Below are 115,343 nucleotides of genomic sequence, written 5' to 3'. Positions count from 1 at the left end.
CCTTCATCTTCGACGTGAAGAATGAACTCGTCGGCGTCGTCTTCAACGAACAGGTGCGCACGGTCGCCGTATTTGATGGCGTTATCGATCAGGTTGCCCATGCACCGGCGCAGCGCCAGGGGCTTGCCGTAGTACATCGACATCGCGTTGCCGTGCAACGTGACACGGCCTGCACCGTCAGCGGAGAGATAGGGCTCGATCAGGCAATCCAGCGCGTGATTGAGGTCGACCGGCTCGATGTTCTCGTGAATGTCGGTGTCCTTCACGCACTGCAACGCGCCTTTGACCAGCAACTCCAGCTCATCCAGATCACGGGTGAATTTGGCCTGCATCTGTTCGTCTTCGAGCAGCTCGACGCGCAGCCGCAAGCGAGTGATCGGGGTGCGCAGGTCGTGGGAAATCGCGCTGAAGAGCTGGCCGCGTTCGGTCAGGTAACGGCTGATGCGATCGCGCATGGTGTTGAACGCGCGGGTCACTTCCACCACTTCACTGCCGCCCCCCTCCACCACCGGCTCGACGTCAGCGCCCAACGACAGATCCCGCGCGGCATGGGCCAGACGCTTGAGCGGGCCGCTCTGCCAGTGCACCAGCAGACCGATGAAGACCAAAAGAAAAATACTGGTCAGCGCGATGAACCAGACTTGCTGCGAGGGCAGGCCTTCCGCTTCGAGCATGGTGTAAGGCTCAGGCAGCAGCGAGGCGATGTACAGCCATTCGCCGGGCGACAGCTCGATTTGCGTGACCAGCACGGGCGGATTGACCGGCTCAAGGGTCAGCGCGTAATGGGCCCACGAGCGCGGAAGTTCGTCGAGTCTGAGACCGCTGTTGAAAATGCGCAGGTCTTCGGGACGCACGAAGCGGACGAGGAGGTCGGGATCAGCGCCGAGGTTTTGCCGCAGCACCTGACCGACCACATCGATGACCGCCGTCTTGCGCACGGTGGGCTCAAGCACCTGCATTTCCAGCGGCCGATCGTTGAGCGACACAAAGAAACGCGTGCCGCCCATGCTGCGCAATTGATCGAGCACCAGCGGCCGAAACGCAACGGGGAGCGAGCGGAAGTAACTCACACTCGCCGCCATGGAAAAACCCAGACTGCGGGCGCTGGTGACCAGGCCTTCCATCTGCGTGGCGCGCAGTTGCGAAAGCCAGATCAGGCTGGACAGGGTTTGCGCCAGCAACACGGCGAGCAAGGTCAGCAGCAGCATGCGTCCGAGCAGCGAACGCGGCACCGGCAAGCGGCGTTTCCTGTCGGTCACCATTGAGTATCAGTAACCGTTGCCGGCTTGGGGGAGCACATTGGCTGCCAGCAGATAACCACTGCCTCGCACGGTGCGGATCAAACGCGGAGCCTTGCCAGTGTCACGCAAACGCTGACGCAGGCGGCTGACCGCCATGTCGACGATGCGCTCCAGCGGCATCAGCTCACGGCCACGGGTGGCGTTGCCGATGGTGTCGCGATCGAGAATCTGTTGGGGGTTGTCGAGAAACAGTTTAAGCAGCGCGAAATCAGCGCCGGACAAAATCACTTCTTCACCGTCGTTGTGAAATAGCCGATGACTGACCATGTCCAGCCGCCATTCATCGAACACCAGCACTTCACCGCCGCTGCGTTCCTGGCCGAACTGGGCACGGCGCAACAGGGCTTTGATCCGGGCCTGAAGCTCACGGGGGCTGAAGGGTTTGGCCATGTAGTCATCGGCGCCGAGTTCCAGCCCGATGACACGGTCGGCCTCGTCGGAGCTGGCGGTGAGCATGATGATGGGAATATGCGGTTGACGCGGATGCTGCCTGACCCAACGACACAGGCTGAAGCCATCTTCGTCGGGGAGCATGACGTCGAGAATCAGCAGGTCGCTGGCCTCTTCGTTGAACGCCTGGCGAAACTCGGCCCCATCGCCGACCGTGCGCACCTGAAAACCGGATCGGCTCAGGTAGGCTTGCAGCAACTCGCAAATCTCCTGGTCATCGTCGACCACCAGAATCGATTTACTGACAGCGTTCACATGGTCGTCCTTGTGAGCAATGGATTGTTGTTATAGGTGGAGCAGTTGCGAGCTTCAAGCTTTAAGCCGCAAGCCAGCCATGCGCGGCATTGACTTGCAGCTTATAGCTTGCCGCTAGCGCTCGCCGCGAACTGATCCAGCGCCACGCCTGCGCCCATCAGGCCGGGGTACTCGGCCGTGACCAGCCAGACCGGCACGTCATTGAAGTAATCCTTCATCAGTCCCTTCTCGGCGAACGCCTTGTTGAAGCCGCTCTGCATGAAGAAATCAACGAACCGCGGGATCACGCCACCGGCAATATACACGCCGCCGCGTCCGCCGACAGTCAGTACGTTGTTGCCCGCCACCCGGCCGAGGAATACACAGAACTGCTCGAGCACCGCGCTGGCGACCGGATCGCCCTTGAGTGCCGCCGAGGTAATGGCCGCAGGGGATTTGAGTTCAGGCTCGATCTCGTCCAACCCGCAGCTGACTTGATACAGCAGCAACAGCCCGGCGCCACTCAGAATCGTCTCGGCGCTGACATGCTCGTGGGTCGCCATCAACCGCATCCACAGCAGGGCTTCGCGAGGCGTGCCGATGGGCAGATCAACGTGACCGCCCTCCCCCGGCACCGCAGTCCATCGCGCTTCGCCGCTGCGGATCAGCGTGCCGACGCCAAGGCCGGTGCCTGGCCCGATCACCACCCGCGCACCACGAGGATCGCCCTTGCCATGACGCACGGTCAGGTACTCGTCGTCCTTCAGGCGGGTCATGCCCAGCGCCATGGCGGTGAAGTCGTTGACCAGGATCAGGTGGTCGATCTTCAGCTCGGCGCAGAATGCCTGCCGATTGATCTTCCAGTGGCTGTTGGTGAAGTGGAAATCATCGCCGGTCACCGGCCCGGCCACGGCCAGACAAATGGAGGTGACATCACCGCGCTGCAATTCCAGGTCCTGCAAATAGACCATCAGGGCCTTTTCAGGACTGGCGTAATCGACCGTCGCGAATACGCGAATCGAATGCAACTGGTCGTCTTCCCAAATGGCAAACCGCGCATTTGTGCCGCCGATATCACCCACCATCGCCAATGTCACTTGAGCGTCTCCAGATTCGAAGTAAAGGCGCTGGCGCCCTTCTCTGCCGAGCTGAAGGCCATGCGCATGAAGCCGAACAATTCGCGCCCGCTGCCCACGTTATGGGACAAGCGACCGATGGCCGGCTCTCTGGCGGCCAATTCTGCCGGTTCGACCAGAACTTGCAACGTTCCTTTCACGCCATCGACACGAATGAGATCCCCATCACGTACCAACGCCAGCGGTCCGCCGTCGGAGGCTTCCGGGCAAACGTGAATCGCCGCCGGGATTTTCCCGGACGCGCCGGACATGCGCCCGTCAGTAATCAGCGCTACTTTGAACCCACGGTCCTGCAGCACGCCCAGGAACGGCGTCATCTTGTGCAGCTCCGGCATGCCGTTGGAGCGCGGCCCCTGGAAGCGCATCACCGCCACGAAATCGCACTCCAGTTCGCCCGCCTTGAAGGCGTCGGCGAGGTCCTGCTGGTCTTCGAATACTTTGGCGGGCGCTTCGACGATCTGATGCTCCAGCGCAACGGCAGAGACCTTCATCACGCCACGGCCCAAGTTGCCTTCCATCACCCGCAGGCCGCCCTCGGCCGAGAACGGACGGGCAATCGGGCGCAGGACGTTTTCGTCGAGGCTTTCGATCGGGCCATCGCGCCACACCAGTGTGCCTTCTTCCAGGAACGGCTCCTGGGTGTAGCGACGTAGACCACGGCCCATAACCGTGTTGACGTCTTCGTGCATCAGGCCCGCGTCGAGCAGCTCGCGGATCAGGAACGACATGCCGCCGGCAGCCTGGAAGTGGTTGATGTCGGCTTTGCCATTCGGGTAGACGTGGGAAAGGGTCGGCACGACTTCCGACAGATCGGCCATGTCCTGCCAGGTCAGCTGAATGCCCGCGCACTGGGCAATCGCCGGCATGTGCAGCGTGTGGTTGGTGGAACCGCCCGTCGCGTGCAGGGCAACAATCGAGTTGACCAGCGAACGTTCGTCCACAATCTCTCCGAGAGGGATGAAGTCGCCGCTTTGTTTGGTCAGACGCGTGACCTGGAACGCCGCCTCGCGTGTCAGGGCATCGCGTAGCGGTGTGTAGGGATTGACGAAAGAGGCACCCGGAAGATGCAGACCCATGACTTCCATGAGCAACTGGTTGGTGTTCGCCGTGCCGTAGAACGTGCAGGTGCCCGGGCCGTGGTAGGACTTCATTTCCGAGTCCAGCAGCTCTTCGCGGGTTGCCTTGCCTTCGGCGTAGCGCTGACGCACGTCGGCTTTCTCTTTGTTGGAGATGCCCGAGACCATCGGCCCGCCCGGTACAAAAATCGTCGGCAGATGACCGAAACGCAGCGAGCCCATCAGCAAGCCCGGAACGATCTTGTCGCAGATGCCCAGCATCAGCGCGCCGTCGAACATGTTGTGGGACAACGCCACCGCCGTTGCCATCGCAATGACTTCTCGGCTGGCGATACTCAATTCCATGCCCGGCTCGCCCTGGGTGACACCGTCACACATGGCCGGAACGCCACCGGCAAACTGTCCCACCGAGCCGATTTCGCGCAGCGCTTTTTTGATCTGTTCGGGGAAGTGTTCGTACGGCTGATGCGCCGAGAGCATGTCGTTGTAGGAAGAGACGATGGCAATGTTGGCCGCATTCATCATGCGCAGGCTGTTCTTGTCTTCGGGACCACATGCCGCGACGCCGTGGGCGAAGTTGGCACATTGCAACTTGCCGCGCATCGGCCCGTCGCTCGCCGCACCCCGGATCAATTGCAGGTAGCGTTGACGGGTTTCACGGCTGCGAGCAATCAGCCGTTCGGTTACCTCAAGGACGCGGGGATGCATGTCATGGACTCCAGGCTAGCGATGTGGTCACTCGTTCAGGCGCTTTCACCAGGCTGCGATCAAATCCGGGGCTCAGACGAGAGCGACGGCAAGCACTTGATTTTCAGCCAGTTGTGACGGCCAGACGGGTTTCTATTTGTAGATAAAACAAAATACTGCCACTAAAAGGGGTTGTTTTCTATTTTTATGAGAATAATCTTGTAATTCCAACAACAAATTCTTGAGGACGGGTGTATGACTCTCCGCATCGCAATTAATGGCTTTGGCCGAATCGGCCGCAACGTCCTACGCGCACTCTATACCCAAGGCTACCGTCAGGACCTGCAAGTCGTCGCCATCAACGACTTGGGCGACAGCGAGATCAACGCCCACCTGCTGAAATTCGATACGGTTCACGGGCAATTCGACGGCTCCGTTGAACACGATCAGGAAAGCCTGACCGTCAATGGTGACCGAATTGCGGTCAGTGCGATCCGCAACCCGGCCGAGCTGCCGTGGAAATCCCTGGACATCGACGTGGTGTTCGAATGCACCGGCCTGTTCACCGACCGCACCAAGGCCGCTGCCCACATCACCGCCGGCGCCAAGAAAGTGATTATTTCTGCACCGGCCAAAGGCGCCGATGCGACGATCGTCTACGGCGTTAACCATGATGTACTTCGCCAATCCCATCAGGTCATCTCCAACGCATCCTGCACCACCAACTGCCTGGCGCCGGTCGCTCAGGTGCTGAACCGTGAACTGGGCATCGAGAGCGGTCTGATGACCACCATCCACGCCTACACCAACGACCAGAACCTGATCGACGTCTACCACACCGACCCGTACCGCGCGCGTTCGGCTACCCAGTCGATGATCCCGAGCAAGACCGGCGCTGCCGAAGCGGTCGGCCTGGTACTGCCGGAACTGGCGGGCAAGCTGACCGGCATGGCCGTGCGTGTGCCAGTGATCAACGTGTCGCTGGTCGACCTGACCATTCAGCTCAAGCGCGATGCGACGGCCGAAGAAGTCAACGCGATCATGAAAGAAGCGGCCCAGCATTCGAAGATCCTCGGATACAACACCCTGCCGCTGGTTTCCCACGACTTCAATCACAACCCGCTGTCGTCGATCTTCGATGCGAACCACACCAAAGTCAGCGGTCGCCTGCTGAAGGTGCTGGCGTGGTACGACAACGAATGGGGCTTCTCCAACCGCATGCTGGATAACTGTCTGGCGTTGATGAACGCCGAGTAAGCAAGTAACGGGATCCCCTCAATGTAGGAGCGAGCTTGCTCGCGAAGACGAAATTCAAGCCGCTGGACCGTCAGCGGATTTACCAGGCTCTTCGCGATCAACTCCCTCCCCGGTAATGACTGCCGTCCCGGTGAACGGCCCTTACAATCTGTGCAAATCCCTGCCTTGACCTGACGTCTAGATGATAAGCATTATCATCTACTGAATTCTCGTCGGGTGTCCCTGTGACTCAGTCGCACTTCAATACTGTCTTCCTCGCCCGGCGAACCATGCTGTTGCGCACGCTTCAGCGCATGGTCCGCAGTCACACCGCCGCCGAAGACCTGCTCCAGGAAACCTACCTGCGTGTCACCCGCGCACTCACTGAGCGAGCCATCGAGCACCTCGAACCCTTCGTCTTCCAGACCGCGCGCAATCTGGCCCTGGATCATCTGCGCGCCCGCCGCGTTCACGCGCGCACCATCAATGACGATGCGCCGATCAGCGATATTCATAATGTCGTCGCCCCCCACTCCGCGCTGGAGGACGCCGCCCACGCCAACCGTCTGCTGGAAAGCCTGAGCGCGAGCCTGGAAACCCTGTCGCCCCGGCAGCAGAAAATCTTCACCCTCAGTCGGCTTCACGGCGCAAGTTATCTGGAAATCGCCGAGCAACTGGGCGTGTCCACCAGCACCGTGCAAAAAGAATTGAAGCTGATCATGACGCTCTGCCTGAGTGTCGCGGCGCGCATGGATCACTGAGTTTCATCCGCAAGAATTCGTCAGTGGGTGCTTCTGAGTGACGCTACAATGCCGGCCAAACCGTGGACCTGAGGACGCTCCTTGACGGACTCCCAATCACCCCGCCGCGCTCAAGCCGATGCATCGGGCACTGCCGAGACGATGGACCAGGCCCTGACCTGGCTGATCGAGCTGGAAATCGCAGATGCCGCAACCCACGCGCGCTTTCTGGAATGGCTCGAAGCCGATCCCGCCCACCGAGAAGCGTTTGCCAGCGCCGAGACCGTGTGGCACTCGCAAACGGTATTCGATGCAGCAGCGGTGCTGGCTGTGCGGAAAAAAACCTGACGCCGGACTGCGCTCGCCAAGCTGCGGCGCCATGGCTTCAAACCTGATGATCTGACACTCACCGAAATTATTTTTACGCGATAGCCGCGACCCGCACGTCTAGTCATAGCCAATGCAACTGATTCCTATTTGAATCATCTCGCAACAACTATGACGACCCGCACGACAGGGAGCGCTATCCATGCTGTCCAGCTTCAACCCCGCCTCATACGCCTCGGCAAACGCCACTCACCACCTCGGGCTTTCCCTGCTGACCATCGCCGTTTTAGCGGCCGCGGTGCACAGTCCCGCCGTCGCTGCCGCCGAGCAAACCAGCGCGCTGGAACTGGAGCAGATCACAGTTAGCGCCACGCGTCAGGCGCAGTCGGTGGATTCGGTACCCGGCACGGTGACCGTGCAGGACCGAGCGTCGCTGGATCGTCGCAACGTCAACAGCATTCGCGACCTGGTACGCGACGAGCCTGGCGTGTCCGTGGGCGGGGCCGGCCAGCGTGCGGGCACCAGCGGCTACAACATCCGCGGCATCGATGGCGACCGGATCCTGACGCAGGTGGATGGCGTCGAAGTGCCGGACAACTTCTTCCAGGGCCCTTTCGCCAACACCCATCGCAATTACGTGGATCCGGAGATCATCAAGCGCGTCGAGATCCTGCGCGGGCCTGCGTCGGCGCTGTATGGGAGCAGCGCCATCGGCGGGGCGGTGAGCTATTACACCCTCGACCCCGAGGACATCATCAAGCCGGGCAAAGATGTCGGTGCCCGTCTGAAAACCGGTTACAGCTCGGCGGACAACAGCTGGTTGAACTCATCTACGGTTGCCGGCCGCGCGGGGGATGTCGACGGTTTGCTGCACGTCAGCCAGCGCAACGGCCACGAGACCGAGTCCTACGGTGAGCATGGCGGCACCGGGCTGTCCCGCACGGCAGCCAACCCGGAAGACGCCCGCGCAACCAATGTGCTGGCCAAGCTGGGCTGGAACTACGGCGACAATGATCGTCTGGCGTTCACTTACGAGAAGTACAAGGACGATACCCATACGAATCAGAAGAGTGTGGTGGGTGGGCCTTTCATACCTGGCAGAGGTGCGTCAGGGATGTACCGAAGCCGCGAGGGAAACGATGTCATCACCCGAGAGCGGTTTGGCCTCGAAAACACGTTCGCGCTGGACAGCGTGCTGGCCGACAACGCCAAGTGGAGCTTGAATTATCAGATCGCCAAAACTGATCAAAACACTTTCGAGCGTTACGTCCCTGGTAGTCGTGATGTCTGGCGCACCCGCGACACCCATTACAAGGAACGCCAGTGGATCCTCGACGCACAGCTGGATAAAGCGTTCGACATTGGCGACACCCAGCACTTGCTGACGTACGGTACGACCCTCAAGCAACAGAAGGTGACAGGGCTTCGGACAGGATCAGCCACCTGTGCGTCGGTCGTCGGAACCTGCCGCACCCTTGGCGCAGTCAGTACCAGTGCCTCCGACATCGTGGCACCCACTAACGACTTCCCGAACCCGACGATCACCACCTACGGGCTTTTCGCTCAGGATCAGATCAAGTGGGGCGACTGGACCTTCATGCCCGGCGCCCGCTACGACTACACCACGCTCGAACCAGACGCCACAGATTCATTCCTCAAAAGCGTCAACCTGAAAAGCAAGAGCGAGTTCGACGACAGCACCAAAAAATGGCATCGCCTGTCACCCAAGCTGGGCCTGACGTATGCGTTCAACGACGCCTACACCTGGTACGGCCAGTACGCCGAGGGCTTCCGCACGCCGAGCGCCAAAGCCTTGTATGGCCGCTTCGAAAACACCCGGGGCAATTACGTCGTCGAGCCCAATCCCGACCTGAAACCGGAGACCAGCAAGAGCTACGAAACCGGGCTGCGCGGTCACTTCGACGAGGGCACGTTTGATCTGGCGGTGTTCTACAACACGTATCGCGACTTCATTAATGAGGACGCAGTGATTCCAGCCAACTCCACCACCACGACCTTCCAGTCCAACAACATCAGGCACGCCACGATCAAGGGCGTTGAGCTCAAGGGCCGGCTGAACCTGGACAGCTTCGGCGCACCCGAAGGCCTCTACACCCGAGGCTCGCTGGCCTATCTGTACGGTCGCAACAACGACACCGGCCAGCCCCTCAATAGCATCAATCCGCTCACCGGCGTATTAGGGCTGGGTTATGACCAGAACAACTACGGCGGTTTGCTGAACTGGACGCTGGTCAAGCGCAAGACGCGGGTCGACACCAGCAACTACTACGCCCCCGACGGTGCCACCCGGTTCAAGACGCCGGGCTTTGGCCTCGTCGATCTGACGGGCTATTACAAAGTCACTAACGACGTCACGGTCAGCGGTGGCCTGTACAACCTCGCGGACAAAAAATACTGGCTGTGGGATGACGTGCGCGGTTACTACAGCGTTGGCGAAGCCGGTGCCACCGCCCCCGCCAACCTCGACCGACTGACCCAGCCAGGCCGCAATTTTGCCGTGAACGTGGTGTGGGATATCTGACCGACCCCCGTTACAGGTGCGTGATTTTTTATGCGCCTGCAACGCTCGTTCGTCTTGTTAACAAACGCCTCATTTACAAGGAAGACCCTATGACCGGCAACGCCATTCGTCGCTCGCAACGACTGAACCAGATTACCCATGCCCCCCATGAACAACTGGACAAGGCGGTGAAAGCCAACGCGCCGTTCGAGACACTGGCCAGCTACCGCCGATTCCTCAGCGCCCAATACCTGTTCCAGGAAGAGCTGAAAACACTGTACACGCACCCGCAGTTGATCGAGCTGATTGCCGACCTGGCCGATCGATGCCGCGCCGAACAGGCCAAAGCCGATCTGCTTGATCTTCAGGCTGACATCCCTGCCCCGGTCGCCGGCGCGGTCGATGGGCCCAGCCTTGCCGAGGCGCTGGGCTGGCTGTTCGTGTCGGAGGGTTCGAAGCTGGGCGCCGCCTTTCTGATCAAACGCGCCGTGGCCTTGAACCTCAGCGAGACGTTCGGCGCGCGCCATCTGGGTGAACCGTCAGGCGGTCGCGCCGAAGGCTGGAAACGCTTTGTCCGGATCATTGACGATCTGCCGTTCAACGCCGAACAGGAGCGCGAGATAGACCGTGGCGCAGTGGCGGCCTTCGAACGTTTCAACGTGCTGCTGCAGCACGCCTACGCTCCAGCGTCTGAAGCGGAACCCGCCTGACGCCGGGCCTTTTGCGCCCGGCACTGATAAGCTGAGCGCCTTTGCGGGACCTGAAAATCCCGCAACACCTGTTCACTCTGCATTACCGAGACCATGACCCGTACTCCACCCGGCAGTAAACTGTCCCGCATCCTGTTTGGCATTCTCGCCTACGTGAGCCTGACCATCGGCATCATCGCGATTTTCATTCCGGGCCTGCCCACCACCGAATTCATTCTGCTGGCGGCGTGGGCGGCGACGCGTAGCTCGCCACGCTTGAGCGCCTGGCTCGAGAATCATCGGGTGTTCGGACCGATGCTGAGCAACTGGCGAAACGGCAAGATGATTGCGCGCAAGGCCAAGATCAGCGCCACGGTCACCATGCTGATCTGCGCGGTCATGATGCTGGTGCTGCTGAAACACAATTGGTGGATCTACTTCGCGGTAGCCGGCATGGTGCTGGTCAATCTGTGGATCTGGTCACGGCCTGAGCCTTCGCGGCGTCAGGTGTAGGACCGGCTTCAGCCGGGAAGTGGGCCGGTTTCACACCTGGTTCTGAAGTGTGACCTCTGACCCCTTCCCGGCTGAAGCCGGTCCTACAATCAATGCGCGGCATATGAACCTGAACCCGAGGCAGCCCCCGGCGGTCTGTCCTCTTAGGTCCATCACCTTTCCCCGGAGCCATTGCCATGTTCGAGCCAGGTCATCTGCACATCGTCCACCCCGCTCTGCAACCACACGATGTCGGCTACGACCTTCACATTCGTTACGAAGTCAGCCAGACCGATTCGGGACCGGGCATGCAGTTCACCCTGGAAGGCGACATCAATGGCCAGGCGGTCAGCGAAACATTCGAGCTGCCGAAGGACAAGGCCTACAACTTCGCCAGTGATGCCTCGCGCAGACTCGAAAAGCATGGCCTGCCGAGAACCACTGACCTGCATGCGATGCACGGCGAGTACGACAAGATGTTCGAAGACATCCGCCACACGCTCGACATGAAATCCGGTGATCCGGTGAAGCCGGAGCATCTGGAATAGACCAGCACGCTGACACCGTCTCGGGACCGCGATGGGTGATGAGATTACTGGCATAATCGCCCCCCTCACTCCCGCGGGTCCTTTCACTCCCCATGCGCATTCACGTCACGTTCATCGACCGCGTCGGCATCACTCAGGAAGTGCTTGCCATCCTCGGCGCACGCAACCTGAACCTCGATGCCGTGGAAATGGTGCCGCCCAACGTCTATATCGACGCGCCGACGCTGAGCCATGACGTGCTTGAAGAACTCAAGGACCGGCTGTTTCGCGTGCGCGGCGTGGAAGCGATCACAGTGGTCGACATCCTTCCCGGCCAGCGCCGCCACTTGCAGTTGGATGCCCTGCTGGCAGCAATGACCGACCCGGTGCTTGCCCTCGACAGCGCCGGCCATGTGCTGCTGGCGAACCCTGCCCTGGTCGCGTTGTATGGCCGGGAACCGACGGGGGAATCGATTGGCGAACTGTTCTCCGATGATGGCCTGCAATCGGCGCTGCTGGAAAACGGCTTTCGTCTGCCACTGCGCGAAGTCACGCTCAACGGCGAGGCCTTGCTGCTCGATGCCACACCAATCACCGACGCGGGCGCATTGCTGACCCTTTACCAACCGAGCCGAATCGGCGAACGCCTGTCGGCACTGCACCACGATCACGCCGAAGGGTTCGATGCGCTGCTGGGCGACTCCGCGCCAATCCGCACACTTAAAGCCCGCGCCCAGCGGGTCGCGGCACTGGATGCGCCGCTGCTGATTCAGGGCGAAACCGGGACGGGCAAGGAACTGGTGGCGCGGGCGTGTCATGCCGTGAGCGCGCGCAATGGAGCGCCTTTTCTCGCGCTGAACTGCGCGGCGCTGCCGGAGAACCTCGCCGAGAGCGAACTGTTCGGCTACGCCCCTGGCGCCTTTACCGGTGCGCAACGGGGCGGCAAACCCGGGCTGATGGAACTCGCCAACAAAGGCACCGTGTTTCTCGATGAGATCGGCGAGATGTCGCCGTATCTGCAAGCAAAACTTCTTCGATTCCTTAATGACGGCAGTTTTCGGCGGGTCGGCGGCGACAAGGAAGTGCAGGTCAACGTGCGCATCTTGAGCGCTACCCACCGCGACCTGGAGAAAATGGTTGCCGAGGGCACCTTTCGCGAAGACCTCTTTTATCGCCTCAACGTGCTCAATCTGGACGTGCCGCCTTTGCGTGAACGCGGTCAGGACATCCTGATGCTGGCGCGCTATTTCATGGAGCAGGCCTGCACGCAGATTCAGCGACCGGTCTGCCGCCTCGCCCCGACCACCTACCCTGCTCTCCTTGGCAATCGCTGGCCCGGCAACGTTCGCCAGTTGCAGAACGTGATCTTCCGCGCGGCGGCCATTTGCGACAGCTCGCTGGTCGACATCGGCGACCTCGACATCGCCGGCACGTCGGTGGCGAGGGGCAGTGATGGCGAAATCGAAAGCCTTGAAGCGGCGGTCGAGGATTTTGAAAAGTCGCTGCTGGAAAAGCTCTACAGCCAATACCCATCGACGCGGCAACTGGCCGCGCGGCTGCAAACATCCCACACTGCGATCGCGCACCGGCTGCGCAAATACGGCATTCCCGGAAAAAGCTAAAAAGATCGACGGAGATTCACGGTCGCTCAAGCGCCGCCATCTCGGATCAATCCCCGGTCGGGTGGGAGCGAGCTTGCTCGCAAAGACATTATCCCTGCCGCTGCATATTCGGCGACTGTACCTGTCCCTTCGCGAGCAAGGTGGAGCGCCATCCCGTCGCTCCCACAAGTCCGAGACACCCCACTCACCCACGGCGCCCGGAACGAAATCGAAACACCGTATCGAAAACATTCCAGCCATCCAGACATAACGTCTTTTGGCGTTCGGACGTTAAAACTCGACCGAAGCTCCTGTACTCCGTATCGATTTCGTTCCAGAAGCCCGCGCGACCCACACTACGCCAACTCGCGCAGCCCAACGTTTACGCCCCCTTCCCCACCTTGGCCGCAAACTTGCTATGCACTCACCCCATCACGCCCGGGATAACGGGCGATTTATCATCTGGGGAGATTTCATGAGCGAGTTGCGCTTTACCGAAGACCACGAGTGGCTGCGCGCCGAAGCTGACGGCAGCGTCACAGTCGGCATCACCGCCTTTGCGCAGGACGCACTGGGTGACGTGGTTTTCGTGCAACTGCCGGAGCTGCAGTCCTACGACAAAGGCAACGAAGCCGCCACCGTCGAATCGGTTAAAGCCGCCAGCGGCGTGTACATGCCCCTTGATGGCGAAGTCGTCGAAACCAACTCCGCGCTGGATGCCAACCCGGAGTTGGTCAACAAAGACCCGCTCGGCCAGGGCTGGTTCTTTCGCTTTATTCCCTCCAATCCCGATGCTGTCGGCCAACTGCTGACTCAAGACGCCTATGATCGTCTGATCAAAGCCAACGCCGAAGCCTGAGGAGCGCGCAATGACTGACCGTATTGAACTGAGCACCGCCAACGAGTTCATCGCCCGCCACATCGGCCCGCGTGCCGCTGATGAAAAAGCCATGCTCACCACCCTGGGCTATGACTCCCTCGACGCGCTGACCGCCAGCGTCATCCCTGAGTCCATCAAGGGCACCAGCGTTCTTGGCTTGTCCGCCGGGCAAAGCGAAGCCGACGCGCTGGCCGACATCAAAGCCATCGCCGGCAAGAATCAGCTGTTCAAAACGTACATCGGCCAGGGTTACTACAACACCCACACGCCAGCGCCGATCCTGCGCAATCTGCTGGAAAACCCGGCGTGGTACACCGCTTACACCCCGTATCAGCCGGAGATTTCCCAAGGCCGTCTGGAGTCGCTGCTGAACTTCCAGACCCTGATCAGCGACCTGACCGGCCTGCCGATCGCCAACGCCTCGCTGCTCGACGAAGCCACTGCCGCCGCCGAAGCCATGACCTTCTGCAAACGCCTGAGCAAGAACAAAAGCAGCAACAAGTTCTTCGCCTCCGCCCACTGCCACCCGCAAACCCTCGACGTGCTGCAAACCCGCGCCGAGCCGCTGGGCATTGAAGTGGTGGTCGCGGACGAGTCTCAACTGACCGACGTCAGCGAGTTCTTCGGCGCGCTGCTGCAATACCCGGCCAGCAATGGCGACGTGTTCGACTACCGCGAACTGGTCGAGCGCTTTCATGCCGCCAATGCCCTGGTCGCCGTGGCAGCCGACCTGCTGGCCCTGACCTTGCTCACTCCGCCCGGCGAATTTGGCGCTGATGTGGCCATCGGCAGTGCGCAGCGCTTTGGAGTGCCGCTAGGTTTTGGCGGCCCGCACGCGGCCTATTTCTCTACCCGCGACGCCTACAAACGCGACATGCCCGGCCGGCTGGTCGGCGTGTCCATCGACCGCTTCGGCAAGACCGCCCTGCGTCTGGCCATGCAAACCCGCGAGCAACACATCCGTCGCGAGAAGGCCACCAGCAACATCTGCACCGCGCAGGTGCTGCTCGCCAACATCGCCAGCATGTACGCCGTTTACCACGGCCCGCGTGGCCTGACCCGCATCGCCAACCGCGTGCATCACCTGACCGCGATTTTCGCCGAGGGCTTGAATCAGCTGGGCTTGAAGGCCGAGCAGTCGTTCTTCTTCGACAGCATCACCCTGAACACCGGCGCGAAAACGGCCGACCTGCACGCCAAGGCACGCGCCCAGGAAATTAACCTGCGTGAAGTAGACGCCGAGCGTCTGGGCGTTTCGCTGGACGAAACCACCAAGCCAGCCGACGTCGAAGTGCTGTGGTCTCTCTTCGCTGCTGAAGGCCAGGCCCTGCCTGACTTCGCCGCGCTGGCAGACAGCGTGGAAGCGCGCCTGCCTGCCGAGCTGAAGCGCCAGTCGGCGATCCTCAGCCATCCGGTGTTCAATCGCTACCACTCCGAAACCGAGCTGATGCGCTACCTGCGTCGCCTGGCGGACAAGGACCTGGCACTGGACCGCACGATGATCCCGCTGGGCTCGTGCACCATGAAGCTCAACGCCGCCAGCGAAATGATCCCGGTGACATGGGCCGAATTCGGCAACCTGCACCCCTTCGCCCCGGCCGAGCAAAGCGCCGGTTATCAGCAACTGACCGATGAACTGGAAGCGATGCTCTGCGCCGCCACCGGTTATGACGCGATCTCCCTGCAGCCAAACGCTGGTTCCCAGGGCGAGTACGCCGGTCTGCTGGCGATCCGCGCTTACCATCAGAGCCGTGGCGATGAGCGTCGCGACATCTGCCTGATTCCGTCCTCGGCCCACGGCACCAACCCGGCAACCGCCAACATGGCCGGCATGCGTGTGGTCGTGACCGCTTGCGACGCCCGCGGCAACGTCGACATCGAAGACCTGCGCGCCAAGGCTATCGAGCACCGCGAACACCTCGCGGCACTGATGATCACCTACCCGTCGACCCACGGCGTGTTCGAAGAAGGCATCCGCGAAATCTGCGGCATCGTTCATGACAACGGCGGCCAGGTGTACATCGACGGCGCCAACATGAACGCCATGGTCGGCCTCTGCGCACCGGGCAAGTTCGGCGGCGACGTGTCTCACCTGAATCTGCACAAAACCTTCTGCATCCCCCACGGCGGCGGCGGCCCGGGCGTTGGCCCGATCGGTGTGAAATCGCACCTGGCGGCGTTCATGCCGGGTCACGCGAAGATGGAGCGCAAAGAAGGCGCGGTCTGCGCGGCGCCATTCGGCAGCGCGAGTATCTTGCCGATTACCTGGATGTACATCCGCATGATGGGCGGCGAAGGCCTCAAGCGCGCCTCGCAACTGGCGATCCTCAACGCCAACTACATTTCCCGTCGTCTGGAAGAGCACTACCCCGTGCTGTACACCGGCAGCAACGGCCTGGTCGCCCACGAATGCATTCTCGACCTGCGCCCGCTGAAGGAAACCAGCGGCATCAGCGTTGATGACGTTGCCAAGCGCCTGATCGACTTCGGTTTCCACGCACCGACCATGTCCTTCCCGGTCGCGGGTACGTTGATGATCGAGCCGACCGAAAGCGAATCGAAAGAGGAGCTGGACCGCTTCTGCGACGCGATGATCAAGATCCGCGAAGAAATCCGCGCGGTCGAAAGCGGCGTGCTGGACAAGGACGACAACCCGCTGAAAAACGCGCCGCACACCGCTGCAGAACTGGTGGGCGAATGGAGCCATCCGTACAGCCGCGAGCAGGCCGTCTACCCGGTGGCGTCGTTGATCGAAGGCAAGTACTGGCCGCCGGTCGGTCGCGTCGACAACGTGTTCGGCGACCGCAACCTGGTCTGCGCCTGCCCGTCGATCGAAGACTACGCTTAAAAAACCACAAGCGCCTGGCCGCGAGCCGCACGTGAAAGCCGATGAGGTTTCGCTTGCGGCTTGTAGCTTGCTGCTTGCTACTGCTTCACCTCCCGGAATCCCATCATGTCGCTGAGCGTATTTGACCTGTTCAAGATCGGCATTGGTCCCTCCAGCTCTCATACGGTGGGCCCGATGCGAGCCGCGGCGCGTTTTGCCGAAGGCTTGCAGCGCGATGGCCTGCTGGAAACCATCATCTGCGTCAAAGTCGAGCTGTACGGCTCACTCGGTGCGACCGGCAAAGGCCACGGCAGCGACAAGGCCGTGTTATTGGGCCTAGAAGGTGAGCACCCGGACACCGTCGATACCGAAACCGTTGCGGCGCGCCTGCAGCAGATTCGCAGCAGCGAGCGCCTGAACCTGCTCGGCCAGCACAGTATCGAATTCATCGAAAAGCATCACTTGGCGATGATTCGCAAGCCCTTGGCCTACCACCCCAATGGCATGATTTTCCGTGCCTTCGATGCCTCCGGCATACAGGTCCGCAGCCGCGAGTACTACTCCGTCGGCGGCGGCTTCGTGGTGGATGAGGACGCGGCTGGCGCGGATCGCATCGTGGAAGACCAGACACCGCTGGTGTATCCCTTCAAAACCGCACGGGATCTGATGGTGCATTGCACTGCCAGCGGTCTTTCCATCAGCCAGATCATGCTGGCGAATGAAGCCGCGTGGCGCCCCGAAGCCGAAACCCGTCAGGGCCTGTTGCACATCTGGCAGGTCATGCAGGACTGCGTCGAGGCGGGTTGCCGCAACGAAGGCATTTTGCCGGGTGGCCTGAAGGTCAAACGGCGTGCGGCGGCGCTGCATCGCCAGCTGTGCAAAAACCCGGAAGCCGCGCTGCGCGATGCGTTGTCGGTGCTCGACTGGGTCAACCTGTACGCGCTGGCGGTCAACGAAGAAAACGCCAACGGTGGCCGTGTGGTCACCGCGCCCACCAACGGCGCGGCCGGGATCATCCCGGCGGTTCTGCATTACTACATGCGCTTCATCACCGGGGCCAACGAAGACGGCGTCGTGCGTTTCCTGCTCACGGCGGCGGCCATTGGCATTCTCTACAAAGAGAACGCGTCGATCTCCGGCGCCGAAGTTGGCTGTCAGGGCGAAGTCGGCGTGGCCTGCTCCATGGCGGCGGGCGCCCTGTGCGAAGTCTTGGGCGGCAACGTTCAACAGGTGGAAAACGCGGCTGAAATCGGCATGGAACACAACCTCGGCCTGACCTGCGACCCGATTGGCGGCCTCGTTCAAGTGCCGTGCATCGAACGGAACGCAATGGGCTCGGTGAAGGCCATCAACGCAGTGCGCATGGCCTTGCGCGGCGACGGCCAGCACTTTGTCTCGCTGGATAAAGTGATCCGCACCATGCGCCAGACCGGCGCCGACATGAAAAGCAAATACAAGGAAACAGCCCGTGGCGGGCTGGCCGTGAACATCATCGAGTGCTGACATCAGCCCGAATTCATAGGGTCCCCTGCCGTGCGCGGGGAACCCGGAACCGCTTTCAAGGAGTGACCCATGACCACCGAATTGCTGAAGACCCCGCTCAATGCCCTGCACCGTGAACTCGGCGCGAAGATGGTCGAGTTCGCCGCCTACGACATGCCCGTTCAGTACCCCGCTGGCGTCATGAAAGAACACCTGCACACCCGCGATCAGGCCGGCCTGTTCGACGTTTCGCACATGGGTCAGATCCTGTTGAGCGGGGCGGACGCGGCGGACGCAGCGAAAGCGCTGGAAACCCTGGTGCCCGTGGACATCATCGATCTGCCGGTCGGCATGCAGCGCTACGCGATGTTCACCAACGAGAACGGCGGCATTCTCGACGACCTGATGGTTGCCAATCTGGGTAACGATCAGCTCATGCTGGTGGTCAACGCCGCCTGCAAGAACCAAGACCTGGCGCACCTGCAGCAACACATCGGTAGCCAGTGCGAGATCACGCCGCTGTTCAACGAACGCGCATTGCTCGCGCTGCAAGGCCCGCACGCCGTCACCGCACTGGCGCGGCTGGCGCCGGAAGTCGCGAAAATGACTTTCATGCAGTACACCTCGGCGAAAATCGACGGCATTGACTGCTACGTCAGCCGCTCGGGCTACACCGGTGAAGACGGCTACGAGATCTCAGTGCCGGCAGATCAGGCAGAAGCCCTTGCACGTCGACTGCTCGCGGAGCCCGAAGTGGCGGCGATCGGCCTGGGCGCGCGCGACTCGCTGCGACTGGAAGCCGGGCTGTGCCTCTACGGCCATGATATGGACACCGACACCACACCGATTGAAGCCAGCCTGCTGTGGGCGATTTCCAAGGTTCGTCGTGCCGATGGTGCACGTGCAGGCGGCTTCCCCGGTGCCGACAAGATCTTCGCCCAGCACCAAAGCGGTGCGGCGCGCAAACGTGTCGGCCTGCTGCCACAGGAACGCACACCCGTGCGAGAAGGCGCTGAAATCGTCGATGCCGATGGAAAGACCATCGGGACTGTCTGCAGCGGCGGTTTTGGCCCGACGCTGAGCGCGCCATTGGCGATGGGCTATGTCGACGCCAGTTTCACCGCGCTGGAAACACCGGTGTGGGCAATCGTCCGCGGCAAGAAAGTCCCGATGCAAGTGACAAAAACTCCTTTCGTTCCGCCACGTTACTTCCGCGGCTAAGTAACATCGTCAAAAAATGCGGCACCGCAACAGTGCATAAAACTGTGCGAGTGCCGCAGTCGGGCGCCAATGTTTACAACCGTTAAACTGTCAAAATATTGAACTTAGATACTCCTCTAAACATTAAAAACTATCGATCTTGCGAACGTGGTTAATGTTTTCAAAAAAGCCGAAAACCCCCATGAACACTGGCCCAGCCGGGGCTTGTTTTTTCAACGAGAGTTAGCGTAGAGTTTCTCGGACTGTGTTTGCATGGGTCGCTGGGATCGTGACCCGGGCAGTAGCGCCAAAAGCAATGCTACATCCCGCTCTACGTTTCTTCTTCCTGCAACCAGCCCAGTACTCTTTCCCGTGAAAGAGGCTGTCATTAATTTAATGCGTCAAGGAATAAGAAAATGTCTACACGTCAGAGCGGCACCGTTAAGTGGTTTAACGATGAAAAAGGTTTTGGTTTTATCACTCCTGAAAGCGGTCCGGATCTGTTCGTCCACTTCCGCGCTATTCAGGGCAACGGCTTCAAAAGCCTGAAAGAAGGCCAGAAAGTGACGTTCGTCGCAGTGCAGGGCCAAAAAGGCATGCAGGCTGACGAAGTACAAGCTGAAGCCTGATCAGCCGACGCAAAAAGCCCCTGATGGCCAACATCAGGGGCTTTTTTATGCCTGCGATTCCGTAAACTGCCGCTCCCGTGTGAATGAGCGCCGCCATGACTTCAGTTAACGATGATGTGCAGATGTTACGCCCTCGGGGCGACTTTCCCCCCGCTGGATTGGGCCGGCGCATGGCTGCGATCAGCTACGACGCGCTGCTGTGCGTGGCATTGCTGATGGTCATTACGTTTATCTACAAGCTGGTCTGGATGGGCTTTATCGGCGAAGCCAGACTGCGCCAGCTCTCCGAGTCCGGCGCGCTCGACGCCGACCCGCTGCTGTCCTCGATTCTGCTGGTCACGCTGTTCGGCTTCTTCGCCAAATTCTGGACCCATGGGGGCCAGACGCTGGGCATGCAGGTCTGGGGGATACGCGTGCAGAACGCCGACGGAACGGCCATCAGCCTGTGGCAAGCGCTGCTGCGCTTCGTCGTCGCCATCGCATCGTGGCTGTGTGTCGGGCTGGGTTTCTTCTGGAGCCTGATGGACAAACAGAAACGCTGCTGGCATGACCTGTATTCCGAGACGCAACTGGTGCGGGTGCCCCGCACCAGGAAGTGAACCTTCTGCATCTCGCCCACAAAAAAGCCGACCCAGGGGTCGGCTTTTCATAGCGCGGTGAATATCAGCCCGCGCGGCGCAGCAACCAGATGCCCGCCAGCGCACACACTCCCGCCGGCACCAGCACGGCGAAGAGGGGCGAGAAGCCGAACACGAGGCTCGACGGGCCCAGCAGGTCCTGTGCAATGCGGAAGGTGAAGCCCACGAGCACGCCCGTGAACACGCGCTGCCCCAGCGTCACCGAGCGCAACGGCCCAAAGATGAAGGAAATCGCCATCAGCACCAGCGCCACGGTCACCAGCGGCTGGAGAATCTTGGTATAGAACGCCAGCCAGTAACGACCGTTGTTCAAGCCCTGATCGGCGAGATAACGCGCGTAACCATAGAGGCCAGTCATCGACAGCGACTCCGGCGGCAGCACCACCGTGCTCAGCAACTGCGGGCTCAACGCGACGTTCCAGCGCTCTTCGGGTGCGGTGACCACTTCGGTGCGACCGTCGTGGAAGACCGTCGTGGTGACGTCCTTCAGCAACCAGTAATCGGTCTTGAAGTTGGCTTGCTTGGCAAAACTCGACGTCAGCATGTGGCGCTGGTCGTCAAAATGGTAACGGGTCACGCCATACAGCAGGCCGTTCGGTTGCACCGTGTTGATGTGGATGAACTCCTCACCCTGACGGTGCCACAGACCGTGTTTGGCGCTCTGGGCGTCGCCGGTGCCTTGAGCCAGCGAGCGCGCGGCCTGGGCTGAGGCTTCGGTCACCGGCGCGACGTACTCGCCGATCAACAGCCCGGCCACCATCAACACCAGCATGGGTTTCATGACCGCCCAAACGATACGGCCGATCGACACACCGGCGGCACGCATGATCGTCAGTTCGCTGCTGCTCGCCAGCGCGCCGAGACCGATCAGGCAACCGATCAGCGCAGCCATCGGCAGCATGTCGTAGAGGCGACGCGGCGCCGTCATCACCACAAAACTGCCAGCGTCCCAGAAGGTATAGGTATCGCTGATGTCGGCCATTTCATCGATGAAGGCAAACAGCGAGGCGAGCCCGAGGATGATCCCCAGTACCGCCAGAATCGCCATGAACACGCTTTTGCCGATGTAACGATCGAGCTTAACCATGAGCCACCCCCGACACGCTGCGGCGACTCGCGATCTTCAGGCGCAGAGGCTCCCAGTAAAGCAACCCCAGTCCGATGGACAGAAACAGCGCATGCACCCACCACAGGCCGAGGCCCATCGGGATCTTGCCCTTCTCCAGCGCACCGCGCGCGGCGATGAGGATGGTGAGATAGGCCATATAAAGAAGAATCGCCGGAAGGAGCTTGAGGAAGCGGCCCTGACGCGGGTTCACCCGTGCCAGAGGCACCGCCATCAGCGTCACGATGAACACCAGAATCGGCAGCGAGACCCGCCACTGCAGCTCGGCCCGGTTGCGCAGGCTGTCTTCGCCGGTCAGCAATTCGCTGGTGGAGATGGCATCGCGGTCAGTGACCTCATCGCTGATGTCCGGCTTGGGCAGCAAGGCGCCATAGGTGTCGTATTTGATCGCGCGGTAATCGGCCTGACCGGGGTTGCCGTCGTAGCGATAGCCGTTATCGAGAATCAGGTAGCGCGTGCCGTCAGGTTTGATTTCCTGCCGGCCCTTTTCCGCGACCAGCACGGTGATGCCGTGGTCTTTCTTCTCGTCGAGCTTCTTCTCGGAGATGAACACGCCGCCCAGGTTGATGCGGTCGTCGCTCATGGTCTCGGTGTAGGTCACCCGGCTGCCGTCACGCAGAAGCTGGAAACGACCCGGCACCAGCGTGTCGAATTCGGTCATCGCGTCCTGCTTGTTGATCAGCAACTGGAACTGGGTCGCGCCCTGGGGGGCGAGGCTGAAGCTGAGCCAGGCCACCAGCAATGAAACCAGCGCAGCAGGCGCGAGGGTAATCAGTAGCAGGCGTTGCTGGCTCATACCGGTGGCGGCGAGCACGGTCATTTCGCTTTCGAGGTACAACCGGCCATAGGCCAGGAGAATCCCGAGGAACAACCCCAGAGGAAGGATCAGTTGCAGGAAGCCCGGCAGACGGAAGCCCATGATCAGAAACAGGACACCCGGATCGAGTGCGCCCGATGCGGCCTGGGCCAGGTATTTGATGAAGCGGCCACTCATGATGATTACCAGCAGCACGGCACTGACAGCGCTCAGGGTAACCAGCACTTCTCGGGACAGGTAACGGAAGACAATCAAACCAGACACTCCAGGGTTGTCACGCTAAGGCGGCATGACAATGAAATGAATCAGCCATGATGCGCGCGACGGCGTACCACCAAAAAAATATGCGGCATTATCCTGTGATTGGGTGTGTCTGTCACTGCGCGCGCGGGATACTTCTGCAACCGGCACACGCGCACACCCGGACGGGGTTGTCATCCATTGGCTCGCAGGGTCAAACTGCGGGCCTTGCCGCAGGCATGCCGGTGTAAATACCTCTGCGCCGCTGCCGAGCCGTGTGCTCAAGTGCGATAACTCACAGTTTATTCGGGGACCCCGACATGGAATTGGTTGTTAAAAGCGTCAGTGCAGAAACCTTGAAGACCGCCACGCTGGTGGTCGCCGTCGGTGAAGGCCGCACGCTGAGCGACACCGCGAACACCCTCGACACCCTGAGCGGCGGCGCCATCAGCGCTGTTCTCAAGCGCGGCGACCTGTCGGGCAAGATCGGCCAGAGCCTGTTGCTGCACAGCCTGCCCAACCTGAAAGCCGAACGCGTGTTGCTGGTCGGTTCGGGCAAAGAGCCGGAGCTGAACGATCGCCAATTCCGCAAAATCATCAGCGGCGCGCTCAGCACCCTGAAAAGCCTGGGTGGCGTTGATGCCGCCTTTGCCCTCGATCAACTGAACGTCAAAAATCGCGACGTGTATGGCAAGAATCGCCTGCTGGTCGAATCCCTGGCCGACGGCGAATACGTTTTTGATCGCTTCAAGAGTCAGAAAGTCGATCCCCGCGCCCTGAAAAAAGTCACCCTGCTGACCGCCAAGGCCAACGTCGCCGACATCGAGCGCGCGGCCAAGCACGCACAGGCCATTGCTGCCGGCATGGCCGTGACCCGCGACCTGGGCAACATGCCGCCGAACATCTGCCACCCGACCTACCTGGGCGAGCAAGCCAAGGCGATGGGCAAAGCCAACAAGGGCCTCAAAGTCGAAGTCTTCGATGAGAAAGACATCGAAAAGCTGGGCATGGGTTCGTTCCTGGCGGTCGGTCAAGGCAGCGCTCAGCCGCCACGCCTGATCGTCATGCAGTACTCCAACGGCAAGAAAAGCGAAAAGCCATTCGTGCTGGTGGGCAAGGGCATCACCTTCGACACCGGCGGCATCAGCCTCAAGCCGGGCCTGGGCATGGACGAAATGAAATTCGACATGTGCGGCGCCGCAAGTGTGTTCGGCACGTTGAACGCCGTGCTTGAACTGCAACTGCCAATCAATCTGGTGTGCATCGTCGCAGCGGCTGAAAACATGCCGAGCGGCAACGCCACGCGTCCGGGCGACATCGTCAAGACCATGAGCGGCCAGACCGTCGAGATCCTCAACACCGACGCCGAAGGCCGTCTGGTGCTGTGCGATGCGCTGACCTACGCCGAACGCTTCAAGCCACAGGCCGTGATCGACATCGCCACGCTTACCGGCGCTTGCGTTGTCGCGCTGGGCGGTCACACCTCCGGCCTGCTGGGCAACAGCGATGCGTTGATCACTCAAGTGCTGGAAGCCGGCAAACGCGCCGACGACCGCGCCTGGCAGCTGCCGTTGTTCGATGAGTATCAGGAGCAACTGGACAGCCCATTTGCCGACATCGCCAACATCGGCGGTCCGAAAGCCGGCACCATCACCGCGGCGTGCTTCCTCTCGCGCTTCGCCAAAGCCTACGAGTGGGCGCATCTGGACATCGCCGGCACGGCATGGCTGAGCGGCGGCAAGGACAAAGGCGCCACGGGCCGTCCGGTTCCGCTGCTGACCCAGTACCTGATCGACCGCGCTGGCGTTTAAGCCGCTGCAAACGCGCCGGCCTCCCCGGTCGGCGCGTCCAGCGTCCTGGAATCACCCATGACCCAAGTCGATTTCTACATTCTGCCGAGTGCCGACCCCGTCGCGCGCCTGGACTTCGCCTGCAAACTCACCGACAAGGCTTGGCGCCTCGGCCATCGGGTGTACCTGCATTGCAGCGATGCCGGGCAACGCGAGGAACTGGACGCCCGACTTTGGCGCTTCCGGGGCGAAGCGTTCGTTCCCCATGGCGCGGTCGAAGACGACCAGGACGCACCCGTGGCGCTGGGTATCGGCAGCGACCCCGGCCAACATCAGGATCTGCTGGTCAATCTTGACCTGCGCATCCCGGACTTCTTCAAACGATTCGCGCGTGTCGCCGAGATCGTTGTCGAGGATCCCGCCATCCGCCTCGCTGCGCGCGAGAGTTTTCGCTTCTACCGCGAACAGGGCTATCCTCTGCAAGATCACCGGCTGCAGCGTCTTTGAGCACACGATGGATAATTCAAAACACCTGAAAGATTCAGCGCACCTGCTGGATGACCTCGAGTCGATTCGCCAGCTGTTGGGCGATGATCCGACCCAGCCGCCCCTGCTGACCGAGTCCGTGCACAGCGACGAGCAGATCCCGCTGCTGTTCGACGTGGTCACCGGCCAGGTCGTGACCCTCGATGAGCACGAAGCCGACATCGACAATATTCCCCTGCTCACCCCCGAGCCGGTTGCGGCGACACCCCCCGCGCCCGCTGCCAACGCATCGAGCGCCAAAGCACCGAATGCAGAGGCGCTGCTGCACCTGGACGCCGAGCTGCGTGCCGCCGCGCAGTTGATCATGCAAGACGTGATCGACGATTTCGCCCCGCACATCGAGAACGAGATCAAACGCCGCCTTGATGCCCGAATGGAACGGCTGCTGAGTCAATACAACAAATGAAGCTGTCTTCTGCCCCGACCCGGGAACGTGCGCAAGCACAGTCCTACAGATGCCCGCGATGATTCCGGGCATCACCGCTCGTAGCACCCGACCTACCGCTTGTAGCTTGACGCCGCCTTGAAAAGCTATACTCGTCGGCTTTTCCGACTCAAAGCAGATCAGGTTCCCGCCTCGCATGGACAAGACCTACCAGCCGCACGCCATCGAATCTTCCTGGTACCAGACCTGGGAGTCCGAAAACTATTTCGCTCCGCAAGGCGCGGGCGACTCGTACACCATCATGATTCCGCCGCCGAACGTCACCGGCAGCCTCCACATGGGGCACGGTTTCAATAACGCGATCATGGACGCCCTGATCCGCTTCCGACGCATGCAGGGTCGCAACACCCTGTGGCAGCCAGGCACCGACCACGCCGGTATCGCCACGCAGATGCTGGTGGAGCGCCAACTCGAAGCCTTGGGTCAGAGCCGTCACGATCTGGGTCGCGACAAATTTCTCGAAAAAGTCTGGGAATGGAAGGATCAGTCCGGTGGCAACATCAGCCGCCAGATCCGTCGCCTCGGCTCGTCGGTCGACTGGAGCCGTGAGCGCTTCACGATGGACGACGGCTTGTCCGAAGCGGTTAAAGAGGCGTTCGTGCGACTGCATGAAGACGGCCTGATTTACCGTGGCAAACGTCTGGTCAACTGGGACACCAAGCTGCACACCGCCATCTCCGACCTCGAAGTGGAAAACCACGACGAGAAGGGGCATCTGTGGAACCTGCGCTACCCCTTGGCCGATGGCGCGAAGACCGCTGAAGGTCTGGACTATCTGATCGTCGCCACGACCCGTCCGGAAACTATGCTCGGCGACGCCGCCGTCGCAGTGAACCCGAACGACGAGCGCTACCAGGCGCTGATCGGCAAATTCGTCGAGCTGCCGCTGGTAGGCCGTCGCATCCCGATCATCGCGGACGACTACTGCGACCCTGAATTCGGCACCGGCTGCGTGAAGATCACCCCGGCTCACGACTTCAACGACTACGACGTCGGCAAGCGCCACAACCTGCCGCTGCTGAACATCTTCGACAAGAACGCTGCCGTGCTGCCCGCTGCCCAGGTGTTCAACCTCGACGGTACACTGAACGACACCGTAGACGGCACCCTCCCCGCCGAATACGCCGGCCTCGACCGCTTCGAAGCGCGGAAGCAGATCGTGGCTGCGTTCGACGCCGCCGGGCTGCTGGTCAGCGTCGACGACCACGGTTTGAAAGTACCGAAGGGCGACCGCTCCGGGACCATCATCGAGCCGTGGCTGACGGATCAGTGGTACGTGTCGACCAAGCCGCTGGCTGAACCGGCCATCGCCGCCGTTGAAGACGGCCGCATCGCCTTCGTGCCCAAGCAGTACGAGAACATGTACTTCTCCTGGATGCGTGACATTCAGGACTGGTGCATCAGCCGCCAACTCTGGTGGGGCCACCGCATTCCGGCCTGGTACGACGAGTCCGGCAAGGTTTACGTCGGCCGCGACGAAACCGAAGTCCGCGCCAAGCACAAACTCGGTCCTGACGTTGCCCTGCAGCAGGACAACGACGTGCTCGACACCTGGTTCAGTTCCGGTCTGTGGACGTTCTCCACCCTGGGCTGGCCGGAGCAGACCGACTTCCTGAAAACCTTCCACCCGACCGACGTGCTGGTCACCGGCTTCGACATCATTTTCTTCTGGGTTGCCCGGATGATCATGCTCACCATGCATCTGGTGAAGAACGAAGACGGTACGGCGCAGGTGCCGTTCAAGACCGTTTATGTCCACGGCCTTGTGCGTGATGGTCAGGGCCAGAAGATGTCCAAGTCCAAGGGCAACGTCCTTGATCCGCTGGATATCATCGACGGCATCGAGCTTGAAGCCCTGGTGCAGAAACGCACCTCCGGCATGATGCAGCCCAAGCTGGCCAAGAAGATCGAGAAGCAGACTCGCGACGAATTCGCCGACGGCATCGCCAGCTACGGCACCGATGCCCTGCGTTTCACCTTCTGCTCGCTGGCGTCCACTGGCCGTGACATCAAGTTCGACATGGGTCGCGTCGAAGGCTATCGCAACTTCTGCAACAAGATCTGGAACGCCGCGCGGTACGTGCTCGACAAGGGCGAAGACTGCGGTCAGAACGGCGAAGCGTTCGAGCTCTCGCTGCCGGATCGCTGGATCATCTCGCAGCTGCAACGCACTGAAGCCGAAGTGACCCGTCAGCTGGATCAATTCCGTTTCGACCTCGCGGCCCAGGCGCTGTACGAGTTCATCTGGAACCAGTACTGCGACTGGTATCTGGAGCTGTCCAAGCCGGTTCTGTGGGACGAGACGGCGCCGATCGAGCGTCAGCGTGGCACTCGTCGCACGCTGGTGCGCGTGCTGGAAGTCGCACTGCGTCTGGCCCATCCGTTCATGCCCTTCATCACCGAAGAAATCTGGCAGCGACTTGCGCCGCTGGCCGGCATCGAAGGCAAGACCATCATGCTGCAACCGTGGCCGGTGGCGAACGATGCGCGCATCGACGTCGCGGCCGAAGGCGACATCGAATGGCTCAAAAGCCTGATGCTCGGCGTGCGCAACATCCGTGGCGAAATGAACATCGGCCCGGGCAAGCCGCTGCAGTTGTTCCTCAAAAACGTCAGCGCCGAAGACCAGCGCCGCCTGAACGAGAACGAGCACCTGCTGAAGAAGCTGGCCAAGCTTGAATCGTTCACCGTGCTGGAAGCCGGCGCCGAAGCACCGCTGTCCGCGACCGCGCTGGTCGGTGAGATGGAAGTGCTGGTGCCGATGGCCGGCCTGATCGACAAGGACGCCGAACTGGCGCGTCTGGACAAGGAAATCCAGCGTCTGCAGGGCGAAGTGCAGCGGGTTGGCGGCAAGCTGTCCAATGCCGCGTTCGTCGACAAGGCGCCGCCTGAGGTGATCGCCAAGGAACGCGCGAAGATGGCCGAAGCCGAACAGGCGCTGGGGAAACTGGCCGAGCAGCACGCGCGGATCGCGAGTTTGTAATCCGACCAAATCAGCCGGCCTGAACCGCAGGCCGGTTGACGACCATGACCCCTGTAGGCGTGAGCGTGCTCGCGATAGCGGTAAATCAGCAACCTAACCGTTGACTGACACACGGTTATCGCGAGCAAGCTCACGTCTACACGGGTTGTGCTTTCACGAGAATCGCATCCCCGATGACCAGCCCCGACGCCCACAAGCCCCAACGCAACACCCCACGCAAGAAAGCCAAACCTGCTCAACAGGCCAAGCCTGCTGCGCCGCGTGAGAAAGCCACCCTGCACCCGCGCAACCGCCATCAGGGCCATTACGACTTTCCGCGCCTGATCAAAAGCAGCCCCGAACTGGGCAAGTTTGTGATCCTCAATCCCTACGGCAAGGAAAGCATCGACTTCGCCAATCCGGCCGCGGTGCGGGTGTTCAACCGCGCCTTGCTCAAAGCGTTCTACGGCATCGCCCATTGGGATATTCCGGCGGACTACCTCTGCCCGCCAATCCCGGGGCGTGCGGACTACCTGCACTTTCTGGCGGACCTGCTGGCAGAGCGCAACGACGGCGTCATCCCGCGCGGCGCGTCTGTCACAGCGCTGGACATCGGCACCGGCGCCAACTGCATCTATCCGCTGATCGGTCAGGGCGAATACGGCTGGTCGTTCCTGGGCTCGGACATCGACAAGATCGCCCTGGCCTCGGCGGCGACCATCGTCAAAGCCAACGGCTTGAGCAAGAGCATCAGCTTCCGGGAGCAGACCAACCCTAAACACATCCTGACCCACCTGCTGCAGCCCGATGAGCGCTTCGACATCAGCGTGTGTAACCCGCCTTTCCACGCCTCGGCTGAGGAAGCGTTAAGCGGCAGCCAGCGTAAATGGCGCGCCCTCGGCAAGGCCGACCCCAAGCGCAAGCTGCCGGTGCTGAATTTCGGCGGCCAGGCGGCGGAGCTGTGGTGCGAAGGTGGCGAGGCGCGCTTTGTGACGCAGTTGATCAGCGAAAGCGCTCAGGTCGGGCAGCAGGTGCTGTGGTTCAGTACGCTGGTGTCCAAGGCTTCGAATCTGCCTCTGATTCAAAGCGCGCTGAAAAAAGCCGGGGCCGTTGAGAGCCATACGGTGGAGATGGGCCAGGGTCAGAAACAGAGCCGCTTCGTTGCCTGGACCTTTCACGACAAGACGCAGCAAGCCGCCTGGAAGGCGACACGTTGGGTTTCACCGCGCTAGGACGCCGGCGACCGAAGCGATAACCGAATCGCAGGCACAAAAAAACCGTGTCCGGATCGCTCCGTCACACGGTTTCCTCAACCAAGCAGCGTTTTCGCTTACTTGTTGACCGAGTCAGTCAGCACTTTGGCTGGTACAAACTTGACGACTTTCTTGGCAGCGATTTCGATGGCTGCGCCAGTCGAAGGGTTGCGGCCGGTGCGTGCTGGACGCTCGGTGACTTTCAGTTTGCCGATGCCTGGCAGAGTGATTTCACTACCGTTTTCCAGTTGGTCAGCGACGATTTGACCCAATTGGTCGAGAGCGTTGCGCGCGGTGGTTTTAGGCGCGTCGATAGCTTCTGCGATATCGGCGATCAATTGGTCTTTAGTCAGAGCCATGGTGGTGTTCCTTCCCTATCAAATTCGAATGGTTTGCAGAGTGTGGTACAGACGCGAAATGTAGATACTGTAAACGGCCTTTGGTTCGGCCGAACGCCCACAAACTGCACGCCTGGCGCGCTTGGGCGCTCAGGACCGGGCAAAACTAGCACAGCGCAACGCAAATATCCGCCCCTACCTACCCATTTGGTCAGCTTTATCGCCCGAGAGGCGTAAAAAAGTCATATTAATGGACCGAGGTCAGCGTTTTCGGCCCTTCCAGAGCGTTCCGCCCCCCGTCTGCGGTACACTTGCCGACTTTCGCACGGGCCTGGTCTGGTCCCGTTCAGTTCCCCTTCAGCAGCCGAGAAATCCATGCCGATCCGTCACGCCATCGTCCACCTGATCGACAAAAAACCCGACGGCACACCCGCCGTGCTTCACGCCCGGGACTCGGAACTCGCCGAATCCCAAGCCATCGAGAACATGCTGGCAGACCTCAACGAGAGCTATAACGCCAAACAAGGCAAAGCGTGGGGGCTGTTTCATGCCGAGTCCGGCGCGCACCCGTTCAGTGGCTGGCTGAAGGAATACCTGGATCAAGGCAAGGATTTCACCCAGTTCAGCCGCATCGCGGTCGAGCATCTGCAGAAGCTGATGGAAGAGTCGAACCTGTCGGTCGGTGGCCACGTGCTGTTTGCGCACTACCAGCAGGGAATGACCGAATACCTGGCGATCGCGCTGCTGCACCACAGTGAAGGCGTAGCGGTGAACGAGGCGCTGGACGTGACGCCCTCCCGGCATCTGGACCTGGGTCAGCTGCACCTTGCAGCCCGGATCAACATTTCCGAGTGGCAGAACAACAAGGCATCCAAGCAGTACATCTCGTTCATCAAGGGCAAGAACGGCAAGAAGGTTTCCGAGTACTTCCGCGACTTCATCGGCTGCCAGGAAGGCGTCGACGGACCGGGGGAGACCCGTACCCTGCTCAAGGCCTTCAGTGATTTCGTCGAGAGCGAAGACCTGCCAGAAGAATCGACCCGCGAGAAGACCAAGGCGCTGGTCGACTACGCCAGCAGCCAGAGCAAAATGGGCGAGCCGATCGCTCTGGAAGAGCTGTCCGGCCTGATCGACGAGGACCGCCCGCGGGCCTTCTACGATCACATCCGCAACAAGGATTACGGCCTGTCGCCCGAGATTCCTGCGGATAAGCGCACGCTGAGTCAGTTCCGTCGGTTCACCGGCCGTGCGGAAGGGCTGTCGATCAGCTTTGAAGCGCACCTGCTGGGCGACAAGATCGAGTACGACGAAGAGAAAGGCACGCTGATCATCAAGGGACTGCCGACCCAGCTGACCGATCAGCTTAAACGCCGCTAAGCCTGCCGAGGAGCCGAGACCCGAATGTTCGTTCGTACCCTGAAGAAGTTCTTGCTCATCATGCTGGTGGTGGTCGTGTACCAGAACTGGGGCAAGATCGAAAACCTGGTTCACCCCTCCTCAGCTTTATCGGAGCACGCGCAGGCCAACGCGAAGGTGACGTTGTACGCCACCGACTGGTGCGGCTACTGCAAACAGACACGGCGTTTTCTCGACAGCCAGGGCATTCGCTACACCGAGTTCGATATCGAAAAAGACGCTGCAGGCCGCAAGGCCTATGAAGCGCTCGGCGGTCGCGGCATTCCTCTGATCGACGTAAACGGCACGCTGATCAGAGGCTTCAGCGAAGAGCAGATTCTCGCTGCACTCAAGTAGCATCGGGTAACAACTGTCACAACTGACAGTCACGACAACTTCGCGCCATCAGCCACATCAATCCGCAATTAAAACACAGCGATTATCAGGCATCGCGATAAGCCCGGCATTGCACCGGGCTTATTTGCGCATGAGGTGTTTAAACAGCCTTGATTTGAAAACCGAAGCGCGGGAAGTGCACATGCACGGTGCCGGCGCGGTCGTCTTCGCGGCGCAGGATAATCTCTTCACGGCCGCTGAATACCAACTCTCCCGCCACTGCGTTAACCCCGTAATCCACGGCAGACACGGTGACCTGCTGGCCGACAGTAAAACCATTGGGGTCGGTGAAATCTTCATCGGGCACCGGCGCCGGGGTAGCCGCACGCGCGATTTCAACCGCGTCGCCCGAACTCAATTCACTCGGTGCGCCATGACCGAATGCAATAAGGCGCTCGTACCAGCTCAACACCGCCGGATAGGCATCGACCAGCGGGGACGTCACAGGGGTTTGTTTGAGGAACCACAGGGTATGAGCCACCGAGAAATCAGCGATCGAGGGAACACCCAGGAGGAAATCACCGTTGCGCTCAAGCTGGGTCTCCAGACGCGCCATCAGCGTCGGCCATTGATGCTGCGCCACTTCCAGTGGCACACGATTGGCGCTGCCGCCCTCGAAGAACGTGGCGCGGTCGGCAACGAATGCCTTAACAGCCTCAGGCGGAACCTTGGCGAACCGCACAGCGAGGGAGGCCGGTTGAAACACCAGGCTGACCGCGTGCAGGAACAGCACCGAATCCGCCCACGCCGCGAGACTCGCCGCTGTGAACTCCTGGCCTTCGGGATAAAACGTGGGTGACGATTTTTCCTGCTCCAGGCGCCGGGCGATCAACGCGGTGTCGCAATAAATGTCGGCGCCTGCTTGCAGGACGGGGGTTTTACGATAGCCGCCGGTGAGGGGCATGAGGTCGGGCTTGGGCATGATCGACGGGATGTTGACCGAGCGCCATGACAGGCCTTTGAAGCCCAGCATCAGACGGGCTTTTTCGGCGAACAGGGACGTTGGATAGTGGTGAAGAATCAACTCAGACATGCTTCGGGCCATCCGCAGGGAGAAACCACCAGCTTATCCCCCCGAAGCCCCACGGCATACCCGCTCAGGGTGATGGCGCGGCATCACTCGGCTGGATGTAGCCGGCGGCCAGGCACTCCTTGGCGCTTTTGCGCAGCTTTTTGATCAACCGCTCCTGCCGCAATGCGTCGCCCTTGTCGCGGCAGGCCTCCACATACACCAGCGCCATCGCCGGGCTCGAGCTGAAGAAGCGCGCACCTTTACCGCTTTGATGCTGGGCGAATCGGCGTTGCGGGTCATTGCTGATGCCGCAGTACAACGAACCGTTGGCCGCGCGCACCAGATACACGAACCAGGATTTGACCGGCACGGCTTCGGGCACGGGTGCGGTGGCGATTTCGGCTTCAGACATGCGGGACCGTGGACCAGTAGCGAGGGGAACGGATTCTATCAAGCGTCAGCGACTGGCCTGAAAAGCCTTCAGCCCTTTCTGGCCCTGCGCACGGATGGCGTTTTGCACAAGCGGCGTCCAGCCCAGTAATACGCCCTTTGTGCCGAGCGCCTGACGCGACCAGCGCCACAGATCGAACTGATCGTGGTGTTCGCAGATCTTGCCGTCGCGAAAAACAAACCGCGCCTGAATGTCGTTGACCACCGTACGACCGGTCTGGCTGAACAGGTAGGTCGCGACCCAGTGTGCCGCGCCGGTCGTGGCATCGGCACGGACGTGGTCGAACACCACCGAGAAGTCACGGGCGCGGGAGGTCAGCATGCGCCACATATCGCTCGCATCCTGCCCGCGCAACTGGCCAAACACCGGGTCGGAAAACACCACGTCTTCGCTGTAGCACGCGGCCATCGCCTCGGCGTCCAGACGGCTGAACGCCTCGTAGAAGCGCGTGATCAGCGCGCTGTTGTGTTCGCTGGTAAAGGTCTCGCTCATGGGAACGCCGTCCATGGAAATAGGATGCCTGCACGATAAGCGGCCGCACCGTGGTTTGCACGGGCATTCGCAGGGGAAAAAATGTCAGCCCTCAGATTTTCTCGCTCGTGACACCCACGTAAAGCGCGCGCCCGGCGCCGAGACCGGCGATGATCGCGGCGACGCCGATGATGCCGAAGATCCAGCCGACCGAGTCCCAGTTGCCGGTCCAGTCATGCACCACGCCGACCGCGAAAGGCCCGAGCGACGCCAGGGTGTAGCCGAAGCCCTGGGCCATGCTCGACAGGTTCGCGGCGACGTGGGAGTCCCGCGAGCGCAACACGATCAGGGTCAGTGCCAGGCTGAACGTGCCGCCCTGCCCCAGCCCAAGCACGATGGCCCAGGCCCACAATTGCTCAAGCGGCGCAGACAGGCAGCCGAACAGCCCCGCCAGTGTGAGCAGCATCACCAGCACAATTGCAATCCGCTGGTCCTTGCCGCGAGTGGCCAGCCATGGCGCGGTCAGCGAGCTGACCAGTTGCACCATGATCGAACCGGACAACAGCAGGCCGGCGTCAACGGCAGTCAGCCCTCGCCCGATGAGGATCGACGGCAGCCAGCCGAACACGATGTAGGCCAGCGACGATTGCAGCCCCATATAAAGGGTGACTTGCCAGGCCAGAGGATCCCGGCGCAAACCGCGCACCCGATAAGCCACCTGATGCTGGCCATGACGTTGACGCGTCTGCGGCCACCAGAAGATCGCGGCGAGAATCGCCGGGACGATCCAGAAGCCGAGGCCAAGCGTCCAGTCGCTGCCGGTGCCGCTACCCAGCACTTCGCTCAATGGAACCGTTGAGCCCGCCGCGACAGCAGCGCCCAGGCACAGCGCCATGGTGTAGACGCCCGTCATGGCGCCGGCCTGTTTGGCGAAGTCGCGCTTGACGATGCCGGGCAGCAGCACCCCGATGATGCCGATGCTCGCACCGGCCATGATGCTGCCAGCAAACAGACCGAACTCGCCGAGCGAGCTGCGCAGAATGATGCCGCAGGTCAGCGTCAGCAATATGCCAAGCACCACGCGCTCACTGCCGAAACGCCGCGCGAGGATCGGCGCAAGCGGCGCGAACAGACCCAGGCACAACACCGGTAACGTGGTCAGCAAGCCGGCCGTGGCCGCCGAAAGTCCCAGGCTTCGTGACACCTCACTCAACAACGGCGCCATGCTCGACAACGCCGGACGCAGGTTCAGCGCCACCAGCACCAGGCCCAACAACAGGAACCATGGGCGCTTGAGCACGGGATGATGCTGCTGCACTTGCTCGTCATCGGCTTCTGCATCGATCAGCAGCTCGTTGATGTCGTGAGGGGTCGAAGCATTGGAACGGGTGCTGCTCGCCGTCGGCGCCTTGGTCGTCATGGGATTCTCGTGGGGGCAGGAGGATGTAACAGCGCATTGCGCAAAGCAGTAATCCTGTTGGAGATCGGCAGAGAACACAAGTTTTACGAGGATTGGGTACAGTTTCGCGGCAAACGTCAGGGGATCGGCCATAAAAAACCCGGGCACTGGGCCCGGGTTTCTGTGGTGCGTTGCTCCTGACTCAGTGCAGGATCTGGCTGAGGAACAGGCGAGTACGGTCGCTTTGCGGATTATCGAAGAAGTCGTTCGGTGCGGCTTGTTCGACGATCTCGCCCTTGTCCATGAAGATCACGCGATTGGCCACGGTACGGGCAAAGCCCATTTCGTGGGTCACGCAGAGCATGGTCATGCCTTCTTCCGCCAGGCCGACCATGGTGTCGAGCACCTCTTTCACCATTTCCGGATCGAGGGCCGAGGTCGGCTCGTCGAACAGCATGATCTTCGGCTTCATGCACAGCGCGCGGGCAATCGCCACACGCTGTTGCTGACCACCGGACAGCTGGCCCGGATACTTGTGCGCCTGCTCCGGAATGCGCACGCGCTCCAGATAGTGCATGGCGATTTCTTCGGCCTTGCGCTTGGGCATCTTGCGCACCCACATCGGCGCGAGCGTGCAGTTCTGCAGGATGGTCAGGTGCGGGAACAGGTTGAAGTGCTGGAACACCATGCCGACTTCGCGACGAATCGTCTCGATCTGCTTCAGGTCCGACGTCAGTTCGGTGCCATCGACCACGATGCGACCCTGCTGGTGTTCTTCCAGACGGTTGAGGCAGCGAATGGTGGTCGACTTGCCCGACCCCGACGGGCCGCACAAGACGATGCGCTCGCCCTGACGCACGTTCAGGTTTATGTCTTTCAACACGTGGAACTGGCCGTACCACTTGTGTACGCCTTCCATCCGGATCATGCCTTCGGCGCCCAGAGGCTTACTGATAGCTTCACTCATCACAAAACTCCTAACGCTTGTGGCCTGTGTCCAACTTACGCTCCAAGTGCATGGAGTAGCGGGACATGCCGAAACAGAAGATCCAGAACACCAGGGCCGCGAACACGTAACCCTCGGTCGCCATGCCGAGCCACTTGGGGTCGGCGGCAGCTTGTTTGACGCTGTTGAGCAGGTCGAACAGGCCGATGATGATCACCAGACTGGTGTCCTTGAACAACGCGATCACGGTGTTGACCAGGCCGGGAATGACCAGCTTCAGGGCCTGCGGCAGAATCACCAGGCCCATGCGCCGCCAGTAGCCGAGGCCCATGGCCGCAGCCGCTTCGTACTGACCTTTCGGAATGGCCTGCATGCCGCCCCGAACCACCTCGGCCACATACGCCGACTGGAACAGAATCACGCCGATCAGTGCGCGCAGCAGTTTGTCGAAGTTCATGCCTTCAGGCAGGAACAACGGCAGCATTACCGACGACATGAACAGCACGGTGATTAACGGAACGCCCCGCCAGAACTCGATGAACGTCACGCACATCACGCGGATGGCCGGCATTTCGGAGCGACGCCCCAAAGCCAGCACTACACCCAGTGGCAACGCGCCGGCGATACCCACTGTGGCGATCACCAGGGTCAGCATCAGGCCGCCCCACTGACTGGTCGCAACCAGGTCCAGGCCGAACACACCGCCGTGCAGCAGGAAGTACGCAACGATCGGGTAGATGAACAGGAACGACAGGCCGTAAATCGCCTTGCGCGGCATCACTTTGATGAACAGCGGCGCGACGCCGATGATCGCCAGCCAGACGGTCAGATCAACCCTCCAGCGCAGTGCCTGCGGGTAGTAGCCGTACATGAACTGGCCGAAGCGCTGTTCGATGAACACCCAGCAGGCGCCGGCCTTGGTGCAGTCTTCGCGCGTGGTACCGACCCAGTTGGCATCGAAGATGGCCCAACTCAGCAGCGGTGGAACAACCAGCCAGATCAAGTAGATCGCGAACAGGGTCAACAGCGTGTTGATCCAGCTCGAGAACAGGTTCTGGCGCATCCATGCCACCGGGCCGAAGACTTTGCTCGGCGGTGGCATGTCGGGTTTGAAAGTATGGGATGTCATGCGCGTTTCCTCACCGCTCGATCAGCGCAATGCGCTTGTTGTACCAGTTCATCAGCAGGGAAATGCTGATACTGATCGCCAGGTACACGCTCATGGTGATGGCAATGACTTCGATCGCCTGACCGGTCTGGTTGAGCACGGTACCGGCGAACAGCGAAACCATTTCCGGGTAACCGATACCGGCGGCCAGCGACGAGTTCTTCGCCAGGTTCAGGTATTGGCTGGTCAATGGCGGGATGATCACCCGCAGCGCCTGCGGAATGATGACCTTGCGCAGCGTCGGCCCTGGACGCAGGCCCAGCGAACGTGCCGCTTCGGTCTGGCCGTGGCTCACCGACTTGATGCCCGAACGCACGATTTCGGCGATGAATGCCGCCGTATAGACCGTCAGGGCGAGGGTCAGGGCCAGCAGTTCAGGGATCAATACCCAGCCGCCAACGAAGTTGAAGCCTTTGAGCTCGGGCACTTCCCAATGCACCGGCGCACCGAAGATCAACGCGCAGAGCGCCGGGATCACGATGAACAGCGCAAGGCCTGCCCAGAACTTGTGGAACGGTACGCCCGTGGCTTCGAAGCGCTTGTTCGCCCAGCGCGCCATGAGCACGATGGCGACAATGGCCAGCACCACGCTGATCACGAACGGCCACGCCGCATCGGTGGCAATCGCGGCCGGCATGTTCAGGCCACGGCTGCTGACGAAGAACGAGCCGAGAAACCCGTGGGCAGCCCGCGGCCCCGGCAGGGTCAGGAACACGGCGAAGTACCAGAACAGGATCTGCAGCAGCGGCGGAATGTTACGGAAGACTTCAACGTAAACCGTCGCCAGCTTATTGATGATCCAGTTGTTGGACAGGCGCGCGACGCCGACGATGAAGCCCAGCAGGGTCGCGAGGATCACGCCGATGAACGTCACCAGCAGCGTGTTGAGCAAACCGATCAGGAAAACCCGCGCGTAGGTGTCCGACTCCGTGAACGGAATCAGGTGCTGCGCGATGCCGAAGCCGGCACTGTTTTCAAGGAAACCGAAACCTGAGGTGATACCCCGGTGTTGCAAGTTGGTCTGGGTGTTATCGAACAGATACCAACCCATCGCGACTACGGCGACAACCGTAATTATCTGAAATAGCCACGCACGCACTTTAGGGTCGCTGAGGCTGAGCCTCTGCTTGGGTGCGCTGATTTGATTTTGCATGGAGTGCCCCGGAAGAAATGCAACAAAGCGCCCGGCTGCGATTCACGCAGCCGGGTGCAGGTCAATCAACGCACTGGTGGTGCGTATTGAATGCCGCCAGCGTTCCACAGAGCGTTCTGACCGCGAGCGATCTCCAGAGGAGTGGCTGCGCCCAGGTTCTTCTCGAAGATTTCGCCGTAGTTACCGACTTGCTTGACGATCTGCACGACCCAGTCTTTCTTCAGTTTCAGCTGAACGCCGTACTCACCGTCGGCACCCAGCAGACGAGCGACGTCCGGGTTCTTGGTGGACTTGGCTTCGGCTTCAACGTTTTTCGACGTCACGCCTGCTTCTTCCGCGTTCAGCAGCGCGTAGCCCACCCAGCGAACGATGGTGCTGAAGTCTTCATCGCCACGTGCGACAACAGGACCCAGCGGTTCTTTGGAGATGGTTTCAGGCAGAACGACGTAGTCCTTCGGCGAGGCCAGCTTGGAGCGCTGTGCGTAGAGCTGGGATTTGTCGGAGGTCAGTACGTCGCAACGACCGGATTCCAGCGACTTGGCGCTTTCGTCGGATGTGTCGAACGTGATCGGGGTGTACTTGAGGTTGTTGGCGCGGAAGTAGTCCGACACGTTCAGCTCAGTGGTGGTACCGGCCTGAATACAGATGGTCGCGCCGTCCAGTTCCTTGGCACTTTTCACGCCCAGCTTGCTATTGGCCAGGAAGCCAACGCCGTCGTAATAAGTGACGAAGCCCGGGAAGACCAAGCCCATGCTCGCGTCACGGGAGCTGGTCCAGGTGGTGTTACGCGACAGGATGTCGATTTCGCCGGACTGCAGCGCAGTGAAACGCTCTTTGGCGTTCAGCTGGCTGAACTTGACCTTGGTCGCGTCGCCAAACACCGCGGCAGCAACAGCGCGGCAGAAGTCGGCGTCGATGCCCTGGATCTTGCCGCTTGCATCTGGAACCGAGAAGCCTGGCAGACCGTCACTGACGCCGCACTGAATAAAGCCCTTCTTCTGAATGGCGTCCAGCTTGGCACCCGCTTGAGCGAACCCGGTCAGACCGAGCGCTGCAGCGGCGGCCACTACAGCCAGGGTGGATTTCAACATCTTCATTCAAACCTCCAGTTTGCTCTTTGTTGTGTGGGAGCCTTAGCCCCGTCGCACCCTTGTGAGGCATTCATGACCCGTGCTGGCTTGTTTTTGGGTCATGCGACGTTGAACCCGTTTACCGCCACCGACGCCAGGCATCTGGTCATCGCGTGTTCAGCATGTTGCGAGTCCAGCAGACTGAAGCCCCATGATGTCCTTGAACCCCGAGGTTCAAAGCGAATCGTGCCGGGAATCCTGCTCGATGATTCCATGCTGCCTCTGACGCAACACACGGCTGCCTGCTTGATAGCCTATTAGTGTTACCGCCCGAGGTGAGCGCCTTCACTCCGCGGGTTGTGTAGCAAAGCCCGTACCACCATGCTGGCAATGTCGAATTAGCGACAGGTCAAGATCAAAACTTGTAACCTTGCGACATCTTTCATTCACCCGCACACGAGCTGACGCACCGCCTTAAAGCGCTGTGCCAGAGGTGCCGCACACTAATGGAGCACACATGACTGAACCGCTGATCATCGAGCCGGAATTGGCAGTCGACGCCTGCGTCATCTGGCTGCACGGCCTGGGGGCTGATCGCTACGATTTCCTGCCGGTGGCCGAGATGCTGCAGAAGACCCTGAAGACCACGCGGTTCATTCTGCCGCAGGCGCCGACCCGGGCCGTCACCATCAACGGCGGCTACGCGATGCCCAGCTGGTACGACATCAAGGCCATGAGCCCGGCCCGCGCCATCGACAGCGGCGAGCTGGAAGGCTCGGCGCAAGACGTCATCAAGCTGATCGAACAGCAACGGGACAGCGGCATAGACCCGGCCCGAATCTTCCTGGCAGGGTTTTCCCAGGGCGGCGCCGTGGTGCTGCATACCGCCTTCCTGCGCTGGGAAGGCCCGCTCGGCGGCGTACTTGCGCTGTCCACGTACGCACCGACTTTCAGCGACGAAATGAGCTTGTCCGCCAGCCAGCAACGCATCCCGGCCTATTGCTTGCACGGCAGCAATGACCCGGTGGTGTTGCACGCCATGGGGCGAGCGGCTTACGAGCATTTGAAGGCCCAGGGCGTCACCGTGACATGGCAGGAATACCCAATGGAGCACGAAGTGTTACCGCAGGAAATTTCCGACATAGGTGTCTGGCTCGCGGATAAGCTTCGCTAGTCCACTCAATTGATCCTTCCAATTACGTTGCGGATTTGCTAGGACACTACGCCGCGCCGGGTTCTTGCTTTACACTCCCCGGCGTACATTCCTAAATCTATCGATGAGATCACCGTGCTCAAAGCACTTAAAAAGATGTTCGGAAAAAGCGAGGCTGAGCCGCTCGCGCCTGCTGCTCCCCTCCCCGTCCCCCAGCGCCAGACCGAAAGCGTCTCCCGGGAACCGTCAGCAGCAGAAGTGCACGTGCCTGCGCCCGAGCATTTGGCAGCCACCGCACCGGCCGTTACATCGCCCGTTAGGGCTGAACGCCCGCGCCGAGAACGTGCGCCCAAGCCCATCGTCATTCCCTGGAAACCCGAAGACTTCGTCGTCGAACCCCAGGAAGGCAAAACCCGTTTCCACGATTTCCCCCTCGCTCCCGAACTGATGCACGCGATCCAGGACCTGGGCTTCCCGTACTGCACGCCGATCCAGGCGGGCGTTCTGGGTTACACCCTCAAAGGCCGCGATGCCATCGGCCGCGCCCAGACCGGCACCGGCAAGACCGCCGCCTTCCTGATTTCTATCATCACTCAGCTGACCCAGACGCCTCCGCCGAAAGAGCGCTACATGGGTGAACCCCGGGCGCTGATCATTGCGCCGACCCGCGAACTGGTGGTGCAGATCGCCAAGGACGCCGAGGCGCTGACCAAGTACACCGACCTCAACGTGATGACGTTCGTGGGCGGCATGGATTTCGACAAGCAGCTTAAACACCTCGAAGCCCGCCACTGCGACATTCTGGTTGCCACGCCAGGCCGTCTGCTGGACTTCGCCCAGCGCGGCGAAGTGCACCTGGACATGGTTGAGGTCATGGTCCTGGACGAAGCCGACCGCATGCTCGACATGGGCTTCATCCCTCAGGTCCGCTCGATCATTCGCCAGACCCCACACAAGGGCGAGCGTCAGACGCTGCTGTTCTCCGCCACCTTCACCGAAGACGTGATGAACCTGGCCAAGCAGTGGACGACGGACCCTGCGATCGTCGAGATCGAATCCCTGAACGTCGCCAGCGACACGGTCGAGCAGCACATCTATGCCGTGGCCGGCGCTGACAAGTACAAGCTGTTGTTCAACCTGATCAACGACCACGGTTGGGAACGGGTGATGGTGTTCGCCAACCGCAAGGATGAAGTGCGACGCATCGAAGAGCGTCTGGTGCGTGACGGCATCAATGCCGCGCAGTTGTCAGGCGACGTGCCGCAGCACAAGCGCATCAAGACGCTGGAAGGGTTTCGCGAAGGCAAGATTCGCGTGCTGGTGGCCACCGATGTTGCCGGTCGCGGGATTCACATCGACGGCATCAGCCACGTGATCAACTTCACCCTGCCGGAAGTACCGGACGACTACGTGCACCGCATCGGCCGGACCGGTCGTGCCGGCGCAGACGGCGTGTCGATCAGCTTCGCCGGGGAAGACGATTCGTATCAGCTGCCGTCGATCGAAGAGAAGCTGGGCCGCAAGATCAGCTGCGAAACGCCGCCGACCGTGTTGCTACGGCCGGTGGTGCGCGTGCAGCGAGCGATTCCTGCGGCGGAATGACGCCACGCGCCTGCGAATGCTGAGCCCGCAGCCTATTTCCAGCGATCTGCAGCCATGTGATCGCTGTCGCGGCCCTCAACCCAGCGCGGCCCTTCTGAAGTGTTTTCCTTCTTCCAGAACGGCGCGCGGGTTTTCAGGTAGTCCATGACGAAATCACAGGCCTCGAACGCGGCCTGGCGATGGGCGCTGGCCGCCGCGACGAACACGATTGGCTCGCCCGGTTCCAACTCGCCCACGCGATGAATCACTTCCAGCTTGAGCAACGGCCAGCGCTGCTGCGCCTCATCAGCGATTTTAACCAGCGCCTTCTCGGTCATGCCGGGGTAATGCTCGAGAAACATCCCCGCTACCTCACGGCCGTCGTTGAAATCCCGCACATAGCCCACAAAGCTGACCACCGCACCCACGCCGACGTTGGCGTCGTGCATGGCATTGAGTTCCGCGCCCGGATCGAACGCGGCGGCTTGTACTCGAACGGCCATATCAACCTCCGGTGACGGTCGGAAAGAACGCCACCTCATCGCCCGGTTCGACGGCCGTGTCCAGCGAGCACAGCTCCTGGTTGCGGGCGCACATGATGCCTTTCTCACTCAGCACTTCCCACACACCGCCGCGCTCGAGTAAATGCTGGCGCACGGCGTCGATGGTGGCGAATGAGCCTTCGAGGTTCTCGCTCTCGGTGCCGAGGGTTTCGCGAAAACGCGCGAAATATTGGACTTGTACGTGAATGGTCATTGGGCGATCACCTGGTCGTCGGCGATGAAGTGTCCGCTCTTGCCACCGAGCTTTTCGAGCAACCGCACGTGTTCGATGGTCATGCCGCGGTCAACCGCCTTGCACATGTCGTAGATGGTCAGGGCGGCGATGCTGGCGGCGGTCAACGCTTCCATTTCCACCCCGGTCTGGCCGGAGAGTTTGCAGCGCGCAACGATGTGCACGGTGTCAGGGCTTTCGGCGGTGAGTTCGACCTTCACACCGGTAAGCATCAACGGATGACAGAGGGGAATCAGATCGCTGGTTTTCTTCGCGGCCTGAATGCCGGCGATGCGCGCGACGGCAAATACGTCCCCTTTGGGATGCCCGCCTGCGACGATCATTTGCAGGGTTTCGGGCAGCATGCGCACGCGCGCTTCGGCCACCGCTTCACGGAACGTGACGTCTTTTTCAGTGACGTCGACCATGTGGGCGCGACCTTGGGAATCGAGATGAGTGAGCACGGGATGACTCCTGAACAGGAGCGGGGATTGTAGGGAGTTAGGGCTGCTAGCCACAAGCTGCAAGCTACAAGCTACAAGCTAGCGACATTGAGTGAGCGCGAGCTTGCAGCTTGAGGCTTGACGCTTGAACCTTTTAGAGATGGCTCTCCGCGTATTCAGCCAGGATCGAGCGTGGAACACCTTGCAGACTGATGTGCACGCCGTTGGGGAAGTCCTTGAAACGCTCCGTCAGGTAGGTCAGCCCCGAACTGGTTGCCGACAGATAAGGGGTGTCGATCTGCGCCAGGTTGCCCAGGCAGACCACTTTAGAGCCCGCGCCGGCACGGGTGATGATGGTTTTCATCTGGTGCGGCGTGAGGTTCTGGCATTCATCGATCAGGATCAGGCTCTGCTGGAAGCTTCGGCCGCGAATGTAGTTGAGGGATTTGAACTGCAGCGGCACCTTGCTCAGGATGTAATCGACGCTGCCATGGGTGTTTTCGTCATCCATGTGCAACGCTTCCAGGTTGTCGGTGATCGCGCCGAGCCATGGCTCCATTTTTTCTGCTTCGGTGCCGGGCAAAAAGCCGATCTCCTGGTCGAGCCCCTGCACGCTTCGGGTGGCGATGATGCGGCGATAACGCTTGCTGACCATGGTCTGCTCGATGGCAGCGGCCAGGGCAAGAATGGTCTTGCCCGAACCGGCCGCGCCGGACAGGTTGACCAGATGGATGTCCGGATCGAGCAGCGCAAACAGCGCCAGCCCCTGATAGATGTCACGCGGCTTCAGTCCCCACGCTTCCTGGTGCAGCAGCGGCTCCTGGTGCATGTCCAGCAACAGCAGTTCGTCAGGCTTGACGCCTTTGACCCAACCGACGAAGCCTTGCTCATCGATGATGAACTCGTTGATGTGCACAGACGGAATCTGCTCGATCATCTGCACTTTGTGCCAGGTACGGCCATGATCCTGGCGGGTATCGACTTTGCTCACCCGGTCCCAGAAAGAGCCGGTCATGGTGTGGTAACCGCGGGACAGCATCGACACGTCGTCGACCAGTTGGTCGGTGCTGTAGTCCTCGGCCTCGATGCCGCAGGCCCGCGCCTTCAGGCGCATGTTGATGTCTTTGGTGACCAGTACGATGCGCGTGTCCTTTTTCCGCGCATGCAGGTCAATCAGCTGGTTGATGATGATGTTGTCATTGAGGTTGTCAGGCAGCACCCGGTTGGGTTCTTGCCGCTTGTTCATGAGGATGGATAGATAACCCTTGAATACGCCTGTACCGCGATCGATCGGTACGCCTTTTTCAACCTCCTCCGGGGTCGCTTCGCCGAGTGTCTTGTCAATCAACCGGATCGCCTGCCGACATTCAGCAGCCACCGAGTGCTTGCCCGCCTTGAGCTTGTCCAGTTCTTCCAGGACTGTCATGGGGAGTGCAACGTGATGTTCTTCGAAATTCAGAAGCGCGTTTGGATCATGGATCAATACGTTGGTATCGAGCACGTAAAGGATTGGCTGGTTAGAGGAAGGGGTGCGTCCGTGGTCATCCATACTCGCTCACCTTTGTAGTAGCCAAGTGACGCAACACACAGCGATGCTGCGCCACGAAAAGGCCGCCGAGGCTTTCCCCTTGAGGCAGGAGAAAATTGCGCAAAGTGGGGTCTGGAATGACGCCACCTGTGTTGCAGGGTTCGGCGGTCTGTTGTCGTAATACCGCAAAACCGATGACATAAAAACGCGTTTCGGCGCTTTTTGAAGTTTATTTCTCGGGGGGACAATTAGCCCTTGGCGGATGGGTCAGCCGCGTTTAAAGTCGGAAGTCCGGTCCGGGACAAATCCTCAGAAATTTCCCACCTACCCTTTCATTGTTCCCCTTCTTTCACTGGCGGCACCGTCTGCTCAACCGCTGCGCCCGGCTGCTCGGCTGGTTCGTCTGCGGCGTCATCGTCGGGCGTGTCATCGTCCTCATCCGGCGCATCTTCTTCGTCCGCCAGCTGCTGCGGATAGATATGGCAGTCTTCCCACATCACGCCGCTTTGCGCGGTATTGGCCATCAGCCATGGCACCGCCTGCTGCGGCTTGTCCGTGCTGTCATGAAACACAACATTGCCGCGCCGCCAGAGCAGCATCAGCGTGAGCACCCGGTTGGCAGCCTGCTCGGCGCTGATGCGTCCGGTGCTGTCCTGGGAATCAATGTTCCACAGAGAGACTCGCAGCTGCTGGTCGCGGAAGAATGGCGCGCTGTCGGCACGACGATGGCCGTAAGGCGGGCGGAACAGCGGCACGAAATTGTCCGGCAGCAGCTGCTGAACCAGCGCGGCGGTGCGCTCGATGGAGTCTTGCCAGTCGCGCCAGTGGGCGTGGGATCTGAACTCCCAGCCCTGCAGGCCGACGCATTGCTGGCGGTAGAGCGTTTGCAGCGCCTGGGGCGAGGTGCTGTCCAGACGACTTTGCAGGGCCTTGCCCAGCACAAAGAACGTGGCGGTGATCTTCTGTTGGCGCATGAAGTCGGCCAGCCAGTCAGTCGCCCCGTCAGCAACGGTCGGACCACTCTCGAAATTGAGCAGGAAGGTCCTGTCGGGCATTTCTTCGCCGCTGAGTTCGTCGGAGTTGTAGCGCTCGATCTCGCTGCTGGTCTGCGGGAACAAGGCGGCCATGCGCAACAGTTCGTTGAGATAACGCTGGTTGAAGGCATCGGCCGGCGCAGCCCACTTGGCATAGAAGGAGTCATCGGCCACTTTGTATTCGGCGGCGCGCTGACGCAGCATCGGCACGTCGTCAACCAGCACACAGAATGATGCGTCGGCTTCACAGGTTTTTTCGGCGAATGTCCAGTTCTCGAACAGCCGCGTCCATAGCCGTGTGCGGATCAGGTTCACCGTCGGCAGGTTGATCTGCCGCAGGCCCAGACGCGCGCTCAGCTGGGCGTCGCTGAGGTTTTCGCTTTCCAGCAACTGATGGGCGAAGCTGAGAATTTGCGCACGAGACGCCACGTCGAACAGCTGCGGCGTTTCCAGAGCCTCCGGCCAGACTGCGCGATCCAGCATCGCAATATCGCCCGTGGCCGCCTGTGCGTTGAGCCCCAGCAAACAGGCTCCGATCAATAACAGCATGCGCAACACGACGTGCTCCCAATCCTTGATAAAGAGGCCGAAAACCGGCGAGGCACTATAGCGGATTTGCCTTGGGCCAGAATGCCGGATTCCGGCACCGCTGCTGCAGGAGCGCGCCTATCGACACCATAGCTGGAGTGATCCGCACGCAACCCCTAGAATCGCCCGACGATCAAAGGAGACCTGCCCATGCTGATGGTGATTTCCCCAGCCAAAACCCTCGATTTTGAAACACCGCCCACCACCAAGCGCTACACCCAGCCGGAATTTCTGGATCACTCTCAGGAGCTCATCAACCAGCTGCGCGACATGACCCCGGCGCAGATCGGTGAGCTGATGCATCTGTCCGACAAGCTCTCCGGCCTCAATGCCGCCCGCTTTGGCAGCTGGAATCCGGCGTTCACCCCAAAAAACGCCAAACAGGCGCTGCTTGCATTCAAGGGTGACGTGTACACCGGTCTCGACGCCGACACCCTGAGCGGACCCGATCTGACGTACGCCCAAAAGCACCTGCGTATGTTGTCCGGGCTCTATGGATTGCTTCGTCCTCTGGACCTGATGCAACCCTATCGCCTGGAAATGGGCACCAAGCTGGCCAATGCCAGGGGCAAGGACCTTTACGCATTCTGGGGCGACCGCATCAGCGAGTGGCTGAACGAAGCGCTGAAAGAACAAGGCGACGATGTGCTGCTCAACCTGGCGTCGAACGAGTACTTTTCAGCGGTCAAGCGTCCGGCACTGAATGCCCGCGTGATCGAAACCGAGTTCCGCGACCAGAAAAACGGTCAGTACAAGATCATCAGTTTCTACGCCAAGAAAGCCCGGGGCATGATGACTCGCTTCGTGATTTCCGAGCGTATCAGCAAGCCCAAAGACCTGACGCAGTTCGATGCTCACGGCTATCGATACAGCAAAGAGCTGTCCTCACTGGACAAGCTCATCTTCCTGCGCGATGAGCAAGACGCCTGACCTGCACCTACCCGTCCTTCCGCCAGCAAGTATCGCCCGTCTTCAATCGTTGACGGGCGCCGCGACGTCATTCAATCCCACTTCGGTGCACTTCTCAGGACACCTGCCTTGCATTTTTAGTGCGCATCGGTTGGTCCCATCATTCGAATGCGTCTATCCATCCAACCGAAAGTAAAGATTAACAGTGACTCCGTTCGCAAATTCCCACACTTACTTAGTTCATAACCTGCAGTTTGCGCGGACGAACGGTAGTGCTGCCGACTAATTGGCGCCAACTAACAGTCAGAAACTAAGTGCTCTTTTTTTTCTCAAAAATTTAACAACTTTTTTTGCAGATTTCGGCACGTTGATTTGAACGAGTGGCACTCCAGTCTGCACGTCCGCCAAAGCCTTACAAACTAAGGCTCAAACGTTGTTTGGCCCCACGTTGGATCCTGCTGAAAACCGCCTGGTGTTACGAAAAATCTCAAAAAGAGGACGAGCGGCCCGGAACTTATGGGGAATGCCCACGCTCCTACATCCCGTAACAATTCTCGTCCCCCATGTAGGACATCTCTTACATGGCACATGGACAGATCTGGAAGTTGCTTCTCAACGAAGTTAGACCCGTCGGTCAAGTGGTACGTACAAGGAGTCACGCACCAAACTAGTTGAAGTGAATTGAGCTAGCACCATTCGGGTGCCCGCAGTCGTGAATCGGGGCTGATTCATCGGGAGACGGCTAAAAGCCTTGTCCTTGACCGCCTGAGCACGACGCGCAAACCATCCGCTGGAGTGCCTGCCACATCCCAGATCGGGAACCTATATAAATATGTATGGGCTACTCGACACTTTTGATCTGTAACATTCGGGTTTGCCTTTCATATAGGTAACTCACCCCTTAATTCTGCCTGTGCTTGTCACGCGACATTCATTGCCGTGCGTACGAGTGCGCAAAAGTTGTAAGACAGTTTTTATATTCGGCCAACTAATGGCGTAAACATCGAGGAGATTACTATGCGTATCAGCATCTTTGGTTTGGGCTATGTCGGTGCAGTCTGCGCAGGCTGCCTCTCGGCGCGTGGTCATGATGTTGTTGGCGTGGACATCTCCGCCGCCAAGATCGATCTGATCAACAAGGGCAAGTCGCCAATCGTTGAGCCAGGTCTGGGCGAGTTGCTGGAAACCGGCATCAAGACCGGCAAACTGCGCGGCACCACAGACTTCTCCGCCGCCATTCGCGACACTGACCTGTCGATGATCTGCGTCGGCACGCCAAGCAAAAAGAACGGCGATCTGGAGCTGGACTTCATTGAATCGGTCTGCCGCGAAATCGGCTTCGTACTGCGTGACAAGAGCACCCGTCACACCATCGTCGTGCGCAGCACCGTTCTGCCGGGCACCGTCGCAAACGTTGTCATCCCGATCCTCGAAGACTGCTCGGGCAAGAAAGCCGGCGTCGACTTCGGTGTCGCGGTCAACCCTGAATTCCTGCGTGAAAGCACCGCGATTGCCGACTACGACCATCCTCCAATGACCGTTATCGGCGAATTCGACAAGGCGTCCGGTGACGTTCTGCAGTCCCTGTACGAAGAACTCGACGCACCGATCATCCGCAAGGACATCGCCGTTGCCGAAATGATCAAGTACACCTGCAACGTATGGCACGCGACCAAGGTCACCTTCGCCAACGAAATCGGCAACATCGCCAAGGCAGTCGGCGTCGACGGTCGTGAAGTGATGGACGTGGTCTGCCAGGACAAGGCTCTGAACCTGTCGCAGTACTACATGCGCCCAGGCTTCGCGTTCGGCGGTTCCTGCCTGCCGAAAGACGTCCGTGCCCTGACCTACCGCGCCAGCTCTCTGGACGTTGAAGCCCCCCTGCTCAACTCCCTGATGCGCAGCAACGTTTCCCAGGTTCAGAACGCTTTCGACATCGTCGCCGCCAGCGACACTCGCAAAGTCGCCCTGCTGGGTCTGAGCTTCAAGGCCGGTACCGATGACCTGCGCGAAAGCCCACTGGTCGAGCTGGCAGAAATGCTGATCGGTAAAGGCTACGACCTGAGCATCTTCGACAGCAACGTCGAATACGCTCGCGTTCACGGCGCCAACAAAGACTACATCGAGTCCAAGATCCCGCACGTTTCGTCCCTGCTGAACTCGGACTTCGACGCGGTCATCAACAACTCTGACGTGATCATCCTGGGTAACCGCGACGAGCGCTTCCGTGCACTCGCCAACAACGCGCCAGCCGGCAAGCGTGTGATTGACCTGGTGGGCTTCATGAAAGGCACCACCACCGAAAACGGTCAAATCGAAGGTATCTGCTGGTAACACACAGCGAGCTGCAAGCCACGAGCTGCAAGTTTCAGGCTTCATCCCTCCAGTCCCGGGCGTCAGCGCCAGCGACTGGAGGTTTGAAGCTTGCGGCTTGAGGTTGCAACTGACTTAGGGATACACACTATGCAAAGGCTGAAGCACGGCTTCCTCCAGGCCGCAGGTTGGCTGTTTTATCTGACGTTGCTGGCGGCCATAGCCATGGCGCTGCCTGCATCGCTGTTTGACTCGCACTCCAAAGATTTTATTTTCCTGATCGGTATCGTCGGCATCTGGCGTTACTCGATGGGCGCAACGCACTTCGTGCGCGGCATGATTTTCCTGTACATCGTCTACCCGCACCTGCGCCGTAAAGTGCGCAAGCTGGGCAAGGCAGCCGATCCATCCCACGTGTTCCTGATGGTCACCAGCTTTCGTATCGATGCGCTGACCACCGCTCAGGTGTACAGCTCGGTGATTCGCGAAGCCATCAAATGCGGCTTCCCGACCACCATCGTGTGCTCCCTGGTGGAAATGTCCGACGAGCTGCTGGTCAAGGCACTGTGGGCCAAGTACAACCCGCCGGAGCACGTGAAGCTCGACTTCGTGCGCATCGCCGGTACCGGCAAGCGTGACGGCCTGGCGTTCGGTTTCCGCGCCATCTCCCGCCACATGCCGGACGACCGCGCCGTGGTTGCGGTGATCGACGGTGACACCGTTCTGGCTGAAGGCGTGGTGCAGAAAACCGTGCCGTGGTTCCAGCTGTTCGGCAATGTCGGCGGACTGACCACCAACGAGTTCTGTGAAGTCCGCGGCGGCTACATCATGAGCGAGTGGCACAAGCTGCGTTTCGCTCAGCGTCACATCAACATGTGCTCGATGGCGCTGTCCAAGCGCGTGCTGACCATGACCGGCCGTATGTCGGTGTTCCGCGCCACCGTGGTGACGGACCCGGCGTTCATCGCCGACGTGGAAAGCGACTCGCTGCAGCACTGGCGTCTGGGCCGCTTCAAGTTCCTGACCGGCGACGACAAGTCCAGCTGGTTCAGCCTGATGCGCCTGGGCTACGACACGTTCTACGTGCCGGATGCCGCGATCAACACCGTTGAGCACCCGCCGGAAAAAAGCTTCCTGAAGGCCAGCCGCAAGCTGATGTACCGCTGGTACGGCAACAACCTTCGGCAGAACTCCCGTGCATTGGGTCTGGGCGTTGGTCGTCTCGGGGTCTTCACCAGCATCGTGCTGTTCGACCAGCGCGTGTCGATGTGGACATCGATCCTTGGCCTGACCGTGGCGATGCTGGCGAGCCTGAAGTTCGGTATCGAATACCTGCTGGCGTACCTGCTCTGGATTGGCATCACTCGTCTGATCCTGACGCTGCTGCTGTCGTGCAGCGGCCACAAGATCGGGCCGGCCTATCCGATGATTCTCTATTACAACCAGATCGTTGGCGCACTGATGAAGATCTACGTCTTCTTCCGTCTCGACCGACAGTCCTGGACCCGCCAGGACACAAAACTGAGCCGCGACATGGCCAGCTTCCAGGGTTGGTTCAACACCTGGTCGTCGCGGACCATGACTTTCTCGGCTGGCAGCATCTTCGTTGCCGTGCTGCTGACAATGGTCTGACCGGGCCTCTGACCGAAACAATGGATCAACTCGATTAATCAGGAATTACCACCATGAATACAGCCGTGAATGCCAATGTCGTACATGAATCCGAAGCCCAGCGTCAGCACGCACGGGTCAAGATCCCGGCCAAACTGCGACTGCTCAATGGTCAGCCGAACGCCCCGCTGGTGCGTGTCGAAGACCTTTCCGCAGGCGGTCTGAGCTTTGTCGCTCCTGCCAACCTGCGTCCAGCCGTCGGTGAGGTCATCAAGGGTCGTCTGCAGTTCCTGATCGACAACCTCGGTCTGGCCATGGACGTCGACCTGCAGGTGCGCACCATCGATTCGAGCACCGGCCGTGTCGGCTGCCAGTTCCAGAATCTGGAATCGCAAGACATCTCGACTCTGCGTCATCTGATCACTTCGCACCTGTCGGGCGACCTCATCAGCATGGGCGAAGTGCTGGCGACCCTGCAGCGCGATAACTTCACCAAGGCACGCAAATCCAAGGACGGCGGCAGCGGCCTGAGCGCGTTCGGTCGTCTGCGTGCCGTGACCTTCAGCATCGGCATCTTCGCCGTCGGTGTGATTGCGTTCGGCTTCGTCGCCAAATCGGTCTACGGCATGTACTTCGTTAGCCACTCCACGTCGGGCCTGGTCAGCGTGCCGAGCCTGGATGTCACCATGCCACGTGAAGGCACTGTGACCAGTCTGGTCGCCCCTAACGGCAACGTCGCCAAAGGCGCTCCGCTGGCGACCTTCAACACCAGCATGCTGGACATGTTGAAAGGCAACCTGGACCCGGACGAAATGCAGCCGGCCAAGATCGAAGAACTGTTCGGTCGTCAATTGGCCGGTACCATGACCAGCCCTTGCGATTGCGTCGTGGCCAAGCAACTGGTCGCCGACGGTCAATACGCCAGCAAAGGTCAAGTGATCTTCCAGATGGTCCCGCGCAACGTCGCCGCCAATGTCGATGCTCGCTTCACCTATCGTCAGTTCGCCGACGTACAGCCGGGCGCTCGCGTTACCTTCCAGGTCGCTGGCGAAGACGGCGACCACAGCGGCAAGATCGTCAGCGCCACGGCTCTGAGCCCTGCAGACCTGTCTTCCGACATCCGCGTTCAGATCCAGCCTGACGAAGCCATCAACAGCAATCTGGCAGGTCGCCCGGTTGAAGTGGTGAGCACTCGTGGCCCGTCGCTGAACTGGTTGATCGATAAAGCCACGGCGGCAGGTTTCTAAACATGGCTAGCCCACTACGAAGCTTGTCAGCCCCTACATTGTTGAGCCTGGCGATCGCTATCGGTTTGGGCGGCTGTGCCGGCCTGCCCGATCAGCGCCTGGCCAACGAAGCCCTGAAACGCGGCGACACCGCGCTGGCGGAGCAAAACTATCGGCAACTGGCGGACCTGGGCTATAGCGATGCACAGGTCGGCCTCGCGGATATCCAGGTGGGTACCCGCGACCCGGAGCTGATCAAGCAGGCCGAGGCAACGTATCGCGCTGCAGCCGCCACTTCGCCTCGGGCGCAATCGCGCCTGGGCAAGTTGCTGGCGGTCAAGCCGAACTCCACCGAGGCCGAGCAACGTGAAGCCGAAGGTCTGCTGAAGAAGGCCTTCGCCAATGGCGAAGCCGGCACGCTGATTCCGCTGGCGATGCTCTATCTGCAATACCCGCACACGTTCCCGAACGTGAACGCGCAGCAGAAGATCAACGAATGGCGCGCTGGCGGTTACCCGGAAGCGGGTCTGGCCCAGGTGCTGCTGTATCGCACACAGGGCACCTACGACCAGCATCTGGCTGAAGTCGAAAGCATCTGCAAGCAAGCCCTGCGCACCACCGACGTTTGCTACACCGAGCTGGCGACGGTCTACCAGAAGCGTGGCGAAGCCGACAAACAGGCTGCGCTGATCGAGCAGATGCAAAGCGGCTACGCCATGGGCAGCGTGCCTGCCATGCGTGTCGACAGCGTCGCTCGCGTGCTGGCGGATTCGACAATCGGCAAGCCGGACGAAAAGACCGCGCAATCGCTGCTGGAGAAAGTCGCCCCCGGTTACCCCGCTTCGTGGGTCAGCCTGGCGCAGTTGCTCTACGACTTCCCCGAACTGGGCGACGTCAACAAGATGATGGAATACCTGGACAACGGCCGTGCTGCAGATCAACCGCGCGCCGAACTGTTGCTGGGCAAGCTGTATTACGAAGGCAAGCTGGTCTTGCCGGATGCGAAGAAAGCCGAAGAGCACCTGACCAAGGCCGCTGCGACGCAAATCTCCGCGCATTACTACCTGGGTCAGCTGTATCGCCGGGGTTATCTGGGCCATCCAGACCCGCAGAAAGCTGTCGACCAGTTGCTGACCTCCGCACGCGGTGGCCAGAACAGTGCCGACTTCGCCCTCGCGCAGTTGTTCTCGCAAGGCAAAGGTATCAAGCCTGATCCGGTCAACGCATGGGTCTTCGGCCAGCTCGCACTGGCTCAGGGCACGCCGCAAGCGACGGATCTTGCGCAACAACTGAACGAACAATTGCCGCCTGAGAAGCGCGCCCAGGCGCAGAGCCTTCTCCAGCGAGAACAGCAGGTCCGCGGCACAACCGCGCAAAACGCGTTGGCCTTGCAGACACTGCAAGAAGAAAAAGACGGCGGGGACGCACCTCTATGAAGCTTAAGTTGAACCCTCTGATGGCGGCCGGATTCGGTCTGGGCTTCTCCCTGATCTGGGCCACGCCGACACTGGCAGCCCTGACCGACACTCAGAATTTCGGCATCGAAGTCAAAGCGACCGGCCAGATGGAAGACGACCGTGACCTCGGCACCCGCAGCGGTGGCGACGTCAACGGTGTCGGTCTGGATCTGCGTCCGTGGGCCTATGGCGAGTGGGGCAACTGGAGCGGTTACGCGATGGGCCAGGTAGTCACCGCTACCGACACCATTCAGACCGACCCGCTGGATCAGCAGGTCACTGACGCAAACGGTCAGAGCGCCCAGCGTTCGCGCAGCACGTCGAACAGCCGCAAAGTGGATGACAGCTACGCTGCCCTGCGCGAATTCTGGATCGGCTACAGCGGTTTCACGCCTTACCCTGGCGAGATCCTGAAAGTCGGTCGTCAACGTCTGCGCAATGACGACGGTCAGTGGCACGACACCAACATCGAAGCGGTGAACTGGACCTTCGACACCACCCTGCTCAAGGCAGAAGTGGGCGCCGCCCAGCGTTTCAGCGAATACCGCACAGACCTGACCGAGCTGTCGGCACAGGACAAGGATCGCTCGCACCTGTATGGCGACGTGGAATACCAATGGACGCCAGGCCAATGGGCAGGCGTTCGTGCGCACCACAGTCATGACGGCGGCAGCCTGAAACAACAGGGCTCAGCCATCGACGACCTGGACAAGACTTCGCGTGGCGACCTGACCTGGCTGGGTCTGCAGGCCAACAGCGACGCGTACAACTACCGCAACCTGAACACCGTCAACTATTGGGGCAGCCTGACCTGGCTGACCGGTGATCGTGACCGCATCGGCACCACCTACAACGCGGCCGAAGATCAGTACGTGGCCGGTGAGAAGAACAGCGAAAACGTCAACGGCTGGGCCACCGACCTGGGCCTGCGTTTCCGTCTGGACCCGATGTGGCAAGTGGGCGGCGCCTACTCCCGCGCCAGCAAGAACTACGAGCAGAACGGTCTGGAAAGCAACCGCTCGAACTGGACCGGTACCCGCTCGCGCGTGCATCGCTTCGGTGAAGCGTTCCAGGGCGAAATGGCCAACGTAGAGTCGGGCTCGCTGTTCGCGTCCTGGCAGATGCAGGACGAGTACGACGCCTCGCTGATCTACCACAAGTTCCGTCGCGTCGACGGTCATTCGGGCATCGGCGGCGCGGGCATCAACCCTGCTCAGGAAAATGTCGATGACGATGGCGTCAGCACATTTGCCTCGCTGCCCCTCGAAGACGGCCGCAAGGACCTGGGCCAGGAAATGGACCTCGTCGTCACCAAGTACTTCAAGCAAGGCCTGCTGCCTGCTGCGGTAAGCCAGTCGTTCGACGAACCGTCGGCGCTGATTCGTCTGCGTGCAGGCGTGTTCAAACCGGGCGATGCGTACCACAGCGGTGTAGACGATTACATGCACCGCGCCATCGTCGACGTCATCTGGCGCTTCTGATGCAAGCCGCGATAGGAGTGCAATGAGATGAACAGTCAAGCAAGCAGATTGCGTCACCGGGCATGGCCCTATGCCCTGCTGGAAAGCGCTGTGCTGACCAGCGCCTTGCTGCTCGCCAGCACTGCGGCCATGGCCAACAGCCCGCTGCCGGTTCCCGCCCCTGCGGCGCATCCGGCGGATGGCAAGGATGTGCTGGTCAAAGGCCTGCATCAGGCCAAGACCTACTCCATCAGCAGTCCGCCCATTGAGCCGCTGTTGATGGACAAACCAAAACTGCCTGACCTCTCGGGTTACACCCAGCAGGCCATGCAGAAGAAGATCGTGCGCAGCAAGCCGGGCAAGGTTGCGATCAAACGCATGATGCAGGAAGACTCGCTGAAAGAATTCATCGGCGGTGACAACAAGATGGCCGAATGGGTGGCCCGTCAGCACGGCATCCCCCAGGCGATCTTCATCGAAGATGGCTACATGACCCTGCAGGAGCTGGCGAAGAAGGTGCCTAAACAGTACCTGAGCGAAACCTCGCCGGGCGTTTTTCTGGCGCGTCTGCCGATCGTTGTCGGCAAGAACGGCATCTTTGAAGTCGACAAGAAAACCACCGAGCTGCGCCTGTCTCAGGATGCCGGTGCGTTTCTGGTCAACGACAACCTGCTGTTCATGTCCGACACCAAGCTGACCGGCTGGAGCGAGAAGTCCAACGGCCCGTCGACGTTCAAGGCGCCGAAGGAATTCCGCCCGTTCCTGCTGTCCTGGGGTGGCACCCAGACCTACATGTTCAACACCAAAGTGGCGAGCCTGGGTTACAACAACAGCAAGTCGTACGGCGTCAGTATTTCCCAGTACACACCGAACATGAAGGCGCAGATGAACCGCGCCGAGCCAACCGGCTGGATCGTCAATTCTGACTTCTCGGACATGTGGTACGGCTTCTACTGCTATGAAACCCGCGACTTCGTGGTCAAGGGCAGCACCTACCACGACAACATCATCTACGGCATCGACCCCCATGACCGTTCCCACGGTCTGATCATTGCCGAGAACACGGTGTACGGGACCAAGAAAAAGCACGGGATCATCGTCTCCCGTGAGGTGAACGACAGCTTCATCATCAACAACAAGAGCTACGACAACCACCTGTCCGGCATCGTCCTTGACCGTAACAGCGTGAACAACCTGGTGGCGTACAACGAGATCTACCGCAACCACACCGACGGCATCACCTTGTATGAGAGTGCCGACAACCTGCTGTGGGGCAATCGTGTGTTCGCCAACAAGCGTCACGGCATCCGGGTTCGCAACAGCACCAACATCAAGCTGTACGAAAACCTGGCCATCGGTAACGGTTTGATGGGCGTCTACGGCCACATCAAAGACCTGTCGGACACTGACCGCGACATCAAGCTCGACCCGTTCGATGCCGAAGTCTCGCTGATCATGGTCGGCGGCGAACTGACCTCCAACGGTTCAGGCCCGCTGTCCATCGACTCGCCTCTGAGCGTCGAGCTGTACAAAGTCTCGATGCTCGCACCGACCAAAGCCAGCGGGATCAGCTTCAACGGTGTACTGGGCGACCGTCAGGACGAAATCCTCGATCTGCTGGTGCGCCAACAGAAAGCCGTGTTGATCGACCCGGTCGAAAGCCAGAAACAACTCCGGGACTGAGGAAGATATTTCTATGCACGCACATTTGATCAAACTGCTCAGCCTCTCGGGCCTGACCGCTGCACTGTTCGCCGCCAGCAATGGCGCGTATGCAGCGGACACTACAGCCCCGACCTTCACGGCCGAGCCTTGCTGCAGTCTGTGCCCTGAAGCGCACGACGAAAAAAACTACGTCAGCCGCTACCAGCAGAACTTCACCACGCTGGTTCAGGCCCAGGGCGACTGGTTGTTCCGGACCCGCGAAGATCTGCGCACCGAATTCGACACCACGCCTGAAGGCTATCGCCGCATGCAAATGCTGCACGACGCATTCAAGAGCAAGGGTGTAGAGCTGGTCGTCGTGTATCAGCCAACCCGCGGGCTGGTGGATCGCAACAAGCTGTTCCCGGCCGAGCGCGACAAGTTCGACTACAACACCGCGCTGCGTAACTACCAGGCCATGCTCGGTCGTTTCGCGAAGATGGGCTACACCGTGCCGGACCTGTCGCCGTTGACCAACGAGCAACAGGCCCATGATTTTTACTTCCGCGGTGACCAGCACTGGACGCCGTATGGCGCCCAGCGCACAGCAAAAATCGTTGCTGATTCCGTGAAGAAGATGCAGGCCTTCGCCGGTGTTCCACGCCGTGAGTTCGAGACCCACCTGTCAGGTCGCATGGGCAAGAAGGGCACTCTTCACAACATGGCCGGTCAATTGTGCGGCACGAGTTACGCCATCCAGTACATGGACCAGTTCGAGACGGAACCCAAAGGCGAAGCAGCCGACGGCGACCTGTTTGGTGACTCCGGCAATCCGGAGATCACGCTGGTCGGTACCAGTCACAGCGGCAAGAACTACAACTTTGCCGGCTTTTTGCAGGAATATATTGGTGCTGATGTGCTGAACGTCGCCTTCCCGGGCGGCGGCCTTGAAGGTTCGATGCTGCAGTACCTGGGCAGCGAAGACTTCCAGAAACACCCACCGAAGATTCTCATCTGGGAATTCTCGCCGCTTTACCGCCTGGATCAGGAGACCATCTATCGCCAGATGATGTCGCTGCTGGACAACGGCTGTGAAGGCAAACCGGCAATCATGAGCACCAGCACCACCCTCAAACCAGGGATCAACGAGTTGCTGGTCAACGGCAAAAACGGCATCAAGGATGTGCGCAACGGCAGTAATCAGATCGACATCAAGTTCGCCGACAACTCGGTGAAAACCCTTCAGGCGCGCCTCTGGTACATGAACGGTCGCCACGAAGACTTGAAGATCGAGAAACCTGAAACATCTGAAACCGACGGGCGCTTCTCCTTCGAACTGCGCGATGACAAAGACTGGGCTGACCAGCAATTGCTCGCACTGGAAGTGCAGGGTCCGGAAGCGGGCGCTGCGCCACAGCAGGTCGAAGCGAAAGTATGCAAACGCAACGTGTTCCCGAATGTCGCGCATCAAACCGCGCAAGCCGGGTTATGAGGCTCTTATGCACACTCCAAAACTGATGCTCCCTACCCTTCTGTCGCTGGCAATGATGTCCTCGGCACTGTTCGCCACCGGCGCCAGCGCTGCGTCGACACTCGTGCCGCCGCAGGGCTATTACGAAGGTGTCGAGAAATTCAAGACGGGCCAGGGCAAGTTCAGCTGTGACTCCATTCCGCAGCCCTACACCGGTCCGTTGCAGTTTCGCAGCAAATACGAAGGCTCGGACAAAGCCCGCGCGACGCTGAATATGGTCTCCGATCAGGCTTTTCGTGATGCGACCAAAGACATCACCACCATGGAGCGCGCCACCAGCAAGGTGGTGATGCAGTACATGCGTGACGGTCGCCCGGAACAGCTCGATTGCGCGCTGAACATGCTGACCACCTGGGCCAAGGCCGATGCGCTGGAGTCCACCGACTTCAACCACACCGGCAAGTCGATGCGCAAATGGGCATTGGGCAGCATGTCGTCCGCCTATCTGCGCCTGAAGTTCTCCGAGTCTCATCCTCTGGCCACCCGCCAGCAGGAATCGCAGGTGATTGAGGCCTGGTTCAGCAAACTGGCGGACCACGTCGTCAGCGACTGGAACAATCTGCCGCTCGACAAGACTAACAACCACTCCTACTGGGCCGCCTGGGCCGTGATGTCCACGGCAGTCGCGACCAATCGCCAAGACCTGTTTGACTGGGCAGTGAAGGAATTCAAGATCGGCGCCAATCAGGTTGACCCGCAAGGTTTCCTGCCGAACGAGCTCAAGCGCAAACAGCGTGCGCTGGCGTACCACAACTACGCACTTCCGCCTCTGGCCATGATCGCGAGTTTCGCCCAGGCCAACGGTGTCGATTTGCGTCAGGAAAACAACGGTGCGCTCAAGCGTCTGGGTGATCGCGTGCTGGCTGGCGTGAAGAACTCCGGCAGCGAATTCGCCGCCCGCGATGGCGAAAAGCAGGACATGACGGACCTGAAGACCGACATGAAATTCGCCTGGCTGGAACCGTACTGCTCGCTGTATGACTGCGGCCCGGACGTACTTGAACAGAAACACAAGATGCAACCGTTCAAGAACTTCCGCCTCGGCGGCGACCTGACCCGCACTTATGACCCGACCCATGAAAAGGGTGACAAGGGCGGTTCGTAAGAGCAAAGGCTCCAGCAGTGTTCGCCTTGGTGTGATCCACAGCGAACCCACTGTAGGCGTGAGCTTGATCGCGATAGCGATGTATCAGTCAGAGCGGCATCAACCGGACTGACGTATCGCGAGCAAGCTCACTCCTGCGGGGAGTCGGCGGATGCATGTTTCACCCCTCCATTTTTCGTGGGGGGTTTGGGGGGGCTTCGGCCTTTGAAGTTGGACAAATGGAGAGATAAAGGATGGTTTTCTCATCCAACGTGTTCCTGTTCCTGTTCTTGCCGGTGTTTCTCGGCTTGTACTACCTGAGCGGGCAACGCTATCGCAACCTGCTGCTGCTGGTCGCCAGCTACGTGTTTTACGCGTGGTGGCGAGTGGACTTTCTGGCGCTGTTCGCAGGTGTGACGCTGTGGAACTACTGGATCGGCCTGCGCGTAGGCGCCGCCGGGGTCAGAACCAAACCGGCTCAGCGTTGGCTGCTGCTCGGCGTGGTGGTCGACCTGGGCATCCTTGGCTATTTCAAGTACGCCAACTTCGGCGTGGACAGCATTAACGCGATGATGACGTCGATCGGCCTTGAGCCCTTCATCCTGACCCACGTGTTGCTGCCGATCGGTATCTCGTTCTACATCTTCGAGTCCATCAGCTACATCATTGACGTCTACCGTGGCGACACACCGGCGACGCGAAATCTCATCGACTTTGCAGCGTTCGTGGCGATCTTCCCGCACCTGATCGCAGGGCCGGTTCTGCGGTTCCGCGACCTGGTCGATCAGTTCAACAACCGCACGCACACCCTCGACAAGTTCTCTGAGGGCTGCACGCGGTTCATGCAGGGTTTCATCAAGAAGGTATTCATTGCCGACACGCTGGCAGTGGTCGCAGATCATTGCTTCGCCCTGCAGAACCCGACCACGGGTGACGCATGGCTCGGCGCGCTGGCGTATACCGCGCAGCTGTACTTCGACTTCTCCGGCTACAGCGACATGGCCATCGGCCTGGGCCTGATGATGGGTTTCCGCTTCATGGAAAACTTCAAACAGCCCTACATCAGCCAGTCGATCACCGAGTTCTGGCGCCGCTGGCATATCAGCCTGTCGACCTGGCTGCGTGACTATCTGTACATCACGCTGGGCGGCAACCGTGGCGGCAAGGTGGCGACCTACCGCAACCTGTTTCTGACCATGCTGCTGGGTGGTCTGTGGCACGGCGCCAACATCACGTACATCGTCTGGGGTGCCTGGCACGGTGTGTGGCTGGCGATCGAAAAAGCCATCGGCCTGAACACCGCGCCGCGCACCTTCAACGTCGTTCGCTGGGCGTTCACCTTCCTGCTGGTGGTCATGGGCTGGGTCATCTTCCGCTCGGAAAACCTGCACGTTGCCGCTCGTATGTACGGCGCCATGTTCAGCTTCAGCGATCTCGGCCTGTCGGAACTCAACCGCGCCAGCCTCACCGGCCTGCAAGTAGCGACCCTGGTTGTGGCTTACATCACCCTCGCCTTCTTCGGCCTGCGTGATTTCTACCGCAACCGTGCACCGGGCAAGCCGACCGACAAGCCCGTGCAGGCCGATGGCCCTGCCGCTGCCGAGCCCGGCCTGATCAAGGCCGTGCCGGGCGACAAACCGGGCAGCATCCATCAACCGGGTTACATCGTCGGCACCGAAGCGCAGGTTCAGCCTGCCTACTGGACCGTCGACTGGTCGCGCTATGTCATGCGCGCCCTGATCCTGCTGATGTTCGTTGCATCGATCCTAAAACTCTCGGCGGCCAGTTTCTCGCCGTTCCTTTACTTCCAGTTCTGAGGAGCCTGACATGACCCGTTCATTACGTTTCCTCTACATCTTCCTGTTCCTGGCGATTCTGCTGGTGCTGGGCCTGTGGTCGCTGCGCAGCTTCATCGGTTTCTCGACGTCGAAGGAGACCACCGTGCTCAATGGTCACTGGACCAAGGCGGTAGAAACCCACTACGACGAAGAATTCCCGATCAAGCGTCTGGGCACCAACCTCTGGGCAGCGCTGGACTACAAGGTGTTCAACGAAGGTCGTCCGGGCGTGATCCTGGGCAAGGACCAGTGGTTGTACACCGACGAAGAATTCGACGCCGTTGCCAACGGCGAGCAGAACGAAGCAGACAACCTGGCGATCATCCAGGGCGTTCGTGACACCCTAAAAAAGCAAGGCACGCAGCTGGTGCTGGCGATCATTCCGGCCAAGACGCGTCTGTATCCGGAGCACGTCGGTGACAACAAACCGGCCACGCTGCACACCGATCTGTATCAGCAGTTCCACGCTCAGGTGAATCAGGCCGGCATCCTCGCCCCTGATCTGCTCGCGCCGCTGCAAAGCGCCAAAGAGAAGGGCCAAGTGTTCCTGCGCACCGACACTCACTGGACGCCGATGGGTGCGGAAATCGTTGCCCAGCAGTTGGGTGACGTGATCAGCAAGCAGCTGCCGCTGAACGTTGAACCGCAGAACTTCGTCACTGAAGCCAAGACGACCGAACCCTACAAGGGCGATCTGACCAACTTCCTGCCGCTGGATCCGCTGTTCAGCAACCTGCTGCCCAAGCCGGACGACCTGCAACAGCGCAGCACCAACCCGGCTGAAGCTGGCGCCGAAAGTGATGACGCCCTGTTCGCTGACAATTCGGTTGCGGTCGGCCTGGTTGGCACCAGCTACAGCGCCAACCCGAACTGGAACTTCGCCGGTGCGCTGAAACAGGCTCTGCACGCAGACGTCGTGAATTACGCCGAAGACGGCCATGGCCCGATCCTGCCGATGCTCAAGTACCTGCAGACCGACGCCTTCAAAAGCAGCCCCCCGCAGGTGCTGATCTGGGAATTCCCGGAACGCTACCTGCCCGCTCACAACGACCTGACCGAGTTCGACCCACAGTGGATCGCTGAACTCAAAAAGGCCCGTGACCCCCAACAGAATCTGGCGGACAACGCCAACAACTCCAAGTCGCCCACCCGGGCGCAAAACTGAGAGGACTCTTTGACTATGACTTCGCAGAACCAAATGCCAGTTCGTTCGAGCAAAACCAACCTGCTGAAAACCTGCGTGCTGGCCGCGAGCCTGGGCTTCGTATCCCTTTCCGCATTCGCCGGTGGCGACGCCGCGCTGTATGGCCCGACCGCACCAAAAGGCTCGACCTTCGTGCGTGTTTACAACGCCAGCAGCAGCGAAATCTCCGCCAGCGTCGGCAACACCAGCCTCAACGAAATCGGCCCATTGGCCAGCAGTGACTTCGGCTTCATGCCTCAGGGCGACTACACCGCCAAAGTCGGCAGCCAGTCCCTGCCGGTGAAACTGGCCAGCGACCACTACTACACCATCGTCAACAACACTTCGGGTGCGCCGCAGCTGGTTGAAGAGCCTCCGTTCAAGAACAAGCAGAAGTCCCTGGTTCGCGTACAGAACCTGAGTGACAAGTCACTGACCCTGAAAACCGCTGACGGCAAGACCGACGTGGTCAAGGCTGTGTCTGCCAAGGGCACCGGCGAGCGTGAAATCAACCCGGTCAAAGTCAGCTTCGCGCTGTTCGACGGCGACAAGAAAGTGGCTGACCTGAAGCCGGTTGCACTGGAGCGCGGTGAAGCCGCCGTTCTCTACGTCACCGGCAGCGGCAGCAGCCTGTCGCCAATCTGGGTCAAGCGCCCGACGGGCACTCAGTAAGCGTTGAATCTGGCCGAGAGGCCGCCGGCAGCGCGCGTGATCAACCGCGCGCTGCCACGGATTTACGGAATTAAGCGTTCGGCGTCAGGCACTGCGGAGCAAGCAGACAGCCAAGAGGACGCCGGGCGATGCAAGACAAAAACCAGAAAGACCGAAAAGACCTACAGCCCATTCGAACGATTTTTGCTTAACGGAGAAACAAAATGATTCCAGTGATCTTGTCAGGTGGTAGCGGTTCCCGACTCTGGCCTCTTTCGCGTAAACAGTTTCCTAAACAGTTCCTGGCGCTGACCGGCGAACACACTCTGTTCCAACAGACCGTCGAGCGCCTGCAATTCGACGGCATGCAGCACCCTGTCGTGGTGTGCAACAAGGATCACCGCTTCATCGTCACCGAGCAGCTCAATGCACTGGGTCTGGAAACTCAGGCCGTGATCATGGAACCGTTTGGTCGCAACACTGCGCCTGCCGTTGCCATCACCGCGATGATGCTGGCCAACGAAGGTCGTGACGAGTTGATGCTGGTGCTGCCAGCCGACCACGTGATCGACGATCAGAAAGCCCTGCAACGTGCGCTGGCCCTGGCCACCGTTGCTGCAGAGCGTGGCGAAATGGTGCTGTTCGGTATCCCGGCGACCAAGCCTGAAACCGGCTACGGCTACATCAAGTCCACCGCCGACGCCCTGCTGCCGGAAGGCGTCAGCCGCGTGCAGCACTTCGTTGAGAAGCCTGATGAACAACGCGCCCAGGAATTCGTCCAGGCCGGCGGTTACTACTGGAACAGCGGCATGTTCCTGTTCCGCGCCAGCCGTTACCTGGAAGAGCTGAAAAAGCACGATCCGGATATCTACGACAACTGCCTGCTGACCCTCGAGCGCAGCAAGCAGGACGGCGACAGCATCTCCCTGGACGAGGCGAGCTTCGCCTGCTGCCCGGACAACTCCATCGACTACGCCGTCATGGAAAAAACCCAGCGCGCCTGCGTGGTTCCACTGGATGCGGGCTGGAGCGATGTCGGCTGCTGGTCGTCCCTGTGGGACGTGAGCGCCAAAGATGAAAACGGCAACGTTGCCAAAGGCGATGTCGTGATCCAGGACAGCCGCAACTGCATGATTCAGGGCAACGGCAAACTGGTGACCGTGATCGGCCTGGACAACGTCGTTGTCGTCGAAACCAAAGACGCCATGATGATCGTCCACAAAGACAAGGTTCAGGGCGTCAAGCAACTGGTCAACACGCTCAATGAGCAAGGCCGCAGCGAAACCCAGAACCACCTCGAAGTCTATCGCCCGTGGGGCTCGTACGACTCCGTGGACATGGGCGGCCGTTTCCAGGTCAAGCGCATTTCCGTCAAGCCGGGCGCCAGCCTGTCGCTGCAGATGCATCACCACCGCGCTGAACACTGGATCGTTGTATCGGGTACCGCTCAGGTCACCTGCGACGACAACGTGTTCCTGCTGACCGAGAACCAGTCGACCTACATCCCGATCGCCTCGGTTCACCGCCTGCGCAACCCGGGCAAAATCCCGTTGGAAATCATCGAAGTCCAATCGGGCAGCTACCTGGGCGAAGACGACATCGAACGTTTCGAAGACGTCTACGGCCGCTCCACCCCTGGCATCGAAGCCGGCGTGAAGACCCAGACCATCGCGCGTTAATACCGCTTCACCGAGTAGTACTAGCCCCCGTCAATCCTCTGCGTATTCCCCATCCGCAGAGGGTTTTCGGGGGCTTTTTTGTGGGCTTTCATACCTGTGCGACCTTGAATCAGACGAACCACCATTAGCCCAATCCCCTCCCCTTTCGGTACGATGACCGCATCTGCAATCGCGAGATCGACACGATGATTTTCGGCGCCGTACTCCTGTTCACCTGGCTGGTCCTGCTCCTGCGCTATCCCTCCAAAGCGCTGCCCGTTTCTCTGGCGGCGGCAGTCGGGCTGGGTGTCGTGGCGGCGTTTGTGGTCTGGGAGGACCGCCGCGATGAGCAGCGCCTTGAGCGCCTGCAGATGCGCGTGAACTATGCGCCGCAGCAATGCCCGACGGGCCGCCCGTTGCTGGTGCTGATCGATAACGGCAATAAGGTCTCGCTTACCGAACTGCGCTGGAAGATCGCGGCCTACGCGCCGGGCGATACCGTCAATCTGGCCGAGGACACCTACACCGCGCCGCGTTATCGCGGGCCGGGCGATTTGCTGCCCGGCAGTCAGTGGCAAGATTGCTTGCCGATGCCGCCGCTGCGTCCGGGTTATCGGCCGCAGACCCTGGAGTTTCGCGCCGAACGCCTGCAAGGCACGTTCTCCGGCTGAGCGCCGCCTTCTCTTTTTTCAAGGACTGAACCATGTCTATGGTGTTGATCACCGGTTGTTCCAGCGGCATCGGCCGCGCCATGGCGGATGCCTTCAAAGCGGCAGGCCATGAGGTCTGGACGACGGCACGCAAGCCGGCCGATGTGGAAGCACTGACCGCTGCAGGTTTTCGTGCCGTGGCCTTGGACGTCAATGACAGCGCAGCGATTGATCTGCTGGTCTGCGAGCTTGATCAACAGGGCAAAGGGCTCGATGTGCTGGTCAACAACGCAGGCTACGGTGGCATTGGCCCGCTGCTGGATGGCGGTGTCGAGGCCATGCGCAGACAGTTCGAAACCAATGTGTTTTCCGTGGTCGGGGTGACGCGCGCGCTGTTTCCAATGCTGCGTCGCAACAAGGGGTTGGTGGTGAACATCGGCAGCGTTTCGGGCGTGCTGGTGACGCCGTTCGCGGGGGCATATTGCGCTTCAAAGGCCGCTGTCCATGCCATGACCGACGCTTTACGCATGGAGCTGGCGCCTTTCGGCATCCGGGTGATGGAAGTCCAGCCGGGCGCCATCGACACTCATTTCGCGCAAAATGCCAGCCATGAGGCCGAGCAAGTGATTCATCAGGATTCGCCGTGGTGGCCGTGGCGTGAAGGCATCCGCGCGAGGGCCAATGCGTCCCAGGGCAATCCGACACCCGCCGCCGATTTCGCCCGCGACGTGCTCAACGCCGTGCAACGCAGCCATCCACCGCGTTTGCTGCGATCCGGCAATGGCAGCCGCGCGCTGCCGCTCATGGAGCGCTTGCTGCCCAAGGTCTTGCTGGAGTGGATTCTGAGCAAACGCTTCAAGCTGGATAAGCGCCATTGACGGCCACCGCAGATGAACCTGCGGTCATGGAACTCGTGGGAGCGAGCTTGCTCGCGAAGAGGGCGGAACATCCGCTACATCTTTAGCGCCTGAAACGCCGTCTTCGTGAGCAAGCTCACTCCCACAGAAGCTCAATCATTCAGGGAGATACCCGTCATACCTTGCCCTCTGCGTTACGGCTCGACTACGGGATTCACAATCACCGTGCAGGTGATCCCCGCCGCCAGCACCACCCCTTCCGGCACGTGATCCAGGTGAATGCGCACGGGCACGCGCTGGGCCAGTCGTACCCAGTTGAACGTCGGGTTGACGTCGGCGATCAGCTCGCGGCTCTCCGGATTGTCGCGGTCGTAGATGGCGCGGGCGATGCTCTCGACGTGGCCCTTCATGACTTCACCGCTCATCAACTGCATGTCCGCCGGATCGCCGATCCTGACGTGGGGCAGTTTGGTTTCTTCGAAGAAGCCGTAGACCCAGAACGAATTCCTGTCGACCACGGCCATCTTCGCTTCGCCGATGCGCGCGTAGTCGCCGCGATGCACGTTGAGGTTGGTGACGTAGCCGTCCACCGCCGCCAGCACTTTGGTGCGTTGCAGGTTCAACTGCGCGGCTTCGAGCTGGGCGACCGCCAACTGATAATCCGCCTGGGCGGAGGTGGCGACGTTGCTGGCGTCTTCGCGGCTCTCGGCGGAGATCACCAGGGCGTCCATGTCCTTGCGCCGATTGGCGTTGACCTTGCGCATCTCCCACGTCGCCTTGCGTGACGCCACCATGGCCTCGGCCTGCTTCACCGCCAGCTGATAGTGCTCAGGGTCGATCTGCATCAGCAGGTCGCCTTTTTTGACCGGCTGGTTGTCCTTCACCGGCACATCGATCACCACGCCGCTGACATCGGCAGCGACGTTGATCACGTCGGCGCGCACCCGGCCGTCGCGGGTCCACGGCGTGTCCATGTAATGAATCCACAGCAGCCGGCCGATCCAGATGGCCAGGGCCAGAATCAACAAAGTCGCGATCAGACTGAAGAGCTTTTTCATCTCAACCAACGTGCCTCAACGGTAAACAGTGAGCGCCATGGCGCCGAAAATGCAGCTGAACAGGCTCAGACGCAGCAGCGCCGGATGCCAGAAAAAACGGTACAGGTCGAGCCCGGACATAAAGCGGTCCAGCGCCCAGGAAAGCACCATCGCGACCAGAAACATGACGGTCACGGTCGGCATGTAAACGCCGTGGAAGGCGAGTTCACGAGGCATTGAGTTGTCCTTGGGGCGAGGCCACAGACGCCTGCTCTGACGCAGCGCCTGCCAGCGGCGATTGCGGGTCCAGCAGGCAGGTGCGGATGAAGTGCAGGTAGCTTTTCACCCGGCGCAACGCCGAGGTGTCGAAGTGCGGCGCGAAGGGCTCGTCGGTGTTCTGCACGCAGACGATGGCGTGATCGACGGCCGACAGGCTGCGCGCCAGGTTGTGGCGATCAGGCTGGATGAACAGGCGAATCAGCGAGCGGCCCATGGCGCGGATCGCCTGCCGCCAAGGTTGCGATTCGGCGTAACTCGGGTGCACCGGCAGAATGTCCTGCTCGCGGCGCAACTCGATGATCGCGTGGCCAATCTCGAGCACCACGAACATCCAGCGCAGCAAATTGCGTTGCACTTCCGGTTTGCCGGCGGCCAGGCCATAGGCCTGATGCATCAGGTCGCGGGTGCGGCTTTCGAAGCTGGAACGGATTCCGCGCAGCGGCGCGCTGATGGCGAAACTGACTTGCTGACGCAGATTGCCTTCCAGCCGCTGCCACAGCCAGCGACTGTTCGGCGGCAGAATGATCGCCCCCGCCGCCGCGCACAGCAGCATGCCGAGGACCATGGCGATGTAGTCATTGATGAACGCGTACGGGTTGTAGACCGTGAGGTTGTCCGGAGCCGAACCGATGCTGAAGAAAATCAGGAGCCCCAGCCCATATCCCACCCACTGCGGCCGCGTGGTCAGGAACGTGCCGAGCACGAACACCGGCGCCAGCACCATGCACAGCAGGGGAAAACCGTCGATGCGCGGCAGCACGAAAAAGGTGATGAAAAAACCCAGCACCGCCCCCAGAAACGTCCCGCACGCCATCTGAAACGACATGCGCCTCGGGTTCGGTGTGGTAGCAGAAAGCGCCACCGTGGCGGCGGATACCAGGGTCATCGACGCACCGCTCGGCCAGGCCGTCGCCACCCAATACACCGACATGACCGCGAGAATAAAGGTCGCGCGCACGCCGGAGGCCAGCGAAGACAGCCAACTGGTGGTGGAGACGAAGGGCTCGACCCACTTCTCCCGCGCATGGCGGTGATCGGCCAGGGACGCGTGGGTCTGGGCGTAGTCGTGCATGTCATCGACGAAGCGATACAGCAATTCGTAAGCGGTATGGAAATCCAGCAGGTCATCGTCGCCGGGCTCGGTCTTGACGAACTGGGCGCGCAGGCTGCGCACGTGCTCGGGCAAGTCGGCCTTGTACACGCTCAACCGATTGGCGAGCAGCGCGGCGTCGGCGTTGGTCAGCGCGCGACCGGCGAAAGGCTCCAGCAATCCAGTCAGCGCAGTCAGGCCGGGCTCGATGGCCTGAACGGCCGGTGTCACACCGCGTCGACGCAAGCGTTCCAGCAATTGATGCAGGGCGTTGAAGCGCGTGGTGATGGTCATGAATTCGCTGTTCAGGCGATTCAATCGGCCGTTGCGACGGCGCATGTGCGGGTCTTCGAACACCGTGACCGCGCGCAGGCCTTCGAGTCCCACGGCATCGGCGATGAAGCGCACGTTGTTGGCCTCGAACGACGCCGGATCGCTCTCGCCGCGCAGGCCGGTGATGACGAACTGGGCGAAGGTGCCAAAGCGCTGATACAAGGTGTTGCGCATCGCCGCGCCGGCGCTTTGCGGCAGGATTGCAGCGCTGACCAAAGTGGAGCAGACGATGCCAAGGGAAATTTCCAGCACCCGCCACATGGCGGCCATAAATGAGGTATCGGGGTGAGCGAGCGCGGGCAGCCCAGTCATTGCGGCGGTGTAGCCGGCCAGCACAAAACCATAGGCGCGAAAGTTGCGATAGCGCGCGGCCCCGGCGCAGCAGAAGCCGACCCAGATCGCCAGACTGCCGAGGAACAGCTCGCTGTTTTGCGCGAACAGCGCCATCAACGTGACCATCACTACTGACCCGGCGAGCGTGCCGAGCAAGCGGTAGAAACTCTTGGCAAACACCTGACCGCTCTGCGGCTGCATCACGATGAACACGGTGATCATGGCCGTACGCGGCTGCGGCAGTTCCAGGCGCATGGCGATCCAGTACGTCAAGAATGCCGCGATCAGCACCTTGGCGATGTAGATCCACGTCACGCCATCGCTGCGCGCCCAGTCATTGAGGCCGCGACGCCATTCGAGGGATTTGAGCCAGTTAAAAGCGGCGCTCATCGCCAGGCCCTGCCGGAGCGCATCATTTATCGAACACCGCCAGCGACACCGGCGTTTTCGGCACAGCGGTCCTTTCCGGCGCAGGCGAATCATTGCCCGCCATCAACCCTCCCCCCAGCGCCACCACCAATTCTGCGTGCACCGTCAGGCGTTCGGCCTGGACGTGTTGCTGCACCTGCTGCTGATGAAACAACAGCGTCTGCGCGTTGAGCACATTGAGGTAATCGGTCAGGCCGCGTTTATAGGCGACCATCGCGATGTCGTAGGTTTTCTGCGCGGCGGCTACCGATTGATCGGCGAACTGTTGCTGCTTTTCCATCGACTCGCGGCGAATCAATTGATCGGAAATGCTCTTCAGCGCCATCACCAGGGTCTGGTTGTAATGCGCGACGGCTTCGTCATAACCCGCTGACGCCACACCCAGCTCCGAACGCAAACGCCCGCCGTCGAAGATCGGCAACGTGATCGCCGGGCCCACGCTGTAATTGAATTTCTTGCCGGCGAGGAATTCCAGCATGCCGCCGCCGGTGGCCATGTAACCGAGGCTGCCCATCAGATCGACGTTCGGATAAAACCCGGCATGGGCCACATCAATGCCCCGCGCCTGTGCCGCCACCCGCCAGCGACTGGCCACCACGTCCGGACGCTGCCCGAGCAGTTCGGCAGGCAACGCCGAGGGCAATTTCAATGCGGCCTTCAGCGACAGCGTAGGGCGCTGAAGACGTGCGCCCTCGCCCGGGCCTTTGCCCGCCAGCGCCGCGATCTGATTGCGGCTCAGGGCAATTGCCTCGTCCAGCGCGTCAATCTGACGATGGGTTTCGGGCAACGGGGCTTCGGCCTGGCTGACTTCGAAATGGGTGCCAATGCCGCCCTTCAAGCGACGCTGGGCCAGATCAACGATCTGCTGCTGTTGCGCGAGTGTGGCTTGGGCAATGTCACGCTGGGCGTAGTTGAGGGACAACTGGATGTACGCGCGGACGATGTTGTCCTGCAATTCCAGTTGCGCCTGACGCTCCTGAGCCGCACTCATGTGCGCCATGTCCAGCGCCTGTTCGGAGTGGTTGCTCTCCTGGCCCCACAGATCAAGGGAATAACTCAGGCCCAGCGACGCGTTGTTGTCCCACGTGCTGGTGTTCGACAGCTCACCCGGGCCGTAGAACTGATCCGTCGGCCAGTTGTGGCGTTTCAGCGTGCTGTCGCCGGAGATGTGCAGGGATTCCGCCGATTCCGCGATGCCCGCCATGGCCTTGGCCTGACGCACCCGCGCGGCAGCAATCGCCAGGCTGGGGCTGCCGAGTGCGGCCAGTTCGATCCAGCGATTGAGTTGTTCGTCGCCATAGGCGCGCCACCACTGACCGGCCGGCCAGTGGGCATCCTTGTCGGCCGCCTTGATGGCGTCGTCGGTGGCCAGCGCGTCGGGTGACAACGCTGTGCCTTGTGGGGCGATTCCGCCAGTTCCGATGCAGCCGCTGATGAGTAACGTTAAAGCCCACACACTGAGGGGCTTGAGCCCTCTGACGAGACGACGCGGCACTGCTGCATTACCTGAATGGAGGGGGAATCGATGATGCGGCGATTCTAGGGGGCGTCTAGTCCGGCGATAAGCCGGGACTTCTGCGAATCTTTGTTACCGAACAGGAGATAATCCTTTGGTATGGCTGACATGGATCAGTTACTTCATGTCACAATTTGCTATCTCACCTGAGAACGGCCAATGGACACTCTGCAAAACATGCGCGCCTTCACTTGCGTGGCGCAGGCAGGCAGCTTCACCGCTGCTGCCGCTCAATTGGACACCACCACCGCAAACGTTTCGCGCGCTGTCTCCAACCTCGAAGCCCACCTGCAAACCCGACTCCTGAACCGCACCACGCGACGCATCGCCCTGACTGAAGCGGGCAAGCGTTACCTGCTGCGCTGCGAACAGATCCTCGGTTACGTGGAAGAAGCGGAAGCCGAAGCCAGCGACGCCCATGCGCGCCCGGCCGGGCAGTTGAAAGTCCACTCAATGACCGGCGTAGGCCAGCACTATGTCATCGACGCGATTGCCCGCTACCGGCGCAATCACCCGGACGTGTCGTTCGACCTGACCATGACCAACCGCGTCCCGGACCTGCTCGAAGAGGGGTACGACGTGTCCATCGTGCTCGCCAGCGAGCTGCCGGATTCGGGCTTCGTGTCCCAGCGACTGGGCATCACTTACAGCATCGTTTGCGCCTCGCCGGCCTACATCAAGGCGTTCGGCATGGCGCATCGACCGGCCGACTTGCTCAATCACGCCTGCCTGCGTCTGGTCAGCCCAGTGTTCCCGCTGGAAAAGTGGGCGTTCGACGGCCCGGAAGGTCAGGAAACCGTGACCATCGGCAACTCGCCGTTTCTGGTGAATTCGGCCGACGCCATGCAGGCAGCGATCAGCAGCGGCATGGGCATCGGGATTCTGCCGATCTACTCGGCGATCGAAGGTTTGCGTAATGGCTCGCTGGTGCGAGTACTGCCCCAGTACCGCTCCCACGAGCTGAACCTGTACGCGATCTACCCGTCGCGGCAGTACCTGGATGCGAAGATCAAAACCTGGGTCGAGTACCTGCGCGGGTCCCTCCCGGAAATCATGGCCGCCCATGAAGCGGACCTGCAGACCCATGTGTTGCCGGAGACGGTTTAATCATCGCCCACGCGCAACGGCGGTGACCCTGCCAATCCCTCGGCAAGAATGTTAGCGTGCTACGCATTGCCCTTCTGACCTGCCGAGAGAAGCTATCCGATGAAAAAGACCGTCCTTGCCTTCAGCCGCGTGTCACCGGAAATGGCCGAGCGCCTGCAGCAAGACTTCAACGTGATCATCCCCGACCCGAAAAAGGGTGATCTGAACGCGCAGTTCAACGAAGCCCTGCCCCACAGCCACGGCATGATTGGCGCCGGTCGCAAGCTGGGCCGTGAGCAACTGGAGAATGCAAAGCAACTGGAAGTGGTGTCGAGCATTTCGGTCGGTTACGACAACTACGACGTCGGCTACCTCACCGAACGCGGGATCATGCTGACCAATACCCCCGACGTGCTGACGGAAAGCACTGCCGACTTGGGCTTCTCGCTGATCATGAGCAGCGCCCGCCGCGTCGCCGAACTGGACGCCTACACCAAGGCCGGCAACTGGAAGCGCAGCATCGAGGCGCCGCATTTCGGCACCGACGTCTACGGCAAGACGCTGGGTATCGTGGGCATGGGCAACATCGGCGCAGCGGTCGCACGACGCGGTCGTCTGGGCTTCAACATGCCCATCCTCTACAGCGGCAACAGCCGCAAGACCGCCATCGAGCAGGAACTGGGCGCGCAATTCCGTACGCTGGATCAGTTGCTGGCTGAGTCGGATTTCGTCTGTCTGGTGGTGCCACTCAGCGAAAAGACCACGCACCTGATCAGCACCCGTGAGCTATCGCTGATGAAGAAGAGCGCGATTCTGGTGAACATCGCCCGCGGTCCGATCGTCGACGAACCGGCGCTGATCAAGGCGCTGCAGGACGGCACCATTCGCGGCGCCGGTTTGGACGTGTACGAAAAAGAGCCGCTGTCTGAATCGCCGCTGTTTGCGCTGAGCAACGCGGTGACGCTGCCCCACATCGGTTCGGCGACGGACGAAACCCGCCAGGCCATGGCCGACCGCGCCTACGCAAACCTGCGCGCCGCGCTGCTGGGCGAGAAGCCGCAGGATCTGGTGAATGCGCAGGTGTGGAAGGGATGAGCGTCACAGTTCTAGTGGGAGTGAGCCCTTGTAGGAGTGAGCTTGGTCACGAAGGGGCCGGGGCAGTCAGCCTCGTTCTCTGGTGGCTCCGAGAAAGCCTTCGCGAGCAAGCTCGCTCCCACGTGAGGGTGGGCTCACTCGAGATATGATTGTTCCCACGGTCCCCGTGGGAATGCCGCTCCCGGCGCTCTGCGCCCGCTAGCCCTCACGCGAGCTTCGCGCCCACCGGCACAACCACCCTCGGCTTCCTGAACACCAGCACGTTGCCGGCCATCACCAGCACCAGCCCCATCAGCGCGGGGGCGGTCCATTGGTAGCCTTCGGCAAACGCCGACACATTCAACGCCACCACCGGGAACAGCACCGTGCAATACGCCGCGCGCTCCGGGCCCATGCGGCCGACCAGAGTGAGGTAAGCCGTAAAGCCAATCACCGAACCCGGGATTACCAGATACAGCAACGAGCCGATGTACCGCGCGTTCCACTCAAACGCGAACGGCGTGCCGCTCAGCACGCAATACACGCCCAGCATCGTCGCGCCATACAGCATGCCGTAGGCATTGGTGGTCAGCGGGCGGAGTCCGGCCTTCTGTTGCAGGCTGGAAAGCATGTTCCCCGCCGAGAAACACAGCGTGCCGAGCAGGGTCAGCGCCAGGCCGATCAAGGTCTCGCGACTGGCGCTGTGCCCGGCCAGCTCCGGCCAGAACAGGCACGCCAGACCGATCAGGCCCAACGTGCCGCCCACCGCCACGTTGCGCGCGATTTTCTGCTTGAAGAAGATCCGCGCATTGAGCGCGTTCCACAGTGTCGCAGTGGAAAACACCACCGCCACCAGACCGGTCGGGATCCACTGGCTGGCGGTGTAGAAGCACATGAAGTTGACGCAGAACAGGCACAGCCCTTGCGCCAGACAAATGAGCTGCCCGCGCCGATTGACCTTCTGCAGTTTCCCGGTCGCCAACAACAGGGCGAAGATGATCAGCGCCGCGAGGCCGAAGCGGTAGACGATCGACACCGGGATGGCGACTTCGCCCAGTTGCAGTTTCAAGGCAATCCAGGTCGTGCCCCAGATCAAAACGGTCAGCAGATACAACGTGATGTTCATGTCAGGCTCCCCAGTGAAGCCTCAGTCTGGCGGCGCGGGTCTGCACTCACTTGCAGAAACTTGCGCATTTGATCGTCGCCCCGCTGGCAGGCGGCTTGGCGCGGAGTAGGATGCGAGGCGTAGAGGAGTCCCCCATGTCGTCACTCGAAACCATCCAGGTTTTTCAATCCCTGAACAGCTCGCCCCACGCGCAACTGGAGAAATGCGCGCCCCTGGGCGACGGGGTGATGGCGGCGCTGTGGAACAACCGCCACGACGCGCAGAACTACCACGCGCCGACGCACCACACCCTGTCGTGCTACATCGACGGCGGCACCGGGACGTTCCGCCGCGATCAGCCAGACAAGAAAGGCGCCCCGGACAATATCTGCACATTGCCAGCCGGCCATCAGTCTTCCTGGGTGGTGAACGGGGAAATCCGGCTGGCGCATCTGTACATCAGCCCCGAGCAGTTCGCCCTCAATTGCGTCACGCTGCTGGATCGCGAGCCGCGCCAGCTGGCGTTGCAGGAACACACGTTTCTGGACGACTCGCTGCAGGCCGAGCGCTTTCATCGTTTGATCCGCATGGACTGGAGCGAGCCCGGCGAACGCATGCTCACCAGCAGTCTCGCCCACGAGCTGCTCGATCACATGGTCCTGCGCCAGGTGGGACTGCGCGAAGGGTTACGCTTGAAGGGCGGATTGGCGCCGCACCTGCGCCGTCAGTTGGTGGAGTTCATCGAGCTGAATCTGGCCGAGCCGTTAAGCCTTGGACAGTTGGCGGGCATGTGCGCGTTGTCGGAATACCATTTCGCACGGATGTTCCGCGAAAGCTTCGGCCTGCCACCCCACCAATACCTCCTCGCCCGACGCCTCAACCGCGCCCGGGAGCTGCTGCGCTCGACGCGCAAGCCATTTGGCGAGATCGCCCTGGAATGCGGCTTCGCCAGCGCCAGTCATTTCAGCAACCGGTTCAAACAGTCAGTCGGCGCAACGGCGAGTGAGTACCGGGCTGCGTTTCAGTAAATGCTCCTCAGTGTCACCCACTCCAACTGACCCAACCTATATCAACTGTAGGAGTGAGCTTGCTCGCGAAGGGGCCAGTACCTCCGCCGACCGCTTATTGGCCGGACCACAGCCTTCGCGAGCAAGCTCACTCCTACAGGGTTTGCGTAAATCGCCAGGACTTCGCCTCGGAAAGGGAAGACCTTCAGAACTCCAGCGTCGTCGCCATCACCACTTGCCGCGAGTCCCCCAGCGACACGAAATAACGGCTCACCGCCGAACTGTAATAGGTGCGATCAAACAGGTTCTTCACGTTCAGCTTAAACTTCACTTTCTGCCCGTCCAGACGGGTTTCGTAGGTCGCGAAGGCATCGGCGACGGTGTAGCCGGGCAGATCAAAATCATTGTCCGGATTGCCCGGGCGTTCGCCGACGTAATGGCCGCCCAAGCCCGCTCGCAAACGGTCCGCTCCCATCACCGCGCCAAAGTCGTACACCGCCGAGACCGACCCGCTGTGCCGGGGCACGTTCTGCAAGCGGTTGCCTTTCAATGTCGGGTCCTCAACCACCCAGGCATCAGTGAAGGCATAGCCGCCAATCAGGCTCCAGCGTTCTGACAGCTGCCCACTCACGTCCAGTTCCAGACCCCGCGAGCGCACCTGGCCCGCCGTCGTGTACACCGTGTCTGCGGTCAGTGAGTCAAAATTCGCCACCAGCACGTTGCGCTTTCTGATGTCGAACAGCGCCAGCGTCGCACTGATGCCATCGGACGAATCCCACTTGGCACCCATCTCCCACGCTTTCGATTCTTCGGGCGGCGTCGCCGAATCCAGCACGGTGCCGCCCGCCAGCGTGGCGGTGCTGGAGTTGGGCTTGAACGCTTCGGTGTAGCTGCCATAGAACGACAGCTCGTCGCTGTAGCGGTAGACAAGCCCCGCTCGCGGAATCCACTTTTGCCCGTTCAAATCGGTGTTGCGCATGAACGGCGAGCCTTTGCCTGCCTGCTGATCGAACACTTGATAACGCGCGCCCGTGACGAAAATCCAGCGATCGGTGAGGTGCACGGAATCCTGAGCAAACACCGAGTCAGTGCGCAAAATGTCGAGCTGATGGCTGTCCGCCGCACTGACCTGAGTACCCTCCGCTTCCTGGCCATACACCGGATTCAAATAGCTGAACGTGCTTAGGCTTTTCTGGCGAATTAACTCACCGCGCGCAATCTTGCGGTATTCGTCATCGACGCCGATCAGCAGCTCGTGCCGCATGCCGGCCAGCGAGGTGTCGCCGCTCAAGGTGAGGGTGGTGAAGCGATCGGTGCTCAGGGCGCTCCCGGTGCCGTCGATGGAGCGGGTCAGCGTCCCGGTTGCCGGATCGACGGCGGTCACGCGCACCTGGCTGGCGTCGTAGGTCTCGCGGTTGTAGCTGTAGCCGAGGTGGCCCTTCCAGTTGTCGTCGAAGGTCTGGTCGACCTCGAATCGATACAGGTCCGAGCGCCCCTCCATGTTGTTGAATGGCTCGTCCAGACGCCGGGTCGCTGGGATGTTCAATGGACGGTTGGTGCGCGGATCGATGGCCGTTCCGCGATCAAACGGCGAGAGAAATTCCCGGTGCTCGTAGGACGCCAGCACTTCGGTGCCATCGCCATACCAGGCCAGCGATGGCGCCACCAGCGACTCACGGTGCACGCCGTAATTGCGCCAGTAATCTTCGTCTTCGTGGTCAACGATCAAGCGGTAGGCCAGACCGGTTGACGCCCCTTCAACGCCATCAATGGCGCCGGTGCTATCAAGTGTTCCGCCGCTGCCGTTTTTGCCTGCGCCGTAGCTTGATCCCCGAGCTGTGAGGGCGTTGGCCGACTGCAACTGCGGGCGCTTGCTGACCACATTGATGACCCCGCCCGGGTCCTGAATCCCATACAACAGCGATGCCGGACCCTTGAGAACTTCGACGCGTTCGGCCGTGGCATTAAGGTTGCGGCCCTGCACCACCGGCATGCCGTCGCGCATGATCGAACCGTCGCGATTGTCGCCAAAACCGCGCTTCATCAGCGTGTCCTGGGTGCTGCCGAGGGTATTGCCCTGGGTCACGCCGCTTACGTTTGCCAGCGCGTCATCGAGGTTGCGCGGCGCCTGATCGCTCAACACCTGCGCCGGAACGACGCTCACCGCCTGGGGGTTTTCCAGTCGCGGGGTTGCGCTGCGCATCACCGATGTCACAGCAGGCGGCTGATAGCTGTAGGCACCGCTGCGTGTGGAATCGATCTGCGTCGCGCCAAGGGTGACCGTGCCCTCGGCGGGTCGGGATTGCAGCGTGAAGGTGTCGTCGGTGGCACGGCGGAAGGTGAGGCCAGACGTGCTCAACAGCACGCCTAACGCCTGCTCCGCACTGAACGAGCCGTTCACCGCCGGGGCATCCACGGCGTAGGGCGTTTCCTGGGTGTAAATCACGCCCCGCCCTGTCACCCGACTGAAATCCCTCAGCGCCTGGGGCAGCGGTTTGGCCGGGATCGAAAAGTCGTAGGCCGGCACGGCTGCCTGAGCGCACGCGCTCCAGACCGCTACAACCCAAACGACATACCCACTTCTCACATCGATCAACCCCGTATGAATGCGCTACACCGCAACAGCTCGCCTGTGATCAACGGATCACGATCACGCGCCCGAGCGCTTCGTACTGCTCAAAGCCAATGACGGACTTCAACGCCGCCAGCACGGCCTGCGGATCGCGGCTGGGAAAGCTGCCGCTGACGGTCTTCGCGGCCAGCTGATCGTTGAGCAACATGATTCGCCCCGGGTAATAGCGGTTCAGGTCGCTGATGACATCGGCGAGCGGCGTGCGGGAATAATTGAGCCAGCCCTGACGCCAGGCCAACTGGCTTTCGCTGTCGACAGGCTGCGGATCACTGGTGCGTTCGCGGTCATAAGTGACCCGCTGACCGGCCGTCAAAATCTGCTGCGGCGCATCGGAGGCCGCCTTTACGCCAACGCGTCCCGACAGCACGGTGACTTGCGCCCCGACGGGCTGCAACCGCACTTCGAACTGCGTGCCCAGCACCCGGGTTTCCCCGCGTCCGCCATCGACTACAAACGGCTGGCCGGTATGGGTGACCTGAAAGAATGCGGCGCCACGGCGCAACTCGACGTGCCGCTCACCCGCATCGAAATGCACGGCGATCGCGCTGTCAGCGTCCATCGTCACCTGCGAGCCGTCGGCCAGCGCCACGGTCCGGACCTGCCCCGGTGCGGACACATAATCGGCGCTCAGATCCTCTGCCCAGCGCTGCGGATTCCAGCTCATCCCGACGCTCACCATCAGCACCAGACACGCCGCCACCGCCAGCGCCGCTCCCCAGCGCGGGAGCCGTTGCAGCGTGGGCGCGTCCATTTTCCGCAACAAGGCGTCGAGCGCGGCGGCGTCCTCTTCGGCCAGGGTGGCGGCAGGCTCTTCACTGAGTTCCCACAGCACCTGGGCCTGAGCGTATGCCTCGGCATGGGCGGGGTCGGCGTGCAGCCAGCGGCTAAAACACGCCTGATCGGCGACCGTCGGTTGGTTGTGCAACACACTGAGCCAGCTCAGCGCCATGGTGTGCGGATCGGCATTTTGATCAGAAACGGCGTTCATCGACGTAAGCCCCCGGATTTCCCACCAATGGGCACAACCCGCGCGGCGTCCTCATTAACGCTCGCCTTGCAGGCCTGCAAGGCGCGCATCATGTGTTTCTCCACGGCACTCTGCGAAAGGCCCATGGCCTTGGCGATCTCGGCGTACTTGCGCCCATGGATACGATTGAGCAGGAAGATCTGCCGGGTTTTCTCCGGCAATCCGCGCAACGCCGCTTCGATGTGGCGCAGATCATTGCTCGCCTCCAGCGCCGCCTGGGGTTCGTCAGTCTCGGGCCGATGCGCGTCAGGCAGCAACTCGTCGCTGAGCCGAGCGCGAGTGCTTTCATTGCGCAGATGATCAATGGCGATATTGCCAGCGCAGCGCATCAGGTAGGTGTTGAGTTCCTCGACCTGCACCAGCGGACGCCGCCAGAACCTGAGAAACAGGTCCTGCACCAGGTCCGCCGCCGTCGCCCGGCAACCCACCCTTCGGCTGACCAGCGCCTCCATTTGCGGGCGCTGTGACAGAAACACCTCCAGAAACCGCGCGCGTGCAGCTTTCGGGGCCTCGTGGTCGAGGTCCTGACGCGCTGAGTTCAAGGACGGAGGCTGATCGATCATGGTCAGGCACTGGGTGAGAGGATGCGAGGCGCGATATTAATGATAAATATTCTCATGCGCAAAAGATGTCCGACGAATCTCGCAACAAATCTGCAGCGCCTGAAACCAGACCCTGAAAAGGCGCAGCCCAGTAAAAATGGACTTGCCGGTCGAGTTCCCGCGTCCGCGAAATATATTCTCGGTTCCAAGGGGTTGAATTGTTCGTGGATCGGCGCCAACACTGTGAATGAGGGCAGACGAAAAACACCTCGTCCAGACTCTCCCGAGCAAGCCAAAGTAAGGGAAGAACTATGCAAATCCAGGTCAACAGCGATAACCACATCGAAAACAGCGTCCGTCTGGAGGAGTGGGTACGAACCACGGTTGAAACTACGCTCGAACGATACGAAGAGGATCTGACCCGCGTTGAGGTCCACATCAACGACGAAAACGGCGATAAGCCCGGCCCCCACGACATCCGTTGCCAGATGGAAGCCCGGCCAAAAGGACACCAACCCATTTCCGTTACCCACAAGGCCGATTCGATTGATCAGGCCGTGGATGGCGCAGCGGTCAAACTGGACCACGCCCTGGAACATCTTTTCGGAAAACTGCGCGGCAACAAACGCGGCGCGGCGCCGGTGATTGAAAGCGATCTGGATGACGAGCCGGTCAGTGCTGACGCGTTGCTCGAAGAAGAATTTCTCGAGAAGGATGAAGCATTGCACGGCTGATGCAGCAGCCTTGAGACACTGAACTGCTGAATGAGGGGCGGGCCTGGAAAGGGCCCGCCCCTTCTTTTTGCGCGTTCGTTAAGCGCCGAACGTTCGCCTTGTGAGCTGCGCTAAACACGCGGCGACTTCACTGGCCAACCTTTCGCACACAAAGAACGCATGAGGCGCGCAAATGGTGCCGAGTGGGAATTATCCAAGCAGTTAGCCAGTACAAAATGGACGCATAAACCATGACCTGCTTCTCGATTCAGCGGCCCGCGGTCCACCTGTTAGGCGCATTTAAACCTTTCGTCCCTTGTGGCCCAAACCCTGCAAGCTTTGTATCGTCGAGCTTACACCTCACCTGCACGCCGCATGCTCAATAGCTCCGCGCGCAGTGACTCGCTCAATGAGACGACGTTTCAACGGACCACTGATGGATATCACCGCGACTTCAGCGAGAGCGGCCAAGGCAGGAATCATTAACCGTTGATCGGCTTCGAGAACTAAAAGGATTCACCCCCAGTCAACTTATGCAGATCGTTAACAGGTAACAGGCCATGGATAACCCTTTTCAACTGATCACTGACGCCTTCCACCCCGACTACCGGGTCAACCTGAGTATTCAGGGTCTCGACGGGACCATCATGCTGACGTTGTCGAATGAGTCAGGTGTGGTCGCCAAACGCCTGCTCAGCGCGGAGCAACGCAACTCGCCCAAGCGCCTGCGTCGTTTGATCGAGAGCATCCAGTTCGGTATCGCCATCGAACAGGGTCACAGCGCCATCAAGATCCTGGCAGCCATGACCGACGGCGACCTCAAGCAACTCTCGCCGCCGCCCACCCGAACCAGCTTCCTTAGCCGTCCGCAGCTGACTGCCGGCATCTGATTGTTCGATGCGCATGGAGTGAGGTGATCTCTGTCACCTCTCCAGCGCAGCCTCTTCTGGGCATCATTGTTGATGCGCCCTGCCCCCGCCAATGATCGCCGATTCCCCTCTAAGTCCCGCCGATTCAGCCCCCAGACAGAAAGCACCTGTTACAACAAACCTGTAGCAAGCCGGCTGCCCCGTTACACAACTGAACGGCGAGCAGCAGAGTCTGGACAAGTCTGAGGTGACGATATGTCTCTACGATACATAGCGCTGATTGGCGCGCTGGCCCTGGCGACCGGGTGCGTGGAAGAAAGAGTGGTACACGAACGTCGAGTGGTCGACCGACCCGCACCCCGCGCCGAGTATGTCGAAGTCGTCGCCCCGCAAGCGCCGCCCGTGCGCGTCATCGAAGAAGAACCGGCCCCGCGCCCGGGCTACATCTGGTCCCGCGGCTACTGGCGCTGGAACGGCAACCGCTACGTCGCCGAGCACGGCCACTGGGAAGCGGTACGGCCGGGCTATCGCTATCAACATCCGTACTGGGAAAGCCGAGGCGATGGCTGGCATTACCATGTTGGGGTGTGGGTGAATTAACGAACTGCCGCACGCAAAAATGCCCCGCTGAGACGGGGCATTTTTTATGGGTCTGCTAGTGGATAGGTCACCGCAGAACTGTTTGGTAATCGCAAGCGGTGCTCATCAGGACGCGCTGGATTTTTCGTAAACAAGACCGCATCAAACGCAGCATTTGGGCGATACCACGAGAACAAGAGGGAGGGAGCATTAGGTTGTGCCTGATCAGCTAAAGTAGCCTGCAGCAAAGCACTGGCGAAATGGGTAATCGGGAGCGAGTATGGATATTCAAGCGTTAAGAAAAGCCGCTATCGAGTTGCGAAACCAACTGGAACTGCATAAAGCAAAAGAAACTGCAGCACTCGCTTTGTACCAACACATGGAGCATTTAATATCGGCCGCCGAACGAGGTGAGATCACTAGCCAAGTCGAAGCACGAGACATACCAGGCCATCGAATTATGGATGAATCAAACCTCCGAAAATATCGCGATCTTTCTGAAGCTTACAGCAATTTTAAGTCGAACTTATCGAAGGTCGCGGCTCGGATACGCTCAAGATGATTGAAGAAATCATGAAAAAGGCCAGGAAGTAATCCCAGCCCGTCTGGTAATGCGTATGGATGGGAAACGCCGTCGCCACGCCCCTGTCCCCAGTCCTCGGCGTTGGCCGCTAAACGCATACATACCAAAAGCCAAGACCTATGCCAGGCAATCGATAGATGAGTCCTAAACAATAAGGACTCACCCATCCCTACTCCACTTTCTCCTGCACCGACGGATACCTCGACGAGGAATACCTGACGACCAGAATCGAGAACGCCAGCAACAGCACGCCGCCACAGACGTAGATAATCCCCAGATCAGGCGCTTTGTGATGTGACACGTCGCTGATCAACAAGCGAATCAAAGCGGTCACCCCGATGTACAGCAAGAACCGCAGGGGCATGTGGTTGGTCTTGAAATAAATCCCGACCATCGCGCCCAATTCGAGGTAGATGAACAACAGCAAAATATCATCTACGGCGATGAACTCCTGCCCGAGCATGCCGATGAAGGCTTTAATCGCGGCGTAAGCGGTCACTGCGCCAATGCCGAACAGCGCCAGATAGTGAAACGCTTCAACGGCCAAATTACCCAGGCTGTTGGCGCCGCCATGCAGCTTGGCCCGCATCCGATCTGCCCATTTCACACCACCCATCCCTCACCTCCCCTGACCCAACCAAAACTGTTCATAACGAGCGCTGCGATTCAGCGCAGCGGTGGATCTGTCGACGCAGGGCTAAAGCCGCATTGATGTTCACGATGTACTTCCTTGAGTGACCCGGACCGGATAATGCTGCGCGCGCATGACGGTTTGCTCGTGCGCGGGATGTCCAAGGGCAAGCATTAATAGGGCCATCGGCTAAGGTTGAGAACGTGACCAGATGTCGCAAGGCCGCGCATGGCGAAAAAAGTGAGCGCGCACCCCCTACCCAAGCTGCGGCGATTCACCTATGCTGCGTACTGTATAAATAAACAGTAAAAAGACGGAGTACGCTGTCTTTGCATCATCCGTCGGCCGAAGCGTTGAGCGCCCGGGCTGATCCCTTACAACTCTGGAAATGACGACGAGGCCAACAATGGCTGTTGAAACCCTTTACCGCAGTACCCGTGATTTGGAGACTACGTTCGTGGACCGCAAACTCGCCGATGCCCATGATCAGATGCTGGAACTGGCCGAACTGCTCACCGATGTGCTGATGAAGAACGTCGCCGGCCTCTCCGAAAAACACGCCGAAGACGCCAGTATTTTCATGGCAAAAAACCGCGCCGTCTTCGCTGCCGCGTTCAAGAGCAATGCCCTGGCCCTCAACGAGTTGGCACCCGCGGCGGAGCCGGAAGAGTAATCATGCCAACGGCTTCCGCTTCAGAAAGTTGAATGCAGGTTTGACACGAAAGCGATTCAGTCCATGTCCAGCAGCCGCTCTGCCAGCTCATCTGCGACGCGCGCGGGTGAGCGCTTTTCAGCTTGCGCATGGGCGAACACTTCGGTCAGCCGCGTGCCTATCTGGGACAGATGCGCAGTGATGGTCCCCGGGCTTTGCCCCTGATGATGCAGCGCGACATAGATCAAACCGCCGGAATTGATCACGTAATCCGGGGCATACAGAATGCCGCGGGCTTCCAGTTGGTCGGCAATGGCGGCGCAGCTCAGCTGGTTATTGGCGCCGCCCGCCACTGCAGCGCAACGCAACTTGGTCACACTGTGGCTGTTGAGTACGCCGCCCAGCCCGCACGGCGCAAGAATGTCGCAAGGCGTACTGAGGAGTGCTTCGCTGGCAATCGGCTTGGCGCCCAATTGCTCCATGGCGAGCTGCACCTTGCCGCTGTCCAGATCAGCTACCAACAACTCAGCGCCCGCGGCATGCAGTTGCTCGGCGAGCGCGTAACCCACATGCCCCAATCCCTGAATCGCCACGCGCAAACCTTCCAGATTGTCGCTGCCCAGTCTTGCCATGGCCGTGGTCCGAATCCCGGCGTACAACCCTAGCGCGGTGTGCGCAGACGGATCGCCGACCGCCGTGGTGCTGGTGACGTGCGGGGTGAATTGGGCAATGCAGTCCATGTCCTCTCTGGAAGTGCCGCTGTCCATGGCCGTGACGTAACGGCCGTCGAGGGTCTGCACGAACCGCCCGAACGCCTCGAACAAGGCAGCTCGATCAGGCACATGGGCCGGACGCATGATCACCGCCGTTCCCCCACCCAGTGACAACCCGGCAAGCACAGCTTTGTAACTCATGTTCCTTGCCAGCTGAATGGCATCCTCGATGGCGCTCTCTTCGTTTGGATAGGAGAGGTAGCGACAGCCCCCCATCGCCGGGCCTTTGCGGCTGCTGTGGATCGCAATCACCGCCTTCAGGCCGGTGAGGGGTTCAACCATCATGTGCAGTGATTGCACGCGTGAGCTTTGCATGAGAGCGAACATGGGCACTGCTCCCCTTTTTCGTACTGGCGAGTATAGGCGCTGGTTGAAAAAAAGAAGGCCGACCCGTGGGGATCCGGACGACGGACTGCCATTCAACGTGCCCGATGAATCAATGCTGGACGAAGGCGGCAGCCAGGGATAAAACAGAGCCATCCGTTAACTCTTCTTAGCCGTCATATCCTGCCGGAGAGGTCGATGAATCCGCGCCAGCAATGCATTGCCTGTCTAGGACGCAATCCGCCGTCCACGTTCGAAGCCGCTGCGTGGATCGCCAGGGAGGACGGCCAGGTTGATTTCCAGGTTATCCGCGACCAGCTCACCGCGCTGGAACGTAGTGTCAGCGCAGCCCTTCCTTTATTGCCGGCTGCGGAGCTTGCCCAGCCATTGCTGCGGCAACTGGCGACGCTGGGATTTCAGCAGGACGATGCTGCCCAGCCCAAACCCCAGGCTGCCCTGATTCACAAAGTGCTTGAACGTCGTCGCGGTCAACCGCTGGGGCTGGCGTTGATTGCGCTGGAAATAGCCAAACGGCTGGAAATCCCGCTCGAGGGTGTTAACTTCCCCGGTCACTTTCTGCTGCGTGTGCCCGGTGCCGACCATACGCTGGACCCTTGTGGCGGGCGCAGGCTTTACCCAAAAGACTGTCGTGAGTTGCTGCTGCGCCAGTTCGGTGCAGACATGCAGCTCAAGGCCGAGCACATGAAAACCGCAACGCCAGCGGCAATGCTGCAGCGGCTGTCGCGAAACCTGCGGTACCTGCATCAGCTAAACGACGACTTGCTCGCCGCACTCAAGGACGCGACTCGTGTGATGGAGCTGGGCCAGGCCAACACCAGCGATTACCTCGCTCGTGCCACCCTGTACCAGCATCTGGAGTGCCCGCAGGCCGAGCGTTTCGACCTGGAGCATGCGTTGATGTTGAGCGAGGACCCGGTCCAACGGGTGCGGCTCACTCAACGGTTGGTTCAGCTGCCCGGAATGGGCGCGCTGCACTGATTATCGGAACCGCGGCACACTGCCCGACGATGGTTTTGCCGCCTTGCCCAAGCGCTTCAGTTTCTCGGCCTTGCGGATCTTGCGGACCTGTTTGGCCGTTTTGAACGCTCCGAATGCAGCCTTCATGAAGTAGCCCCTGGCGCGCGCACGGTCGCCATCCTGATACGCACGGATTCCGCGGAAGAGATCAACGCCAGCGTGAATCGCCGTCCAGACCAGCTTCGTCATCGGGTTCAAGCCAGCCAGCTGGCCGCCGTATTTACGGACGAAGGTATACGTATTGAGCAACCTTCGCTCATTGACACTCTCGGTCTGGGTGTCGATATCCACGATCAAGTGCTGCACCGCAATCCCATGCAAGCCCTGTAGTGTCACCGGCGCCGACTGAGAAACCTTATAGGGCTTGCCGTCGACGACGGGCGACATCTCAAGCTTTTGCATCAACGTTCCGATGATGCGCTGAGCGCCGTAATAGACCTGATCATAGTAATAACGGCTCATGCCGGGGCGGGACACAGAGCGAACAACGTCATCCTCCTGGCGGAACAAATAGCCATCGGGCGCACCCGGTGTGTAGACCAGCGTTCCCAGGCGAGCGTTGGCTTCATCCGGCTTGAAAACGTAGATATTGGCAAAGGATTTGTACGCCATGATCAGCAGATGAAGTGTCCCCGGCGCCTGAATGTTGTTCCCGACGATACTGCTGTCGAGACCCGTGACCATCCGCACAAGCCAGTTGTACTGATCAGCGTCAAGCCGGCCTGCGGCGTACTCAATCAACGCGTCACGCCGCAGTTCACAGTGGGTTTTGCGCGCGAACAAGGCGCGCACTCTGGCCGGCGGGGAATTGGTGAGGTCCCACGTGTGCTGGCGCAGTTTTTTGATGTACTCATCGGCATAGTTGGAACTGCGGATCATCTCGTCTACGAAGTCACCCGAGAGCGCGGAGACATCCTGGCCAATCGACGAATACACGGCGGCATCGGGATCAAAGTCGTATTCCTCTTCCGAGTACCCGACCATGAACAGGTCCGTCAGGCATCTGAGCGTGGTGTAGCGACCAAAATCCGGTTCACTCTCGCTAGCGTTGTCCTCGACGTCGAAAAACACAGTGTCCGGGTCGATACGTCCCGGCACCCCGGACGCCTTGAGATGCCTGTCGATCAAACGCTCGCATTCGCGGCGGGCAGCTTCGCGCCAAGGCGTGATTCCGAACTCATCGTAGGCTTTGTTCAATGCTGCAACCCGATGGGCCAGCACCACCTGCGCCATCCGGTGTTGCTCGGTGACGTGCTGCAGCCGCCCACTGGAGACAATCTGATTGCGGGCCAGCATTTGCTCGACCTTGTAATGGCTCAAGCTCGACAGCGCGTCGTTGAAAGAGGCGGCGTTGACGGCGACTAACTGGACGCTGTCGCTAGACCACTGCGAAGGCTTCAGCCGGATGCTTTCGATGTACGGCACGACGTGCTGGTCTGGATTGACGACGGTCTGATCGAGCAGGTACTGCGCACCGCGCGCGTTACCCGTCCAACTGCCGACTTCAAGGGACAGCTTGCGCCAGGTGTCGAAGTCGAATATCTCGCGACCATTTGGCTGACCCGGTGCGTACAGCACATAAAACTCGTCATCTCCGTTGATCTCACTGATGACGACCACATCTTCCAATCGCCGATTGCCGCCTTTGAGGTAAAGGGCGCCAACCTTTATCGAAGGGCTGCCGGCAAGGTTCGACTGCACTTGCTCGATCAAGGCGAGACCACGATCCGAAATATGCCCTTGCAGTTTCGCTGCCCAGGCACTCAACGCGATGTTGCTGGCGCGCAACGCGCTCATGGCATCCAAGGTGCTTTGGTCGCGGTACCGACGTTCTACTTCGCTCCCGTAACGCTGCTTCAAATTGAGCTCTCGCACCAATCGGCACACGAAATCGAAATTCAGGCGTAAGTGAGAGTAAGCGGGATCGACCTCGATACTCGGGCCCAGATTGAGGTCTGTGTCTGGCATACCGTCGAGTGCGAATCCCAAGAGAGTGTTGGTGTAAACAGTCTTCAGCGGCGCGTCGGCGAACTGCATTTCATCGGGCAGATGGATCGTCACTGTGGACGGGTCAAGGGTGTAACCCAGACGCTCGATCAAATAGGCCGCGATTTCTTCCCGCGCGAAGACTTCGGGTGTCTCGATGCCAGCCAACTGGGTATGCATTCGAGCTTCACAAACCGACTGCTCCTCTGCGAGCGCGTCGTAGCGCTGACGATCTGTCGGCGCGGCGAACCGCAGCCATTCCGGCAGACGCCGCTCATGCACGAATGCCAGCAGGCCCAGATAGCGAACATTCAGGGCCTGCTCCAGATCGTCCAGACGGCTCACGTCGTCGAACATCTGCAACAGGGCATCCGGGTCGCCACTGCTCAACGGCGCCTGGGCACGCAAGTAGTCGAAGTCTTTCAGCTGTTTTTCGCGAAGGCTGGCGACGTAGCGGGCCGCCGGTTTTTCTTTCATCAGCGAATAGTCGAGGTGCACAGCAACCGCCGAATGGTCGGCAAGCAGAATTTGATGTTCGAGCGAGAGATAACCCAGCAGCAGATCGCGTGAGTCGTTCTGAATCAGGCGCTGCTTGAACTCAGCTTCCATCGCGTCGAGCGTTGCGAACTCCTCCACCCCGCCATAGGGACTGAACAGATAGACGGCGGCATCAGGGCCATCGGAAACCAGCGGCATGACATCGACGTCTTTGGCAGTCGCTACGTAGACCCCGATCAATGGCAGCACTGCGCCGTCCGATGTGCGCAATGACAGCGCATAACGGCCCTTGCAGTCGGGGGAATCGACAACGCTCAGCAGGCGGTTCTTTTCTTGAGTGTCGAGCTCTCGGGTGCCGACGGTCAAAGCGATGGCGTGGCTAAGCACCCACGACTGCAAAGTCTCGAAGACTTCACCGCGTGTGCCACGGACGGCGTCCTCACAGGGGATTCGGGTGAAAGTTTGCTCGTCCACAGCCCAGTAATGATCGAAAGTGAACTTGAAAAAGCCGGGCAGCCTTTTCAGCAGATCAGGCAACATGTCTCTGATTGCGCCGATGTCCAGGCCTGGCAGTCCATATGCAGCGTGAGCGGAGTCTCTTCGCGTCGACAACACCGCTTGTTGATGATCAAGGTGAGCGGTGTCTCCGATGAACGCACGCAACAGAGTCTCGGTCAGCGAGAGCGGTGCCGGATCGGATCCTCCAGGATTGTTTCTGTGAATGAACACCGCGTCAGGGTTGGGAAATCGTGTCACGCGACCCAGTGCTTGCGTCAGCATCTGCCTGGCGGCCAGACGTACGGTCGGGGCTTCGCGCAAATGCGCAATCAGCAACGCAGACAGCTCGCCTTCGTTATTGGCGTGATCGAGCAGCGAACCCGCTTTCTGATGGGGATGATTTTTGAAAAAGTGATCAGACATCTCTACAGCTCCAAGATGACCGCCCGCGCCACAAAGGCATCCAGCCAAAGTGTGAAATACGTGGGCAATCCGAAAGAGCTGTCATCTAAACCGCTGAGTCGCAGATCGATGGGATAACTATTGATAGCGATGGGCGAGACCAGCCGACCCATGAAGCAGGAAAAAAGAGCGTTTCCTGCGACCCCGTTGCGAGGTCCTACTGTTGCTGTGGCTGTAAAACTGCTTGTCACAAAGCACGCTGTTTCGGTTTCAACAAACCCCTTAACCTTCGCGGCCTCTGAGCAGCCCACTGGCCCTTGAATGGCTTGAGGATGCGCTCGACCGTCGTCACCGACGTTGTGTTTTGAAGCTCCTGGATTCAACGTCTTATTTGGCCGCTGCGATTGCAGCGGCTTTTTTTTGCTTTGGACTCAGGACACTTTCCGGATGCCTTTCATGCTTGCGATGGTCCATCCTTCCGCTCAAAAACAAAGCTCAGAAAGATCCCACAGCGTTTCTAGCGACATTCCTAAACAGCTTCAAGGGGGAAGTTGGTCTTCGGTGACTGGTAAAACGTACGATCCATCAGGCTTGTTCGGTGCTGGCACATTCCGACTGGTACTCGATAACGTACAAAGTCCTGTGCCGACGCGTTACTCAGGAAGTTTCGTGGTCCCCATGTAACAGCTGAAGGCCGGGGGGCACATCGGTTGTGCCCCTGGCTGCGCACTCATATACCTCAGGCGCGAATATTCACCAATGAGCGCTCGCGAGGACGCTTTGCATGTTCCTCCAGTGCCATCAGCACAGAAACGGCGGTGTTCAGATCCACCACGGCGCCCTTCGCCATTTCATTGCCTTGCTTGATAGAATCCTGCAGTCGATCGAATTGCTGGGTGAAGAACTCATACGCATTGACCACCTCATCCATATTAATCTCGTTTCCTAGCGCATCGAACTTGACATTGATGCTAGACATAGAGCCAATAAGGTCTCCATCGATAATTCCTTGCTCGGCCAGTAGAACGCCGATGTCCATCAGTTGCCTGTTACTGGTCTTACGAGGATCAAATCCAGCCAGATTGATGTTCAAGCCCTCCAGCTTTTTAACATCAGGAATGCTCTTGTCCGCCCAGTACTGACGCACCTTCTGCTTTACCGCCTCCTCTTGAGGATTAAGGCCGGAGCGCACGTTAAATTGTTTGTCCGGGACAGCGCTGTAGACCCTCAGCCGCTCCTGCACTTTGCTCAAATTGCCAATCATAAAACCTCCTGAAAATCGGTTGATCCTCAGGCATGTCGGGCGACTCGTGGCGGGGTTTAGGCTGAAAAAGTGAAGACGGAATCATTGCCTCATTCAGAGACCGTTCCTACATCGCGACAAATAACGCTCCTACAAAAACGGCCAGTCGATCACTCGAACTGGCCGCTTATCGATCAAAGTACGATCAGGCAAATTTCTGCAGATTGGCCATCATTTCCTTGAGCGCTTCGACGTTGTCAGCCGGATACACCGCATCGCTAAAGTCACTGATCGTTTGCCACTGCGCCGCGACGTCTTCCGGTGAAAAGCCTGCATGTGGGTCGAAGCCGGCGCCCAGGCTGCGCTCCCAACGGACTTTGCCGATCCAGCCGCCGCCCACTTCATACAGGCCGGCGCTGTCGTGGCACTGCTCGCTGCCCAGGTACACCACCAGTGGGCTGACCAACTCGGGCTTGAGCAGATCGAACACACTGGCGGGGATCAAGCCTTCCGTCATGCGCGTGCCACCGGTGGGCGCGATGGCGTTGACCAGGATATTGTTTTTGCGCCCTTCGACCGCGAGCGTGCGCGTCAGCCCGTACAGGCCGAGCTTGGCCATGCCGTAGTTGGCCTGACCGAAGTTGCCGTAAATGCCGGAAGTGGACGAGGTGAAAATGATGCGGCCGTAATTCTGGTCCCGCAGGTGGGGCCAGGCCGCGCGGGTGACTTTGTAGGCCCCTTCAACATGCACGCGGTAAACCAGATCCCAGTCGGCATCTTCCATTTTGGCGAAGCTTTTGTCGCGCAGGATGCCGGCGTTGTTAACCACAACGTCGACGCGGCCGAAGGCATCGAGGGCGTTCTGGACGATCTTGTCGCCGTCGGTGACCGAATCATGATTGGCAACCGCCTCGCCGCCCGCTTCACGGATTTCCGCGACCACTCGATCCGCCGCTGAAGCATTGGCACCTTCGCCATGGGCCGAACCGCCGAGGTCGTTGACGATCACGCGCGCGCCATGTTGCGCGAACAGCAGCGCGTGAGCTCGCCCCAATCCGCCGCCCGCACCGGTGACGATTACCACTTTGTCTTCAAAACGTACGGACTCACTCATGCTGCTCTCCCAATGATGATGCCGACTTTGCCACCGCTGTCCTTAACTAATCAGGCGTCAGCAGCGGCAATAGCGGGCGAAACAGTCATCGAGTGTCAACGACTCGCTGCCGGGTCACAATCAACACAATACCCGCTGAATGGTGATCAATAATGTTGGGGGATGGCTGGTCATGCCTTGATCGGGACGGGTCGCAGTCAGCGCGCCACTCAGCTATTCAACTGCCCGATGAACGCTGCCAGCCAGGGCTCGGCGTCGCTTTCCGGCGTCACGGTTTCGCTGGCATCCAGTCGCAGCATTTCCTGCACCTCGCGGATCCCAAGCTCGCCAAACAGCTCGCGCATCAACTCGCCGCCCGCACAAAACGTGTCGCCGTAACTCGCATCGCCCAAGGCGATCACACCACCGGGCAGCCCACGCCATGCAGCAGGCAGCACGTCGCGGATTTGGTGGTAGAGCGGCTGAAGGTTGTCCGGCAGCTCGCCCATCCCCGTGGTCGAGGTCACTGCCAGCAGAGCCTGCGGCCCAAAGGTTTGCAAATCGGCCAGGGTGGCGCGTGGGTTGAACAGCACCTCGTACCCTGCATCCTTGATGATCTGTTGGGCGTGGCGGGCGACCTCTTCAGCCGAGCCATATACCGAGCCCGCAATAATCGCGACTTTCATGGGTTAATCCTGTGACCGGTAAAAATTGTGCGGCATTATGCCTCAGCGCGGCGGCATGTCTTGAACTGCCGACCTTGCGAAGCCAGACGGCAAGCCTAGTGATCAGCGCGCCGTTGATCCAAATGACTTTCAACGATGCTGGAAATTTCCTGTCCTATCTGTGCTTCTGTACTACCTTCAAATTGGCACTCCAGTTCATAAGACCCACTGGCCATACGCCCGACGGAAAGGAGTCGAGTTAAATGCCGAACGGGCGCAAGCTCGGCTGGAGAATGAAATCTTGAAGGGGTAACATCTGGCAACTGACGAACGGTCGCAACCTAAACGCGAACCATCTGTCTGCTCTCTCAATAACCGGTTAATCGAGCTTGACCATGCAGCGCGACAACATCCTCACGCCTGATGAACTGGAGTTTATCCAGAACATGCAGCACAACCCCACGCTGAATGTGCGCGACAAATCCAGCAGTCTGGTGGTTAACGGCGGTGTGCAGATTCAGGATCTGCTGACTCGCCTCGCCGCTCATGAGCAAGTCACGATTCAGGCTCAATTCGATAATCAGCAAATGACCTTCCCACTGCATCTGGTGGAGGACGAATTTCATGCGCTGCATCTGGAGCTGGGTGCGCCGAGCATCTTTGAAGAAGGCCCGCGCATTCGCCCATGGCGCCTGATACTGCCCGAGCCGATGCCTCTGGAAACGCAAAGGGGCTCGCCCACCGCGCTTTGGGTGCATGAGGTTTCCTTCAAAGGCATCCTGCTGGAAATGCGCAAACAGACCAAGCCGCCAAAATCTTTCGCTGCCTGGTTCAGTCCGGAGGGCTATGTGCCTATCGCGCTGCGCGGCACTTTCGAACGCTTGACCCAGCATGGGTTGGCTGCTTATCGATTGAGCCAGAACAGCAAGAAAGACACCGAGCGCCTGCGTCAGTACATTCTTCAGGAACACCGCAAGATTCACCCCTCGATGCACCTCTAGGATTGCCTGATCCGGCGATCCTTCGCGACAGCTCTCCCCTTCCGACAAACACCTCTGGCTTTATCGCAGGTTTCAGGAATAATCCTTGCTTGCTTTTTCCAGTGAAGCTGACGCATCGCCACCACCCCGGCGCCGCGTCATGTGATTTCCCTACCCGGGAACCTCACTTGTTTATCGGAGATACACAATGTCTACCTCACCCGTCACGCTGATGGTTGCCCGTCGCGTCGCCCATGGCCGCTATCAGGAACTGATTGCCTGGCTGCATGAAGGCGAACAACTCGCTACAGACTTCCCCGGCTATCTAGGGTCAGGCGTGCTCGCTCCGCCGCCCGGGGATGATGAATTCCAGATTATTTTCCGCTTCGCCGATGAAGCCACCATGCACGCCTGGGAGCATTCTGCCTCCCGACGCTCCTGGCTGGTGCGCGGCAGTGGTCTGTTTGCCAAAAATTCCGTGCACCGGGTGAGCGGCATCGACGGCTGGTTTGGCGCCGTGGGTCAGCGCCCGCCGCGCTGGAAGCAGGCCGTTGCCATCTGGCTGGCATTCTTTCCGGTGTCGCTGATCTTCAACTTCGCGCTGGGGCCGCTGCTCGGTCAGCTGGAGCTGTTCCCGCGCATCATGATCAGCACCTTGATCCTCACGCCATTGATGGTGTTCTGGTTCATCCCGCTGTCGACCCATCTGTTGGCGGGGTGGCTGCACAGCAACACGCCTGCACCGGTCGGCTCGACCGAGCCCGCCTCCACGCGCTAGCTTCCGGCGAAGGGCGCTGATCAGGGGCGCTCACACCCACCCGCGATGAAATGTCACAGCGAAGCGCCTATCAAAAACATGTACATTTTTCCGCGCTTGTACAAGTATCGACCGTTGGGGTAACTTTGCCCGACGGTCGTTTTCGATGGCGCAATGCGAGCACCCACTGTTCGTCATTCAGCACCGATTCGCCAGACCTCCCTCCCCGTTGATGAATGCGTGAAGACCATGGCCCGCTTCCCCGCCCCTGTATTGATCACCGGTGCCAGCCAGCGTGTCGGCCTGTATTGCGCCGAGCGTCTGTTGGCGGAAGGCCAGCCTGTGATTATCACTTACCGCAGCGAGCGGCCGGGCGTGCAGCATTTAAAGGCGCTGGGCGCTGTGGTGCTTCAAGCTGATTTTTCTTCGGAGACGAGCATCCTGGATTTCGTCGCCCGACTCCGGGAGCAGACCGACAGCCTGAGGGCTATCGTGCACAACGCGTCAGACTGGCTGGCCGAGACGCCAGGGGACGAAGCGGGTGTGTTCATGCAAATGTTCAGTGTGCACATGCTGGCGCCCTACCTCATCAATCTGCACTGCGCCGAGTTGTTGCGGCGCTCGGAGCCGGCCGACATTATTCACATCAGCGACGACGTCACGCGCAAGGGCAGCAGCAAGCACATCGCTTACAGCGCCAGCAAGGCAGGCCTGGAAAACCTGACCCTGTCCTTCGCCGCCAGGTTTGCACCTCATATCAAGGTCAATGGCATCGCCCCGGCCATGCTGATGTTTCAACCCGACGACGACGCGGCATACCGTGCACGCACACTGGAAAAATCGGCGCTGGGGATCGAACCCGGCGCCGAGGTGATTTACCAGAGCCTGCGCTATCTGCTGGATAACCCCTACGTCACCGGCACCACTCTGACCGTAAACGGCGGACGGCACGTCAAGTAAGCCGCCCCGAGGAACCATTGATGACCCTGTCACTGCCACAGCATTACCGTGAAATCCTCGTCGGCCTGGGTGAAGATCCTGAACGCGAAGGCCTGCTGGATACGCCCAAGCGCGCCGCCAAGGCAATGCAATACCTGTGTCATGGCTACGAGCAGACGCTGGAAGAGATCGTCAACGGCGCGCTGTTTGCGTCCGAGAGCGACGAGATGGTGATCGTCAAGGACATCGAGCTGTACTCGCTGTGCGAGCATCACCTGCTGCCTTTCATCGGCAAGGCTCACGTGGCTTACATTCCTACCGGAAAAGTCCTGGGTCTGTCGAAGATCGCGCGCATCGTCGACATGTACGCGCGGCGGCTGCAGATTCAGGAAAGCCTGACGCGGCAGATCGCCGATGCGATTCAGGACGTGACCAAGGCCGCAGGCGTGGCCGTGGTGATCGAGGCTCAACACATGTGCATGATGATGCGCGGCGTTGAAAAGCAGAACTCGACCATGAACACCTCGGTGATGCTCGGCGCCTTCCGCGAATCGACCACGACCCGCATGGAATTTCTGCAATTGATCGGACGGAGCAAGTAGTCCATGGCAAGACTCGAACCCGGTACCGCACGCATAAGGGTCAAAGACCTGTGCCTGCGTACGTTTATCGGCATCAACGAAGCCGAAATCCTCAACAAGCAGGACGTGCTGATCAACCTGACGATCCTGTACGCGGCACAGGAAGCGGTGCGCGACAACGACATCGATCACGCGCTGAACTACCGGACCATCACAAAGGCGATCATCCAGCACGTGGAAAGCAACCGCTTTGCCCTGCTCGAGCGCCTGACGCAGGAAGTGCTCGACCTGGTGATGACCCATGAAGCGGTGCAATACGCCGAAGTCGAAGTCGACAAACCCCACGCGCTGCGTTTCGCCGAATCGGTGTCGATCACCCTGGCGGCGGCACGCTGATCCACTGGGCTTGCCGTTGCAGACGCACGCTTGCCCGGCCTGGCCGCCACTCTTATCATCCGCCCATCTTTAATATCGACAGAGCACACCATGACCGAGCAACAACGTCTTGAACTCGAAGCCGCCGCTTTCCGCCGTCTGGTTGCACACCTGGACAGCCGCAAGGACGTGCAGAACATCGACCTGATGAACCTCGCCGGTTTCTGTCGCAACTGTCTGTCCAAGTGGTACAAGGCCGAGGCCGACGAGAAGCACATCGACATCACCCTCGATGACGCCCGCGAAGTGGTTTACGGCATGCCGTACAGCGAGTGGAAATCCACGTACCAGAAAGAAGCCAGCGCCGAGCAGCAAGCCGCGTTTGCCAAGGAACCCAAGCATGACTGACCTGAGCGCCCTGCGCGCCAGCCTCGCCAGCGGCAATCATCTGTTCGCCGACACGCTGGCCTTCATCGCCGCACACTACGACTATCAGCCTCAGGCGTTCAGCAACGGCCCGGTGGAAAACGCCGCTGGCCAGAACGAAGGTTCGTGCAAGACCCTCGGCCTGGCGCTGCTGGAAGGCCTGAGCGACGAAGAAGCGCTGCTGGCTTTTGGCGAGCACTACCGCTCAGTGCTGGAGACGCCGGAAGGCTCTGACCACGGCAACATTCGGGCGCTGATCGCGAACGGTCTGGCGGGCGTTAAGTTTTCCGCCGAGCCGCTCATGCCCAAGGCCTGAGTGGGCGCTTGAGTCATTGAGCGAAGTTGACGGACATAAAAAAACCGGCTCAGTGAGCCGGTTTTTTTGCAGCTGGAGATCAGGTCAGAACGAAACGTTCGCCAGACCATCCAGGTAGCGCTCGACGTCGAGTGCAGCCATGCAGCCAGCGCCAGCCGAGGTGATGGCCTGACGGTACACGTGATCCGCCACGTCGCCGGCGGCGAAAACACCGTCAACACTAGTGGCCGTCGCATTACCTTCGCGACCGCCTTGAACGACCATGTAACCGTCTTTCAACGCCAACTGACCGTCAAACAGGCTGGTATTCGGCGTGTGGCCGATGGCGATGAAAACGCCGTCGACGGTCACTTCGGAATAGCTGCCGTCGTTGTTCTTCAAGCGCGCCCCGGTCACGCCCATGTTGTCGCCCAGGACTTCGTCCAGGGTCGCGTTGAGTTTGAGCTCGATCTTGCCCTCGGCAACACGCGCATGCAGCTTGTCGATCAGGATCTTCTCGGCGCGGAAGGTATCGCGGCGGTGAACCAGGGTGACCTTGCTGGCGATGTTGGCCAGATACAGCGCTTCCTCGACAGCGGTGTTGCCGCCGCCGATCACTGCGACCGGCTTGTTGCGATAGAAGAAACCGTCGCAGGTCGCACAGGCCGAAACACCCTTGCCCATGAACGCTTCTTCGGACGGCAGACCCAGGTAACGGGCGCTGGCGCCAGTGGCGATGATCAGCGCGTCGCAGGTGTAAGTGGCGTTGTCGCCTTTCAGGCTGAACGGCTTGCCCGCCAGATCCACTGCATTGATGTGATCAAACACAATCTCGGTCTCGAAACGCTCGGCGTGTTCGCGCATACGCTCCATCAATGCAGGGCCGGTCAGGCCATGGGGGTCGCCCGGCCAGTTGTCGACTTCGGTGGTGGTGGTCAACTGACCACCCGCCTGCATCCCGGTGATCAGCAACGGCTTGAGGTTGGCGCGCGCGGCATAGACTGCAGCGCTGTAACCGGCAGGGCCGGAGCCGAGAATAATCACTCGCGAATGACGTACATCAGACATGACACACTCCTATTGACCGGCCATCGTTACGCGTGGTCGGAGTCACTGGGTCTGAACCGGCGTACCGGTTGAGAGGATTGGGACTGACGAGGCCTACGCCGCAAGGGTGGCGCCCGCCGATCCTGAAAACATGAAGCTGCCACTTGGGGCACAGCAACGGTGAAAGTTGCCCGCAAGCTTATCGGGGCGGAGAAGATTAAGGAAATATCGTTTCACAATCCAGCTCATAGGCCCGCGCTATGTGCATCTTCCGTTTCGCGATCGCAGTCCTGCATAGACTTCACCGCTACACGATTGTTTCAGAGAGTGTCGCCCCTGCTGCTGCGCTTCCGCCCCTGCAGCAAAGCCGGTATGGTCGGCGCGATATCACTGCCTGGAGGCACACATGCCTGCACCCGCCCTGTCCGGCCCGCAATACTTGCGCGAAGGCCTGAAACTGGTCCTGAGCCCCGGTCTGCGCCTGTTCGTCCTGCTGCCGCTGGTGATCAATCTGGTGCTGTTCAGCGCCATGATCTACTTCGCCGGCCACGAATTCAGGCTGTGGGTCGACTCCTTCATGCCGACCCTGCCCAGCTGGCTCGGCTTTCTCAATTACATCCTGTGGCCCCTGTTCGTAGTGCTTGTCGCGCTGATGGTATTTTTCACCTTCACCATGATCGCCAACATCATCGCCGCGCCGTTCAACGGCTTTCTCGCCGAGAAAGTGGAGGTGGTCCTGCGCGGGACGGACGATTTCCCCGCATTCAGTTGGGGCGAGCTGGTCGAAATGGTCCCACGCACCCTGAGCCGGGAAATACGCAAACTGGGCTACTTCCTGCCCCGCGCCATCGGGCTATTCATCCTTTCGTGGATCCCTGTGGTAAACCTCGTCGCTGCGCCGCTGTGGCTGATATTCGGCGTGTGGATGATGGCCATCCAGTACATCGACTACCCCGCCGACAATCACAAAATGAGCTGGCAAGACATGCTCGACTGGCTGCGCGCCAAGCGTTGGCAGAGCATGAGCTTCGGCGGGATTGTGTATCTGGTGCTGCTGATACCGGTGGTCAACATCCTGATGATGCCGGCGGCGGTGGCGGGAGCGACGTTGTTCTGGGTGAGGGAGCGTGGGGCGGAGACGCTGGCAGAGCGGATTCGCTGATTTACTGAAAAGGCCTCGATTGAGGCCTTTTTATTACATGCTTGCTGGACTCAACCAACCATAGATCAGCATTAAAAGCGCCCAATAACAGATGCCTATCACCGTCCAGACCACGTCCCCAAACGTGAAGCGGATCCTGCGACTTTCCCCAGACTTGCCGTCCAACCGGTTGATGAACGATTGCACCCTCAGGGTAATCAAGAACTGGCCCAGCCCCGTAATGGTGTAGACCCCTATGGTCGGGATGAGCCCGAGCGCTGCGGATGGGCTGCTACCCCAACCCGATGCGTACCCAGTGACAATCGAAGGGGTAAACATAAGAAGGTAGATCCCTGCTACGTAGACGCCCCAGTAAGGGATACCGCCTCGACCCGTCTCTTTAAGCGCGGCATTTACCTTGCTGAACAGTGAGGGAAAGTAGAAAAAACAGAAAAGCGTGCGCATAGCCGGCCAGATCGGTTTCGCCGAATAGGCTTTGTACCGCGACCAATTTTTGTAATACCAGTAGAGCCCGTACAACCCGCACGTGATGAACATCATCAAAGTCAGCTTGATCAGCGACACGGTGTAAAACGGTGGGCCGTTCGTAGGCAAAGCCGTCAAATCGGCAGCAGGTGGCGTATTGAATGGTTCGGACACAGCGTTTCCTCCAGAAGTTGAGGCGACGCATGCTAAAGGCGGAAACACTCTTTTAATCAACCTCGGGAAAATCAGGAAGGTTCCTACAACACTATTCACAACGTCCCACAGCTTCCTTGTTTAACCATGGACATGCCCACTCCGGGCGAGCATTCGCCGCCGCATTTCAATCGCGCGCCGTAGTCACCCACAGGAGTTAAATGCCCATGGAATCGACACCCCTGACCACCCCGCTAAAAACGACCGCCAACCCCGCGTCCTTTGTGATGGACAGGCAGAAGAAGCCGGAACCCCACGCTCCCGCATTCATGCAAGCACTGGCGCAGGCGACTCAGCCTTTCGTTTCACAGACCCTCAATGCTGAATCCTCGAACCTTGCCAAGCCGGCTCAACCCCGTTCACACCTGCAACTGACCACTCTGAACCCCGTGCAGACCCACTACGTGCCGGAGCCAGCTGCCTTCGAACGCATCGGCGAGTCGAGGCTTGTGCCCTTCACCGTTGGTAAATGACGCGTCCCGTGTCACCGCAGTCGTATCCGAACCTGACCGGGTCGTATGTCGCTCTGAAACCGGTCAGGATCAAGCGCGGCCAATACCGAATCCCGGCCAGCCATTTGCAGTCACAAATCCATCACTCAACCGCCACACAAGCGCAATGACCCGCTCAGAAACTGATCTCATGAGTAAATCCCTGCGTATTACCCTGATCACCGAAACGTATGCACCGGAAATAAACGGCGTGGCCAATACGCTCAGCCGTTTGTGCGACGGGCTGCGCCTGCGGGGGCATCGGGTTGAGGTGATTCGGCCGCGGCAGACCGACGATGAATTGCGCGCGGCCGGGGAAGATTTGATGCTGTGCCGTGGCTGGCCGATTCCGGGGTATCCCGGATTGCAGTGGGGGCAGTCGTCGATGCACAAACTGCTGCGCCGCTGGCAGCGCAATCGCCCGGATGTGCTGTACATCGCGACAGAAGGGCCGCTTGGTCTTTCGGCGCTGCGTGCCGCGCGGCGGCTGGGGATTGCCATCGTCAGCGGGTTTCATACCAACTTTCAGCACTACACGCGGCAGTACGGGCTGAGTTTCATCACGCGCCTGCTGACGACCTACCTGCGCTGGTTTCATAACCGCTCCAACGCCACCCTGGTGCCCAGCTTCACGCAGAAAACCGAACTCGAACGCCGAGGCTTCGAGCGGTTGGAGTTGCTGTCCCGGGGCGTTGATTGCCAGTTGTTTCACCCGTCGAAACGTTCGAGTGCGCTGCGTGAAAGTTGGGGCCTTGAACCGGGCGATACGGCCGTCCTGCATGTCGGGCGGCTGGCCGCGGAGAAAAACCTGGGCCTGCTAAAGACCACCTTTGATGGTCTGGTCAGCACCTATCCCGAGAAGAACCTGCGGCTGGTGATTGTTGGTGATGGACCGGTCAGGCCGACGCTGCAGCGTCAGCTCCCGGACGCCATCTTCTGCGGCACCCAGCGAGGGGATTCGCTGGCAGCGCACTATGCGTCGAGTGACTTGTTTCTGTTCCCGAGCCTGACTGAAACTTTCGGCAACGTGGTGCTGGAGGCGTTGGCGTCAGGGCTGGGGGTAGTCGCCTATGACGAAGCGGCAGCGGCCCAACATATTCGCCACGGCCATAACGGCGCGGTGGCGATGCCGGGGGATGAGGAAGGTTTCATCGATGCCGCGCGATGGATGCTGGAGGATGACGAAACGTTGCGCCGGGTCAGGCTGAACGCCCGGCAGCACGCCAGTCGTCAGGGATGGGCCGGGATTATCGACTCATTCGAGACTTACCTGCGCGCTGCGAGCGAGACGCGGGATGGGGTTGTTTTGGGGGTGTAGTCCCCGATCAAGGACGGAACCGGACCGTCAATCCAACCGACCCAAGGCTTCGCGGCTGAACGGCAAAATGTCGTGCTCGCGGCCTTCCTTCACTTTCAATGCCCAGTCCGGGTCGACCAGCAGCGCACGGCCTACCGCGACCAGATCGAACTCCTCGTCACCCAGACGCTTGAGCAGGTTTTCCAGGCTCGCGGGCTGGGCGACTTTGTCGGTGTTGACCATGAACTGCAAGAACTCGCCGTCGAGTCCGACACTGCCCACCGTGATGGTCGGCTTTCCCGTGAGCTTGCGCGTCCAGCCGGCCAGGTTCAGGTCGGAGCCTTCAAATTCGGGCTCCCAGAAACGCCGCGTCGAGCAGTGGAAAATGTCCACGCCCGCGTCGGACAGCGGCTTGAGGAATGCGTCGAGCTCTTCAACCGTTTGCACCAGCCGTGCGCTGTAATCCTGCTGCTTCCACTGCGAGTACCGAAAGATGATCGGGAAATCCGGGCCCACGGCGGCTCGCACCGCCTGAATCAGCTCGATGGCGAAGCGTGAGCGGTGCGCGAGGTCGCCGCCGTATTCGTCGGTACGCTGATTGGTGCCTTCCCAGAAGAACTGATCGACCAGATAACCATGGGCGCCGTGGATCTCGACACCGTCCATGCCGATGGATTTCGCGTCTTTCGCCGCCTGGGCGAACGCTGCAATGACCTCGTCAATGTCTTGCTTGCTCATGCCATGAACGACAACGTTACCGTCCTTGAGCTTCTCGGTCGGGCCATAGGCCGACACCGTGCCATCCGGCTCAGTACCCAGACGACGCACGGCGCCGACGTGCCAGAGTTGCGGCACGATCTTGCCGCCTTCTTCGTGAACCGCTTCCACCACCTTGCGCCAGCCTTCCAGTGCCGCTTCGCCAAAGAACTGCGGCACGTTGGGGTAGCCATTCGAGGCCTTGTGCCCGACTGTGGTGCCTTCGGTGATGATCAAGCCAACGCCCGCAGACGCACGACGACGGTAGTACTCGATGACTTTGGAATTGGGTACGCCGCCCGGTGAAAACGAGCGGGTCATCGGCGCCATGACGATGCGCGTCGGCAACTCGAGGCTGCCCAAGTGGAAGGGTTTGAACAAGGCTTGAACAGGCATGCAGGCGTCCTCGGCATTCTGGAAATATGATGAAGGTCATACAGAATGGGCCGAAGCGCAGGGGATACGAAGCACTATTGACTGGAGTGATTAAGGCTCAAAAGAAGGACAGCGAATTGAAATACTAGGGCAGTGCCTTCTCGATCGCACTCACCACTTTGGCGTCATCCGGAAGCGTGCTTGGGGAGAAGCGGGCCAGAACGCGTCCATCCTTGCCGACAAGAAATTTCTCGAAATTCCAGGTGATGTCGCCGGGAAACTCGGCGCCTTCGCCCGCGAGCATTTGATACAGACGATGCCGGTGCGGTCCGTTGACTTCAAGCTTGTCCCCCAGGGGAAAGGTTACGCCGTAGTTCAGCGAGCAGAACGCCTGAATCTCTTCCTGACTACCAGGCTCCTGGCCGGCGAACTGATTGCACGGCAGCCCGAGGACGCTGAAGCCTTGGTCTTTGTACTTCTGATACAGGGTTTCCAGCGCAGCGTACTGCGGCGTCAGGCCACACTTTGACGCGACGTTGACCACCAGAACCACTTTGCCCTTGAGCGGGGCGAGGGGCAGCTCCTGGCCATCCAGAGCCTTCAACTTCAGCTCGTGAAATACACTCATGACGACTCCCCTAGAAACCCTTGGCCGAAAAAGGCGCCCTGTCAGACCGCAAAAACAAACGTTTTCACAAGACCGCGAGGACGCCTGGCCAACTCACTCAGCTTAGCAGGACAATCAGTGGTGATGACCACCTTCGCCGTGAACGTGACCGTGGGCCATTTCTTCTTCGCTTGCATCACGGATGGCGACGATCTTCACATCGAAGTTCAAGCGTTGACCGGCCAGCGGGTGGTTACCGTCGACAGTGACGTCGTCGCCGTCCAGATCGCGGATGGTCACGATCTGCATCTGGCCGTCCGGCGCAGAAGCATGGAACTGCATGCCGACTTCCAGTTCGTCGACGCCTTCGAACATGCTGCGATTGAGGGTGCTGACCAGCTCGGCGGAGTATTCGCCGTACGCATCTTCAGGCTCGATGGCCACTTTCAGTTCGTCGCCGACTTCCTTGCCATCCAGCGCCTTTTCCAGACCCGGGATGATATTGCCTGCACCTTGCAGGTAAACCAGCGGCGCGCCGCCGGCAGAACTGTCGATGACCTCACCAGCGTCATTGGTCAGGGTATAGTCGATGGAGACAGCCTTGTTGGCGGCGATCGGCATGGGGCGAGACCTTTTGCAAATAGATATGAGCGGCCAAGTCTAACCAAGCACTCGCGCGAAAGCGAACGCAACTCAGACGGACGGCCCCGATTGGAATCCCCGAACGCCCCCTCCCCCCATTCGATCATTACCGGCTTTGTTCAGGACCCGGACGGTCACTGGGTGGTCGTGCTCTCCTGCGCTCACACCCAGCATTTGCGTCACGACCCGCCCTGGCAGTCCCGCGCCTGGGTGCTCGATCCCGCGCAGCGCCAGGCGAAAATCGGTCAGTCCTTTCACTGCGGCTGGTGCGCGTCGGGGTCAGATAACGATAACCTTGGGCCCCGTTGAGACGCTGCGACTGAACAGCGTCCTGGTTTATCCGGTCCGATGGCTGAATTCATAGCGCCATGACCCTTGCACTGCTCATTTTCGAGAAGCCCGCATGCAGACTTTCTTTATCGCGCCCACAGATTTTGGTGTGGGCCTGACGTCCATCAGCCTGGGGCTGGTGCGCACCCTGGAGCGCGCCGGGCTCAAGGTCGGTTTTTTCAAGCCGATCGCCCAGCCTCATCCCGGGGATCTGGGCCCGGAGCGTTCGACTGAATTGATCGCCCGCACCCACGGCCTCAAGCCGCCCAAGCCGTTGGGGTTGGCCCACGTCGAACGCATGCTCGGCGAAGGCCAGCTTGACGAGCTGCTGGAAGAAATCATCAAGCTGTATCAGGAAGCCTCGATCGGCCGTGACGTGTTGATCGTCGAAGGCATGGTCCCGACCCGCAGCGCCAGCTATGCCGCGCGGGTCAACCTGCACATGGCCAAGGCGCTGGATGCGGAAGTCATTCTCGTATCCACCCCCGAAAACGAAGTGCTGACCGAGCTTTCCGGCCGCGTCGAGCTGCAGGCGCAGATGTTCGGCGGCCCGAAAGACCCGAAGGTGCTTGGCGTGATCCTCAACAAAGTGCGTACCGACGAGAGCATGGAAGCCTTCTCGGCGCGGCTCAAGGAACACTCGCCGCTGTTGCGCAGCGGTGATTTCCGTTTACTCGGCTGCATCCCGTTTCAGGCTGACCTGAACGCCCCACGCACCCGCGACGTCGCCGATCTGCTCGGCGCGCAAGTGATCAACGCCGGTGACTACGAACAGCGGCGCATGTCGAAGATCATCATCTGCGCCCGCACGGTGCTCAACACGCTGCAGTTGCTCAAGCCGGGCGTGCTGGTGGTCACACCGGGGGATCGCGATGACATCATTCTGGCGGTGAGCCTGGCGACGCTGAACGGCGTGCCGTTGGCCGGACTGTTGCTGACCAGCGACACCCTGCCCGATCCGCGCATCATGGACCTGTGCCGAGGCGCGCTGCAGGCCGGGTTGCCGGTGCTGTCGGTGAGCACAGGTTCGTACGACACCGCGACGCAGCTTAATCAGCTGAACAAGGAAATCCCGATCGATGACCGCGAGCGCGCGGAGATCATCACCGATTTCGTCGCCAGCCACCTCGACGCCAACTGGCTGCATCAGCGTTGCGGCACGCCCCGTGAGATGCGCGTGTCGCCCGCGGTATTCCGCTATCAGTTGATCCAGCGTGCCCAGGCGGCAAACAAGCGCATCGTGCTGCCCGAAGGCGCCGAGCCGTTGACCGTCCAGGCGGCGGCGATTTGTCAGGCCCGGGGCATTGCCCGCTGCGTGCTGTTGGCCAAGCCCGAGGAAGTGAACGCCGTTGCGCGCGCCCACGGCATCGACTTGCCGCCGGGCCTGGAGATACTCGATCCGGACCAGATCCGCGAGCGCTATGTCGCGCCGATGGTTGATCTGCGCCGCAGCAAAAACCTCAATGCGCCGATGGCCGAGCAGCAACTGGAGGACCCTGTGGTGATCGGCACCATGATGCTGGCCCTCGACGAAGTGGACGGGCTGGTGTCGGGAGTGATCCATTCGACTGCCAACACCATTCGGCCTGCCCTGCAGCTGATCAAGACCGCACCCGGTTGCACCCTCGTTTCATCGGTGTTCTTCATGCTATTTCCGGAGCAGGTGCTGGTGTACGGCGACTGCATCATGAACCCGCACCCGACCGCCACCGAGCTGGCGGAAATCGCCGTGCAGAGCGCGGATTCGGCCGTGGCGTTCGGCCTGTCACCGCGGGTGGCGATGATCAGCTATTCAAGCGGCAATTCGGCCAGCGGCGAGGAAGTGGAAAAGGTCCGCGAAGCCACGCAACTGGCGCGTGAGACCCAGCGCGGTCTGTTGATCGACGGGCCATTGCAATACGATGCCGCCGCCAACGAACACGTCGCCCGACAATTGGCGCCGGACAGCCCGGTGGCGGGTCGCGCGAATGTGTTCGTGTTTCCGGATTTGAATACGGGTAACACGACCTACAAAGCGGTGCAGCGTAGTGCGGACTGCGTGAGCCTCGGTCCGATGCTGCAAGGCCTGCGCAAGCCGGTCAATGACCTGCCGCGGGGCGCTCAGGTTGACGACATCGTCTACACCATTGCACTGACGGCGATTCAGGCGGCCACGCTGCCGCAATAACATTGCGCTGCAATATCGCATACCCACAATAACCCCGCCGGAACCCACCGGCGGCTGACTGCCCCGGAGTTCGATTCACATGGATTTCCTCCCCGCCCCTTTGCGTGGCGTCATCGCCTCGTTGCTGTTGGCGCTCAACACGATTCTCTGCTGCACGCCGCTGTTCGTCGTTGCCATCTTCAAACTGTGCCTGCCCTTCCCCGCCGCGCAGAAGGTCACCGACTGGCTGATGAGCCACATCCACGAAGCGTGGATCAGCAACAACAACGCCTGGATGGATGTGCTCGGTCACACCCGATGGCACCTGAGCGGGCTGGAAAGCCTGGACTATCAGCACTCGTACCTGGTGACGAGCAATCACCAGAGCTGGGTCGACATCATGGTGCTGCAGTACGTGCTGAACCGACGCATTCGCCCGCTCAAGTTCTTCCTCAAGCAAGAGCTGATCTGGGTGCCGGTGATTGGCCTTGCCTGGTGGGCGCTAGGCTTTCCGTTCATGAAGCGCTACAGCAAGGCGTATCTGGCCAAGCATCCGGAAAAGAAAGGCAAGGACTTGGCCACCACCCGCCGCACCTGTGCGAAGTTTCGCAACAACCCGGTCGGCATATTCAACTTCGTCGAAGGCACGCGGTTCACCGAAGCCAAGCACGCACAGCAGAACTCGCCGTTCCGTTACCTGTTGAAGCCCAAGGCAGGCGGCATTGCTTTCGTGCTGGATGCCATGGGCGAGCAGCTGGAATCCATCGTCAACGTGACCATTCATTACCCGGCTGGTCGGCCAGGGTATTGGGACTTGCTCTGCGGGAACGTGCGCGAAGTCGTCGCGCATTTTGAAGAAGTGCAGATCCCGCCGCAGTTCATCGGCAAAAGCTACGACCAGGACGATGCCTACCGCCTGGAGTTTCAGCAGTGGATCAACCGGCTGTGGGAAGATAAGGACACGTTGCTCGCGCAGATGCATGACCGTTACCCGGGCTAAGCGCCCGTAGGTCCAAACGCAAAAACCCCGGCTCACTGGCCGGGGTTTTTGGTTTCACGTCACGCGGTTATTGCTGCTGTTGGTACTGCTGGCCAGGAATCGGCTTGAGGTTGACCTCGACGCGGCGGTTCTGGGCACGGCCGTTGACGTCGGCGTTGCTGGCGATCGGCGAATCAGGACCGGCACCGCGCACCGACAGGTGAGCTGCGTCAACGCCTTGAGAAGTCAGGTAGGTCGCCACGCTTTGGGCGCGCTGCTGCGACAGGTCCATGTTGTGCTGGCGACTGCCGGTGCTGTCGGTGTAGCCGACGATTTCAATCATGTTCTGGTTGTACTGCTTCAGCGAGCCGGCCAGGTTGTTCAACGGCGCATAGAAGCTGCTGGCGATGGCAGACGAGTCGGTGGCGAAGGTGATGTTGCCCGGCATCACCAGCTTGATGTTGTCGCCCTCACGCTGAACTTCAACACCGGTGTTGGCCATGCTGGCGCGCAGTGCAGCTTCCTGCTTGTCGGCGTAGTAGCCGTAACCGGCAGATGCCGCGCCTGCCACGGCAGCGCCAATCAGCGCACCTTTGCCACGGTTGTTGTGATCGATGGCAGCACCGGCGACGGCGCCGGCCAATGCACCCAGACCGCCGTACTTGGCGGTCTTGCTCATCCCGCCGGAGTTCTGCGCCTGCCCCTGATTGTCGTATGGATTCTGCGTCGCGCAGCCGGAAAGCACGGTCAATGCGGTGGCAGCGATGATCAAACGGCGAAAGGTCAACATCAAGGAGAGCTCCTGTTTTGCTTTTCTACGGCCAAACATAAAGGCCGACGATTTGGGCAATTAGAGCACGGTCCCCGTCAAAAATTCCTTAACGCGGCCTGAACCGCCAGTGCACGGCCAAGGGCAGCAATTCTTTAATATAAAAAGCAAATATTTATATGCATTTTGAACATGCTGTTCATCGCATTTATTCGATGCGAGCTTCGTCAAACAACGCCAATAATCTGTGCAAGCTACTGATTAGGTTTGATATTTATCTATCAGGAGTGTAATTCACACAACATTCAAGGGAGTTTCATTTCCCCAGCGCTTTCCTATACTGGCCATGCGCAAGTACAGGAAAGCGCAGTGATGAAGCAAAGAACAAAGATCGCTCTCACTTTCAGGCAAGGCAGCGCTGTATTCACGCGCAAGAGCTGACTCTATGCTAAGAAAAATCCCCGTTTCCGACCTCACGCTGGGCATGTACATCCACGAGTTCTGCCGCCCACGGATCAACGATCCCTTCTGGACTGCCCACGTCGAGCGCGAACTCAGCGACGACGCGGTGTTGCGGCACATTCAGGCATCGACCCGTGAGGTCTGGATTGACACTCGCCTTGGCAAAAGCCCTGCCGACAGCTCGCCAGCGGATCAGACCTCCCCCGAATGTCCCGACCCTGCCGAAACAGCGCCCTGCAGCCTTGAGCTGGAACTGGCCCGCGCGCGCCTGATTTGCGGGCGCGCGAAAGCGGCAGTGATGACCATGTTCAGCGATGCCCGGATGGGCCGGGCAATGAATACCGAAGACGTCGATCTGCTGGTTGAAGAAATTTCCACGTCCGTCATGCGGCATCCCCACGCGCTCATCAGCCTGTCGCGCCTGAAAACGACGGATGAGTACACCTACATGCATTCGGTGGCGGTGTGCGCATTGATGGTCGCGCTCGCGCGGCAGATGGATCTGGATGAGGATCAAGTGCGTGAAGCCGGCGTTGCGGGGCTGATGCATGACGTCGGCAAAATGATGATCGACTCGGCCATTCTCAATAAGCCCGATCGTCTCACCTACGAAGAATACGAGGTCATGAAGCATCATCCGCAGGCCGGGCTGGAAATCCTCCAGGGCTGCGAGCGGGTAACCCGACTGGTGATGGACGTGTGCCTGCATCACCACGAAAAGGTCGACGGAAGCGGTTATCCCCACGGCCTGAAGGGCGATGAGATCAGCCTGCTGGCGAAAATGGGCGCTATTTGTGACGTGTATGACGCGGTGACCTCAGACCGGCCCTACAAGAAGGGCTGGGATGCCGCGCATTCGGTTCGCGAAATGGCGTCCTGGAAAGGCCACTTCGATGCGAAGGTGTTCCAGCACTTCGTCAAGACCGTTGGTATCTATCCCGTCGGCGCGCTGGTTCGCCTGAAAAGCGAGCGCCTGGGCGTGGTGGTCGAGCAGGATGAACAGTCCCTGCTGCACCCGAAAGTGAAAGTTTTCCTGTCCACCCGGACCCGAGTGCCCTTCGAGCCGCAAGTCATCAACCTCGCGTGCCCCACGGTACGAGACGGCATCCTGAAGTTCGAACTGGCTGAGGAGTGGGGCCTGCTGGACGTGGCCAGCATGTGGGCCGGTCAGCCCGCTGCTTGAGCCTGCCGTCGGGCTGATCGGTGCGATTACGCCTTAGAGACTGGTTCCCGCCGGCCGGCGTCGCAATGGAATAATGCCGACCTGCATACCAAAGGGCCTGAACACGGCGTTGAGGGTTTGCACCGTCGGATTACCCTCGTCCTGCTCGATCTGGCGCAGTGTGCGCAACGAGATTTTGCACATGCTCGCGAACTGCTCCTGGCGCAGTCCTGTGATTTCGGTCCGCAGCCGTTTGACGGCAGCGCCCATGGAAACGGTACCCTCCAACAACTGATCCCGAAGCTCATCAAGGATGATGCCGCGCTGGCGGATCTCGTCGTTCATAGCAGGCCCCACTCCTTGAGCGTCGCATCCAGTCGTCCCAGCCTGATGCGCGGATGATTGAAGGTCTTTTGCGGCAAGCCCATTTCATTCAGCAAATCAGGCAATGCCCGCAGGCGCTCGGCATCGGTTCTGAGACCCTCGAAAAGCTGTTCGGGGTCAGCCCAGTTGGATAAAGCGCGGCAGGCATCGCGCCAGCCCACCTCGCCGGCGCGCTCAATAGGGTCAGGCCATTTGGTGGTGCGTGTTACACCTTCATCGTCCATGACCATGGGCGCCAGGTCGTAAATCGGCGCCAGAGAGAGTCGCCGTTCATCGCGAAGGATCGATGTGTTTCGCCCATGGTTGTCGCTGTTCCCCAGAATCTGATTGATCAGGTCACGGCGCACGTACTCGGCGACCATCTGAGGAATCTCCCCCTGCTGGGCGTTCGCCGACCAGGCATTGGCCAGTGCGGCTACCGCTTGCACGTGCGTCATATACGCACCGGGGCGGGTGATGTCGGCGAGCGAGTACACCGATTCCACCGCCACCCGACGCACGCCCTGTTCATCGACGCGGCGGTCGAAGCGCTTCATCCACAGGCTGGGCTTGCGGGCCTCTTCAAGGCTCATGCCGTCACAGGGAACGGTGCGTTCCCCGACGCGTTGGAGGGCCTGGTAATAGCAGAACTCGCTTCTGAGAATGGTGCGATCGGTCTCGTTGCCTTTGTTGCGCGAGAATTTCACGAACCAGTGCTGACGAACCTCGCTGTCCGCGAGGGTCGCATCAGGGTGCATGAGCCCTTTGGCATCCTCGGCCAATAACAGCTTCGGTGCCTCGCCGCCCGCCCCGGTTGCGCCACCGACAGCAGCGCCTTGTTCATACGCGTATTCGAGAAAGCGGCTGTCCCGGGCAACGACTTCACTCCGGTCAAACCCAATGCTGCTGGCCTTGGGCAATGCCTCGAACGATTCCTTGATGCGCAAATGCCCGACAGGGGCGGGGGTACAGCGCTGCAGGAGCACTAGGTCGGCCGGCGTGTTTTCACTTTCCGGCAATGCCAGACGCGCCAGCAGGAAACGGCGCGCCGCTCCCGCTGGAACGATGTCATGCAAAAACGCCGGCAGCCCCGCCGTTCTGAACAGATCCCAGCCCAGTGGAATTCCAGCGCTCACGGACGGCGCGGTCGGCCGGTCGAGGGCATCCAGGTGGTCAATCAGAAATGCTTGATCGTAGGCAAAGCTGCACGGGCTGTTCTGCCCGGATTCCGGTTTCTCGACGTCAAGACGCATTGCGTCGTGCCATCGTCCCGACAGGTAGAGTTGGAGGGTCAGCTGCATCACGGGCTGCTCGGCAATTTAATGCCTAAACATTAGGACTGAAGCGCTGAAAAGGCAATTAAATGCCTAAAATTGACCTTTTCTAGCATAAATCGGCATTTAAATACCGACCGATCAGCCCAGCAATCCCAACTCTTGTGCCCGGGCCACTGCTTGAGTGCGTCGCTCAACACCCAGCTTGCTGTTGATATGGCTGGCGTGGGTTTTAACGGTGTGCAGGGAAATGAACAAGCGTTCGCTGATCTCCTGATTGGAGCAGCCTTGCGCGATCAGCTGCAGCACGCTGAGTTCTCGCGCGCTGAGGTGGTCGCCGCCATTGCCGCTGATGCAGGTGGACGGCTCGCTGGCCATGCGCAAGCAAGGCAGCCCCTGGCCAGGCGCAGCTTCAGGAAGTTGCCGAAGCAGGTAATCGACCAGCCGGCATGAGGGTCGTTTGTGCAGTTGCTCACGCAGCCAGTCGGGATGACCACGGATCAGGCGCTGGAAGGGCAGAACCGCACCACCCGTGGCGAGCTGAAGGCTCTGTTGAAAAAGCTCATCGGCCTCAGGCCCGCGTGATGTGTCGAGTAACAACAGGATGTGCTGACTCAGCGCATTGAGGCCGAGCAGTCCTGCGCCGATTCGCTGGGCATACTCCACCAGACCGTGCAGCCGCATCATCGCCTCTTCGGTGCGGCCCTGAATATGATCAAGAACCGCCCGCAGCGTTTCGATCTGCTGAGGCAGTTGCGGCGAACATTCCGGGGCAGCGGCGGGTTGGTTGCCGCCGTAAGTCTGCCCCAGTCGCAGGAGCCACGCGTCGGCCAGGTCGATACGGCCCTGGGCCAGCCACAGCTCGCATTTGGCGAGGGTGATCATTGCCAGGTAATAAACCGGCGGCACGTCCCAGATGTGCATCAACCGCTCGGCCTCGGCCAGCTCGGCGAAGGCTTCGGCGTAACGCCCTTCGCGCCCTTCCATTCCGGCAATCACGCAGTGGCCGATCAGTACGCTGATGTCACGGCAGGCGCGTGCCTCGGCCAGCCCGGCAGTCAAGCGCTCGCGCCCCGCCTCCGGTTGAAGGAACTGCACCAGCAAATAGCCTTCGTACAACGTCAGGCGCGCGCGCACCGCGTACAGTTTTTGTGAAGACAGGCCATTCAAACGTCGCAAGCCCTGGCGCACTTCCTCCATCGAGCGGAGTGTTTCGCCACGGGCCTGCAAGGTGCGAGCGCGGTCGTAGTGCGCCAGCGCTTCAAACAATGGATTGGCCACCCGCTGCGCCAGCTCAAGGGCGTCACGGTTCAACGCACGGGCGCGCCATAAATCTCCATCGGCGATGGCCAGATTCGCCAGGGTCGACAGGCATAGCAAACGCTGGCCATATCGCTTTAGTGGGAGACTGACCAACGCTTCACTGCAATAGCGCCGGGCCGTTTCACTGTCGCCGCGGCCTCGGGCGATGATCCCGCTCAGCGCCAGCCACTGAGCCAGCATCGAATTTTGCGCGGTCGCGGAAGGCGCCGGCAGAAATCGACTGAGGTGATTGCCCAACTCCTCGGCCGCGTCCAGCTGACACGCCAGGCCCAGCGCCCAGGCGTACAGCACGATCAAACGCGGCGTGCTGACCAGCAGGCTGTCGGGCAAGTCCATTTTCCAGCGCAGCAGCATGCCGACGTTTTGCTCGGCGAGCAGTTGTTCCTCGGAGAGGTTCTGCACCAGATTGGCCGCCACATCCAGATGCCCCGCGCGCAACGCCTGTTCAATCGCTTCGTCGAGCAACCCTTGGTCGCTGAACCAGCGGCAGGCATTCAGATGCACGCGTCTTTGTTGCGGCGTGACACTGGGCCCGGCGCGCGCGCGCAGCAGATCCGAGAACAAATGGTGATAGCGAAACCAGCGACCGTGCTCGTCCAGCGGGACGAGAAACACCTGATGCGCTTGCAGGTAACCGAGCATTTCGTCGCTGTCGTGACTGTCGCGCGCGGCGTTGCACAGGGCACCGCCAAAACGCTCCAGACACGCCGTTTCATAGAGAAAGACCTGAACGTCCGCCGGCAGGCAATCGATGACCTCTTCGAGAAGGTAATCCCGGATCAGCCCTTCCCCGCCGTTGAGCCCTTGGGTCAGCGCACTACTGCCCGCTTCGTTGGCCGCCAGCAGCCAGAATCGCAGGCCGGCCACCCATCCCTCGCTGCGTTGCAGCAAGGCCTGCAGTGCTTCCTCACTCAAGCCATTGCGCTGTTGATCCAGCACCGCCAGCGACTCGTCGTCGGTCAGCCGCAGGTCCTGCTCGGACAATTCCAGCAATTGACGCGACAGCCGCAGACGCGCCAGGTGCCAGTTCGGCCTCTGCCGGCTGGTGACCATGATGTTCATGCCCGCAGGCAGATGATTAAGGAGAAATTGCAGGCAGCGATCCAGCACGGGGCCCTGCACCAAGTGGTAGTCGTCAAGCACCAGCAGCAGCGGTTTGCTCAACATCAGGTGCATTGCCAGCTCGTCCAGTAAACCGTCCAGCCACTCTTCGAAGGCAAAGGGCTGGTGACGCTGACGCATTTTCAGAAGGCCAAGCGCCTGGCTGCCGAGCTGAGGAAAAAATTGCTGGAGACCGCAAAGAAGACGTTCGAGAAACCGGCCCGGGTCGCTGTCCCGGTGGCTCAGACCCAGCCAGAGGTTCTGCCACTGATCGGGCAGGCTCTCGCAGAACTCCACCGCCAGTGAGCTTTTACCAAAACCGGCCGGGGCACTGATCAACAACAGACGCCCAGACAGACCCGCACTCAACCGCTCGCACAATCGAGGTCTCGATACATAACCCTCAGGCAGTGGCGGACGGAAGAAACGGCCTTCCAACGCAGTGACTGCGTGATTTGCGAATCCTTGCAAACGCGACAGATCAGTCATGGCCGGCTCTTGTTGGAGTGCTTGTTGTTCGGCGTTCAGATGTCGGGAGACTAGCGGCTATGCCGTGCCTTTTGAACATTGTTAGACGAAAGACTGTAAGAAAACGTATCCAATCAACAGGGCGAATGTTGGTTTATATGTCTGGGGAGGTACACGGTCCTACATCCGCTGCAGTGTAGTGGGCCAGCGCATCTCCATCCTCGACGATTGCCTCGTGTGGGACCCATCCGCAAATGCGCGTGGAAATCTCCTGTTCGTATTTCCCCCTCTGGAACAGCGCGCTGGAATTCGCCATCGTGCGCACCAAATCTGGCCTTGCCGTAGCGCGAGGTTCGGATGCATCGGTCGAACAGGACGTTGACCGGGACCTCGCCGACAGAGCGGCAGCTTTGCTGGCTTATCTCGTGGAAAAGCAGGAGCCACCTCCATGACACGATTGTTCGCACCACGCTACGCGCTTGATGACTTACAGCAGCCTATGCTGCCGACACCCGACACATTGCCGCCTCCTCCATCGACCGGCGTAGAGTCAAACAACGACTCACTGATACCGGTCCAAAACTGGAGCCATCCCTTCCGCGACAAACGCGATGCGCTCCAGCAACTGACCCACTTGGCAAACGCCGCAAGCGGCAGCTATCCCCTCGGCAGCAGCGGGCTCTGGCATGGCGGTGTG

105 protein-coding genes and 2 pseudogenes (1 of these 107 running past the window's edge) are annotated in these 115,343 nt (G+C 60.2%); 64 read left to right on the top strand and 43 right to left on the bottom strand.

Going from position 1 to position 115,343, the window contains the following annotated elements; all coding sequences use genetic code 11:
- From IFT47_RS00530 to edd, 4 genes are all read right to left on the bottom strand, one after another.
- Positions 1-1,262, bottom strand: the 5' portion of a protein-coding gene (locus IFT47_RS00530) for an ATP-binding protein (protein ID WP_192171798.1). The gene continues 199 nt to the left of window position 1, outside the view; only the first 1,262 of its 1,461 coding nucleotides appear in the window; it begins with the start codon at positions 1,260-1,262; the stop codon falls past the left edge of the window.
- Positions 1,263-1,268: 6 nt separating this feature from the next.
- Positions 1,269-2,006 (bottom strand): response regulator, encoded by a 738-nt coding sequence (locus IFT47_RS00525; RefSeq protein ID WP_122535887.1) that lies wholly within the window; start codon positions 2,004-2,006, stop codon positions 1,269-1,271.
- Positions 2,007-2,107: 101 nt separating this feature from the next.
- Positions 2,108-3,082 (bottom strand): glucokinase, encoded by a 975-nt coding sequence (locus IFT47_RS00520; RefSeq protein WP_192171799.1) that lies wholly within the window; start codon positions 3,080-3,082, stop codon positions 2,108-2,110.
- On the bottom strand, positions 3,079-4,905 hold the full coding sequence (gene edd, locus IFT47_RS00515) for a phosphogluconate dehydratase (RefSeq protein ID WP_192171800.1): 1,827 nt from the start codon (positions 4,903-4,905) through the stop codon (positions 3,079-3,081). The genes IFT47_RS00520 and edd overlap by 4 nt, the downstream gene beginning before the upstream one ends.
- A gap of 234 nt (positions 4,906-5,139) precedes the next feature.
- Here edd and gap point away from each other — a divergent pair, with 234 nt between their 5' ends.
- From gap to IFT47_RS00445, 14 genes are all read left to right on the top strand, one after another.
- The gene (gene gap, locus IFT47_RS00510; RefSeq protein WP_122535884.1) at positions 5,140-6,141 is read left to right on the top strand and encodes a type I glyceraldehyde-3-phosphate dehydrogenase; all 1,002 of its coding nucleotides are present in this window, start codon (positions 5,140-5,142) and stop codon (positions 6,139-6,141) included.
- 224 nt (positions 6,142-6,365) lie between these two features.
- Complete coding sequence (locus IFT47_RS00505) at positions 6,366-6,881, top strand: sigma-70 family RNA polymerase sigma factor (RefSeq protein WP_192171801.1); 516 nt, start codon at positions 6,366-6,368, stop codon at positions 6,879-6,881.
- Between the two features lie 81 nt (positions 6,882-6,962).
- On the top strand, positions 6,963-7,208 hold the full coding sequence (locus IFT47_RS00500) for a FecR/PupR family sigma factor regulator (protein WP_244655872.1): 246 nt from the start codon (positions 6,963-6,965) through the stop codon (positions 7,206-7,208).
- A gap of 181 nt (positions 7,209-7,389) precedes the next feature.
- Positions 7,390-9,729, top strand: a complete 2,340-nt coding sequence (locus IFT47_RS00495; protein ID WP_192171802.1) for a TonB-dependent hemoglobin/transferrin/lactoferrin family receptor — start codon at positions 7,390-7,392, stop codon at positions 9,727-9,729.
- A gap of 89 nt (positions 9,730-9,818) precedes the next feature.
- The gene (locus IFT47_RS00490; protein ID WP_192171803.1) at positions 9,819-10,418 is read left to right on the top strand and encodes a biliverdin-producing heme oxygenase; all 600 of its coding nucleotides are present in this window, start codon (positions 9,819-9,821) and stop codon (positions 10,416-10,418) included.
- Between the two features lie 93 nt (positions 10,419-10,511).
- Complete coding sequence (locus IFT47_RS00485) at positions 10,512-10,910, top strand: YbaN family protein (RefSeq protein WP_192171804.1); 399 nt, start codon at positions 10,512-10,514, stop codon at positions 10,908-10,910.
- A 176-nt stretch (positions 10,911-11,086) separates the two neighbouring features.
- On the top strand, positions 11,087-11,437 hold the full coding sequence (locus IFT47_RS00480; RefSeq protein ID WP_192171805.1) for a DUF5064 family protein: 351 nt from the start codon (positions 11,087-11,089) through the stop codon (positions 11,435-11,437).
- Positions 11,438-11,529: 92 nt separating this feature from the next.
- Positions 11,530-13,038: a sigma-54-dependent transcriptional regulator gene (locus IFT47_RS00475; protein ID WP_192171806.1), complete on the top strand. Its 1,509-nt coding sequence runs from the start codon at positions 11,530-11,532 to the stop codon at positions 13,036-13,038.
- Positions 13,039-13,492: 454 nt separating this feature from the next.
- The gene (gene gcvH / locus IFT47_RS00470) at positions 13,493-13,876 is read left to right on the top strand and encodes a glycine cleavage system protein GcvH (protein WP_192171807.1); all 384 of its coding nucleotides are present in this window, start codon (positions 13,493-13,495) and stop codon (positions 13,874-13,876) included.
- 10 nt (positions 13,877-13,886) lie between these two features.
- Entirely contained in the window at positions 13,887-16,745 is a 2,859-nt protein-coding gene (gcvP, locus tag IFT47_RS00465) for an aminomethyl-transferring glycine dehydrogenase (RefSeq protein WP_192171808.1), read from the top strand.
- A gap of 105 nt (positions 16,746-16,850) precedes the next feature.
- A complete protein-coding gene (locus IFT47_RS00460) occupies positions 16,851-18,227 on the top strand; it encodes an L-serine ammonia-lyase (protein WP_192171809.1) in 1,377 nt (458 codons plus the stop codon).
- 69 nt (positions 18,228-18,296) lie between these two features.
- Positions 18,297-19,427: a glycine cleavage system aminomethyltransferase GcvT gene (gcvT, locus tag IFT47_RS00455; protein ID WP_192171810.1), complete on the top strand. Its 1,131-nt coding sequence runs from the start codon at positions 18,297-18,299 to the stop codon at positions 19,425-19,427.
- 395 nt (positions 19,428-19,822) lie between these two features.
- A complete protein-coding gene (locus IFT47_RS00450; protein WP_003227496.1) occupies positions 19,823-20,035 on the top strand; it encodes a cold-shock protein in 213 nt (70 codons plus the stop codon).
- Between the two features lie 95 nt (positions 20,036-20,130).
- Positions 20,131-20,634 (top strand): RDD family protein, encoded by a 504-nt coding sequence (locus IFT47_RS00445; protein WP_192171811.1) that lies wholly within the window; start codon positions 20,131-20,133, stop codon positions 20,632-20,634.
- A 64-nt stretch (positions 20,635-20,698) separates the two neighbouring features.
- Here IFT47_RS00445 and lptG read toward each other — a convergent pair whose 3' ends face one another.
- Together lptG and lptF are read right to left on the bottom strand one after the other, a co-directional pair.
- Entirely contained in the window at positions 20,699-21,760 is a 1,062-nt protein-coding gene (lptG, locus tag IFT47_RS00440; protein WP_192171812.1) for an LPS export ABC transporter permease LptG, read from the bottom strand.
- Positions 21,753-22,871, bottom strand: a complete 1,119-nt coding sequence (gene lptF, locus IFT47_RS00435; RefSeq protein ID WP_192171813.1) for an LPS export ABC transporter permease LptF — start codon at positions 22,869-22,871, stop codon at positions 21,753-21,755. Before lptF ends, lptG begins: the two co-directional genes overlap by 8 nt.
- 305 nt (positions 22,872-23,176) lie before the next feature.
- Here lptF and IFT47_RS00430 point away from each other — a divergent pair, with 305 nt between their 5' ends.
- From IFT47_RS00430 to rlmF, 5 genes are all read left to right on the top strand, one after another.
- Positions 23,177-24,667 (top strand): leucyl aminopeptidase, encoded by a 1,491-nt coding sequence (locus IFT47_RS00430; protein WP_192171814.1) that lies wholly within the window; start codon positions 23,177-23,179, stop codon positions 24,665-24,667.
- A gap of 57 nt (positions 24,668-24,724) precedes the next feature.
- Complete coding sequence (locus IFT47_RS00425; protein WP_192171815.1) at positions 24,725-25,153, top strand: DNA polymerase III subunit chi; 429 nt, start codon at positions 24,725-24,727, stop codon at positions 25,151-25,153.
- 7 nt (positions 25,154-25,160) lie between these two features.
- Entirely contained in the window at positions 25,161-25,598 is a 438-nt protein-coding gene (locus tag IFT47_RS00420) for a DNA polymerase III subunit chi (RefSeq protein ID WP_192171816.1), read from the top strand.
- Between the two features lie 175 nt (positions 25,599-25,773).
- Positions 25,774-28,620, top strand: a complete 2,847-nt coding sequence (locus IFT47_RS00415; RefSeq protein ID WP_192171817.1) for a valine--tRNA ligase — start codon at positions 25,774-25,776, stop codon at positions 28,618-28,620.
- Positions 28,621-28,793: 173 nt separating this feature from the next.
- The gene (gene rlmF / locus IFT47_RS00410) at positions 28,794-29,831 is read left to right on the top strand and encodes a 23S rRNA (adenine(1618)-N(6))-methyltransferase RlmF (RefSeq protein ID WP_192171818.1); all 1,038 of its coding nucleotides are present in this window, start codon (positions 28,794-28,796) and stop codon (positions 29,829-29,831) included.
- Between the two features lie 98 nt (positions 29,832-29,929).
- On the opposite strand, the gene IFT47_RS00405 is transcribed toward rlmF, so the two are convergent.
- Entirely contained in the window at positions 29,930-30,211 is a 282-nt protein-coding gene (locus IFT47_RS00405; RefSeq protein WP_037014905.1) for an HU family DNA-binding protein, read from the bottom strand.
- A 354-nt stretch (positions 30,212-30,565) separates the two neighbouring features.
- On the opposite strand from IFT47_RS00405, the gene yejK reads away from it, so the two are divergent.
- Together yejK and IFT47_RS00395 are read left to right on the top strand one after the other, a co-directional pair.
- Entirely contained in the window at positions 30,566-31,567 is a 1,002-nt protein-coding gene (gene yejK, locus IFT47_RS00400) for a nucleoid-associated protein YejK (RefSeq protein ID WP_074884246.1), read from the top strand.
- 24 nt (positions 31,568-31,591) lie between these two features.
- Positions 31,592-31,942 carry a glutaredoxin family protein gene (locus IFT47_RS00395; RefSeq protein WP_192171819.1) on the top strand — a complete coding sequence of 117 codons (351 nt, stop codon included), beginning with the start codon at positions 31,592-31,594 and terminating at the stop codon, positions 31,940-31,942.
- A 139-nt stretch (positions 31,943-32,081) separates the two neighbouring features.
- Here IFT47_RS00395 and IFT47_RS00390 read toward each other — a convergent pair whose 3' ends face one another.
- The 8 genes from IFT47_RS00390 to IFT47_RS00355 form a co-directional block, all read right to left on the bottom strand.
- Entirely contained in the window at positions 32,082-33,014 is a 933-nt protein-coding gene (locus tag IFT47_RS00390; RefSeq protein ID WP_192171820.1) for a glutathione S-transferase family protein, read from the bottom strand.
- Between the two features lie 64 nt (positions 33,015-33,078).
- Positions 33,079-33,405, bottom strand: coding sequence for a GIY-YIG nuclease family protein (locus IFT47_RS00385; protein WP_192171821.1), 327 nt, complete (start codon positions 33,403-33,405; stop codon positions 33,079-33,081).
- A 45-nt stretch (positions 33,406-33,450) separates the two neighbouring features.
- Positions 33,451-33,936, bottom strand: a complete 486-nt coding sequence (locus IFT47_RS00380; RefSeq protein WP_192171822.1) for a nuclear transport factor 2 family protein — start codon at positions 33,934-33,936, stop codon at positions 33,451-33,453.
- 91 nt (positions 33,937-34,027) lie between these two features.
- On the bottom strand, positions 34,028-35,335 hold the full coding sequence (locus tag IFT47_RS00375) for a CynX/NimT family MFS transporter (RefSeq protein ID WP_192171823.1): 1,308 nt from the start codon (positions 35,333-35,335) through the stop codon (positions 34,028-34,030).
- Positions 35,336-35,516: 181 nt separating this feature from the next.
- Positions 35,517-36,281, bottom strand: coding sequence for an amino acid ABC transporter ATP-binding protein (locus tag IFT47_RS00370; protein WP_037014923.1), 765 nt, complete (start codon positions 36,279-36,281; stop codon positions 35,517-35,519).
- A gap of 10 nt (positions 36,282-36,291) precedes the next feature.
- Positions 36,292-37,389 (bottom strand): amino acid ABC transporter permease, encoded by a 1,098-nt coding sequence (locus tag IFT47_RS00365; RefSeq protein WP_192171824.1) that lies wholly within the window; start codon positions 37,387-37,389, stop codon positions 36,292-36,294.
- A gap of 10 nt (positions 37,390-37,399) precedes the next feature.
- Complete coding sequence (locus IFT47_RS00360) at positions 37,400-38,581, bottom strand: amino acid ABC transporter permease (RefSeq protein ID WP_192171825.1); 1,182 nt, start codon at positions 38,579-38,581, stop codon at positions 37,400-37,402.
- Positions 38,582-38,646: 65 nt separating this feature from the next.
- Positions 38,647-39,678 (bottom strand): amino acid ABC transporter substrate-binding protein, encoded by a 1,032-nt coding sequence (locus IFT47_RS00355; protein ID WP_192171826.1) that lies wholly within the window; start codon positions 39,676-39,678, stop codon positions 38,647-38,649.
- Between the two features lie 490 nt (positions 39,679-40,168).
- On the opposite strand from IFT47_RS00355, the gene IFT47_RS00350 reads away from it, so the two are divergent.
- Together IFT47_RS00350 and rhlB are read left to right on the top strand one after the other, a co-directional pair.
- Positions 40,169-40,825 carry an alpha/beta hydrolase gene (locus tag IFT47_RS00350; RefSeq protein WP_192171827.1) on the top strand — a complete coding sequence of 219 codons (657 nt, stop codon included), beginning with the start codon at positions 40,169-40,171 and terminating at the stop codon, positions 40,823-40,825.
- Positions 40,826-40,939: 114 nt separating this feature from the next.
- Positions 40,940-42,406 carry an ATP-dependent RNA helicase RhlB gene (gene rhlB, locus IFT47_RS00345; RefSeq protein WP_192171828.1) on the top strand — a complete coding sequence of 489 codons (1,467 nt, stop codon included), beginning with the start codon at positions 40,940-40,942 and terminating at the stop codon, positions 42,404-42,406.
- 32 nt (positions 42,407-42,438) lie between these two features.
- On the opposite strand, the gene moaE is transcribed toward rhlB, so the two are convergent.
- The 5 genes and pseudogenes from moaE to IFT47_RS00320 form a co-directional block, all read right to left on the bottom strand.
- Positions 42,439-42,888 (bottom strand): molybdopterin synthase catalytic subunit MoaE, encoded by a 450-nt coding sequence (moaE, locus tag IFT47_RS00340; protein ID WP_192171829.1) that lies wholly within the window; start codon positions 42,886-42,888, stop codon positions 42,439-42,441.
- Position 42,889: 1 nt separating this feature from the next.
- A complete protein-coding gene (locus tag IFT47_RS00335; RefSeq protein WP_192171893.1) occupies positions 42,890-43,135 on the bottom strand; it encodes a MoaD/ThiS family protein in 246 nt (81 codons plus the stop codon).
- Between the two features lie 2 nt (positions 43,136-43,137).
- Positions 43,138-43,623: a cyclic pyranopterin monophosphate synthase MoaC gene (gene moaC / locus IFT47_RS00330; protein ID WP_192171830.1), complete on the bottom strand. Its 486-nt coding sequence runs from the start codon at positions 43,621-43,623 to the stop codon at positions 43,138-43,140.
- A 133-nt stretch (positions 43,624-43,756) separates the two neighbouring features.
- Complete coding sequence (locus IFT47_RS00325; RefSeq protein WP_065991946.1) at positions 43,757-45,151, bottom strand: PhoH family protein; 1,395 nt, start codon at positions 45,149-45,151, stop codon at positions 43,757-43,759.
- Between the two features lie 377 nt (positions 45,152-45,528).
- Positions 45,529-46,719: pseudogene (locus tag IFT47_RS00320) on the bottom strand (polysaccharide deacetylase family protein); the annotation flags it as partial.
- A gap of 183 nt (positions 46,720-46,902) precedes the next feature.
- On the opposite strand from IFT47_RS00320, the gene yaaA reads away from it, so the two are divergent.
- From yaaA to IFT47_RS00245, 15 genes are all read left to right on the top strand, one after another.
- Entirely contained in the window at positions 46,903-47,682 is a 780-nt protein-coding gene (gene yaaA, locus IFT47_RS00315) for a peroxide stress protein YaaA (RefSeq protein ID WP_192171831.1), read from the top strand.
- 996 nt (positions 47,683-48,678) lie between these two features.
- Entirely contained in the window at positions 48,679-49,995 is a 1,317-nt protein-coding gene (locus tag IFT47_RS00310) for a nucleotide sugar dehydrogenase (RefSeq protein WP_192171832.1), read from the top strand.
- A gap of 129 nt (positions 49,996-50,124) precedes the next feature.
- A complete protein-coding gene (gene alg8 / locus IFT47_RS00305; RefSeq protein ID WP_192171833.1) occupies positions 50,125-51,606 on the top strand; it encodes a mannuronan synthase in 1,482 nt (493 codons plus the stop codon).
- A 53-nt stretch (positions 51,607-51,659) separates the two neighbouring features.
- A complete protein-coding gene (locus IFT47_RS00300; RefSeq protein WP_192171834.1) occupies positions 51,660-52,832 on the top strand; it encodes a PilZ domain-containing protein in 1,173 nt (390 codons plus the stop codon).
- A gap of 2 nt (positions 52,833-52,834) precedes the next feature.
- The gene (gene algK, locus IFT47_RS00295; protein ID WP_133772048.1) at positions 52,835-54,247 is read left to right on the top strand and encodes an alginate biosynthesis TPR repeat lipoprotein AlgK; all 1,413 of its coding nucleotides are present in this window, start codon (positions 52,835-52,837) and stop codon (positions 54,245-54,247) included.
- Positions 54,244-55,749, top strand: a complete 1,506-nt coding sequence (locus IFT47_RS00290; RefSeq protein ID WP_192171835.1) for an alginate export family protein — start codon at positions 54,244-54,246, stop codon at positions 55,747-55,749. The genes algK and IFT47_RS00290 overlap by 4 nt, the downstream gene beginning before the upstream one ends.
- A 27-nt stretch (positions 55,750-55,776) precedes the next feature.
- Positions 55,777-57,411, top strand: coding sequence for a mannuronan 5-epimerase AlgG (gene algG / locus IFT47_RS00285; protein ID WP_192171836.1), 1,635 nt, complete (start codon positions 55,777-55,779; stop codon positions 57,409-57,411).
- 13 nt (positions 57,412-57,424) lie between these two features.
- Positions 57,425-58,864, top strand: coding sequence for an alginate O-acetyltransferase (locus IFT47_RS00280; protein WP_192171837.1), 1,440 nt, complete (start codon positions 57,425-57,427; stop codon positions 58,862-58,864).
- A gap of 7 nt (positions 58,865-58,871) precedes the next feature.
- Complete coding sequence (locus IFT47_RS00275; protein ID WP_192171838.1) at positions 58,872-60,008, top strand: mannuronate-specific alginate lyase; 1,137 nt, start codon at positions 58,872-58,874, stop codon at positions 60,006-60,008.
- A gap of 233 nt (positions 60,009-60,241) precedes the next feature.
- Positions 60,242-61,804, top strand: a complete 1,563-nt coding sequence (locus tag IFT47_RS00270) for an MBOAT family O-acyltransferase (protein ID WP_192171839.1) — start codon at positions 60,242-60,244, stop codon at positions 61,802-61,804.
- Positions 61,805-61,814: 10 nt separating this feature from the next.
- On the top strand, positions 61,815-62,990 hold the full coding sequence (locus IFT47_RS00265) for an alginate O-acetyltransferase (protein ID WP_192171840.1): 1,176 nt from the start codon (positions 61,815-61,817) through the stop codon (positions 62,988-62,990).
- Positions 62,991-63,023: 33 nt separating this feature from the next.
- Positions 63,024-63,680, top strand: coding sequence for an alginate O-acetyltransferase AlgF (locus IFT47_RS00260; RefSeq protein WP_192171895.1), 657 nt, complete (start codon positions 63,024-63,026; stop codon positions 63,678-63,680).
- A 203-nt stretch (positions 63,681-63,883) separates the two neighbouring features.
- A complete protein-coding gene (locus IFT47_RS00255) occupies positions 63,884-65,338 on the top strand; it encodes a mannose-1-phosphate guanylyltransferase/mannose-6-phosphate isomerase (RefSeq protein ID WP_192171841.1) in 1,455 nt (484 codons plus the stop codon).
- Positions 65,339-65,523: 185 nt separating this feature from the next.
- Entirely contained in the window at positions 65,524-65,988 is a 465-nt protein-coding gene (locus IFT47_RS00250; RefSeq protein ID WP_192171842.1) for a multidrug transporter, read from the top strand.
- Positions 65,989-66,020: 32 nt separating this feature from the next.
- Positions 66,021-66,845 carry an SDR family oxidoreductase gene (locus tag IFT47_RS00245; RefSeq protein WP_192171843.1) on the top strand — a complete coding sequence of 275 codons (825 nt, stop codon included), beginning with the start codon at positions 66,021-66,023 and terminating at the stop codon, positions 66,843-66,845.
- A 173-nt stretch (positions 66,846-67,018) separates the two neighbouring features.
- On the opposite strand, the gene IFT47_RS00240 is transcribed toward IFT47_RS00245, so the two are convergent.
- Genes IFT47_RS00240 through IFT47_RS00225 form a run of 4 tightly spaced genes read right to left on the bottom strand, consistent with a single transcriptional unit; the run spans position 67,019 to position 71,820 of the window.
- Positions 67,019-67,882, bottom strand: a complete 864-nt coding sequence (locus tag IFT47_RS00240) for an efflux RND transporter periplasmic adaptor subunit (protein WP_122622548.1) — start codon at positions 67,880-67,882, stop codon at positions 67,019-67,021.
- A gap of 15 nt (positions 67,883-67,897) precedes the next feature.
- A complete protein-coding gene (locus IFT47_RS00235; protein WP_065991906.1) occupies positions 67,898-68,098 on the bottom strand; it encodes a DUF1656 domain-containing protein in 201 nt (66 codons plus the stop codon).
- The gene (locus IFT47_RS00230) at positions 68,088-70,286 is read right to left on the bottom strand and encodes an FUSC family protein (RefSeq protein WP_192171844.1); all 2,199 of its coding nucleotides are present in this window, start codon (positions 70,284-70,286) and stop codon (positions 68,088-68,090) included. Before IFT47_RS00230 ends, IFT47_RS00235 begins: the two co-directional genes overlap by 11 nt.
- A 22-nt stretch (positions 70,287-70,308) precedes the next feature.
- Positions 70,309-71,820 (bottom strand): efflux transporter outer membrane subunit, encoded by a 1,512-nt coding sequence (locus tag IFT47_RS00225; RefSeq protein WP_192171845.1) that lies wholly within the window; start codon positions 71,818-71,820, stop codon positions 70,309-70,311.
- A gap of 180 nt (positions 71,821-72,000) precedes the next feature.
- On the opposite strand from IFT47_RS00225, the gene IFT47_RS00220 reads away from it, so the two are divergent.
- Together IFT47_RS00220 and IFT47_RS00215 are read left to right on the top strand one after the other, a co-directional pair.
- Positions 72,001-72,948, top strand: a complete 948-nt coding sequence (locus IFT47_RS00220; protein WP_133772022.1) for a LysR family transcriptional regulator — start codon at positions 72,001-72,003, stop codon at positions 72,946-72,948.
- A gap of 99 nt (positions 72,949-73,047) precedes the next feature.
- Positions 73,048-74,022, top strand: a complete 975-nt coding sequence (locus tag IFT47_RS00215; RefSeq protein WP_192171846.1) for a 2-hydroxyacid dehydrogenase — start codon at positions 73,048-73,050, stop codon at positions 74,020-74,022.
- Positions 74,023-74,227: 205 nt separating this feature from the next.
- On the opposite strand, the gene IFT47_RS00210 is transcribed toward IFT47_RS00215, so the two are convergent.
- Positions 74,228-75,127, bottom strand: a complete 900-nt coding sequence (locus tag IFT47_RS00210) for a DMT family transporter (protein WP_192171847.1) — start codon at positions 75,125-75,127, stop codon at positions 74,228-74,230.
- A 134-nt stretch (positions 75,128-75,261) separates the two neighbouring features.
- Here IFT47_RS00210 and IFT47_RS00205 point away from each other — a divergent pair, with 134 nt between their 5' ends.
- Entirely contained in the window at positions 75,262-76,134 is an 873-nt protein-coding gene (locus IFT47_RS00205) for a helix-turn-helix domain-containing protein (RefSeq protein WP_192171848.1), read from the top strand.
- A 184-nt stretch (positions 76,135-76,318) separates the two neighbouring features.
- On the opposite strand, the gene IFT47_RS00200 is transcribed toward IFT47_RS00205, so the two are convergent.
- From IFT47_RS00200 to IFT47_RS00190, 3 genes are all read right to left on the bottom strand, one after another.
- Positions 76,319-78,640: a TonB-dependent siderophore receptor gene (locus IFT47_RS00200; RefSeq protein WP_342345356.1), complete on the bottom strand. Its 2,322-nt coding sequence runs from the start codon at positions 78,638-78,640 to the stop codon at positions 76,319-76,321.
- Positions 78,641-78,749: 109 nt separating this feature from the next.
- Positions 78,750-79,733, bottom strand: a complete 984-nt coding sequence (locus IFT47_RS00195; protein ID WP_192171849.1) for a FecR family protein — start codon at positions 79,731-79,733, stop codon at positions 78,750-78,752.
- Positions 79,730-80,335: an RNA polymerase sigma factor gene (locus tag IFT47_RS00190; RefSeq protein ID WP_192171850.1), complete on the bottom strand. Its 606-nt coding sequence runs from the start codon at positions 80,333-80,335 to the stop codon at positions 79,730-79,732. The genes IFT47_RS00195 and IFT47_RS00190 overlap by 4 nt, the downstream gene beginning before the upstream one ends.
- 290 nt (positions 80,336-80,625) lie before the next feature.
- Between IFT47_RS00190 and IFT47_RS00185 the strand changes: the two genes are divergently transcribed.
- The 4 genes from IFT47_RS00185 to IFT47_RS00170 all read left to right on the top strand — a co-directional run bounded on the left by IFT47_RS00185 (position 80,626) and on the right by IFT47_RS00170 (position 83,037).
- Positions 80,626-81,048: an HPF/RaiA family ribosome-associated protein gene (locus IFT47_RS00185; RefSeq protein ID WP_065991892.1), complete on the top strand. Its 423-nt coding sequence runs from the start codon at positions 80,626-80,628 to the stop codon at positions 81,046-81,048.
- Between the two features lie 539 nt (positions 81,049-81,587).
- Positions 81,588-81,917 (top strand): DUF3509 domain-containing protein, encoded by a 330-nt coding sequence (locus IFT47_RS00180; RefSeq protein WP_192171851.1) that lies wholly within the window; start codon positions 81,588-81,590, stop codon positions 81,915-81,917.
- A gap of 234 nt (positions 81,918-82,151) precedes the next feature.
- The gene (locus IFT47_RS00175; RefSeq protein WP_122535300.1) at positions 82,152-82,496 is read left to right on the top strand and encodes a YXWGXW repeat-containing protein; all 345 of its coding nucleotides are present in this window, start codon (positions 82,152-82,154) and stop codon (positions 82,494-82,496) included.
- Between the two features lie 259 nt (positions 82,497-82,755).
- Positions 82,756-83,037 carry a hypothetical protein gene (locus tag IFT47_RS00170; RefSeq protein WP_192171852.1) on the top strand — a complete coding sequence of 94 codons (282 nt, stop codon included), beginning with the start codon at positions 82,756-82,758 and terminating at the stop codon, positions 83,035-83,037.
- Between the two features lie 190 nt (positions 83,038-83,227).
- Here IFT47_RS00170 and IFT47_RS00165 read toward each other — a convergent pair whose 3' ends face one another.
- The gene (locus tag IFT47_RS00165; protein ID WP_192171853.1) at positions 83,228-83,674 is read right to left on the bottom strand and encodes a phosphate-starvation-inducible protein PsiE; all 447 of its coding nucleotides are present in this window, start codon (positions 83,672-83,674) and stop codon (positions 83,228-83,230) included.
- A 421-nt stretch (positions 83,675-84,095) separates the two neighbouring features.
- Here IFT47_RS00165 and IFT47_RS00160 point away from each other — a divergent pair, with 421 nt between their 5' ends.
- On the top strand, positions 84,096-84,362 hold the full coding sequence (locus IFT47_RS00160; RefSeq protein WP_192171854.1) for a YebG family protein: 267 nt from the start codon (positions 84,096-84,098) through the stop codon (positions 84,360-84,362).
- Between the two features lie 56 nt (positions 84,363-84,418).
- On the opposite strand, the gene IFT47_RS00155 is transcribed toward IFT47_RS00160, so the two are convergent.
- Positions 84,419-85,441 (bottom strand): Glu/Leu/Phe/Val dehydrogenase family protein, encoded by a 1,023-nt coding sequence (locus IFT47_RS00155; protein ID WP_192171855.1) that lies wholly within the window; start codon positions 85,439-85,441, stop codon positions 84,419-84,421.
- A gap of 195 nt (positions 85,442-85,636) precedes the next feature.
- Between IFT47_RS00155 and IFT47_RS00150 the strand changes: the two genes are divergently transcribed.
- Complete coding sequence (locus IFT47_RS00150) at positions 85,637-86,437, top strand: SirB1 family protein (protein ID WP_192171856.1); 801 nt, start codon at positions 85,637-85,639, stop codon at positions 86,435-86,437.
- On the opposite strand, the gene IFT47_RS00145 is transcribed toward IFT47_RS00150, so the two are convergent.
- Positions 86,438-89,740, bottom strand: coding sequence for a dermonecrotic toxin domain-containing protein (locus tag IFT47_RS00145; protein WP_192171857.1), 3,303 nt, complete (start codon positions 89,738-89,740; stop codon positions 86,438-86,440).
- Between IFT47_RS00145 and IFT47_RS00140 the strand changes: the two genes are divergently transcribed.
- A complete protein-coding gene (locus tag IFT47_RS00140; protein ID WP_192171858.1) occupies positions 89,729-89,998 on the top strand; it encodes a hypothetical protein in 270 nt (89 codons plus the stop codon). The two genes, IFT47_RS00145 and IFT47_RS00140, sit on opposite strands and share 12 nt — an antisense overlap.
- Positions 89,999-90,599: 601 nt before the next feature.
- Here IFT47_RS00140 and IFT47_RS00135 read toward each other — a convergent pair.
- From IFT47_RS00135 to IFT47_RS00125, 3 genes are all read right to left on the bottom strand, one after another.
- Positions 90,600-91,124: a hypothetical protein gene (locus IFT47_RS00135; protein WP_192171859.1), complete on the bottom strand. Its 525-nt coding sequence runs from the start codon at positions 91,122-91,124 to the stop codon at positions 90,600-90,602.
- A gap of 184 nt (positions 91,125-91,308) precedes the next feature.
- Complete coding sequence (locus tag IFT47_RS00130; protein WP_192171860.1) at positions 91,309-92,217, bottom strand: SDR family oxidoreductase; 909 nt, start codon at positions 92,215-92,217, stop codon at positions 91,309-91,311.
- Positions 92,218-92,426: 209 nt separating this feature from the next.
- Entirely contained in the window at positions 92,427-92,882 is a 456-nt protein-coding gene (locus IFT47_RS00125; protein WP_192171861.1) for a flavodoxin, read from the bottom strand.
- 374 nt (positions 92,883-93,256) lie between these two features.
- On the opposite strand from IFT47_RS00125, the gene IFT47_RS00120 reads away from it, so the two are divergent.
- The 7 genes from IFT47_RS00120 to IFT47_RS00090 all read left to right on the top strand — a co-directional run bounded on the left by IFT47_RS00120 (position 93,257) and on the right by IFT47_RS00090 (position 97,235).
- A complete protein-coding gene (locus tag IFT47_RS00120; RefSeq protein ID WP_192171862.1) occupies positions 93,257-93,862 on the top strand; it encodes a hypothetical protein in 606 nt (201 codons plus the stop codon).
- Positions 93,863-94,049: 187 nt separating this feature from the next.
- Positions 94,050-94,619, top strand: a complete 570-nt coding sequence (locus IFT47_RS00115; protein ID WP_192171863.1) for an antibiotic biosynthesis monooxygenase — start codon at positions 94,050-94,052, stop codon at positions 94,617-94,619.
- Positions 94,620-94,847: 228 nt separating this feature from the next.
- Positions 94,848-95,558 carry a dihydromonapterin reductase gene (folM, locus tag IFT47_RS00110; RefSeq protein ID WP_192171864.1) on the top strand — a complete coding sequence of 237 codons (711 nt, stop codon included), beginning with the start codon at positions 94,848-94,850 and terminating at the stop codon, positions 95,556-95,558.
- A gap of 20 nt (positions 95,559-95,578) precedes the next feature.
- Entirely contained in the window at positions 95,579-96,139 is a 561-nt protein-coding gene (gene folE, locus IFT47_RS00105; RefSeq protein ID WP_192171865.1) for a GTP cyclohydrolase I FolE, read from the top strand.
- A gap of 3 nt (positions 96,140-96,142) precedes the next feature.
- On the top strand, positions 96,143-96,514 hold the full coding sequence (gene folX / locus IFT47_RS00100; protein WP_065991860.1) for a dihydroneopterin triphosphate 2'-epimerase: 372 nt from the start codon (positions 96,143-96,145) through the stop codon (positions 96,512-96,514).
- A gap of 90 nt (positions 96,515-96,604) precedes the next feature.
- Positions 96,605-96,901: a DUF1244 domain-containing protein gene (locus IFT47_RS00095; protein WP_192171866.1), complete on the top strand. Its 297-nt coding sequence runs from the start codon at positions 96,605-96,607 to the stop codon at positions 96,899-96,901.
- Positions 96,894-97,235 carry a HopJ type III effector protein gene (locus IFT47_RS00090; RefSeq protein WP_192171867.1) on the top strand — a complete coding sequence of 114 codons (342 nt, stop codon included), beginning with the start codon at positions 96,894-96,896 and terminating at the stop codon, positions 97,233-97,235. Before IFT47_RS00095 ends, IFT47_RS00090 begins: the two co-directional genes overlap by 8 nt.
- 84 nt (positions 97,236-97,319) lie before the next feature.
- Here IFT47_RS00090 and trxB read toward each other — a convergent pair whose 3' ends face one another.
- On the bottom strand, positions 97,320-98,282 hold the full coding sequence (gene trxB / locus IFT47_RS00085) for a thioredoxin-disulfide reductase (RefSeq protein ID WP_133771976.1): 963 nt from the start codon (positions 98,280-98,282) through the stop codon (positions 97,320-97,322).
- Positions 98,283-98,667: 385 nt separating this feature from the next.
- On the opposite strand from trxB, the gene cysZ reads away from it, so the two are divergent.
- The gene (gene cysZ / locus IFT47_RS00080) at positions 98,668-99,423 is read left to right on the top strand and encodes a sulfate transporter CysZ (RefSeq protein WP_192171868.1); all 756 of its coding nucleotides are present in this window, start codon (positions 98,668-98,670) and stop codon (positions 99,421-99,423) included.
- Positions 99,424-99,456: 33 nt separating this feature from the next.
- On the opposite strand, the gene IFT47_RS00075 is transcribed toward cysZ, so the two are convergent.
- Positions 99,457-100,062, bottom strand: coding sequence for a hypothetical protein (locus IFT47_RS00075; protein ID WP_192171869.1), 606 nt, complete (start codon positions 100,060-100,062; stop codon positions 99,457-99,459).
- 206 nt (positions 100,063-100,268) lie between these two features.
- Between IFT47_RS00075 and IFT47_RS00070 the strand changes: the two genes are divergently transcribed.
- Together IFT47_RS00070 and IFT47_RS00065 are read left to right on the top strand one after the other, a co-directional pair.
- The gene (locus IFT47_RS00070) at positions 100,269-100,574 is read left to right on the top strand and encodes a hypothetical protein (protein ID WP_192171870.1); all 306 of its coding nucleotides are present in this window, start codon (positions 100,269-100,271) and stop codon (positions 100,572-100,574) included.
- Positions 100,575-100,743: 169 nt separating this feature from the next.
- Positions 100,744-101,910: a glycosyltransferase family 4 protein gene (locus IFT47_RS00065; RefSeq protein ID WP_192171871.1), complete on the top strand. Its 1,167-nt coding sequence runs from the start codon at positions 100,744-100,746 to the stop codon at positions 101,908-101,910.
- Between the two features lie 27 nt (positions 101,911-101,937).
- Here the strand turns inward: IFT47_RS00065 and IFT47_RS00060 are convergent, their stop codons facing one another.
- The 3 genes from IFT47_RS00060 to IFT47_RS00050 all read right to left on the bottom strand — a co-directional run bounded on the left by IFT47_RS00060 (position 101,938) and on the right by IFT47_RS00050 (position 104,248).
- Positions 101,938-103,041 carry an NADH:flavin oxidoreductase gene (locus tag IFT47_RS00060; protein WP_192171872.1) on the bottom strand — a complete coding sequence of 368 codons (1,104 nt, stop codon included), beginning with the start codon at positions 103,039-103,041 and terminating at the stop codon, positions 101,938-101,940.
- A gap of 124 nt (positions 103,042-103,165) precedes the next feature.
- Positions 103,166-103,648: a glutathione peroxidase gene (locus IFT47_RS00055; RefSeq protein ID WP_192171873.1), complete on the bottom strand. Its 483-nt coding sequence runs from the start codon at positions 103,646-103,648 to the stop codon at positions 103,166-103,168.
- A gap of 114 nt (positions 103,649-103,762) precedes the next feature.
- Positions 103,763-104,248 (bottom strand): FKBP-type peptidyl-prolyl cis-trans isomerase, encoded by a 486-nt coding sequence (locus IFT47_RS00050; protein ID WP_074884740.1) that lies wholly within the window; start codon positions 104,246-104,248, stop codon positions 103,763-103,765.
- Between IFT47_RS00050 and IFT47_RS00045 the strand changes: the two are divergent.
- From IFT47_RS00045 to IFT47_RS00035, 3 genes and pseudogenes are all read left to right on the top strand, one after another.
- Positions 104,217-104,578, top strand: a pseudogene (locus IFT47_RS00045) (DUF3565 domain-containing protein). The gene IFT47_RS00050 and the pseudogene IFT47_RS00045 overlap by 32 nt on opposite strands.
- Positions 104,579-104,672: 94 nt before the next feature.
- Positions 104,673-106,766: a phosphate acetyltransferase gene (pta, locus tag IFT47_RS00040; RefSeq protein WP_192171874.1), complete on the top strand. Its 2,094-nt coding sequence runs from the start codon at positions 104,673-104,675 to the stop codon at positions 106,764-106,766.
- Positions 106,767-106,845: 79 nt separating this feature from the next.
- Positions 106,846-107,745, top strand: a complete 900-nt coding sequence (locus IFT47_RS00035; RefSeq protein ID WP_192171875.1) for an acyltransferase — start codon at positions 106,846-106,848, stop codon at positions 107,743-107,745.
- A 67-nt stretch (positions 107,746-107,812) separates the two neighbouring features.
- Here IFT47_RS00035 and IFT47_RS00030 read toward each other — a convergent pair whose 3' ends face one another.
- Positions 107,813-108,514 carry an OmpA family protein gene (locus tag IFT47_RS00030; protein ID WP_192171876.1) on the bottom strand — a complete coding sequence of 234 codons (702 nt, stop codon included), beginning with the start codon at positions 108,512-108,514 and terminating at the stop codon, positions 107,813-107,815.
- Positions 108,515-108,938: 424 nt separating this feature from the next.
- On the opposite strand from IFT47_RS00030, the gene IFT47_RS00025 reads away from it, so the two are divergent.
- The gene (locus IFT47_RS00025; protein WP_192171877.1) at positions 108,939-110,138 is read left to right on the top strand and encodes an HD-GYP domain-containing protein; all 1,200 of its coding nucleotides are present in this window, start codon (positions 108,939-108,941) and stop codon (positions 110,136-110,138) included.
- A gap of 33 nt (positions 110,139-110,171) precedes the next feature.
- Here IFT47_RS00025 and IFT47_RS00020 read toward each other — a convergent pair whose 3' ends face one another.
- The 3 genes from IFT47_RS00020 to IFT47_RS00010 form a co-directional block, all read right to left on the bottom strand.
- Complete coding sequence (locus IFT47_RS00020) at positions 110,172-110,462, bottom strand: helix-turn-helix domain-containing protein (RefSeq protein ID WP_192171878.1); 291 nt, start codon at positions 110,460-110,462, stop codon at positions 110,172-110,174.
- A complete protein-coding gene (locus IFT47_RS00015) occupies positions 110,459-111,784 on the bottom strand; it encodes a HipA domain-containing protein (protein WP_192171879.1) in 1,326 nt (441 codons plus the stop codon). The genes IFT47_RS00020 and IFT47_RS00015 overlap by 4 nt, the downstream gene beginning before the upstream one ends.
- A 111-nt stretch (positions 111,785-111,895) precedes the next feature.
- Positions 111,896-114,667, bottom strand: coding sequence for a LuxR C-terminal-related transcriptional regulator (locus IFT47_RS00010; RefSeq protein ID WP_192171880.1), 2,772 nt, complete (start codon positions 114,665-114,667; stop codon positions 111,896-111,898).
- A 233-nt stretch (positions 114,668-114,900) separates the two neighbouring features.
- On the opposite strand from IFT47_RS00010, the gene IFT47_RS00005 reads away from it, so the two are divergent.
- Together IFT47_RS00005 and IFT47_RS27430 are read left to right on the top strand one after the other, a co-directional pair.
- On the top strand, positions 114,901-115,098 hold the full coding sequence (locus IFT47_RS00005; RefSeq protein WP_192171881.1) for a hypothetical protein: 198 nt from the start codon (positions 114,901-114,903) through the stop codon (positions 115,096-115,098).
- On the top strand, positions 115,095-115,343 hold a 249-nt coding region (locus IFT47_RS27430), incomplete at its 3' end, for a hypothetical protein (RefSeq protein WP_206759203.1). The genes IFT47_RS00005 and IFT47_RS27430, both read left to right, overlap by 4 nt.

Origin of the sequence: Pseudomonas sp. CFBP 13711, assembly GCF_014842265.1 — a bacterium.
Taxonomy (GTDB): domain Bacteria; phylum Pseudomonadota; class Gammaproteobacteria; order Pseudomonadales; family Pseudomonadaceae; genus Aquipseudomonas.
This window is presented reverse-complemented; position numbering and strand designations above follow the sequence as displayed.

Excerpts from the sequence above, each read along its gene's own strand:
- IFT47_RS00275 (WP_192171838.1), top strand. The coding sequence starts at position 58,872 with ATGCACACTCCAAAACTGATGCTCCCTACCCTTCTGTCGCTGGCAATG.
- IFT47_RS00420 (WP_192171816.1), top strand. The coding sequence starts at position 25,161 with ATGGATAATTCAAAACACCTGAAAGATTCAGCGCACCTGCTGGATGAC.
- IFT47_RS00270 (WP_192171839.1), top strand. The coding sequence starts at position 60,242 with ATGGTTTTCTCATCCAACGTGTTCCTGTTCCTGTTCTTGCCGGTGTTT.
- IFT47_RS00430 (WP_192171814.1), top strand. The coding sequence starts at position 23,177 with ATGGAATTGGTTGTTAAAAGCGTCAGTGCAGAAACCTTGAAGACCGCC.
- IFT47_RS00390 (WP_192171820.1), bottom strand. The coding sequence starts at position 33,014 with ATGTCTGAGTTGATTCTTCACCACTATCCAACGTCCCTGTTCGCCGAA.
- IFT47_RS00495 (WP_192171802.1), top strand. The coding sequence starts at position 7,390 with ATGCTGTCCAGCTTCAACCCCGCCTCATACGCCTCGGCAAACGCCACT.
- moaE (WP_192171829.1), bottom strand. The coding sequence starts at position 42,888 with ATGGCCGTTCGAGTACAAGCCGCCGCGTTCGATCCGGGCGCGGAACTC.
- IFT47_RS00150 (WP_192171856.1), top strand. The coding sequence starts at position 85,637 with ATGAATCCGCGCCAGCAATGCATTGCCTGTCTAGGACGCAATCCGCCG.
- folM (WP_192171864.1), top strand. The coding sequence starts at position 94,848 with ATGGCCCGCTTCCCCGCCCCTGTATTGATCACCGGTGCCAGCCAGCGT.
- IFT47_RS00300 (WP_192171834.1), top strand. The coding sequence starts at position 51,660 with ATGAATACAGCCGTGAATGCCAATGTCGTACATGAATCCGAAGCCCAG.
- IFT47_RS00405 (WP_037014905.1), bottom strand. The coding sequence starts at position 30,211 with ATGGCTCTGACTAAAGACCAATTGATCGCCGATATCGCAGAAGCTATC.
- IFT47_RS00450 (WP_003227496.1), top strand. The coding sequence starts at position 19,823 with ATGTCTACACGTCAGAGCGGCACCGTTAAGTGGTTTAACGATGAAAAA.
- gap (WP_122535884.1), top strand. The coding sequence starts at position 5,140 with ATGACTCTCCGCATCGCAATTAATGGCTTTGGCCGAATCGGCCGCAAC.
- IFT47_RS00160 (WP_192171854.1), top strand. The coding sequence starts at position 84,096 with ATGGCTGTTGAAACCCTTTACCGCAGTACCCGTGATTTGGAGACTACG.
- algG (WP_192171836.1), top strand. The coding sequence starts at position 55,777 with ATGAACAGTCAAGCAAGCAGATTGCGTCACCGGGCATGGCCCTATGCC.
- IFT47_RS00030 (WP_192171876.1), bottom strand. The coding sequence starts at position 108,514 with ATGTTGACCTTTCGCCGTTTGATCATCGCTGCCACCGCATTGACCGTG.
- IFT47_RS00485 (WP_192171804.1), top strand. The coding sequence starts at position 10,512 with ATGACCCGTACTCCACCCGGCAGTAAACTGTCCCGCATCCTGTTTGGC.
- IFT47_RS00155 (WP_192171855.1), bottom strand. The coding sequence starts at position 85,441 with ATGTTCGCTCTCATGCAAAGCTCACGCGTGCAATCACTGCACATGATG.
- IFT47_RS00170 (WP_192171852.1), top strand. The coding sequence starts at position 82,756 with ATGGATATTCAAGCGTTAAGAAAAGCCGCTATCGAGTTGCGAAACCAA.
- yejK (WP_074884246.1), top strand. The coding sequence starts at position 30,566 with ATGCCGATCCGTCACGCCATCGTCCACCTGATCGACAAAAAACCCGAC.
- IFT47_RS00090 (WP_192171867.1), top strand. The coding sequence starts at position 96,894 with ATGACTGACCTGAGCGCCCTGCGCGCCAGCCTCGCCAGCGGCAATCAT.
- IFT47_RS00145 (WP_192171857.1), bottom strand. The coding sequence starts at position 89,740 with ATGCTGACGCAAGCACTGGGTCGCGTGACACGATTTCCCAACCCTGAC.
- IFT47_RS00220 (WP_133772022.1), top strand. The coding sequence starts at position 72,001 with ATGGACACTCTGCAAAACATGCGCGCCTTCACTTGCGTGGCGCAGGCA.
- IFT47_RS00250 (WP_192171842.1), top strand. The coding sequence starts at position 65,524 with ATGATTTTCGGCGCCGTACTCCTGTTCACCTGGCTGGTCCTGCTCCTG.
- IFT47_RS00415 (WP_192171817.1), top strand. The coding sequence starts at position 25,774 with ATGGACAAGACCTACCAGCCGCACGCCATCGAATCTTCCTGGTACCAG.
- IFT47_RS00210 (WP_192171847.1), bottom strand. The coding sequence starts at position 75,127 with ATGAACATCACGTTGTATCTGCTGACCGTTTTGATCTGGGGCACGACC.
- gcvT (WP_192171810.1), top strand. The coding sequence starts at position 18,297 with ATGACCACCGAATTGCTGAAGACCCCGCTCAATGCCCTGCACCGTGAA.
- IFT47_RS00395 (WP_192171819.1), top strand. The coding sequence starts at position 31,592 with ATGTTCGTTCGTACCCTGAAGAAGTTCTTGCTCATCATGCTGGTGGTG.
- yaaA (WP_192171831.1), top strand. The coding sequence starts at position 46,903 with ATGCTGATGGTGATTTCCCCAGCCAAAACCCTCGATTTTGAAACACCG.
- IFT47_RS00375 (WP_192171823.1), bottom strand. The coding sequence starts at position 35,335 with ATGACGACCAAGGCGCCGACGGCGAGCAGCACCCGTTCCAATGCTTCG.
- folX (WP_065991860.1), top strand. The coding sequence starts at position 96,143 with ATGGCAAGACTCGAACCCGGTACCGCACGCATAAGGGTCAAAGACCTG.
- folE (WP_192171865.1), top strand. The coding sequence starts at position 95,579 with ATGACCCTGTCACTGCCACAGCATTACCGTGAAATCCTCGTCGGCCTG.
- IFT47_RS00265 (WP_192171840.1), top strand. The coding sequence starts at position 61,815 with ATGACCCGTTCATTACGTTTCCTCTACATCTTCCTGTTCCTGGCGATT.
- IFT47_RS00195 (WP_192171849.1), bottom strand. The coding sequence starts at position 79,733 with ATGAACGCCGTTTCTGATCAAAATGCCGATCCGCACACCATGGCGCTG.
- IFT47_RS00020 (WP_192171878.1), bottom strand. The coding sequence starts at position 110,462 with ATGAACGACGAGATCCGCCAGCGCGGCATCATCCTTGATGAGCTTCGG.
- IFT47_RS00490 (WP_192171803.1), top strand. The coding sequence starts at position 9,819 with ATGACCGGCAACGCCATTCGTCGCTCGCAACGACTGAACCAGATTACC.
- IFT47_RS00005 (WP_192171881.1), top strand. The coding sequence starts at position 114,901 with ATGCGCGTGGAAATCTCCTGTTCGTATTTCCCCCTCTGGAACAGCGCG.
- IFT47_RS00135 (WP_192171859.1), bottom strand. The coding sequence starts at position 91,124 with ATGATTGGCAATTTGAGCAAAGTGCAGGAGCGGCTGAGGGTCTACAGC.
- IFT47_RS00240 (WP_122622548.1), bottom strand. The coding sequence starts at position 67,882 with ATGAAAAAGCTCTTCAGTCTGATCGCGACTTTGTTGATTCTGGCCCTG.
- IFT47_RS00245 (WP_192171843.1), top strand. The coding sequence starts at position 66,021 with ATGTCTATGGTGTTGATCACCGGTTGTTCCAGCGGCATCGGCCGCGCC.
- IFT47_RS00065 (WP_192171871.1), top strand. The coding sequence starts at position 100,744 with ATGAGTAAATCCCTGCGTATTACCCTGATCACCGAAACGTATGCACCG.
- IFT47_RS00070 (WP_192171870.1), top strand. The coding sequence starts at position 100,269 with ATGGAATCGACACCCCTGACCACCCCGCTAAAAACGACCGCCAACCCC.
- IFT47_RS00130 (WP_192171860.1), bottom strand. The coding sequence starts at position 92,217 with ATGAGTGAGTCCGTACGTTTTGAAGACAAAGTGGTAATCGTCACCGGT.
- IFT47_RS00255 (WP_192171841.1), top strand. The coding sequence starts at position 63,884 with ATGATTCCAGTGATCTTGTCAGGTGGTAGCGGTTCCCGACTCTGGCCT.
- IFT47_RS00190 (WP_192171850.1), bottom strand. The coding sequence starts at position 80,335 with ATGATCGATCAGCCTCCGTCCTTGAACTCAGCGCGTCAGGACCTCGAC.
- alg8 (WP_192171833.1), top strand. The coding sequence starts at position 50,125 with ATGCAAAGGCTGAAGCACGGCTTCCTCCAGGCCGCAGGTTGGCTGTTT.
- IFT47_RS00035 (WP_192171875.1), top strand. The coding sequence starts at position 106,846 with ATGGATTTCCTCCCCGCCCCTTTGCGTGGCGTCATCGCCTCGTTGCTG.
- IFT47_RS00350 (WP_192171827.1), top strand. The coding sequence starts at position 40,169 with ATGACTGAACCGCTGATCATCGAGCCGGAATTGGCAGTCGACGCCTGC.
- trxB (WP_133771976.1), bottom strand. The coding sequence starts at position 98,282 with ATGTCTGATGTACGTCATTCGCGAGTGATTATTCTCGGCTCCGGCCCT.
- IFT47_RS00475 (WP_192171806.1), top strand. The coding sequence starts at position 11,530 with ATGCGCATTCACGTCACGTTCATCGACCGCGTCGGCATCACTCAGGAA.
- IFT47_RS00095 (WP_192171866.1), top strand. The coding sequence starts at position 96,605 with ATGACCGAGCAACAACGTCTTGAACTCGAAGCCGCCGCTTTCCGCCGT.
- IFT47_RS00060 (WP_192171872.1), bottom strand. The coding sequence starts at position 103,041 with ATGCCTGTTCAAGCCTTGTTCAAACCCTTCCACTTGGGCAGCCTCGAG.
- IFT47_RS00010 (WP_192171880.1), bottom strand. The coding sequence starts at position 114,667 with ATGACTGATCTGTCGCGTTTGCAAGGATTCGCAAATCACGCAGTCACT.
- IFT47_RS00215 (WP_192171846.1), top strand. The coding sequence starts at position 73,048 with ATGAAAAAGACCGTCCTTGCCTTCAGCCGCGTGTCACCGGAAATGGCC.
- IFT47_RS00230 (WP_192171844.1), bottom strand. The coding sequence starts at position 70,286 with ATGAGCGCCGCTTTTAACTGGCTCAAATCCCTCGAATGGCGTCGCGGC.
- IFT47_RS00115 (WP_192171863.1), top strand. The coding sequence starts at position 94,050 with ATGTCTACCTCACCCGTCACGCTGATGGTTGCCCGTCGCGTCGCCCAT.
- lptG (WP_192171812.1), bottom strand. The coding sequence starts at position 21,760 with ATGGTTAAGCTCGATCGTTACATCGGCAAAAGCGTGTTCATGGCGATT.
- gcvP (WP_192171808.1), top strand. The coding sequence starts at position 13,887 with ATGACTGACCGTATTGAACTGAGCACCGCCAACGAGTTCATCGCCCGC.
- IFT47_RS00355 (WP_192171826.1), bottom strand. The coding sequence starts at position 39,678 with ATGAAGATGTTGAAATCCACCCTGGCTGTAGTGGCCGCCGCTGCAGCG.
- IFT47_RS00290 (WP_192171835.1), top strand. The coding sequence starts at position 54,244 with ATGAAGCTTAAGTTGAACCCTCTGATGGCGGCCGGATTCGGTCTGGGC.
- IFT47_RS00480 (WP_192171805.1), top strand. The coding sequence starts at position 11,087 with ATGTTCGAGCCAGGTCATCTGCACATCGTCCACCCCGCTCTGCAACCA.
- IFT47_RS00380 (WP_192171822.1), bottom strand. The coding sequence starts at position 33,936 with ATGAGCGAGACCTTTACCAGCGAACACAACAGCGCGCTGATCACGCGC.
- IFT47_RS00175 (WP_122535300.1), top strand. The coding sequence starts at position 82,152 with ATGTCTCTACGATACATAGCGCTGATTGGCGCGCTGGCCCTGGCGACC.
- IFT47_RS00185 (WP_065991892.1), top strand. The coding sequence starts at position 80,626 with ATGCAAATCCAGGTCAACAGCGATAACCACATCGAAAACAGCGTCCGT.
- gcvH (WP_192171807.1), top strand. The coding sequence starts at position 13,493 with ATGAGCGAGTTGCGCTTTACCGAAGACCACGAGTGGCTGCGCGCCGAA.
- IFT47_RS00025 (WP_192171877.1), top strand. The coding sequence starts at position 108,939 with ATGCTAAGAAAAATCCCCGTTTCCGACCTCACGCTGGGCATGTACATC.
- IFT47_RS00180 (WP_192171851.1), top strand. The coding sequence starts at position 81,588 with ATGGATAACCCTTTTCAACTGATCACTGACGCCTTCCACCCCGACTAC.
- IFT47_RS00325 (WP_065991946.1), bottom strand. The coding sequence starts at position 45,151 with ATGGATGACCACGGACGCACCCCTTCCTCTAACCAGCCAATCCTTTAC.
- IFT47_RS00280 (WP_192171837.1), top strand. The coding sequence starts at position 57,425 with ATGCACGCACATTTGATCAAACTGCTCAGCCTCTCGGGCCTGACCGCT.
- IFT47_RS00310 (WP_192171832.1), top strand. The coding sequence starts at position 48,679 with ATGCGTATCAGCATCTTTGGTTTGGGCTATGTCGGTGCAGTCTGCGCA.
- edd (WP_192171800.1), bottom strand. The coding sequence starts at position 4,905 with ATGCATCCCCGCGTCCTTGAGGTAACCGAACGGCTGATTGCTCGCAGC.
- IFT47_RS00055 (WP_192171873.1), bottom strand. The coding sequence starts at position 103,648 with ATGAGTGTATTTCACGAGCTGAAGTTGAAGGCTCTGGATGGCCAGGAG.
- IFT47_RS00125 (WP_192171861.1), bottom strand. The coding sequence starts at position 92,882 with ATGAAAGTCGCGATTATTGCGGGCTCGGTATATGGCTCGGCTGAAGAG.
- pta (WP_192171874.1), top strand. The coding sequence starts at position 104,673 with ATGCAGACTTTCTTTATCGCGCCCACAGATTTTGGTGTGGGCCTGACG.
- IFT47_RS00360 (WP_192171825.1), bottom strand. The coding sequence starts at position 38,581 with ATGCAAAATCAAATCAGCGCACCCAAGCAGAGGCTCAGCCTCAGCGAC.
- IFT47_RS00365 (WP_192171824.1), bottom strand. The coding sequence starts at position 37,389 with ATGACATCCCATACTTTCAAACCCGACATGCCACCGCCGAGCAAAGTC.
- rlmF (WP_192171818.1), top strand. The coding sequence starts at position 28,794 with ATGACCAGCCCCGACGCCCACAAGCCCCAACGCAACACCCCACGCAAG.
- IFT47_RS00120 (WP_192171862.1), top strand. The coding sequence starts at position 93,257 with ATGCAGCGCGACAACATCCTCACGCCTGATGAACTGGAGTTTATCCAG.
- IFT47_RS00260 (WP_192171895.1), top strand. The coding sequence starts at position 63,024 with ATGCCAGTTCGTTCGAGCAAAACCAACCTGCTGAAAACCTGCGTGCTG.
- IFT47_RS00385 (WP_192171821.1), bottom strand. The coding sequence starts at position 33,405 with ATGTCTGAAGCCGAAATCGCCACCGCACCCGTGCCCGAAGCCGTGCCG.
- IFT47_RS00445 (WP_192171811.1), top strand. The coding sequence starts at position 20,131 with ATGACTTCAGTTAACGATGATGTGCAGATGTTACGCCCTCGGGGCGAC.
- IFT47_RS00050 (WP_074884740.1), bottom strand. The coding sequence starts at position 104,248 with ATGCCGATCGCCGCCAACAAGGCTGTCTCCATCGACTATACCCTGACC.
- IFT47_RS00165 (WP_192171853.1), bottom strand. The coding sequence starts at position 83,674 with ATGGGTGGTGTGAAATGGGCAGATCGGATGCGGGCCAAGCTGCATGGC.
- algK (WP_133772048.1), top strand. The coding sequence starts at position 52,835 with ATGGCTAGCCCACTACGAAGCTTGTCAGCCCCTACATTGTTGAGCCTG.
- IFT47_RS00370 (WP_037014923.1), bottom strand. The coding sequence starts at position 36,281 with ATGAGTGAAGCTATCAGTAAGCCTCTGGGCGCCGAAGGCATGATCCGG.
- IFT47_RS00235 (WP_065991906.1), bottom strand. The coding sequence starts at position 68,098 with ATGCCTCGTGAACTCGCCTTCCACGGCGTTTACATGCCGACCGTGACC.
- IFT47_RS00425 (WP_192171815.1), top strand. The coding sequence starts at position 24,725 with ATGACCCAAGTCGATTTCTACATTCTGCCGAGTGCCGACCCCGTCGCG.
- IFT47_RS00460 (WP_192171809.1), top strand. The coding sequence starts at position 16,851 with ATGTCGCTGAGCGTATTTGACCTGTTCAAGATCGGCATTGGTCCCTCC.
- cysZ (WP_192171868.1), top strand. The coding sequence starts at position 98,668 with ATGCCTGCACCCGCCCTGTCCGGCCCGCAATACTTGCGCGAAGGCCTG.
- IFT47_RS00205 (WP_192171848.1), top strand. The coding sequence starts at position 75,262 with ATGTCGTCACTCGAAACCATCCAGGTTTTTCAATCCCTGAACAGCTCG.